General features: G+C 56.8%; 71 protein-coding genes, 2 pseudogenes and 1 riboswitch (1 of these 74 only partly in view). Of the genes and pseudogenes, 57 read left to right on the top strand and 16 right to left on the bottom strand.

The features are described from left to right. Positions 1 to 185 (top strand): annotated as a pseudogene (locus IAG03_RS05725) (hypothetical protein); the annotation flags it as partial. 185 nt (positions 186 to 370) lie between these two features. Continuing rightward, a complete protein-coding gene (gene tnpA, locus IAG03_RS05720; protein WP_249318928.1) occupies positions 371 to 847 on the top strand; it encodes an IS200/IS605 family transposase in 477 nt (158 codons plus the stop codon). 533 nt (positions 848 to 1380) lie between these two features. On the opposite strand, the gene IAG03_RS05715 is transcribed toward tnpA, so the two are convergent. Further along, the gene (locus tag IAG03_RS05715) at positions 1381 to 2712 is read right to left on the bottom strand and encodes a glycosyltransferase (protein WP_249318926.1); all 1332 of its coding nucleotides are present in this window, start codon (positions 2710 to 2712) and stop codon (positions 1381 to 1383) included. A gap of 552 nt (positions 2713 to 3264) precedes the next feature. Between IAG03_RS05715 and hprK the strand changes: the two genes are divergently transcribed. The 20 genes from hprK to IAG03_RS05615 all read left to right on the top strand — a co-directional run bounded on the left by hprK (position 3265) and on the right by IAG03_RS05615 (position 27191). Beyond that, positions 3265 to 4230: an HPr(Ser) kinase/phosphatase gene (gene hprK, locus IAG03_RS05710; protein WP_249318924.1), complete on the top strand. Its 966-nt coding sequence runs from the start codon at positions 3265 to 3267 to the stop codon at positions 4228 to 4230. Positions 4231 to 4284: 54 nt separating this feature from the next. Then, a complete protein-coding gene (murB, locus tag IAG03_RS05705) occupies positions 4285 to 5202 on the top strand; it encodes a UDP-N-acetylmuramate dehydrogenase (RefSeq protein ID WP_249318922.1) in 918 nt (305 codons plus the stop codon). 23 nt (positions 5203 to 5225) lie between these two features. Beyond that, a complete protein-coding gene (rapZ, locus tag IAG03_RS05700; protein WP_249318920.1) occupies positions 5226 to 6083 on the top strand; it encodes an RNase adapter RapZ in 858 nt (285 codons plus the stop codon). Between the two features lie 9 nt (positions 6084 to 6092). Then, positions 6093 to 6986, top strand: a complete 894-nt coding sequence (gene whiA, locus IAG03_RS05695) for a DNA-binding protein WhiA (protein ID WP_249318918.1) — start codon at positions 6093 to 6095, stop codon at positions 6984 to 6986. Between the two features lie 1172 nt (positions 6987 to 8158). Beyond that, on the top strand, positions 8159 to 11683 hold the full coding sequence (locus IAG03_RS05690) for a DNA polymerase III subunit alpha (RefSeq protein WP_249318916.1): 3525 nt from the start codon (positions 8159 to 8161) through the stop codon (positions 11681 to 11683). 124 nt (positions 11684 to 11807) lie between these two features. Next, positions 11808 to 12776 carry an ATP-dependent 6-phosphofructokinase gene (locus tag IAG03_RS05685; protein ID WP_249318914.1) on the top strand — a complete coding sequence of 323 codons (969 nt, stop codon included), beginning with the start codon at positions 11808 to 11810 and terminating at the stop codon, positions 12774 to 12776. Between the two features lie 460 nt (positions 12777 to 13236). Continuing rightward, a complete protein-coding gene (locus tag IAG03_RS05680; RefSeq protein WP_249318912.1) occupies positions 13237 to 13410 on the top strand; it encodes a hypothetical protein in 174 nt (57 codons plus the stop codon). A 386-nt stretch (positions 13411 to 13796) separates the two neighbouring features. Then, complete coding sequence (locus IAG03_RS05675; protein WP_249318910.1) at positions 13797 to 14354, top strand: TetR/AcrR family transcriptional regulator C-terminal domain-containing protein; 558 nt, start codon at positions 13797 to 13799, stop codon at positions 14352 to 14354. 117 nt (positions 14355 to 14471) lie between these two features. Beyond that, complete coding sequence (locus IAG03_RS05670) at positions 14472 to 14774, top strand: metal-sensing transcriptional repressor (RefSeq protein WP_249318908.1); 303 nt, start codon at positions 14472 to 14474, stop codon at positions 14772 to 14774. Between the two features lie 13 nt (positions 14775 to 14787). Then, entirely contained in the window at positions 14788 to 15168 is a 381-nt protein-coding gene (locus IAG03_RS05665; protein ID WP_249318904.1) for a heavy-metal-associated domain-containing protein, read from the top strand. Further along, on the top strand, positions 15169 to 17670 hold the full coding sequence (locus IAG03_RS05660; protein ID WP_249318901.1) for a heavy metal translocating P-type ATPase: 2502 nt from the start codon (positions 15169 to 15171) through the stop codon (positions 17668 to 17670). It abuts the gene before it with no gap. 349 nt (positions 17671 to 18019) lie between these two features. Further along, a complete protein-coding gene (locus tag IAG03_RS05655) occupies positions 18020 to 18244 on the top strand; it encodes a DNA-binding protein (RefSeq protein WP_249318899.1) in 225 nt (74 codons plus the stop codon). Positions 18245 to 18293: 49 nt separating this feature from the next. Next, positions 18294 to 18842 (top strand): RNA polymerase sigma factor, encoded by a 549-nt coding sequence (locus tag IAG03_RS05650; protein ID WP_249318897.1) that lies wholly within the window; start codon positions 18294 to 18296, stop codon positions 18840 to 18842. Further along, positions 18829 to 19191: a DUF4179 domain-containing protein gene (locus tag IAG03_RS05645; RefSeq protein WP_249318895.1), complete on the top strand. Its 363-nt coding sequence runs from the start codon at positions 18829 to 18831 to the stop codon at positions 19189 to 19191. Before IAG03_RS05650 ends, IAG03_RS05645 begins: the two co-directional genes overlap by 14 nt. Then, positions 19178 to 19804 carry a histidine kinase gene (locus IAG03_RS05640; protein ID WP_249318893.1) on the top strand — a complete coding sequence of 209 codons (627 nt, stop codon included), beginning with the start codon at positions 19178 to 19180 and terminating at the stop codon, positions 19802 to 19804. The genes IAG03_RS05645 and IAG03_RS05640 overlap by 14 nt, the downstream gene beginning before the upstream one ends. Then, entirely contained in the window at positions 19801 to 20424 is a 624-nt protein-coding gene (locus tag IAG03_RS05635; protein ID WP_249318891.1) for a PrsW family glutamic-type intramembrane protease, read from the top strand. The genes IAG03_RS05640 and IAG03_RS05635 overlap by 4 nt, the downstream gene beginning before the upstream one ends. A gap of 157 nt (positions 20425 to 20581) precedes the next feature. Then, positions 20582 to 20935 (top strand): glycosyltransferase, encoded by a 354-nt coding sequence (locus IAG03_RS05630; protein ID WP_249318889.1) that lies wholly within the window; start codon positions 20582 to 20584, stop codon positions 20933 to 20935. Next, entirely contained in the window at positions 20932 to 25809 is a 4878-nt protein-coding gene (locus IAG03_RS05625; RefSeq protein WP_249318887.1) for an InlB B-repeat-containing protein, read from the top strand. Before IAG03_RS05630 ends, IAG03_RS05625 begins: the two co-directional genes overlap by 4 nt. Positions 25810 to 26036: 227 nt before the next feature. Beyond that, entirely contained in the window at positions 26037 to 26882 is an 846-nt protein-coding gene (locus IAG03_RS05620; RefSeq protein WP_249318885.1) for a class B sortase, read from the top strand. A gap of 141 nt (positions 26883 to 27023) precedes the next feature. Then, positions 27024 to 27191: a hypothetical protein gene (locus IAG03_RS05615; RefSeq protein WP_249318883.1), complete on the top strand. Its 168-nt coding sequence runs from the start codon at positions 27024 to 27026 to the stop codon at positions 27189 to 27191. A 133-nt stretch (positions 27192 to 27324) separates the two neighbouring features. Here IAG03_RS05615 and IAG03_RS05610 read toward each other — a convergent pair whose 3' ends face one another. The 4 genes from IAG03_RS05610 to IAG03_RS05595 form a co-directional block, all read right to left on the bottom strand. Next, on the bottom strand, positions 27325 to 27678 hold the full coding sequence (locus IAG03_RS05610) for a cupin domain-containing protein (protein WP_249318881.1): 354 nt from the start codon (positions 27676 to 27678) through the stop codon (positions 27325 to 27327). 137 nt (positions 27679 to 27815) lie between these two features. Next, positions 27816 to 28247, bottom strand: coding sequence for an Rrf2 family transcriptional regulator (locus IAG03_RS05605; RefSeq protein WP_249318879.1), 432 nt, complete (start codon positions 28245 to 28247; stop codon positions 27816 to 27818). Between the two features lie 1023 nt (positions 28248 to 29270). Beyond that, on the bottom strand, positions 29271 to 30119 hold the full coding sequence (locus tag IAG03_RS05600) for an acetate and sugar kinases/Hsc70/actin family protein (RefSeq protein ID WP_249318877.1): 849 nt from the start codon (positions 30117 to 30119) through the stop codon (positions 29271 to 29273). Positions 30120 to 30149: 30 nt separating this feature from the next. Continuing rightward, a complete protein-coding gene (locus tag IAG03_RS05595) occupies positions 30150 to 31814 on the bottom strand; it encodes a formate--tetrahydrofolate ligase (RefSeq protein ID WP_249318875.1) in 1665 nt (554 codons plus the stop codon). A gap of 713 nt (positions 31815 to 32527) precedes the next feature. On the opposite strand from IAG03_RS05595, the gene IAG03_RS05590 reads away from it, so the two are divergent. Continuing rightward, a complete protein-coding gene (locus tag IAG03_RS05590; protein WP_249318873.1) occupies positions 32528 to 33295 on the top strand; it encodes an AzlC family ABC transporter permease in 768 nt (255 codons plus the stop codon). After that, on the top strand, positions 33292 to 33624 hold the full coding sequence (locus IAG03_RS05585) for an AzlD domain-containing protein (protein ID WP_249318871.1): 333 nt from the start codon (positions 33292 to 33294) through the stop codon (positions 33622 to 33624). Before IAG03_RS05590 ends, IAG03_RS05585 begins: the two co-directional genes overlap by 4 nt. Before the next feature lie 1414 nt (positions 33625 to 35038). Here the strand turns inward: IAG03_RS05585 and IAG03_RS05580 are convergent. Both IAG03_RS05580 and IAG03_RS05575 read right to left on the bottom strand, forming a co-directional pair. Further along, on the bottom strand, positions 35039 to 35956 hold the full coding sequence (locus tag IAG03_RS05580; RefSeq protein ID WP_249318870.1) for a LysR family transcriptional regulator: 918 nt from the start codon (positions 35954 to 35956) through the stop codon (positions 35039 to 35041). Between the two features lie 277 nt (positions 35957 to 36233). Then, on the bottom strand, positions 36234 to 36500 hold the full coding sequence (locus tag IAG03_RS05575; RefSeq protein WP_249318868.1) for a helix-turn-helix transcriptional regulator: 267 nt from the start codon (positions 36498 to 36500) through the stop codon (positions 36234 to 36236). A gap of 990 nt (positions 36501 to 37490) precedes the next feature. On the opposite strand from IAG03_RS05575, the gene serC reads away from it, so the two are divergent. From serC to IAG03_RS05515, 12 genes and pseudogenes are all read left to right on the top strand, one after another. Continuing rightward, positions 37491 to 38576 carry a 3-phosphoserine/phosphohydroxythreonine transaminase gene (serC, locus tag IAG03_RS05570; RefSeq protein ID WP_249318866.1) on the top strand — a complete coding sequence of 362 codons (1086 nt, stop codon included), beginning with the start codon at positions 37491 to 37493 and terminating at the stop codon, positions 38574 to 38576. Positions 38577 to 38603: 27 nt separating this feature from the next. Then, the gene (locus IAG03_RS05565; protein ID WP_249318864.1) at positions 38604 to 39767 is read left to right on the top strand and encodes a 3-phosphoglycerate dehydrogenase family protein; all 1164 of its coding nucleotides are present in this window, start codon (positions 38604 to 38606) and stop codon (positions 39765 to 39767) included. A gap of 907 nt (positions 39768 to 40674) precedes the next feature. Then, on the top strand, positions 40675 to 41937 hold the full coding sequence (locus IAG03_RS05560) for a dihydroorotase (RefSeq protein WP_249318859.1): 1263 nt from the start codon (positions 40675 to 40677) through the stop codon (positions 41935 to 41937). A gap of 41 nt (positions 41938 to 41978) precedes the next feature. Beyond that, positions 41979 to 42896, top strand: a complete 918-nt coding sequence (gene pyrF, locus IAG03_RS05555; RefSeq protein ID WP_249318940.1) for an orotidine-5'-phosphate decarboxylase — start codon at positions 41979 to 41981, stop codon at positions 42894 to 42896. Between the two features lie 115 nt (positions 42897 to 43011). Then, entirely contained in the window at positions 43012 to 43314 is a 303-nt protein-coding gene (locus IAG03_RS05550) for a hypothetical protein (protein ID WP_249318856.1), read from the top strand. Between the two features lie 11 nt (positions 43315 to 43325). Further along, positions 43326 to 44261, top strand: a complete 936-nt coding sequence (locus IAG03_RS05545) for a dihydroorotate dehydrogenase electron transfer subunit (protein ID WP_249318855.1) — start codon at positions 43326 to 43328, stop codon at positions 44259 to 44261. Beyond that, positions 44261 to 45172 (top strand): dihydroorotate dehydrogenase, encoded by a 912-nt coding sequence (locus tag IAG03_RS05540; protein ID WP_249318854.1) that lies wholly within the window; start codon positions 44261 to 44263, stop codon positions 45170 to 45172. Before IAG03_RS05545 ends, IAG03_RS05540 begins: the two co-directional genes overlap by 1 nt. Position 45173: 1 nt before the next feature. Further along, entirely contained in the window at positions 45174 to 45881 is a 708-nt protein-coding gene (locus IAG03_RS05535) for a histidine phosphatase family protein (protein WP_249318853.1), read from the top strand. Then, positions 45881 to 46315, top strand: coding sequence for a Holliday junction resolvase RuvX (ruvX, locus tag IAG03_RS05530; protein ID WP_249318852.1), 435 nt, complete (start codon positions 45881 to 45883; stop codon positions 46313 to 46315). The genes IAG03_RS05535 and ruvX overlap by 1 nt, the downstream gene beginning before the upstream one ends. An 806-nt stretch (positions 46316 to 47121) precedes the next feature. Then, a pseudogene (gene iorA, locus IAG03_RS05525) lies at positions 47122 to 48915 on the top strand (indolepyruvate ferredoxin oxidoreductase subunit alpha); the annotation flags it as partial. A 300-nt stretch (positions 48916 to 49215) separates the two neighbouring features. Next, positions 49216 to 49776, top strand: a complete 561-nt coding sequence (locus IAG03_RS05520; protein ID WP_346726107.1) for an indolepyruvate oxidoreductase subunit beta — start codon at positions 49216 to 49218, stop codon at positions 49774 to 49776. Between the two features lie 6 nt (positions 49777 to 49782). Then, positions 49783 to 51015 carry a phenylacetate--CoA ligase family protein gene (locus IAG03_RS05515; RefSeq protein WP_249318851.1) on the top strand — a complete coding sequence of 411 codons (1233 nt, stop codon included), beginning with the start codon at positions 49783 to 49785 and terminating at the stop codon, positions 51013 to 51015. Positions 51016 to 53522: 2507 nt separating this feature from the next. On the opposite strand, the gene IAG03_RS05510 is transcribed toward IAG03_RS05515, so the two are convergent. Together IAG03_RS05510 and IAG03_RS05505 are read right to left on the bottom strand one after the other, a co-directional pair. Beyond that, complete coding sequence (locus tag IAG03_RS05510) at positions 53523 to 53849, bottom strand: ribosomal-processing cysteine protease Prp (RefSeq protein WP_249318850.1); 327 nt, start codon at positions 53847 to 53849, stop codon at positions 53523 to 53525. Next, the gene (locus tag IAG03_RS05505) at positions 53846 to 55624 is read right to left on the bottom strand and encodes a portal protein (RefSeq protein ID WP_249318849.1); all 1779 of its coding nucleotides are present in this window, start codon (positions 55622 to 55624) and stop codon (positions 53846 to 53848) included. Before IAG03_RS05505 ends, IAG03_RS05510 begins: the two co-directional genes overlap by 4 nt. Positions 55625 to 55814: 190 nt before the next feature. On the opposite strand from IAG03_RS05505, the gene IAG03_RS05500 reads away from it, so the two are divergent. From IAG03_RS05500 to IAG03_RS05475, 6 genes are all read left to right on the top strand, one after another. Beyond that, on the top strand, positions 55815 to 56582 hold the full coding sequence (locus IAG03_RS05500) for a hypothetical protein (RefSeq protein ID WP_249318848.1): 768 nt from the start codon (positions 55815 to 55817) through the stop codon (positions 56580 to 56582). A 29-nt stretch (positions 56583 to 56611) separates the two neighbouring features. Next, a complete protein-coding gene (locus IAG03_RS05495; RefSeq protein WP_249318847.1) occupies positions 56612 to 56869 on the top strand; it encodes a hypothetical protein in 258 nt (85 codons plus the stop codon). Positions 56870 to 57791: 922 nt separating this feature from the next. Beyond that, complete coding sequence (locus tag IAG03_RS05490; protein WP_249318846.1) at positions 57792 to 58418, top strand: HAD family hydrolase; 627 nt, start codon at positions 57792 to 57794, stop codon at positions 58416 to 58418. Positions 58419 to 59703: 1285 nt separating this feature from the next. Further along, the gene (locus tag IAG03_RS05485) at positions 59704 to 60771 is read left to right on the top strand and encodes a CobW family GTP-binding protein (protein WP_249318845.1); all 1068 of its coding nucleotides are present in this window, start codon (positions 59704 to 59706) and stop codon (positions 60769 to 60771) included. Between the two features lie 18 nt (positions 60772 to 60789). Next, positions 60790 to 61734 (top strand): TIGR03943 family putative permease subunit, encoded by a 945-nt coding sequence (locus IAG03_RS05480; RefSeq protein ID WP_249318844.1) that lies wholly within the window; start codon positions 60790 to 60792, stop codon positions 61732 to 61734. An 841-nt stretch (positions 61735 to 62575) separates the two neighbouring features. After that, a complete protein-coding gene (locus IAG03_RS05475) occupies positions 62576 to 62965 on the top strand; it encodes a hypothetical protein (RefSeq protein ID WP_249318843.1) in 390 nt (129 codons plus the stop codon). An 83-nt stretch (positions 62966 to 63048) separates the two neighbouring features. Here IAG03_RS05475 and IAG03_RS05470 read toward each other — a convergent pair whose 3' ends face one another. Together IAG03_RS05470 and IAG03_RS05465 are read right to left on the bottom strand one after the other, a co-directional pair. Beyond that, positions 63049 to 63894: a hypothetical protein gene (locus tag IAG03_RS05470; RefSeq protein ID WP_249318842.1), complete on the bottom strand. Its 846-nt coding sequence runs from the start codon at positions 63892 to 63894 to the stop codon at positions 63049 to 63051. A 1089-nt stretch (positions 63895 to 64983) separates the two neighbouring features. Further along, positions 64984 to 65733 carry a DUF2238 domain-containing protein gene (locus IAG03_RS05465; RefSeq protein WP_249318841.1) on the bottom strand — a complete coding sequence of 250 codons (750 nt, stop codon included), beginning with the start codon at positions 65731 to 65733 and terminating at the stop codon, positions 64984 to 64986. A 150-nt stretch (positions 65734 to 65883) separates the two neighbouring features. Between IAG03_RS05465 and IAG03_RS05460 the strand changes: the two genes are divergently transcribed. From IAG03_RS05460 to IAG03_RS05445, 4 genes are all read left to right on the top strand, one after another. Next, entirely contained in the window at positions 65884 to 66873 is a 990-nt protein-coding gene (locus IAG03_RS05460) for a hypothetical protein (protein WP_249318840.1), read from the top strand. A gap of 34 nt (positions 66874 to 66907) precedes the next feature. After that, the gene (locus IAG03_RS05455) at positions 66908 to 68371 is read left to right on the top strand and encodes a terminase large subunit domain-containing protein (protein ID WP_430472441.1); all 1464 of its coding nucleotides are present in this window, start codon (positions 66908 to 66910) and stop codon (positions 68369 to 68371) included. A 315-nt stretch (positions 68372 to 68686) separates the two neighbouring features. Further along, complete coding sequence (locus tag IAG03_RS05450; protein ID WP_249318838.1) at positions 68687 to 69175, top strand: pyridoxamine 5'-phosphate oxidase family protein; 489 nt, start codon at positions 68687 to 68689, stop codon at positions 69173 to 69175. A 164-nt stretch (positions 69176 to 69339) separates the two neighbouring features. After that, positions 69340 to 69627, top strand: coding sequence for a hypothetical protein (locus IAG03_RS05445; RefSeq protein ID WP_249318837.1), 288 nt, complete (start codon positions 69340 to 69342; stop codon positions 69625 to 69627). A gap of 48 nt (positions 69628 to 69675) precedes the next feature. Here IAG03_RS05445 and IAG03_RS05440 read toward each other — a convergent pair whose 3' ends face one another. After that, positions 69676 to 70185 carry an SLOG family protein gene (locus IAG03_RS05440; protein ID WP_249318836.1) on the bottom strand — a complete coding sequence of 170 codons (510 nt, stop codon included), beginning with the start codon at positions 70183 to 70185 and terminating at the stop codon, positions 69676 to 69678. A 137-nt stretch (positions 70186 to 70322) separates the two neighbouring features. On the opposite strand from IAG03_RS05440, the gene IAG03_RS05435 reads away from it, so the two are divergent. Further along, the gene (locus IAG03_RS05435) at positions 70323 to 70502 is read left to right on the top strand and encodes a ribbon-helix-helix domain-containing protein (protein ID WP_249318835.1); all 180 of its coding nucleotides are present in this window, start codon (positions 70323 to 70325) and stop codon (positions 70500 to 70502) included. A gap of 1120 nt (positions 70503 to 71622) precedes the next feature. Here IAG03_RS05435 and IAG03_RS05430 read toward each other — a convergent pair. After that, complete coding sequence (locus IAG03_RS05430; RefSeq protein ID WP_249318834.1) at positions 71623 to 72534, bottom strand: AraC family transcriptional regulator; 912 nt, start codon at positions 72532 to 72534, stop codon at positions 71623 to 71625. Between the two features lie 123 nt (positions 72535 to 72657). Between IAG03_RS05430 and IAG03_RS05425 the strand changes: the two genes are divergently transcribed. Then, the gene (locus IAG03_RS05425) at positions 72658 to 74025 is read left to right on the top strand and encodes an MATE family efflux transporter (RefSeq protein WP_249318833.1); all 1368 of its coding nucleotides are present in this window, start codon (positions 72658 to 72660) and stop codon (positions 74023 to 74025) included. After that, positions 74022 to 74606 carry a DapH/DapD/GlmU-related protein gene (locus IAG03_RS14245; protein WP_283243016.1) on the top strand — a complete coding sequence of 195 codons (585 nt, stop codon included), beginning with the start codon at positions 74022 to 74024 and terminating at the stop codon, positions 74604 to 74606. Before IAG03_RS05425 ends, IAG03_RS14245 begins: the two co-directional genes overlap by 4 nt. A 1898-nt stretch (positions 74607 to 76504) precedes the next feature. Here IAG03_RS14245 and IAG03_RS05415 read toward each other — a convergent pair. Continuing rightward, positions 76505 to 77080 (bottom strand): glucose-6-phosphate isomerase family protein, encoded by a 576-nt coding sequence (locus tag IAG03_RS05415; protein ID WP_249318832.1) that lies wholly within the window; start codon positions 77078 to 77080, stop codon positions 76505 to 76507. A 37-nt stretch (positions 77081 to 77117) separates the two neighbouring features. After that, positions 77118 to 78068 carry a shikimate dehydrogenase family protein gene (locus IAG03_RS05410; RefSeq protein WP_249318831.1) on the bottom strand — a complete coding sequence of 317 codons (951 nt, stop codon included), beginning with the start codon at positions 78066 to 78068 and terminating at the stop codon, positions 77118 to 77120. A 406-nt stretch (positions 78069 to 78474) separates the two neighbouring features. Between IAG03_RS05410 and eda the strand changes: the two genes are divergently transcribed. The 6 genes from eda to IAG03_RS05380 all read left to right on the top strand — a co-directional run bounded on the left by eda (position 78475) and on the right by IAG03_RS05380 (position 86174). Next, on the top strand, positions 78475 to 79113 hold the full coding sequence (eda, locus tag IAG03_RS05405) for a bifunctional 4-hydroxy-2-oxoglutarate aldolase/2-dehydro-3-deoxy-phosphogluconate aldolase (RefSeq protein ID WP_249318830.1): 639 nt from the start codon (positions 78475 to 78477) through the stop codon (positions 79111 to 79113). A 180-nt stretch (positions 79114 to 79293) separates the two neighbouring features. Continuing rightward, the gene (locus tag IAG03_RS05400; RefSeq protein ID WP_249318829.1) at positions 79294 to 80046 is read left to right on the top strand and encodes a GntR family transcriptional regulator; all 753 of its coding nucleotides are present in this window, start codon (positions 79294 to 79296) and stop codon (positions 80044 to 80046) included. Between the two features lie 236 nt (positions 80047 to 80282). Next, positions 80283 to 81644 carry an MATE family efflux transporter gene (locus tag IAG03_RS05395; protein WP_249318828.1) on the top strand — a complete coding sequence of 454 codons (1362 nt, stop codon included), beginning with the start codon at positions 80283 to 80285 and terminating at the stop codon, positions 81642 to 81644. Positions 81645 to 82653: 1009 nt separating this feature from the next. Further along, a complete protein-coding gene (locus tag IAG03_RS05390) occupies positions 82654 to 83478 on the top strand; it encodes a transketolase (RefSeq protein ID WP_249318827.1) in 825 nt (274 codons plus the stop codon). A 15-nt stretch (positions 83479 to 83493) separates the two neighbouring features. Further along, entirely contained in the window at positions 83494 to 84429 is a 936-nt protein-coding gene (locus IAG03_RS05385; protein WP_249318826.1) for a transketolase family protein, read from the top strand. Between the two features lie 347 nt (positions 84430 to 84776). Then, positions 84777 to 86174 (top strand): transglutaminase domain-containing protein, encoded by a 1398-nt coding sequence (locus IAG03_RS05380; RefSeq protein ID WP_249318825.1) that lies wholly within the window; start codon positions 84777 to 84779, stop codon positions 86172 to 86174. Between the two features lie 1241 nt (positions 86175 to 87415). Here IAG03_RS05380 and IAG03_RS05375 read toward each other — a convergent pair. After that, the gene (locus tag IAG03_RS05375) at positions 87416 to 87604 is read right to left on the bottom strand and encodes a ribbon-helix-helix domain-containing protein (RefSeq protein WP_249318824.1); all 189 of its coding nucleotides are present in this window, start codon (positions 87602 to 87604) and stop codon (positions 87416 to 87418) included. A 217-nt stretch (positions 87605 to 87821) separates the two neighbouring features. On the opposite strand from IAG03_RS05375, the gene IAG03_RS05370 reads away from it, so the two are divergent. Further along, positions 87822 to 88037 carry a helix-turn-helix domain-containing protein gene (locus tag IAG03_RS05370; protein WP_249318823.1) on the top strand — a complete coding sequence of 72 codons (216 nt, stop codon included), beginning with the start codon at positions 87822 to 87824 and terminating at the stop codon, positions 88035 to 88037. Positions 88038 to 89204: 1167 nt separating this feature from the next. Further along, positions 89205 to 89419: riboswitch (cobalamin riboswitch) on the top strand. Positions 89420 to 89687: 268 nt separating this feature from the next. Beyond that, a protein-coding gene (locus IAG03_RS05365; protein WP_249318822.1) for an immunoglobulin-like domain-containing protein crosses the window boundary here: on the top strand, positions 89688 to 91098 show its 5' portion. Its footprint extends 1325 nt past the window's final position; the window shows 1411 of its 2736 coding nt (coding positions 1-1411); it begins with the start codon at positions 89688 to 89690; its stop codon lies off the right edge, out of view.

Here is a 91098-nt window from a genome sequence, read left to right as displayed (position 1 = left end):
GTAGACACCGTAGGAAAGAATGCGAAGAAAATAGAGGAGTACATCCGAAATCAGTTAGAGGAAGATAGGATGGGCGAACAGCTGACAATGGGAAACTTCTAAGCCCGTTTACGGGCAGCCGGCAACAAGCCCCATGCAGATGTCAGACCGTACCAACGCCGCATGAGGCGCGGCTGGTAACATAGGACTTCGCCCGCATAAGAAATCCCCCCGGCACAGCCGGGGAGATATTTATTGTATAAAGAAAACCACCGGCAATGCCGGTGGTTCCAAAAAGCTTTAGCTATGCATAGAAAAAATGTCCTCCTTTGATAAAATGAAGATGGTCTGCCAACCAAGAACAAAAAATCAAAGGAGGAATCAAGTCCAAATGAAACTTGATGTCAGTAGTTTAGCACACACGAAGTGGGAATGTAAATATCATATCGTATTTGCGCCGAAATACAGGAGACAGATCATATACGGAAAGATCAAACAGGATATCGGACAGATGCTCAGAAAGCTGTGCGAATATAAGGGTATCGAGATCCACGAAGCAGAAGCGTGCAAAGATCATATCCATATGCTCGTATCCATACCGCCGAAATACAGCGTATCGCAGATTATGGGAAATCTCAAGGGAAAGAGCAGCTTAATGATCTATGAAAAGTATGCAAATCTCAAGTACAAGTATGGGAACCGGCATTTCTGGTGCCGGGGATATTACGTCAGCACAGTGGGACGAAATAGGCGCGCAATAGAGGAGTATATCAAAAATCAGCTCCAAGAAGATTACACAGACGACCAACTCAGCATCAAGGAGTTCGTAGACCCGTTTACGGGTGAGCCGGTAAGAGGAGGCAAATAAACAAAAGCCCCTTTAGGGGCAGCCCGGGAAAACTGCGCGGTTGGCAGACTTTTCGACGAGCCTATAGGCTCAGCCCGGGTCATGCCCCAAGGGGGCTAGTGCAAACCACCGGCGCGGCCGGTGGTTATGATTTGAATCGGTTAATAATCCGCTTTGACCTTTTTTCGGGGTGCTTCGATCGACTGCGCGTTTGTGCGTTGGCTCCGTCCTGATTCCGCCAGGAACGGATCGGGCAAGTATGAAACGCGGAGAACAGCGGAGCCCCCGGCGTTTCGCGCACAATCCGCAAACACGCCGCGGTGCGATGGTGCGCCGCGCGGCGAACGAATCTCTGTATGCGCGGCAGCGATGGGTCCGCTGTACGGCGCAGCAGATGCCGGCAGGCCTGGATGGCCGATTGGGCGGCAAATCAAAACCGCGGCTCCGGGTGCAGACGGCAATATTGCGCGCGGGCGGCGCATACAATACTGGTGAAGCGCATGACGGGAAGCGCGAAACAGCGCAGCTTTCAGCACAGGTACGCTGCGGCGCAATTATTCTCCGCCGATGTAATAGTCGTCCCCGAATCCGGTCTCTTCCGAAGAGTGCGGCATGAATTTCGTTCGGCGGCTTTCCTGCTGTTCCTCTTCTTCATAGTCGAAAAAGGCATCGGTTTGCGCAGAACGGCGCGGAACCGACGGGACAGCCGTGCGGGAAATGCCCCGGCCGCCGGAACGCAGAGAGCGGTAGATCTCTTCATAGGCCTCTGCTTCCGTAATTTCGTCGAATTTCCGGACGGTGCTGCTGACCAGCTTGCGGAGCATCCGTTTGCCGCTGGTATCCAGCCCGGCAAGGCTCAGCAGAATCTTTTTAAGCTGGTTGGAATTGGTGAACGTAAAGCCGTTGCGCCCCTCTTCGAGGAAATCGGCGTTGGAGCAGCCCTGCTTGAGCAGCGCCGGAAGGCCGCAGGCCATTGCTTCGACCGGCGACATGTGCACCGACGTGGAAATCGAGGTGCTGATAAAGGCGTCGCACGCACGGAACAGCGCGGGCATGTCCTCGTGCTCCACTTTTCCTGCAAAAGAAAGCTGACGCGTCACGCCGCGGATTTTTGCCATTTCGGTCAGCTCGTCCGGGTGCATATCCGCACCGGCAATGACAAGCTGAAGATTGTCGGCGGGCTTGACGGAGCCGGCCCAGAGTTCCAGCAGCGCCTCCAGTCCGCTGGAAGAATCGAGCGGCCCGGCGTAGATGATGCCCGTTTTGGAGGCGCCGAGTCCCAGTTTCATCCGAAATTTCTGGATTTTCTGCGGATCGACGGTGTCGAATCCGAACATTTCAGAATCGACGGCGCAGGGAACCTCGGTGATTTTTTTCTCGACGCCGATCGTGTGCAGCTCGGATTCCAGCTTTCCGGTGAACGCGGTGATGACGTCGGTAAGCTCCAGAATTTTGCAGGTCAGATATTTATAGAAAAAAGTCGGAATCGGCGCAAAAAGGCCGGAAAAGCTTGTTCCGAGCGCGTCGGAAAGACCGAAAACGGTGGTGACGACCGGAATGTTGTGCTTTTTGGCAAATCGGGCGGCCTGATAGCCCAGCAGAGAGAGCGTTTCAATTTGGATAATGTCCGGGGAAAAGGTGTTCAGCGCGGCGATTCCTTTGCCGATCGAAAACAGGCGGGCGCTTTGCCGGTAGGCGTTTTTCGAGGGCCGGGCCGTTACAGCGGCCAGTGACTTTTCCTCGTAAAAGCCGTCGCTTTCGAGGTCGGAGGTCAGCACCATAACCTGGTGGCCGAGTGCGGAAAGACCCTTTTCGAGGACATATGCGTGAGAAGCAGCCGTATCGGACTGCAGAAAATAGGCGTCTGTGCAAATTGCGATTTTCATAAGTGGCTCCTTCGGAAAAAATGAATCCCCGGCGTGCAGCGGGGTGCAGCCTTTCCCGCAGAGAAACCTGCAGGCGGCTTTTTATGTGTCTGGAAAATCCAGGTAAATGCGAATTGTGCGCTTGGCAAATGGAAAAACCGACAGATCCAGCGCAGCAGACCCGCCGGTGGGGCAGATCCCTTTAGAGGGGATTATGCGTTAGCAAAATGTTCTCAAAGGTGCGGAAGCGAAAGCTTCCGAAAGGCGGCGGTGCCGCCTTTAAGACCTACGCAGCAGGTCTCTTTAGAGGGGATTATGCGTTAGCAAAATGTTCTCAAAGGTGCGGAAGCGAAAGCTTCCGGAAGGCGGCGATGCCGCCTTTAAGACCTGCGCAGCAGGTCTCTTTGAGGTTATTATAGCACATTTTTGTCCGGATTCAATACAAATTCCCGGAATAAATTGTGCTTTCGTCTTTAAACTTGCGCAAAAATGCGGTATACTGATAAATAGAAAAACAGGAGGCGCAAAAATGGCGCTATTGCACGGAAAAACCAGAACGAAGGATTTGATGGAATGAAAACTGCGTATACGGTTTCGCTCTCAAAAGTCATGAAGGACGTCCCATTGGGCGCCATCTATATGCCGGAGGATCCGGAGGAAATTCTCATTTCCTCGCCGGATGTCAACCGCTCCGGTCTGGAGCTTAACGGATTTTTGGATTATTTTGATGAAAAGCGGTTCCAGATTTTCGGCAATACGGAGATGGGGCTGCTCATGTCTTTCCCGACGGAACAGCGTGAGGATGCGCTCGACGAATTCTTTTCCCGGCGTCCGCCGGCTGTGATTATTGCCCGGGGAATCAAACCCCTGCGGGAAATTCTTTTTGCTGCGGAACGCTATAAAGTGCCGCTGCTCGGAACAGAGGAAACGACGTCCAGCCTTCTGGCGGCGCTGGTTTCCTACATGAATGTGGAGCTTGCGCCCCGTATCACGCGCCACGGCGTACTGGTCGAGGTATACGGCGAAGGCATCCTGATCGTCGGCGACAGCGGCGTCGGAAAAAGCGAGACGGCGATTGAACTGATCAAGCGCGGCCACCGTCTGATCGCAGACGATGCGGTGGAAATTCGCAAGGTTTCCGCAAAATCGCTTGTCGGCTCTGCGCCGGACAATATCCGCCATTTTGTCGAGCTGCGCGGAATCGGCATCGTCAACGCGCGCCGGATTTTCGGTATGGCGGCGGTCAAAATGACGGAAAAAATCGACATGTGCATCAACCTGGAAATCTGGGACAGCACAAAAACCTACGACCGGATGGGGACCGGCAACGAATATGCGGAAATCCTCGGCATCAAGGTGCCGGTAACGACCATTCCGGTAAAACCCGGCCGCAACCTGGCCATTATCATCGAGGTCGCGGCAATGAACAATCGGCAGAAGAAAATGGGCTACGACGCGACACAGGAGCTGCTCGCAAATCTGGGCATGGATATTTCTGTGATCAAGACGCCGGAAAAACGCCGGGATCTCGATTTTTAAGAACCACAGAACAGGCGGCTCGTTCCGGAGCCGGCAGTTACGGGGAGTGTGACGATGAGCGAAAAACAGTGGATGGACACGCTGGAACCGGCGCTTTGCGCGATCGGGTGTGTGACCCGGCGTGCAGCGCCGATGGCGGCGTATACGACATTTAAAATTGGCGGACCGGCGGATTTGCTGGTATCCGTAGGCGATGAGGCAGGTCTGCAGAAGGCGCTTGGACTCTGCAGGGCGGCAGAGGTGCCTGTTTTGCTTTTGGGGAACGGGTCAAACCTGCTTGTTTCGGACGCCGGGGTTCGCGGGGCGGTGCTCCGGCTTGCCGGTGCGTTTCGGGAAATCCGGCTTTCCGGCGAGACAGGTCTTGTCTGCGGAGCCGGCGCTTCGCTTTCGGCGGTCTGTGTATTTGCGCGGGAACATGCGCTTTCCGGACTGGAATTTGCTTATGGCATTCCGGGAACAGCCGGCGGCGCGGCGTTTATGAATGCCGGCGCGTACGGCGGCGAGATGAAGGATGTATTATCGCAGTGTAGGCACCTGCTGCCGGACGGCACGGCCGGCGCGCTCTCCGGTGAGGCGCTTGGGCTTTCTTACCGGCACAGCGCCTATGCGGAGAACGGCGCGGCGATTCTTTCGCTGGAGCTTTCGCTGCAGGCAGGAGACCGGGCGGAAATTTCCGCAAAAATGGATGACTTTATGGGGCGGAGACGGCAAAAGCAGCCGCTGGAATTTCCAAGCGCGGGCAGCGTCTTTAAGCGCCCGGAGGGCCATTTTGCAGGCGCGCTGATTGAAAAATGCGGCCTGAAGGGCAAGCGGATCGGCGGCGCGCAGGTCAGTGAGAAACACGCCGGGTTCATCGTCAACTGCGGCGGGGCAACCTGTGCGGATGTCCGGGCGCTCATTGCCCTGATTCAGGAAACGGTTCTGCGCGAATGCGGCGTCGCGCTGGAATGTGAAGTTCGAATGCTGGGATAAACCTTGAGGGTGGGAACAATACAATGGAATTTTTACTGGTAACCGGCATGTCCGGGGCGGGAAAATCCCGCGCAATCGATGCGCTGGAGGATATCGGCTTTTTCTGCGTCGACAACCTTCCGCCGGAACTGATTTTGACCTTTTACGCGCTCTCTGAACAGGCGGGCATGGAACGTGTTGCGGTGGTGACGGACATCCGTGGCGGAAAGCTGTTCGGCGGGCTGCTCAAGACGCTTGAGGAAATGAAGGCGGCGGGAAACTCCTATCGGATTCTCTTTTTCGACGCCGACGATGATGTGCTGATTCACCGCTATAAGGAAACGCGCCGAAAGCATCCGCTGGCGAACCAGTTTTTGGGCTCTGTCGAACAGGCGGTTGCGACAGAACGGAATATGCTCCGGCCGATTCGCGATATGGCGGACTACATTTTCGACACGTCGCTGATTTCCTCGGCGCAGCTGAAAAACCGGATTACCGGCCTCTTTTTCGAGGAGACCGGCGGGTCGATGTCGATCCAGTGCATCAGCTTCGGGTTTAAACACGGGCTGCCTAAGGAGGCGGATCTCGTCTTTGACGTGCGCTGTCTGCCCAACCCGTTTTATGTGGAGGAACTCCGTGAACTGACCGGACTGGACAAGCCGGTCTTTGACTATGTGATGCAGGCGCCGGAGACCAAAGGCTTTGTCACCCGGCTGTTCGATCTGGTGGATTACATGGTGCCGCTATATGTTGCGGAGGGAAAAAGTCAGCTTGTGATTGCGATCGGCTGTACGGGCGGGCATCACCGGTCCGTGGCCATTGCGCAGAGCCTGTGCGACCATCTGTGCGAAACCGGCAGCCGTGCGGTTGCAAACCACCGGGATATCCGGAAACAGCAGTGAGGTGGATCTGTGTCATTTGCGTCTGATGTCAAAAAGGAACTGCTTCAAATTGAAAAAAAGGCGTCCTGCTGCGAACTGGCCGAGTGTTACGGCATGCTGCGGTTCTCCCGGCTGTTTTGGAAGGATGCGGAATATCATACAGAGAACGGGCTGCTGGCCCGGCATTTTGCGGAAACAGTCAGCGCGCAGGCAGGCGTGATTGCCGAGGCCGGCACGGTCATGCGGCGTTCCTCCCCGGCATTTTCCGTCCGGCTGGCAGGCGAGGCCGAGCGAGAACGGCTGCTTTCGGTGTTTGGAGAACCGGAAGAACAGGAGACGCCTGAGATCCGAATGGCGTTTCTGCAAAAAAGCTGCTGTCAGGCGGCGTTTCTGCGCGGCGCGTTTCTGGTCTGCGGAACCGTCAGCGACCCGTACAAGGAATATCATCTGGAATTTGCAACGCCGCATGCGTCGCTGGCCAGCGGATTGTTTGCGTTGATTTCCGGTATGGAGGACGGCATGCAGCCGGCGCTTGCTGCGCGGAAAAACAACATGCTTGTGTACCTCAAGGAAAGTGAGCGGATCGCGGATCTGCTGACCTATCTCGGTGCGCACAGCTCCGCGATGGAGCTGATGCAGGCAAAGATGTTCAAGGAAGTTCGAAATTATGTAAACAGAAAGACGAATTTTGAGACGGCTAACATCAGCAAGACGGTTTCTGCGGCAATCCGCCAGACCGAAGCGATTCGCCGGGTAATGGAAACTTCCGGAATCGAAGCGTTTCCGGAAGAGCTGCGGGAGCTTGCGCTGCTGCGTCTGGAGAATCCGGAGATGTCTCTGCGCGAGATGGCGGAGCGTCTGGGTCTGAGCCGTTCCGGAGTCAATCACCGGATGCAGCGGATTTTGGAGATTGCACACACGTAGTGTGTTTCATCGCGGGCACGGAGTGTCTTTCGTCGCGCAGGAGGTTTTCGCCGTTCTGTGACCGGGTGGACGCGAGAGGACGTGCCTACCGTGCTGTGGCTTTTTTACGCGGACGGGTAATTTTTTTACCTGGCACAGAGTGCCTTTCATCGCGGACACAGAGTGTCTTTCGTCGCGCCGGTCACTTTTTTCCATTCCGTGGTACCCTGGACGCGAGAGGTAACCTTCTCCGTTCCGTGGTTATGTCTCTTTTCCCATGCCGGAGATTTTCTCCGTTCTGTGGCGTGCTGAACGCGGGAGGTCGTGCCTACCGTTCTGTGGCTTTTTTACGCGGACGGGTAATATCTTTTACCGGACACGGAGTGTCTTTTATCGCGCCGGAGGTTTTCGCCGTTCTGTGACCGGGTGGACGCGAGAGGACGTGCCTATCGTTCTGTGGCTTTTTTACGTGGACGGGTAATTTTTTTACCTGGCACAGAGTGCCGTTCATCGCGCCGGTCACTTTTTTCGTTCCGTGGTGCCCTAGACGCGGGAGGTAACCTTCTCCGTTCCGTGGTTATGTTTCTTTTCCCGCGCCGGAGATTTTCTCCGTTCTGTGGCGTGCTGGACGCGAGAGGTCGTGCCTACCGTTCTGTGGCTTTTTTACGCGGACGGGTAATATCTTTTACCGGACACGGAGTGCCTTTCGTCGCGGACACGGAGTGTCTTTCATCGCGCCGGAGATTTTTTTGGCCTGCGGTATGCACAATGTAGGTTTTGTGGTTTTCTTAAATGAATGCGGGCGTGTTTGATGCCGGAAAGTGTACGGGCGGTTTGTCCGCTTTGGGTGCAGGCGCCGCGCCGATTTGCCAACAGGCAAATCGGCTTTGCCGTGCGCGGCGCTGCCGCGCACGGCGGCCGCGGAGCGGTGCACGGAAGGCGGGCGGCGAGGCGCTTTTTGGCAGGTTTGATGGATGGCGTGTCGCGCGAAAAAAGCGCGGCCGGCGGCGCCTGCATCGAAGCGGAAAACCGCTGCCTGCTGAAAGACGCCGGCATAGCGGCAGGTGAGCGGCGCCTGAAAAGAAGGATTCGGCTGCGGTTTGCATATTGGACAGCTGCATCCGGGAAAAATAAACGGGAATCTTCGCGCAATTTAAAAATTTTTCAAAAAGCTGAGAGAAAGGCGGTGCGCCATGGGATTTGTGCATTTGCATCTGCATACGGAATACAGTCTGCTCGACGGCGCATGCCGCATCGAACAGGCGCTTGACGCCGCCAAGGCGATGGGACAGACGGCGCTCGCCATCACCGACCACGGCGCGATGTACGGCGTCATTGATTTTTACAAGGCGGCGCAAAAGCGCGGCATCAAGCCGATTGTCGGGTGCGAGGTTTATGTCGCAAAGCGAACCCGCTTCGATAAAGTACACGCCTTTGATGCAGAAAACCGCCATCTGGTGCTGCTCTGCAAAAACGAAACCGGCTACAAAAATCTGATTACCCTTGTTTCCCAATCCTGGACCGAGGGCTTTTACAACAAACCGCGCGTGGATCTGGAGCTGCTCCGAAAGCACAGCGACGGGCTGATTGCGCTTTCCGCCTGTCTTGCCGGCGAGATCCCCCGCGCGATTCTGGCGGGCGACCTTGCGGGTGCACGAGCTGCGGCGCTGCGTTACCGCGAGATCTTCGGCGCGGATAATTTCTATTTGGAACTGCAGGATCACGGCCTTCCGGAGCAAAAACGCGTACTGCCGCAGCTGACCCAGCTTGCGCAGGAGCTTTCGATTCCCCTTGTTGCGACAAACGACTGCCACTATATCGCACGCGAGGACAGCCGTATGCACAAGGTGCTGCTTTGCATCCAAACGGGACGCACCGTCGACGATCCCAATGCGATGGAGTTCGGCTCCGATGAATTCTATATGAAAAGCGAGGCCGAAATGCGGGAATTGTTTCCCGAATATCCGGAGGCGTTCGACAACACGCTGGAAATCGCCGCGCGCTGCAACCTGGAAATTGAATTCGGCAAGACCAAGCTTCCGCGCTTTGAGGCGCCCGGCGGCGAGGATTCCACCGCCTATTTCCGCCGCAAATGCCAAGAGGGTCTGCGCGAAAAATATGGGAAGCATCCGGATCCGGCAGTCCTCGATCGTCTTGCCTATGAGCTGGATGTCATCGAAAAGATGGGGTATGTCAACTACTACCTCATTGTCAACGACTATGTGCAGTATGCAAAATCCGTGGGGATTCCGGTCGGGCCGGGAAGAGGATCCGGTGCGGGCAGCCTGGCGGCCTACTGCATCGGCATCACGGGAATTGACCCGATCCGCTATCAATTGCTGTTTGAACGCTTCTTAAATCCGGAGCGCGTGAGCATGCCGGATTTCGATATCGATTTCAGCGACGAACGGCGCCAGGAGATGATCGACTATGTGGTGCGCAAATACGGCAGCGACCGCGTGGCGCAGATTGTCGCCTTTGATACGATGGCGGCGCGGGCTGCGGTCCGGGACGTCGGCCGTGCGCTGGCCATTCCCTATGCGGCGGTCGACAGCGTCGCCAAGCTGATTCCGCGCGTCCTCAAGGTCACGCTGGACGGCGTATTGCAGGCGCAGCCGGGCAGCCCGGAGTATGCGCCGGATTTCCGGGCGCGCTACGAGGCCGACCCGCAGACACGCGAGCTGATCGACATGGCCCGGAAGATTGAGGGAATGCCGCGCCACACCACCACGCACGCCGCCGGCGTTGTTATCACCGACCGGCCGGTGCGCGACTATGTGCCGCTTGCCAAAAATGACGAGGCGACGGTCACACAGTACACCATGACGGCGCTCGATGAGCTCGGGCTGATTAAGATGGATTTTCTCGGCCTGCGCAACCTTTCCGTGATCGACGATGCGGTGAAGATGATCCGCCGGACCGTGCCGGATTGCGATATCGAGAAAATTCCGGAGGATGACCCCGCGGTGTTCGCGATGATCAGCGCCGGGCAGACGGTCGGGGTCTTTCAGTTTGAATCTCCGGGCATGAAGCGTCTGCTCATCCAGAGCCGTCCGGAGAGCATCGAGGATCTGATCGCGGTGATTTCCCTGTTCCGGCCCGGGCCGATGAGCTTTATCCCGACCTATGTTGAGAACCGGCATCATCCGGAGCGCGTGCGCTACCGGCACCCGAAGCTGGCGGGCATTCTCGGCGTGACCTACGGCTGCGTCATCTATCAGGAGCAGGTCATGCAGATTTGCCGGGAGCTTGCGGGCTATTCTCTCGGGCGCGCCGACGTGGTGCGGCGGGCAATGTCCAAAAAAAAGGCCGACGTGATGGAGCGGGAGCGTCAGATTTTCATCTACGGCCTGACGCGCGAGGACGGCACCGTGGAAGTCGACGGCTGCATCCGGCGCGGAGTTGATGAGGACACCGCCAAGGCGCTCTGGAGCGAGATGGAGAGCTTTGCCTCCTATGCCTTTAACAAGTCCCATGCGGCGGCCTATTCCGTGGTCGCATACCGGACGGCATGGCTCAAGTGCCATTATCCGCGGGAGTACATGGCGGCGCTGCTGACGAGCGTCCTCGGCGACACTGACAAGGTGGTCGGCTATATCGCGGAATGCACCCGCCTGGGGATCCGCGTGCTGCCGCCGCACGTAAACGAGAGCCAAAACGGTTTTAGCGTTTCGGGACGGGACATCCGGTTCGGTCTGCAGGCGGTGAAAAATCTCGGGAAGGGCTTTATCGACGGGCTGATCCGGGAACGCGAATTCGGCGGAAAATTCGAGTCGTTCTATGCGTTTTGCAAGCGGATGTACGGCAAGGAGCTAAACCGCAGGGCGCTGGAGAGCCTGGTGCAGTGCGGCGCGCTGGATCATCTGGGCAATAACCGCAAGGAGATGCTCTATGCGGCGGGCGGACTGCTCGATACGCTTGACGAGACAAAACGCCGGAATGTCGAGGGGCAGATCGGATTTTTCGACCTCACAGCCGGAAATCAGGAGTCCGCGTATTCGATCAAGGCCTATGAGGAATTTCCGGAGTCGGAACGGCTTGCCATGGAAAAGGACGTCACGGGGCTGTATCTTTCCGGACATCCGATGGCGCCGTATCTGCCGTTTTATGCAGGGCGGGAATTGACGCGGACGGATGCCCTCAGCGAGGAGGACGGCCCGGTGCGGGACGGCGACCGTGTGACGGTGCTGGGCATGGTCGTTTCGGTGAAATTCAAGACAACGAAAGCCGGCGGAACCATGGCCTTTGCCGTTTTGGAGGACTGCTTCGGGTCGGTGGAGCTGCTATTGTTTCCGAATACGCTCAGCGAATATGGCGCGTTGCTGACAGAGGGCAAGGCGGTGCGCGCTTACGGGCGCGTGAGCAGCTCGGAAAACCGCGGCGTGTCGCTCGTTTGTGAACGGCTGCTGCCGCCGCCGTCGCTTACGGAACCGCCGGAACCGGCTGAGCCGGCAGAATCGGCGAAAACGCCGCAGGAACCCCAAAAATCCCGGCGGCCGGGGCTGTATCTCCGGATTTCGGGGGAAGAGGCCCCCGCCTATCGCAAGGCGATGCAGTATCTCGCGATTTTTGACGGGACGACACCGCTGTATGTGTTCTGCGAGGACACCCAAAAGCTCAAGGCAGCGCCCGCCGGACGCTGGGTGGATGTCAATCCCATTTTGCTCCGGGAGCTGAAAAAGCTGCTCGGAGAAAAAAATGTCGCGCTGCGGGAATAAGAGCGGCAGGCTTTGGTGCCGAATTCTGCGCCGATCGGAATTCCCAGTTGACAAAGGGTGGAAAAATGATTTATCATAAAGTAGATTTTGAAAAAGATCAGGCAGTCAAAAGGAGGTTTTCGGGATGCCGAGAAAGAGAATTGCAGTCTTAACAAGCGGCGGAGATTCCCCTGGAATGAATGCGGCGGTTCGAGCGGTCGTCCGGACGGGAATTTATTTTGGAATGGATGTTTACGGGATTAACCGCGGGTATACCGGGCTTCTCGAAGAAGATATTTTTAAAATGAGCCTGCGCAGCGTTTCGAGCATTATCGGCCGCGGCGGCACGATGCTGCATTCTTCCCGCAGTGCGGAATTCAGCACGCCGGAAGGCGTTAAGAAGGCGGCGGCGATCTGCAAGGCGCGCAATCTGCACGGACTTGTGATTATCGGGGGCGACGGCTCCTTCCGCGGCGCGCGGGATCTGGTGGCGCAGGGCGTTCCCTGCATCGGGATTCCCGGCACGATCGACAACGATATTGCCTGTACGGAATATACCATCGGCTTTGATACCGCAATCAATACGGCGGTCGAGATGACGGACCGCATCCGTGATACGACAGAATCGCACGACCGGTGCAGCGTCGTGGAGGTCATGGGACGCAAATGCGGCGATATTGCGCTGCATACGGCGATTGCAGTCGGCGCGTTCGCCGTTTTGGTGCCGGAAGTGCCGTTCGATTTCCAGAAGGACGTCATTGAACGGATGCTGGAGGCCAAAAAGAGCGGCAAAAAGCATTTTATCATCGTGGTGGCGGAGGGCGCCGGAGATTCCAACAAGATCGCCGAGGCCATCGAGCAGGAAACCGGTTTTGAAGCGCGCGCGACGATTCTCGGACACGTGCAGCGCGGCGGCACGACGACCCAGCGCGACCGCGTAATGGCGGGTCTGATGGGATACCGCGCGGTGCTGCTGCTCAAAAACGACGAGGTCGGGCGCGTGGTTGCGGTGCGCAACGGAAACGTGGTCGACTATGAGATCGATGAGGCGCTCTCGATGAAGCGGGTCTTTGACCTCGACATGTATAAGACCGCCTGCAGACTCTCGATTTAAGATTAAGGACTTTATAGTGAAGTATTTGCCCCGCGTGATGTCTTGCACGCGGGGCTTTTTCTACAGAACGGATTAGAGCGCCGGTGCGGTGAAACACGGCCTTGCATGTGCGCAAGTGCGCGGCGCTTTCCCTGCAAAGTGCGCACAGGAATTGGCGCAGCAGGGCGCGTTCGGAGACGCGTTCTATAGCGCATGGCGGTGCGGAGAAAGTACGGCTTTCATAAAATGGAATCCCTTCGGGAAATCAGTCTGGACTGTACCCAAGAAAACGGACCGTAAAAAAAGCACCTTCTGTTGTAGAATAGAAGCTTAGAGATGAGCAAAACTCCGATTTACTCACAAGTCCAAACAATATATAGTTCCATCTAACTTGCTTGAATTCTATATATTGCGATTCGGCTTTGTGAAACTTGCGTTTTGCTCATCCTTAAGAATAGAAGCTACAACAGGAGGTGCAGTCATGTCGAGAGGAGATACGAAAGCAGAGGCGCCCGCAACAGAAAGCTGCCGCTGGAACCGCACTTGCCCGTTTGCGGGCTTAGGAGCAAGCGGCGCAGGTGGATGCGTCGGAAGCGCAGCGTGCTGCGCGCAGCTTTCCTCAGCGGCGGCGCCAGCTGCGGCGCGCTGGGTATGACCCGCAAAATCAGATTCGGTTGAGACGCATGCCGGCAATCGGCTCTGGTCGGGCCGATTGAAGCTGCCGGTTTGGCCGGCGGGTCGGCCTTTTGCAGAAGCGGGGAACAGCTCGGCGTTCTTTGAAAAGGCGTTTCTGCGCGGCATCATTTGCAGACCGCTTGCAGCCGGCAGACAAACGGCAGACAAATCGGGATGGAAGGGCGAACGGCAGGCGGCGGGGTCTGTTTCGGCTTGTGTTTTCGGAGAAAAAGAGGGCGTGCAGAAGGGACTTGCAAAATTTTTAAAAATCCTGCATAATGATATCCTGATGGGAAAGGCCATTTCCGATATGCACCCGAAAATGACGTTGTGCGGATTACTTTTGGAAAGCAGGAGGTGCGGTGGATGTCCCAATTCACCAAAAAGGCAATTGAGGCGTCGTTTCTCGAACTTTTAAACGAACGGCCGCTGGATAAGATCGGAATCAAGGATATTGTCGACCGCTGTGAGATCAACCGAAACACATTTTACTACTATTACCGCGACATCTACGCGCTGCTCGAAGAGATCTTCCGGGAAGAAGCGGAGACTATCCTCAAGGCGCACGATCCGGTGGAATCCTGGGTCGACGGCTTTTTGCAGGCGATTCACTTTGCGCTTGAAAACAAGCGCGCCATTTATCATCTTTATCATTCCTCCGGGCGTGAATGGGTGGAGACATACATGCTGCAGCTTGCCGGGCACATTATGATGGACTTTGTGCGGGATCGGGCCGGATCGCTGCAGGTCGCGGAATCGGATTTGCAGATTATTGTCTCGTTTTATCAGTACGCGCTGGTCGGCATGATCTTTGAGTGGGTTCGGGAAGGCATGGGAATGGACGCGGAGCGGTTCATTCGGCGTGTCGGCGTGATTTTTGACGGGAACATCCGGCATGCTTTGGAAAATTGTGCAAAATCGTAAGAAAATCCGTCCTTTTCGGGGAAAAGGACGGATTTTTTGCGGTTGACAAGATACCCTATATGGGTATATGATAAAGATACCCCATGAGGGTATCTTGCGAAAAAGGAGAGGAACGCCATGGAAAAAGCATGCTGCGGCTGCCATCAGACCAAAGAGCGGTCCAAGGAAGAATATCAGAGCCTGATTCACCGGCTCAACCGGATTGAAGGCCAGGTGCGGGGCATTCGGGGGATGGTCGAGAAAAGCGCCTATTGTCCGGACATTCTCGTACAGGTTGCGGCGGTCAACGCCGCGCTCAATGCGTTTAATAAGGAATTGCTTGCCAATCATATTCGAACCTGTGTTGCAAAAGATATTCGCGAAGGAAAAGACGAAACCATCGACGAACTGGTGCGCACACTGCAAAAGCTGATGAAATAAGGAGGGCTTTTTTATGGACCGCGAAAATATCGGAACCATTGTTTTCATTGTGGTTTTGCTCGTGATTGTTGCATTTGCGGTCAGAGGCTCCATCCGGCATATGCGCGGAGAAGGCGGATGCTGCGGCGGCGGAAGCGTCCGCGCAAAGCCGAAAAAACTTACCGAACCGGTCGTAGAGAAAAAGGTGGTTTCCGTCTCCGGCATGCACTGTGAAAACTGCCAGAATCACCTGACGGAGCTGCTCAACGAGCTGGACGGCGTTTCGGCAAAGGTCAGCCTAAAAAAGCAAAACGCAGTGGTGCTGGCAACCCGGCCGGTATCGGACGAAGAGTTGGAGGAAACCGTGCGCCGGGCAGGCTATCATGTGGAATCGATTCAATCGGAGGCATTGTAAATGAAACAGTATACCGTAACCGGCATGAGCTGTGCGGCGTGCAGCGCGCGTGTGGAAAAGGCGGTTTCCAAGGTTCCGGGCGTGACCGAATGCTCCGTCAGTCTGCTGACAAACTCCATGGGGGTGGAAGGAACGGCTTCTGTGCAGGCGGTTGTCAAAGCGGTGGAGGATGCCGGGTATCACGCCGAACCGAAGGAGGCGTCCGCAGCAGAGCAGAGGTCTTCCCAGGAAGACGCGCTGCTTGACCGCGAAACGCCGCGCCTTCGCCGCCGTCTGATCGCGTCAGTCGGGTTTTTGCTCGTGCTGATGTATCTCTCTATGGGGCATATGATGTGGAATTGGCCGCTGCCCGCCGCATGGGCAGAAAATCACATTGCGATGGGGCTTGTCGAACTGCTTTTGACGGCGATCATCCTGGTCATCAACCAGCGCTTTTTCATCAGCGGGTTTCAAAGCCTCTGGCACCGCGCGCCGAATATGGACACGCTCGTTGCACTCGGTTCTGCGGCGGCCTTTCTGTACAGCACCTATGCACTTTTCGCGATGACGGACGCACAGCTGCGCGGCGATATGGACGCGGTCATGGGCTATATGCACGACTTCTATTTTGAATCGGCGGCGATGATTGTGACGCTGATTACCGTGGGGAAAATGCTTGAGGCGCGCGCCAAGGGCAAGACGACAAATGCGCTCAAGGCGCTGATGCGGCTTGCACCGAAAACGGCAGTCGTGCTGCGTGACGGTGCGGAGACCGAGGTCCCCATCGCCGCAGTGCGCAAGGGCGACGTCTTTCTGGTGCGTCCCGGCGAAAATATCCCGGTTGACGGCGTGGTGCTTTCGGGCAGCAGCGCGGTCAACGAGGCGGCGCTGACCGGGGAGAGCCTTCCGGTCGACAAGGCGGAAGGGGATCTGGTCTCTGCGGCAACGGTGAATCAGTCCGGTTTTTTGCAGTGCGAGGCCACACGCGTCGGCGAGGACACGACGCTCTCGCAGATTATTCGCATGGTCAGTGACGCGGCGGCCACCAAAGCGCCGATCGCCAAGATTGCGGACCGGGTGTCCGGCGTGTTCGTTCCGATTGTGATCGCCATTGCGGCGGTGACGTTTGCGGTCTGGCTTTTCGCGGGGGAATCGGTTGGGTATGCGCTTGCACGCGGCATTTCGGTGCTTGTGATCAGCTGTCCGTGCGCGCTCGGCCTTGCAACGCCGGTCGCCATCATGGTCGGCAACGGCGCCGGCGCGAAACACGGAATCCTGTTCAAAACAGCGGAATCGCTGGAAGAAACCGGGAAAGTGACGCTGGTTGCGCTCGATAAGACCGGCACCATCACGGCCGGAGAGCCGGAAGTGACGGATCTGTTTCCTGCGCCGGGCGTTTCCGAGACAGAGCTGCTCGCGCTGGCTGCTGCGCTGGAAGCAAAGAGCGAACATCCGCTTGCAAAGGCCGTTTTGAAGCGCGCACAGGAAGCGGGAATTGCGCCCGCCGCCGTGTCGGACTTTACGGCGCTGCCCGGAAGCGGGCTTTCCGCCAAGCAGAACGGCGTGCCGGTTTACGGCGGAAGCCTGAAATTCCTGAAAGAGCAGGGACTGGTTTCCGCAGAGATCGAGAATCAGGCGGAGGCGTTTGCCACAGCGGGGAAAACGCCGCTGCTGTTTTGCAGAGACAGAACCGTTTTCGGCATTCTTGCCGTTGCGGATGTGATGAAACCGGACAGCCCGCGGGCGATTCGGGAACTGCGGGAGATGGGCATCCGCGTGGTGATGCTGACCGGAGACAACGCCCGGACTGCGGCGGCAATCGGAAAAGAGGCCGGTGTGGACGAGGTCATTGCGGACGTTCTGCCCGACGGCAAGGAACAGGTGATCCGGTCGCTGCGGGAAAAAGGACGGGTTGCGATGGTCGGCGACGGCATTAACGACGCGCCCGCTCTGACGCGCGCGGATATCGGAATTGCGATCGGCGCAGGCAGCGACGTGGCGATCGATGCGGCCGATGTCGTGCTGATGAAGAACCGGCTTTCGGATGTTCCGGCGGCGATCCGGCTGAGCCGCGCGACGCTGCGGAATATCCACGAAAACCTGTTTTGGGCATTTATTTATAATGTGATTGGAATCCCGCTGGCTGCGGGGGTATGGATTCCGGTATTCGGCTGGACGCTCAACCCGATGTTTGGCGCAGCGGCCATGAGCCTTTCCAGCTTTTGTGTGGTCTCCAATGCGCTGCGGCTGAACTTCTTTCAGATGTACCGCGCGCGGCCGAAAAAAATCAAACAGACGGAGGATGCGAAAATGACAGAAATTACGATGAAAATTGACGGCATGATGTGCGGACACTGCGAAGCACGGGTCAAAGCTGCACTGGAAGGCGTTTCCGGCGTTTCGAGCGCTGCGGTCAGCCACGAATCCGGAACAGCAGTCGTCTCCTGCACCGGAAAGGTGACACAGAAGAAGCTGCGCCGCGCAGTCGAGGACGCCGGGTATACGGTTGTCAGCTGCCGGTAAAGCGCGATACACAGACAAAAAGCTCCGGCCGGAAAGCGGCGGGGCATAAGGAAGAAAAGACAGTTTCGGCCCCCCGGCGTGGCGATTCGTTGCGCCGGGGGTTCTGCGTCTGCGAATACACTCGGTTTTTGGGGGAATCCGGATCGTTTCGGCATAAGTAAAATCCATCTTGATGGCATGTGCTTCCTGCTGTTGATTTTTTGTGCGCTTCGGGAAGGAGCGCCTCAAGCCGGTCAGTGTCATCATGGTCAGCACGAAGGGAGACGGTGAAAAATACTCGGAACATTTTGCCGGATACCTTGTGTTTCTTCGGATATTCGTATATGATGTATTTTATTGAGAATTCTCCATGTGCAAGTGCGGTATGAACGGGATCAAGGTCGAGATCTCCATTCGGGAGGCGTCCTATCGTTTGGGTGTATCAGAGCGGCGGGGCAACCAGGATTGCGCCGAGGGCCGCATTTCCGGCGTATTCCGGTTCGGGCGCTCATGGGCGATCCCGGAGAACGCGGAAAAGCCCTCTGACCTGCGCTTCAAGGGACAGCGCCGCAATCCGGATGGGACAGCCCCCTGATGGATCCCCTTCCGCATTTTAAGCATCCGCAACAAAGGAAGTGAACGATATGGCCTGCGACGAGAGTTTATACCGCCAATATCTGAGCGGCGACGACGCGGGGCTTCATGCCCTGATGAAAAAATACGGCGATCCCCTGACGCTGTATATCGACGGCTACCTGCACAACGTTCACGACGCCGAGGAGCTGATGCTGGATGTCTTTGCCTATCTGTTCACGAAAAAGCCGCGCATCCGGGACGGCGGCTTCAAGGCGTATCTCTACAAGGCGGCGCGGCACATGGCGCTGCGGCGCAAAAGTAAGCGGAAGTTCCTGCTCAGTCTGGACGAACTGGCGGACGAGCCGGATGGACGGGTGCTGGTGGAGGAGGTTACACAGACTGAGGAACGAAACCGCATCCTGCATTTCTGCATGGGCGAGATGAACCCGGAGTATCGGGAGGTCCTCTATCTTACCTATTTTGAGGGCATGCGCTACGCGCAGGCTGCACAGGTCACGGGAAAAACAGTAAAGCAGATCACCAACATGGTGTATCGGGGAAAAGAGAGCCTGCGCAGGCTGCTGGAACGGGAGGGAATCACGAATGCGGAGCCATGAGGAACGTGTTGCGGAAACAAAGCGGCGCATCGCCGCAAGAAACCGGGAACAAAAACTGCGGCGCGGCAGAATCACCGTGTTCGCGGCTGCGGCGGCATGCCTTGCGCTGATCGTGGGCGCGTCTTTCGCCATGCCCGGTATTGCCGCGCGGATACAGAAAAGCGAGTATTCCGGCTTTGAAACGGCGGCAAGTATCTTTCACGGCAGCGCCGCCCTGGGATATATCGTCATCGGACTGCTGGCGTTTCTTTTAGGCGTGTGCGTGACCATTTTGTGCTTCCGGCTGCGGCAGATGTGCCGGGAGGACGCGCAGAACGGGGAAAGCGAGGGGCGGCATGGAACTGATTGAGAACCTGCTGCAATTACTGGTCACGTTTTTGGGAGCCTGCCTTGCAGGATTTGCCTACTGGAAAAGCAGACGACAGCAGTATTTTCTGCTGCTCTGCTTCTATGGATGCTTTGCGCTTGGGGCGCTCTACTGGACGCTGTACCTGCTGCTGTTTGGAGCGACGCCGCGGGTCTTTTACGTGTCGGAGTTCGGCTGGGTGTCCAGCGTGATTTTTCTGCGCATTTTGCAGGCAACGGCGGCCTGTAAAGAGGAACGCGTTTTTTCTAGCCGGAGGGCGTGGCTTGCGCCGCTGATCGGTGTGCCGCTGCTGGTATTTTACTGCACCTTCGGGGATATTCTCTCGAACCTCATCTGGTGCGGCATGATGATTTGGCTTTCCTTCTGCGCGATCCGGGGGCTGGTCTATGCAAACGGGCAGACAGGCACGGCGCGGAATATACGATGGTTTCACATCGGGGTGCTGTGCTTTGCTGCCTCGGAATACCTGCTTTGGACGGCGGGCTGCTTCTGGCCGGATGCTTCTCCGGCAAGCCCAACCTTCTGGTGCGATATGCTGCTGACGCTGACCATTTTGGGGCTGCTGCCTGCCACGAGAAAGGCGGTGGGTGCGTGACCTACATCGAAAACATCTTCCTGTGCATGGTGTCCCCGCTGCTGGTGGCCGCTTTGTGCATGGGAAAGCGGCAGCTGCGCCTTCTTCTGTTCTGCATCGCCGGGATGGGCGTGTGCCTGCTCTCGGCCTACATTAACACTTTCCTCGCGGCGGTGTGCCGGGCGGACGTCCTTGCCGCCACGGTGGAGATCGCGCCGGTGGTGGAGGAAATGATGAAGCTGCTGCCGCTGGCGTTCTATCTTCTCGTGTTCGAGCCGGAGGGCGAGAAAATCAAGTCCGCTGCCGTCACGGTCGCCCTTGCCTTTGCCACCTTTGAAAATGTGTGCTATCTTATCCAGAACGGCGCCGACCGCTTCTCCTTCATTTTTTTCCGGGGCTTCGGGACGGGCGCGATGCACGTGCTGTGCGGTCTGATCGTGGGCGGCGGGCTTGCCTACGCTTGGCAGCGGACATGGCTGAAGATCGCCGGGACCTGCGGTCTCTTGGGTGCGGCCATCACCCTGCACGCCATCTATAATCTGCTCATTGCCTACGGCGGCGCGGCGCAGTATATGGCTTACGCCCTGCCCGCGCTGCTGATAGCGGCGGGAAGGCTGTTCCGCTTCGGGCGGAGAGAATAATTGAAAACACACTCCTTGAGAGCTGCTTTTTGGCGGCTCTCAATTTTTTTTGAAAATTTTGCGTTTGGGGTGAGAGTTTTTCCGATTTTTTGTACCTATATAAGTGAAAGGGTTTTTATCATAGTTCCAGACAAACCGGAAAGGGGGTTCAAGCGATATGTATGATACCGCAAGACGGGTCGAGCTCGTCAAAAAGCGGGTGCGGGAAAACACCCGCCGGAGGCAGCGGCGCGGCATATATGGGCTGAGCGCCGCGTGTTTGCTGCTGTTTGCGGCGCTGATGCAGGCGTCGGGCACGGTCGTCGGGCAGGGGCAGACAGCCGCATGGGGCGTGTTCGGCGCGATGCTGCTGCGGGAGAACGCGGGCGGCTATGTGCTCGTCGGCGTTCTCTCCTTTGCCGCGGCGGTGGCGGTCACCGCGCTGTGCTTCCGGCTCAGAAGCAAGGAAAACCGAAGAAAAGACGGGGCGGACAAACCGAACCGACACGAACAGGAGGGAACGACAAAATGAAGAAACGAATCCTAAGCATTCTGCTCCTATGCTGTATGGCGCTGACGCTGTTTCCAACGGCTGTTTTTGCGGCGGGCGGAGAAGCTGCCGCGCTCTCACCGGACACGGGCAGCCTGTGCGAACACCACCCGGAGCACGACGAGGCCTGCGGCTATACGCCGCAGACAGCGGATACCGCAGGAGCGCCCTGCGGCCATATGTGCGAAATTTGTGAATCCGGAGACGGCGGCGCAGACCCGGCTGACCCGGCAGGGACATCCGGCGCTGCGATGCCAAGGACACGGGGCGGGGCAGTCCGTCCCGCTGCCACCCAATACACCTATACGCTGCATTACGATGCCAACGGCGGCAGCGGCGCGCCGCCAAGTCAGAGCGTGACCAGTTCGGAATTTCATGTATGGGTTCCCATATCAGAAATAATTCCAACCCGTGACGGATATACCTTCATGGGTTGGGCGAATTCTCGGACTGGTAAGCCGATATATGGCGGAAGCGGCGGTTATACCAGTTGCCTGGTAGTACATGGGTATGATATGAGCACAACCATCTATGCCATATGGGAGGTGCACAATCATAACTGGGGCGAATGGACCTCCAACGGCAACGGAACGCACACCCGCACCTGCGCCACGGACAGCAGCCATACCGAAACAGGCAGCTGCTCCGGCGGCAAGGCCACCGGCACGGAGAAGGCCATTTGCGAAACCTGTCATACGGCCTACGGAGAGCTTTTGCCGCTCATCAAAACGGTCATCACGACCCCGCCCACGCTGCCCGCTGAGGGGCATGTCGGCGATGAGTACCTTGATGAGGCTCTCAAAGGCGGCGAAGCAAAGGTCGAGGGGACGGACATCGTTGTTCCCGGCTCGTTCCGCTTCAAGCACAATTGGGGCGGCGTAGTAGGCCCGGGCGAAAACCGCATGGAAATCCTCTTTACCCCCGACGATGCGGAGACATACGCCACGGCGGAATGTATCGTCACCGTGACGGGGCTTAAGCACACGATCACAAGCGTCACAGAGGAAGTCCTCCCCGACGAGCCGTTGGGCACGGCGTTTGAGTATCTGGGGCTTCCTCACTTCGTCGAGGTAAAGACCAACACCGGCGCGACCTTCGGTCCCATCCCCGTGACATGGGACGGCTCCACCTATGACCCGAACAAATATGGCGAGCAAATCATTACCGGCGAGCTGCATGTTGAAGAGAGCTTCTACGAGGAGGAGCTGGAGCCGACAAGCACGGTCAAGGCCATCGCCAGAATCACGCTCATTGACGACGGGGCCATTGTGCCCACGCTTGAGCCGCCCACCTACTCCAGGCAGATATACAGCGGCGATTTTTGCCAGCTTGCCTTTTCCGACGAGTATCTTTCCGGCGGAACGGCCACGGCAGATGGCGAAACGGTTCCAGGCGTGTTCACTCTGAACGAGGAGCAGGAAAAATACGGCTACTGGCACAGAGGCGGCGGGCTTGTTCAGGTGGGGCCGCTGGCGCTCAAGGTCACCTTCACCCCCTATGACCGGCTGAGGTTCAGCACGGCGGAATGTACCGTCAACGTGGACGTCATTCCCCGCAAATTCAGGCAAGCCAATACATCGTATATTGACAATAAAAAGATTGGAACAGCCTTTGAGGATCTCGGTCTGCCGAACGCGTTCTATTTCTTCGCGGAGGCCGATGAACCAAACCACGAGGGAAGCGGGCTGAACGGCAATGTGCCTGGCATCATCAAGTGGGACGACTCGAGCTACGACCCCAATTCGTATGAGGAGCAGACCATCTACGGCGAGGTCAATCGCGCCGAATTTGAGAAGTATTACATCGTACCCGAGGGCGCCGACCTCAGAGGCGTGGTAAAGGTCACGCTGCAGGCTGACCCGGTGGAGACGGAGATCACGCAGCCGCCCGTCTTCCGGTGGAAAAACGGCGATTTTACGCTGCCCGACAATACCATGTTCGTCAATCGGATCTTCGAGATGGGAGCCACAGGCGGGGAAAGCGCCAATCTTGCGGACGGCGTGGCGAAGGTCAAGGGGACGGATACCGTCGTCCCCGGCACGTTCTCCTTCAAGGAGGGTACGCCCGGATGGTTTGACACGCTGGGCGAGAATATTGTGACGGTGGTATTCACGCCGGCTGACCAGCGCGGCTACAGGAAGGCGGAGACCACGATCAAGGTTAACGTCATCAAAAATACCTTCAAGCGTTGCGAGGAGCCGGATCCCATTACGGAGAAGAAACTCGGCACGACCTTTGCAGGGCTTAACCTGCCGGAAATTGTGGTCGTCGAGGCCATCGACGGTCTCAGGGTTGGCATGGAGGTTTCGTGGGAGGAATCGTCCTATGACGCGCAGTCCACGGCTTGGCAGACCATCCCCGGTACGCTGGTATTCGACGCTAACGACGAGCACAAGTATCAACAGCCCGACCCTGCGGTAACGGCCAAGATCCGGGTGAAGCTCCTAGGTTCGGAGGATGCGCCGGCGATTACTACCACGACGCTGCCCGGCGGCACGGTCGGCACGCCGTACCACCATCAGCTTCAGGCAACTGGGGGAGGCTTCATTCTGTGGGAGCTTTTCAGCGGCGCGCTGCCCGAGGGCTTGACGCTGAAACAAACCACCGGCGAGATCAGCGGCACGCCCACTGCGGAAGGAACCGCCCAATTTACCGTTCGGGCCCTCAACAGCGTGGGCAACGATAAGAAGGAGCTGTCTATTACGATAGCCAAAGACGCACCTGTCGAGTACGCCGTAACCGTCACCAATGACGGCAACGGCACGGCTTTTGCATCTCCTGCCAAGGCTGCGGCCGGTACGGAGATCGCCCTGACCGCTGCGCCCAAGGAGGGCTACCATTTCAAGGAGTGGCAGGTCATCAGCGGCGGCGTGACCATCAAGGACGATAAGTTCACCATGCCGGACAGCAATGTGGAGGTCAAGGCAATCTTTGAGAAAGACGCGCCTTCCGCAGGGGATCTGGTAGACCCTGTGGTTCGGATCATTCCGACCAGAGGAGGTATGTATTTTGCGCAGCAAGGCACACGGACGGCGGCGGATTTCTTCAAGCCGGGGGAGGTGCCCAAGGGTGCAAAGATCACGGCCATCACACCGCCCGCGTCTCCATCTATTCTGGACAGCATCAGCGTAGATAATGACGGGCTTCTGAGCTATGCTAAAAATGAGGCGGATGGCGAGCAGCTGAAAACAGATGTCTACACCGTCACCATCACCAGCGATGACTACGCGCCCATTACTGCCCCGCTGACCGTGCGCCAGTATCTCTTTGCAGGTTTTAGAGCAGCAGTCGATGTAAGCCCCTGGGTCTACGGAGATACCCGCACTTACAAGTGGAAGGCGATAAATCCCGGCGAAAACGGCACCTGGTCGGCGATTATGCGGGAGCAGGGAATCTTTGAAATTTACGAGGAAACCGTTGATACGACCAGCGAGCCGGGAGTGTCCCACTATACGACGAAGGTCAGGGCGATCAAGGCGGGCCGGACCTTTATCGATATTCTCTATGTATCCGATACTACGGCGTCGTGGTCGCCATGGACGCATAGTTCTGTTTTCGCCGGTGACAAGGTCGTTGTGCGAGGTCTCACCGTGACGGCAGGCAGCGCAACCATCACCAAGGGCGATGCGCTGCCAACAGACCTTGTGAGTTGTACCGGCCTGCTGGACAGCGAAGGGCGCACGGACGACCGGGATACGGTGCTGGACAACGCCCTTTCCTATCGGCTGCTTGACGCAGACGGCGCGGAGGTCACGGTGGAAGCGGCACGCAATACCCCCGGAACCTACACCGTTGTCCCCGCTGCCACCCTCAAATCCGGCTGGGACGAGCGGTATTCGCTCAACAGGGTCAACGGCACGCTGACGGTGGAGGATAAGGTCGAGGAGCTGTTCACCGTCACTGTGACCAGCGGCGGCAACGGCACGGCGTCCGCATCTCCTGCCAAGGCTGCGGCCGGTACGGAGATCGCCCTGACCGCTGCGCCTGACAAGGGCTACCGCTTCAAGGCGTGGCAGGTCATCAGCGGCAATGTGACCATCAAGGACGATAAGTTCCTCATGCCGAACGACAACGTGGAGGTCAAGGCCATCTTTGAGAAGGATGCGCCTCCTGCACCCACCGAGTTCATCGTCACCTTTGACGGCAACGGCGGTACGCCCTCTGTCGGCAGCATGACCACCACGGATCAGAAGCTGGCCGCTCTGCCCAGCGCCTCCCGAAGCGGCAGTTACAGCTTCGACGGCTGGTACACCGAAAAGAACGGCGGCACAAAGGTCACGACTGCCACCGTGTTCTCTGCAAATACCACCGTGTATGCCCATTGGATCTACACCGGCGGCAGCAATGGCTGCAGCGATTACACCATCACGGCGATTGCCGGGGCAGGCGGTACGATCTCTCCCTCCGGCAAGGTCAGCGTCCGCGAGGGCAGAGACCAGACCTTTACGATCACACCGGACAAGGGCTATGCGGTTTCGAATGTCAAAATCGACGGCCAGAGCATCGGCGCGGTGAAGTCCTACACCTTCGCGACTGTCAGCGGACCCCATACCATCGAGGTCATCTTCATGAAGGCCAACGGCAACCCGCAGACCGGCGTGTTGGTGGATACTGCCGCCGACAGTTGTGATGCCGACGCCGCAGACGGGGCAGTAAAGAACGGCAGGATCGAGGGTGCCGGCGACACTACAGGCAGTCCGGATGCCATCAGTTCCCGCACGCAGATTGTCACCTTCCTGCGGCGCACCGCTGGCAGTCCCGCGCCTGAAATCCGTACCATGCTTTTAGCGATGTTCCCGTGGGCAGATCCTGCTTACAACGCGGTTTTGCGGGCGGTGGAGAACGGCATCACCTAGGGTGCCGGCAGCGCTGCATTCAGCCCCAACGCAGATTGCACCAGGGCGAGATCGTGCCTTTCTCTGGCGCTGCAAGAAGTGACCGGCTGACATGACCCTATAAGTGACCAGCGCCGCGGACGGGTGTTTCGCTCTGATGCTGCGCTGGTTCCTTTTCATCGCAGAAAACAAATTTCATTGACCTTTTGCGCTGCACCGCTATCCCAGCGCGGCAAGGAGACAGCACTATGAAAAAAATCACAAAAATCATCCGGCCGATCATCTGTATGGCAGTCCTTCTCTTTGCCATGACCATGGCAGGCGTGGGCTGCTCGCAGAAGGAGGCGGAGCCTGCCGCCGACAGCTCAGCCGCGCCCTCTGCATCCAGCGCGGCGGAGCCGCAGCCGACCGCGCCCCCCGCGGGGGAAGTCATCCCCACGATAGACAGGCAAGCAGAACTGGCGCAGGCCAGAGCGAAGAATCCGGATGCCGTGGCATGGCTGTATATCCCCGGCGCGGAGGTCGACGACCCCGTGATGCAGGCGGAGGACAACGGCTATTACCTGAATCTGGACGAAACCGGCGCGTACGCCATGTGGGGCTGCTATTATGCCCATTGTGAAAACCAAGTCGGCGGCAGGGACGAGCTGGACAAAAACACCACCATTTTCGGTCACTCCGCCAGCAACTGCGACCCGGACGGGCCGAAGTTCACCAAGCTCTACCGCTATATGGACGCAGCGTTCGTGAAGCAGCATCCGTATCTCTATCTCTCTGTGGATGGCGAGGATATGATTTTTCAGATCACCGCGCTGTTCGTCACGGATATTGCGTTTGACTATATTGCGCCCAATCCAACGGGGAACGATCTCACCAGTTTCTTTGAGACGGTTGCGCGGAAAAACTGGTTTGCCTTTGATGGTGTGACCTTCTCCGAGGAAGATCCTGTTCTGACCCTTTCCACCTGCTGCCAGAAGTATGATACAGCGAATACCGGCAACCAACGGCTGGTGGTCATGGCGAAGCTGCTGCCGGAAGGCGCAATTGCACAGGATTTCAGCGTGTCCCTTGTGGAAAATCCTGAAATGCCCTGATTGATAAGAGAATCGGAAAACCCCATGCCCTTGCGATACCGAAATGCAGCGTATGGCATAGAGAAAACGGCGGCTGCTTCTGTTAGAGGCAACCGCCGTTTTCGTTCTTTCCCGCTTTCATTTGGGAAGGAGCCCGTGTGTATGATGGGAAGCTGCAGCATTTCTGAGAAGCGCCTCAAAGAAAAGCAGTATGAGCGGTACGACGGGACATGCCTGCTCTTGGATGAAGCAGATCGATTTGACGGTGCGCTTCTCTCGCTGCCGGAGACGCTATGCGTCCGCATTTCGCTTACTTGTCTACCCAGCTGAGGTCAATTTTCAGAATGGTTCCTTAGTTACCCTCGGCCAAAAGCGGCCGGAGCTTCTTTTCTTGTTCGAGCACGAAGAGCGTTTTCGGAATTTCAGATTCGCGGGAAACAGGTTTGCGGGGAACAGGCATTATTTAAAGCAGGATCGCGTCGCCGGCGGTATAAGCTTCCAGCGAATTTTCGCGGACCTGGATGCAGAGATACGTGATCGGCGTATCGGCGTCTGCAAAGAACTGGCGTTTTCCTGCAGGGGCAATGCGGAGCCAGTCTCCGGCTGTAAGCGCGATGGTTTCGCCGTCGAGGATTACTTTGCCCTTTCCGGAGAGAATTCCATAGATTTCTTCATTCTCTTTGTGCGCGTGCACAAACGGGACGCTTCCGCCGGCCGGAAGACAGTTGATGCTGACTTCTGCGCCGGTCAGCGAGAGCGCGTCGTGCAGTTCGGTTCTGGGGACTTCGGATGTGTGAATTTTGGTGTACGTGTTCATGTTGGGATTCCTCCATTTGTTGTAACTTTGTTTGATACATCTATCATACGCGCGATTTGTTGTAATGTCAATAGTTACAACAAAATTTTTTCAAAAAATTCCCCTGCGGCTGTTGCGCCGCGGGGAAACGGGAATATTTAGAAAATCAGCCGGTCGGCATCCTCCAAAAGCATTTTTAACGAGACGCTCTGCAGCTGCTGCTCCATCGCGTTTTGGACGGCGTCCAGCCTGCGGTCGAGAATGGCGTGAATATTTCGTCCGACCGGACAGTGCGGATTCGGATTTTCATGAAAATGAAAGAGGGTCTCCTCGGAAACGCAGTCGACGGCGCGGTAGACGTCGAGCAGCGTGATTTGCTCCAAAGGCTTTGCGATTGCTGCGCCGCCGCTGCCTCTTTTCACGCTGACGATTCCGGCTTTTTTCAGTTGCTGCAACAGCCGCCGGATGACAACAGGATTGGCGTTGACGCTGGAGGCGAGAAAGTCACTCGTGACTTTTTGTTTGTCCTGAAACACCTCCATGCATAAGAGCATGTGCACGGCGATGGTAAATCGGCTTGAAATCTGCATGGTTGACCTCCGTTTGGGGATATCGCCCGGTCTTTTCGATGTGCGTTTCGGAATGGGCGGATTCGAGATGCACATTTTGTGCAGGGAAAAAGGTGATCGGTGCGGGGGAAGGCATTTCATGCCTCTGGTTTTTGCGCCAGCTGGCTGGATCAACAAAGAGCGCCGCGGAACGATAGGGGGTTCTTTTACGTTCAGGGGGCCGCCGGGGGGGCCCTGAACGGTAGGCATGACCTCTCGCGTCCAGCGCACTACAGAACGGAGAAAAGCGACCGGCGCGATGAACGGCACTTCGTGCCCGCGTCCAGCGCACTACAGAACGGAGAAAAGTGACCGGCGCGATGAACGGCACTTCGTGCCCGCGTCCACGATTCTTACAGAACGGAGAAAAGTAACCGGCGCGACGAGAGGCACTACGTGCCCGCGACGAAACACACTTTATGTGGGCGGTGTGGCGCTCTGTGCCTGCGTCCGTTATTTCTTAGAATGGAAGAAGCTGTCAGAGCGCGCGAAAAATCAGAAAACCGCGGAACGGTAGGGGGTTCTTTTACGTTCAGGGGGCCGCCAGAGCGCCGCGGAACGGTAGGCATGACCTCTCGCGTCCAGCGCACTACAGAACGGAGAAAAGTGACCGGCGCGATGAGAGGCACTACGTGCCCGCGTCCACGATTCTTACAGAAGAGAGAAAAGCGACCGGCGCGATGAACGGCACTTCGTGCCCGCGACGAAACACACTTTGTGTGGGCGGTGGGACGCTCTGTGCCTGCGTCCGTTATTCCTTAGAATGGAAAAAGCTGTCAGAGCGCGCGAAAAATCAGAAAACCGCGGAACGGTAGGGGGTTCTTTTACGTTCAGGGGGCCGCCAGGGGGCCCCTGAACGGTAGGCATGACCTATCGCGTCCACGATTCTTACAGAACGGAGAAAAGCGACCGGCGCGATGGAAGGCACTACGTGCCCGCGACGAAACACACTACGTGTGGGCGGTGGGGCGCTCTGTGCCTGCGTCCAGCGCACTACGGAACGGATTAAATGACCGGCGCGACGGAAGGCATTTCATGCATGCGAGTGGCGAAGGCGCCGTAGGCGGTTGCGTATTCGGCGTCTTCCGGCAGGAGAAAATCGAGATGGTACATCTCGCGGAAGGTTTCGTAGATGCCTTTGGCTTGCGGCAGAGAGGCGAGCGATCCGGTCAGTACGACGGTGCCGGTGCCGATTCCGTGTGCGGCAAGCATGGCCATGGAGCCGATTCCCTGCAAAATCATATTGATGAGCGCGGCGGCGGTGTCTGCGGACGGCAGTGCGTTGCGGACTTTTCCAAAATTGGAGGCGGTCGCATGCGGCGGAAGGCCGGGAACTTCTCCCTGACAGATGTCCCGGATGGTGATATCGGCATGTTCGAGGACGCCCTCCTGCGCCAGACGTGCAACTGCGCTGATGTCGGTCTCGTTGAGCAGAAGCTTCGAAAGCCCGAGCAGTGTTCCGCCGCCGATTCCGCTGCCGCCTAAATGCGTGCAGCCGGCCTCGGAAGCGTGCACAAACGCGGTTCCGGTTCCCATGCTGACGACAACGGCCTCCTTTACGCCGGAGAGCAGAAGGCCGCCGCGTCCGATGGCCTCGAATTCTTCGACGTATGTGACCGGCAGGTCATACTGATTGTGCGAAAGGCGCGACGCGCCGACGCCGGTTAGAATCAGCTCCTGGATCTCGGAAAGCGCGACGGCGTGCTCTTCGGAGAATTTGCCGAACGCGCCGTAGAAGGAGGCAACCTGATCGTCGAGGCGGACAATCGTTTTGCCGATCCGCTCGCCGGTTTCCCGGTATCCGGCGACTTTGGTTGCGGAGCCGCCAATATCTGCGCTGATGATGATTCCCATTACAAACACCCTCCCGGTTTTCCGGTTTTGTTAAAACAGGCCGCTGATGGTTCCGGTTTCGTCGATGTCAATCCGCTCTGCGGCGGGAACTTTCGGCAAGCCCGGCATGGTCATGATGTTGCCGGTGATGGCGATGACAAAGCCTGCGCCGGCAGCAAGACGCAGCGAGCGCACGGTGACGGAGAAGTCCTCCGGCGCGCAGAGCAGGGAAGCATCGTCGGAGAAGCTGTACTGCGTTTTGGCCATGCAGACCGGCAGCCCGGCATAGCCGAGGGCTTCCAGACGTGCGACCTCTTTTTTGGCCTGTGCGGTCAAGACGGCGCCGCGTCCGCGGTAGACGCGCCGGACGATGGTATCCACTTTTTCGGCGATCGACCCGGTAAGCGGGTAGGAATAGTGAAAGTGCTTCGGCGCGTCGCAGAGTGCGGCAGCTGCCCGCGCCAGATCCATGCCGCCCTCACCGCCCCTGGCGCAGACTTCGGAGCGCGCGAAGGGGACATCCTGCGTCTTGCAGAACGATTCGACAGCCTGCAGTTCGGCCTCGGTATCGGTCGAGAACCGGTTGATGGCGACAACAACCGGCAAGCCGTAGACCGAGCGGATATTGTCGAGGTGACGCGCAAGGTTCGGCAGACCGCGCCGGACGGCATCGGGGTTTTCTTCGGTGAGGCGGTCCTTCTGGACACCGCCGTGCAGTTTCAGCGCGCGCACAGAAGCGACGAGGACAACGGCATCCGGAACAAGGCCGGACGTACGGCATTTGATATCAAAGAATTTTTCCGCGCCGAGATCCGCGCCGAAACCGGCCTCGGTCACGACATAGTCGGCGAGGGCGCGTGCGGTTTTTGTGGCAATGACGGAGTTGCAGCCATGTGCAATATTGGCAAATGGGCCGCCGTGAATGAGCGCGGGCGTGTTTTCGAGCGTCTGGACGAGGTTCGGCTTGATGGCATCCCGCAGCAGCGCGGCCATTGCACCGGAGGCTTTGAGATCTCCGGCGGTGACGGGCTGATCGGAATAGGTGTAGCCGACGACGATTTTGGAAAGGCGCGCCTTGAGATCGGCAAGGTTTTCGGACAGACAGAGTACGGCCATGACCTCGGAGGCGACTGTGATGTCGAAGCCGTCTTCGCGCGGAATGCCGTTGACGGTGCTGCCAAGACCGTCGACGATGTTCCGCAGCTGGCGGTCGTTCATATCGACGCAGCGCTTCCAGGTGATGCGCCGCGGATCGATGCCGAGGGCGTTTCCCTGATAAATATGGTTATCGAGCATGGCGGCCAGAAGATTGTTGGCCGCGCCGATGGCGTGAAAATCTCCGGTGAAATGGAGGTTGATGTCCTCCATGGGGACAACCTGGGCGTATCCGCCGCCCGCAGCGCCGCCTTTGATCCCGAAAACCGGCCCGAGAGACGGTTCCCGCAGCGTGACTATGGCGTTTTTGCCGATCCGGCGCAGGCCGTCGGCAAGGCCGATGAGAGTTGTGGTTTTGCCTTCTCCGGCAGCGGTCGGCGTGATCGCGGTCACCAGAATCAGTTTGCCCTGTCTTTTCGGCGCGGGCAGTTTTGTGACATCGATTTTTGCTTTATAATAGCCGTATGGCTCCAGAACAGATTCGTCAATTCCGGCTGCAGCGGCGATTTCCCGGATGGGTTTCAGGTTTGCGTTTTGCGCGATGGTGATATCCGGCAGCATGGTGTTCCTCCTTTGGTTGCGGTTCCATATTTTGTGGATAGATGCTTTCAGTTTATCATATCTTGCGGAGCGCAGCAACCCTTTTTGCGGATTTTCCCGGCATAGATGCATGCGGCAGGGCACGTTGCATTCTGCGCGGGGGTTTGTTATAATAACCTTGCGCGCCGCACTGCGTGTGGCCGCGGTCGGCAAAGCCGACCCGCAAAGCTGGCGCTTTGCGCAACGCAAGAACATTTTGCCGGAGACATAATAACCTCAGCGAAGCCGCGCCTTGCGCGGCGGCAGCGTTGCTGCCTGCCCAGAGCTGTCGCTCTGGGCGCTGAGAACATTTTGCAAGGGCATAATAACCTTTGCGAAGCCGCGCTTTGCGCGGCGGCAGCGTTGCTGCCTGCCCAGAGCTGTCGCTCCGGGCGCTGAGAACATTTTGCCGGAGGCATAATAACCACAGCGAAGCCGCGCCTTGCGCGGCGGCAGCGTTGCTGCCTGCCCGAAGCTGTCGCTCTGGGCGCTGAGAACATTTTGCCGGAGGCATAATAACCACAGCGAAGCCGCGCCTTGCGCGGACAAGAACATCACGGATTTGAAAAAGTTGTTTAGAACCGTGTGCAGTTACAGAATGGGCGGATATCCTGGCGAAAAAAATGCCGGAAACGCCGCAAAAGTTTGACCGGCCGGGCAGGAAGCCCGGCTTTGCAAAAGGAAGTGTGCACCAAGTGGCGAAAAAAGTCGAAACTAGCCGTTTGGAACGGCAGGCATTTCAGACCGGCCTGCGAGACGGTCTGCCAATTTGTCTCGGGTATCTGCCCGTATCGTTTGCATTTGGAATGCAGGCAGCGCAATATGGACTCCCAGTATGGGTGCCGCTGCTGATTTCCATGACCAATCTGACTTCTGCCGGGCAATTTGCCGGGCTTTCCATTCTTGTTGCCGGCGGCGGATACCTGGAGCTGGCGGTTACGACCTTTGTCATCAATCTGCGTTATATGCTGATGAGTCTTTCGCTTTCTCAGAAAGTTTCAGAAAAAATGCGCCTTTCTACGCGCTGTGCGGTGGCGTTCGGCGTGACGGACGAAGTTTTTGCCATCGCGTCCCAGCGCAAGGAGCCGCTTGACGGCCGGTATATGGCCGGGCTGATTCTCACGCCGTATCTGGGTTGGTCGGTCGGGACGCTCCTCGGCGCAACGGCGACGTCGCTGTTGCCGGTCACGGTGCAGAGTGCGCTCGGCATCATGATTTACGGCATGTTTTTGGCGATTATCATCCCGCCTGCGCGCAAGTCCCGTGCGGTGCTGCTTGCAGTACTGATTGCAGCGGCGGTCAGCTGTGTGTTCCGGTACACGCCGTTTTTACAGGGCGTTTCGGCCGGCTGGACGATTATCATTGCCTCGGTTCTGGCAGCAGGTATTTGCGCCTTTGCGATGCCGATCGCGGACAAGCCCGCAGAGGCGGACAGCGAAACAAACGGGGAGGCGGTAGAATGAGCACATCTTTCCAGATTTCCCGAATTTTGCTCTGCATTCTCGTGATGGCGGTTGTGACCTATTTGCCGCGCGTCCTGCCGCTCGCGGTGTTCCGAAAAAAGATTGTCAACCGCTGGGTTTGTTCGTTCCTCGCATATATGCCCTATGCGGTTTTGGCGGCGATGACGTTTCCGGAGGTTTTCTATTCCACGCAAGGTCCGATTTCTGCGATCGTCGGATGCGCGGCAGCGCTCCTGCTCGCTTTTTTCCGCCGCAGCTTGTTGACGGTAGCGGCCGGAGGAGCACTTGCGGTGTTTCTCACAGAATGGGTTTTGCGGATGATTGCATAAACCGCAAAAAGAAATTAAATGCACAGCGACGCAGGCCGCTCAGCGGTGCGGATTTTGCGCCGTGGAGCGAAGCGGAACCAGCAAAAATGGCCGGAGGAGCAGCTGCGGTGTTTCTCACAGAATGGGTCCTACGGATGATTGGCTGAAATAAAGATGTTTGCGGAAAGCACAGCGACGCAGGCCGCTCAGCGGTGCGGATTTTGCGCCGTGGAGCGAAGCGGAACCAGCAAAAATGGCCGGAGGAGCACTTGCGGTATTTCTCACAGAATGGGTCCTACGGATGATTGGCTGAAACAAAGATGTTTGCGGAAAGCACAGCGACGCAGGCCGCACGCGAAGCGTGTTTCATCGCGCCGGGGGCCGTTTCCGTTCTGGAAACGGAGCGGACGCGGGAGGAGGTTTGCTCCGTTCTGTGGCCTATTCTTGTTTGCCATTTACAAACACGCAGTGTCTTTCATCGCGCACGCGAAGCGTGTTTCATCGCGGACGCAGAGCGTCTCTCACCGCGCTGGGGTTTGCTCCGTTCTGTGGCGCGCCGGACGCGGGAGGTCACGCCTGCCGTTCCGGGCACGGAGTGCCATTCGTCGCGCCGTGGGTTTTCACCGTTCTGCAGCGCGCCGGACGCGGGAGGGCGCGCCTGCCGTTCCGGGCACGGAGTGCCATTCATCGTGCCGTGGGTTTTCACCGTTCTGCAGCGCGCCGGACGCGGGAGGGCGCGCCTGCCGTTCCGGGCACGGAGCGCCATTTGTCGCGCCATGGGTTTTCACCGTTCTGCAGCGCACCGGACGCGAGAGGTCACGCCTACCGTTCCGCAGCTTTGCGTCTGCCCTCTGTTCTTACCTTCACCCACCCTCGTCATCGGCACGAAATTTCGCTCCCCCCGCACACGAAGCGTGTTTCATCGCGCACACGGAGTGTGTTTCATCGCGGACGCAGAGCGTCTTTCACCGCGCTGGGGGGTTGCTCCGTTCTGTGGCGCGCCGGACGCGAGAGGTCACGCCTACCGTTCCGGGCACGGAGTGCCATTTGTCGCGCCGTGAGTTTTATCCGTTCCGTAGCGCGCTGGACGCGGGAGAGTGTGCCTGCCGTTCTGCGGCCTTCTTCGTTCTGTGGATTTTTGCGCACATGGAATGTCCGCCTTCTGCGGTTTGGCTTATATAAATATTCTGAATTTACCGAAAAAAAGAAGCGTTCGCGCCTGGTTTTGCGGAAAAACCGAAGGGCGGGACGCTTCTGTGCGTTTGCAGCGTTTGGAAACGGAATGGGAAAGGAATGTCCGGCACAGGCGGCCGCATAGCGCGGTGCGATGGATTCTTTTTTTGATGACGCGTAATTTGGGTGGGGAAAACGAAAAGCCGCTGCGTCGATACGGCGCGCGGCTTGGGTTCGGTTCGGATGGAATAGATGGCATCGGCTAATCGATCTTGATGGAAAAGTCGTTGTAAAATTCGGAGGCGGTTTCCTGCGCCAGCTGCAAAAAGCCCTTCATTTGCGGTGTGATCCACTTGTTTTTATGATAGCATAGCTGCGCCCAAAGCTGGACATGGCAGTCGGAGGCCGGAATTTTGCGCAGGGTTCCCATCTGCAGCTCGCGCTGCACGGCGAACTCCGGCAAAAACGAGACGCCGGCGTTGACGCGCAGCAGGCGCACGATGACTTCGGTATTGCCGATTTCCAGAAACGGATTCGCCGATTCGCCCTGCGCCGCAAGACGCTGCTCCAGCTCATAGCGGTAGCTGACGCCGGTTTCCGTCAGGATCAGCGGCTCGCGGATGATCTCTTTGAGCGTTGACATGGATTTTTCAGAACGCAGATAATTGACGCCTGCGACAAAAAAGGCCGGACTGGCGGCTTCCAGAACGCAAATTCTGTCCGGAGAAGGGCGCCGGCGGTCAAAAAAGTAGATGAGATCGACCTCGTTTTGCCGCAGCATCTCAAAAAGCGCCTCCGTCAGGCCCGTGCGCAGTATGGTTTCCACCTTCGGATAGGCCTGGTGATACCGATGCAGCAAACTCGGAAATACAGAAATCAGGAGCGACTCAATGGTGCCGATGCGCAAAACACCAGCTGGATTTCCGGGCACCGAGAGCGCCGCGCGCGCCTTTTCTTCCGTTTTGATCAGATCTGCGGCATATTTGAGCAAAATGCGGCCGCTGTCCGTCAGTGTCACTTTCTTTCCGATCCGATCAAACAGCGGGACATGCAGCTCGCTTTCCAGCGCGCGGATCTGCATGGTCACTGCAGACTGAGAATAGCCCAGCTCGTCCGCTGCACGCGTAAAACTCAGCAATTCTGCGGTGCGCAGAAAGGTATGAAGATTGCGTAATTCCATGATTTCACATCCATTTGAAAAATTGAACTATTTGATTCAAATCATGAATTTTACAAATTGATATATTTATGCTACAATGAAACCTGTCAAAAGTCAAGGAAACCTTGCATGGACTTGACTTTGTGAACCCTCTGATTTTTCCTCTCCTTGATCATAATATCAAGACTTTCCTCTAACAAGGCCCGGCAGCGTCGCTAGGACGCTGCCGGGCGTCCCCGTTTTATAGAAAAAATTTCATAGAAAAATGAGAAAGCGCCTGCGGAAGCAGACGCTTTTTTTACCGTTTGTTTTTATATCTACGCGGCGGTATATCGGGATTTCCTTTTTCTTCATAGGTACCGCGCGCATCATCGCACAGCCATTCGAAGGAAACCCGATAAAACCGTGCGATCCGAAACAGGGAATCCAGTCTCGGCTCACTTTTTCCGCTTTCATAGTACGCATAGGTCGAGCGGTCAACCGTAAGCAGTTCGGCAAGATCATTTTGTGTGAGCAGATGATTTTCTCTGAGTGAACGAAGCTTGTCTCCTAATTCTTTTGACATCAAAAATCCCTCCCCAAATTCTTCCAAATTAAACCGGATTTGGATTTATGCAGGATCTGCGGAACGGTTTTCCGGAACGTATTGCGGCAGAGCACGTCTCTGGCACGTGCTTCAGCAGAGAAAACGACGGCGCCCACAAATCATATCTCTAGTATAACGCATCTCCTTTCAAAATACAGCAAATATTGGGAACTTTTATTTTTTTATTCAAAAAACTTTAAAATTGGCTTCTTTTACATGAATATTCTGTTTTGAAGAATGAAAAATCTCTTTTTTGAAATATCATACACAAATATTCTTGCGCGTGTATAGAACGGAGAATGCATCCGGCGCGATGAAACACGCTTCGCGTGCTCCCGCGTCCGGCGCGCCACAGAACGGAGCAAACCCCCGGCGCGATGAGACACGCTGCGCGTGCGCGATGAAAGGCGCTCTGCGTCCGTGCCCAGTATACTGAAAAAACTTTGAGCATACGCAGACTTTTGAACGGTGTATTGTGTATATTGAAAGCCGCGGAACGGAGAAAGCGTCCTCTCGCGTCCGGCGCGTGTATAGAACGGAGAATGCATCCGGCGCGATGAAACACGCTGCGCGTGCGCGATGAAACACGCTTCGCGTGCTCCCGCGTCCGGCGCGCCGCAGAACGGAGCAAAACCCCGGCGCGATGAACGGCACTTCGTGCCCGCGATGGAACACACTTCGTGTGCGCGGGGGAAGACGCTTCGTGTGTGGTGCACAAAAATGGGGGGCTGGTTTCTCTGTTTTCGTGAGGGAGATAGAATTTCCGGGTGTGGGAAGATCGGGAATTGACTTGCAGAATGCGGGAAACTATAATAAAATCAGTATAAAATATACCGAAATAAGGCAAGGGGAACGCGCCTGTCTGTGGTTCAGCTTTCTTAGAAAAACCGGGACGGACGCGGTGCTTATTTTCGGCAAATCTTTCCGGCGCCGACTTTGCGCCGGACAACAAATCGGAGGGTGTAAGAAATGAGCCGTGTTTACAATTTTTCTGCCGGTCCTTCTATGCTGCCGGAATCGGTTCTGCGCCGTGCGGCAGAGGAAATGCTTGATTACAAGGGCAGCGGTCAGTCCGTAATGGAAATGTCACACCGTTCCAAAGTTTATGACGAAATCATCGTGGAGGCGCAGCGCCTGATGCGCGAAGTCCTCGAGATCCCGGACAATTACAAAGTGCTGTTTATGCAGGGCGGCGCGTCCTCGCAGTTTACAATGGTGCCGATGAACCTCATGACCGGAAGCGGCAAAGCTGACTATGTACTCAGCGGCCAGTTCTCCACGAAAGCCTATAAGGAAGCCTGCCGGTACGGCGACGTCAAGGCGGTTGCTTCTTCCAAGGAAGAGGGCTTCTCCTGCATTCCGGCGCTCGATCCGAAGGAGTTCCGTCCGGATGCGGATTACTTCCACATCTGCATGAACAATACGATCTACGGCACAAAATGGCACACGCTTCCCGAAACCGGAAACGTGCCGCTGGTTGCCGATATTTCCTCCTGCATCGCCAGCGAGCCGCTTGACGTTACGAAGTTCGGTCTGCTCTATGCGGGCGCGCAGAAGAACATGGCTCCGGCCGGCCTGACCATCGTGATTGTACGCGAGGATCTGATCGGTCACGAGATGGAAATTACCCCGGCGATGTTCAACTACAAGACGATTGCCGACAATGATTCGATGTACAACACGCCGCCGTGCTGGTCGATTTATATCTGCAAGCTGGTGCTGGAATGGATCCGCGACGAGATGGGCGGACTTGCCGGCATGAAGGCGCACAATGAGAAAAAAGCCGCTGTGCTGTATGATTTCCTCGATTCGTCGAAACTCTTTAAGCCCTGCGCGAAGAAGGATTCCCGCTCGATGATGAACGTGACGTTCGTAACCGGCGACAAAGATCTCGATGCGAAATTTGTCAGCGAGGCTGCGGCAGCCGGATTTGTCAACCTCAAGGGTCACCGCTCTGTCGGCGGAATGCGCGCTTCCATTTATAATGCAATGCCGCTCGAAGGCGTGGAAAAGCTCGTCGATTTTATGAAAGCGTTCGAGGCTGCCAACGCCTGAACCGACCAGAGAAACGGGGGATTTATGATGTATCACATTCACTGCCTCAATAAAATTGCCGCAGTCGGCACGAACCGTCTCGGCGAAAATTACGAACTGACGGATAAAATCGATTCCGCGGACGCCGTTTTGGTGCGCTCCGCTTCCATGCATGAGACCGAATTTCCGAACTCTCTGCTGGCCATCGCGCGGGCAGGCGCCGGTGTCAACAACATCCCGATTGACCGCTGCAGCGAAGCGGGCATCGTCGTGTTCAACACGCCGGGCGCCAACGCAAACGCTGTCAAAGAGCTGGTCGTTGCGGCGCTGCTGCTTTCTTCGCGGAAGGTGATCGATTCGGTTGAATGGGCCAAAACCCTCAAAGGCAAGGGCGACGAGGTCGGCAAGCTGGTCGAAAAAGGAAAGTCCCAGTTTGCGGGTCCGGAAATTGCCGGAAAGACGCTCGGTGTGATCGGGCTCGGCGCGATCGGCGTATTGGTTGCGAATGCCGCTGCGGCGCTCGGAATGACGGTTTACGGGTATGACCCGTTCCTTTCGGTCGACGGTGCATGGGGGCTTTCCCGCGCGATTCATCACGCGCACACGCTCGATGAGATTTTCTCCTGTGACTATATTACGGTACACGTTCCGCTCACGCCGGACACAAAGGATCTGATCTCAAAGGACAGCTTCGCAAAGATGCACGACGGCGTGCGGATTCTCAACTTTGCGCGCGGCGGACTGGTGAATTCCGCAGATATGCTCGAGGCGCTGGCTTCCGGCAAGGTTGCGGCCTATGCGACGGACTTCCCGAGTGACGATCTGATCGATGTACCGGGCGTTCTGGCGATTCCGCACCTGGGCGCTTCTACGCCGGAGTCCGAGGACAACTGTGCCTGCATGGCGGCGGATCAGGTTCGCGATTATCTGGAAAACGGAAATATCTGCAATTCGGTGAACATGCCGGCGATTTCCATGCCGCGCGACGGTTCGGATCGGATTTGTATCATCCACAAGAATGTGCCGAACACTATCAGCCTTCTGGCCGGTGTGATGGGCGGCGCCGGTGTCAATATTGAAAATATGCAGAGCAAGTCCCGCAAAGACTATGCGTATACCATTGTCGATGTGACCGGCGGAGATGTCGGCGCAGCGGTGCAGAAGCTTTCGGATGTCCCGGCGATTATTCGCGTTCGGGTTATTCCGGGCTGACCTCAACAAGCAGACCGCGAGAGGACTTTTCCCTCCCGCGGTCTTTTCACACACACGAAGGGTGTTCCATCGCGGACGCAGAGCGTCTTTCGTCGCGCCGGGGGTTTTGTCCGTTCTGCGGCGTGCCGGACGCGGGAGCACGCGAAGCGTGTTTCATCGCGCCGGATGCATTCTCCGTTCTATACACGCGCCGGACGCGAGAGGACGCTTTCTCCGTTCCGCGGCTTTCTGTATACACCGTTAAAATTCTGCACGTGCCCAAATTTTTCTTCCACAGACACGCAGTGTCTTCCATCGCGCCGGGGGTTTGCTCCGTTCTGGAAACGTGCTGGACGCGGGAGGGCACGAAGTGCCGTTCGTCGCGCCGGATGCATTCTCCGTTCTGTAAGAATGGTGGACGCGGGAGGACGTTTTCTCCGTTCCGCGGCTTTCTGTATACACCGTTAAAATTCTATACGTGCCCAAATTTTTCTTCCACAGACACGCAGTGTCTTCCATCGCGCCGGGGGTTTGCTCCGTTCTGTGGCGCGCCGGACGCGGGAGGGGAATTCTGCTGTTCTGCAGCGGTTTCGCGGCATTTCCGCAACTGTTCTGTGGCTGTTTCGCGACGGGTTCCCAGCTTTTTCATACGGATCTGCTTCTAGTCCGCGGTTTACTGGATATGCCGCGCGAAAACGGAGAAGCCTAAACCCCTCTGTGCGCGGAACGGCTTTCAAAATGCGATACGGCAAAGGCGGACAGATGGGTGCGCTTGACGCTTCTGGGCGGCAGAAAACGGGTGGCAGAACGATTTTAAGGCGCAGAAGAAGAGACGCAAAAGAAAACGAAACCGAACCCGACCCTGACGGAAAGTCTGTGCAGACGGCTTCCGAAAGCCGGGCGGGTCAGAAGATAAGGAGTGCAGCCGATGGGAAGCATCCGCATATGCGGGGCCGCGGTGTTGGAGCCGTCCGGCCTTAAGAAAAAAGAGCTTTGGATTCGGGACGGCGTATTTGTGCAGCCGGATCCGAAGGAAACGCCCGATGAAACCATCGATGCGGCGGGGCTGGTTGCCGCACCGGGACTTGTCGATCTGCATGTGCATCTGCGGGATCCCGGTCAGACGGAAAAAGAGGATCTCGTTTCCGGGTGCCGTGCGGCTGCGGCGGGCGGTGTGACGAGTTTGCTTGCCATGCCGAACACCCGTCCGGCGATGGACTCCCCCGAAGTGCTCCGCGCATTTTTATCCCGCGCGGCACAGCAGAAGATTCACGTCTATCAGGCATCGGCGGCGACAAAAGGGCTTTTCAGCGAGAATTGCTGTGATCTTGCCGCCATGCAGGCAGCCGGTGCGCGCGCCGTATCAGACGACGGGTTTCCCGTCAAAACGGCGGACTGCATGCGCCGGACGCTTTTGGAGGCCGCGCGGCTCGGGCTGCCGGTCTTTGCGCACTGTGAGGATCCGGCGCTCATGGGCGGAAAAATGAATGCCGGCGCGCTTGCCGAAGCGCTCGGCGTGCCCGGAATGCCGGAAGCCGCCGAAGAAAACGGAATCGCCCGGGATCTTGCGCTTGCCGAAGAACTGCAGGTCCCGCTGCATCTTTGCCACGTCAGCACGCGCGGCTCGGTTGCGCTGATCCGAAAGGCCAAGGCGCGCGGCGTGCGCGTGACGGCGGAGACGGCGCCGCACTATTTTTCACTCGACGAGTCGCTCCTTTCAAAGCGTGATGCCGATTACCGGATGAACCCGCCGCTGCGGACCAAAGCGGATGTCTTGGCGGTGATCGAGGGCCTTTGCGACGGAACACTCGACGCCATTGCAACCGACCACGCGCCGCACGCGCCTGCGGAAAAAGCGGATTTTCTGGGCGCACCGAACGGCTCGATCGGCATGGAGACCTCGCTTGCGGCTGGGCTGACCTTCCTTGTAGAGCCGGGGCATCTGACGCTTGCGGAGCTGCTGGAAAAAATGTCCCGCAATCCGGCGCGGATTCTCGGCATTCCTGCCGGGACGCTTTCGCCCGGTGCGCCGGCGGACCTTGTGCTGTTTGACCCTAAGGCACGGAACACGGTCGATCCTGCGCGATTCCACGGAAAGAGCCGGAACTGTCCGTTTAAGGGCATGACGCTTTCCGGACGCGTTCGGATGACCATTGCGGGCGGCACGGTGGTTTACCGCCCGACACTTTGAACCGAGAGAAACACACGCCAGACTGGCGGGAAAAGGAGAAAATTTCGATGGAACGGCTGATTCAGGCAATCCGGGCTTGTCAAAACCCGACGGTGGCAGGACTTGATCCGAAACTCGACTACATTCCGGAACAGATCCGGGAGGACGCATACCGCCAGTACGGCAAAACGCCGGCCGGCGCGGCAGAAGCCATCCTGCGCTTTAACCGCGGGATCATCGACGCGCTCACGGGACTGGTTCCCGCGGTCAAGCCCCAGTGCGCCTATTACGAGGCGTTCGGCTGGGAGGGCGTCCGCGCGCTGGCAGAGACGATTGCCTATGCGCGGAAAAAAGGCCTCTATGTCATTACCGACGGCAAACGCAACGACATCGGCACCACGATGGAGGCCTACGCGGTGGCGCATCTCGGAGAGAACAGCGTGGAGGAGTTCGCCTTTTCGCCGTTCGGCGCGAACGCGCTGACCGTGAACGGTTATCTGGGCAGCGACGGAATCCGGCCGCTTTGCAAAATCTGCAATGCGCTTGACAAGAGCATTTTTGTGCTTGTCAAGACCTCGAACCCGTCGTCCGGGGAATTGCAGGATCAGAAACTGGCCTCCGGCGAGACCGTTTACCGCGCGATGGGTGCCATGTGTGAAGCCTGGGGCGCGGACAGCATCGGCATTTCCGGCTACAGCCGGGTCGGTGCGGTGGTCGGGGCGACCTATCCGCAGCAGCTCGAAGAACTGCGTCAGGCGCTGCCGCACACCTTCTTCCTGGTGCCGGGTTACGGCGCGCAGGGCGGCGGCGGAAAAGACGCTGCGCCGGCGTTTGACAAAAACGGAATCGGCGCGGTGGTCAATTCTTCGCGCGGGATCCTCTGCGCGTGGAAAAAAAGCGGCGGAGACTTCATGGAGGCCGCTGCCCGTGAGGCAACGCGCATGCGGGACGAGATTATGGAGGCAATTGCCGCGCGGTAAAAGCGCGGGGACACGGAAAAACGGAATCAAATTCGCAGTCCGGATCGCCGTGGAAACGCCTTTGACGCAAAGGCAGAGGCGCGGCGAAACGGCATTTTTAGAAGGAGGCCTATGCATGCTCGAAGAAAGAACAGAACTCTGCGCACTTTTACGCGAACAAAACGCCCTTTTGAAAAAGCAGCTCTCAGCCGCCAGACTTTGTGCGCTGGTATGCGGAATTTTACTGCTTGCAGCGGTTCTTGCGGCGGTGATCCTGCTGCCGCGCATGGCGCAAACACTGCAGGAGGTCTCCGACGCAGTGTCCAGCATGCAGCTTGCAGTGGACAAAATCCAAAAGATTGACATTGAGACGCTGAATCAGGCGATTGCGGATCTGCAACGGATCATTGCGCCGCTGGCCAGCCTGTTTGGCAATTAAGGAGGGGCCGCATGGATACGCATCTTGCCAAAATTCAGACTGCCCGCGCCATTGCGCCCGGCATCTATGATTTTACCCTGTCCGCGCCGCAGCTTGCCAAAGAAGCGCGGCCCGGACAGTTTGTGCATATCCGTCTGCCGGGACACACGCTGCGCCGGCCGATTTCCATCTGCTCTGCTTCCGCTGCGGAGGGAACCGTTCGCTTGGTGTTTGCGGTCCGCGGAGAAGGAACCCGCGCGCTTGCCGCCATGGGACGTGAGGAAACGCTCGATCTCCTCGGCCCGCTCGGCAATTCTTTTGATCCGGAGTCTATTCTGAGTAAATGCGGTAGCTGTCGCCCCGAAGCCGGAAGCGCGTGCGGAGACGGGGCTGTGTGTGATCCGGAGCTTGCCCGGAACAAGTTTGCAAGTGTTCACCCCGAAGCCGGAAGCGCGTGCGGAGATGGGGATGTGTGTGCGCCGGAAAAAAGCCGGAGTGCCGATGGGCGCGTGATGCTGGTCGGCGGGGGGATCGGCGTGCCGCCGATGCTGTTTCTTGCGCAGGCGCTGCACGGGGACTGCATCGCCGTGCTGGGCTTCCGGTCGGCGGAGTCCGCGATTTTGGCGGAGGAATTCCGCGCGCTGGGCTGCGATACCAGAATTGCGACCGAGGACGGTTCTCTCGGAGAAAAGGGCTTTGTGACGGACTGTTTTCCGCAGTCCGGAATTTCGGCGATTGCCGCCTGCGGGCCGGTTCCGATGCTTCGGGCGGTGGCATCCTACGCAAAGGCGCGGGCGATTCCCTGTGCGGTTTCGCTGGAAGCGCGGATGGCCTGCGGCGTCGGCGCCTGTCTTGGGTGCGCGTGCAGCTTATTGCGCGAGGACGGCACGGCCTATTACGGGCATGTCTGTAAGGACGGTCCGGTTTTTGACGCGGCGCGCGTCGCATGGGAAGGAGCGCAGGCATAATGGCTGACGTACGGGTCAATCTCGCGGGAGTTCTCCTGCAAAATCCGATTATTGCGGCGTCCGGCACCTTCGGGTTCGGGCGCGAATATGCAAAATTCTATCCGCTGTCCACACTCGGCGGCATTTCCTGCAAGGGCACAACGCTTCGGGAGCGGCCCGGAAACCCGCCGCCGCGCATTGCGGAAACGCCCTCCGGTATGCTCAACGCTGTCGGGCTGCAGAATCCCGGCGTGGAGGCGTTCCTGGAAAACGATCTGCCCTGGCTCAAGGAGCAGGGCACGGCGGTCATTGCGAACATCGCGGGAAGCTGTCCGGAAGATTACTGTGCGGTCGCAGAGCGGCTTTCCGACTCGGCGGTCGACCTTGTGGAGCTGAATATTTCCTGTCCGAACGTGAAGGCCGGCGGCGTACAGTTCGGCGTGACGGCGGAAGGCGTTGAGAGCATCACCAGAGCCGTGCGGCGGCACTGCAAAAAGCCTATGATGGTCAAGCTTTCCCCGAATGTTACGGATATTGCCGCACTCGCAGAGGCGGCTGAGTTTGCCGGTGCGGATGCGGTTTCGCTCATCAACACGCTGACCGGCATGCGCATTGACATTGAAACGCGCCGCCCGATTTTACATAACAACACCGGCGGACTTTCCGGCCCGGCTGTATTTCCGGTTGCCCTGCGCATGGTGTGGCAGGTTGCGAACCGCGTGAAAATTCCGGTCGTGGGGCTGGGCGGCATCTCAAAATGGGAGGATGCTGTCGAAATGCTGCTGGCAGGCGCGACGGCCGTCCAGATCGGAACGGCATTTTTTACCGATCCCTATGTGCATCTGCGGGTGCTCGACGGCCTGCAGGGGTATCTTGACCGGCACGGATACGCTTCTGTGACGGAACTGACCGGAAAATTGGAGGCATATTAATATGGCATGGCAGAAAAAACCGGAAGGCGCCTGCCGGATGCTGCTGGTTCGGCACTGTGAGACAGAGGGCAATCTTCGGCATGTCTTTCAGGGGCACATCGACACGCCGGTCAGCCCGCGCGGGGAAGAACAGCTCGCGCTGCTGGCAGTGCGGTGCCGGAATCTTCCGATCGATGCAATCTACACCAGCCCGCTGGACCGTGCAGTCAAAACCGCGGAGGCAATCAACCAGTTTCATCATCTCCCAATCAGGACGGAGCCGGATCTGATCGAAATTCACGGCGGCGTCTGGGAGGGCAATCCGATTGAGGAATTCTCCAAGACGCATCTCGCGGACGAATACGCCTGGAGCGAAGAACCATGGAATTTTGCGCCGGAGGGCGGCGAGTCCATGCGGAACGTGTATGTGCGCGTATGGAATGCGGCAAAGCGGATTGCTGCGGCGGAAATGGGCAAGACCGTGTGCGTTGTTTCCCACGGCTGTGCGATTCGGAATATCCTCTGCGCGGCGCTCGGCAAGCCGGTGGAGGCGCTCGGCGAAGTCGGCTGGGGCGTCAATACAGCGATTTCCGTTGTCGATTTTTTGCCGGACGGAAGCAGCAAAGTCATCGCAATGAACGAATGCGGCCATGTGCCGGTGAACCCGGACGCTTTTACCGGCGCGTACCGGATCCCGGAACGCGATGATGCGCGGAAGGAGGTGGACTGATGGTCATTCTCGGAGTGGATCTCGGAAAAGCCCGGACAGGCTTGGCGGCTTGTGATCCCGGAGAAATTCTGGCCTCGCCGGTGCGCGTGATTGCAGAGCGCGATCGGGATCGGCTTTTGGAGGCCGTCGCGGCGGAGGCGTCTGCCCGGCGCGCGGAGCGTCTGGTGGTCGGTCTGCCCAGGAATATGGACGGCAGCGAAGGGGAAAGCGCGCAGAATGCCCGCGCATTTGCGGCAGCGCTCGCCGAAAAGACCGGTCTGCCTTGTGATTTGCAGGATGAGCGCGGGACGACAATCACGGCGCATAACTATTTGAGCGAGACGAATGTGCGCGGAAAAAAGCGCAAGGCGGTCGTCGACGCGGCAGCGGCTGTGATTATTCTGCAGGATTATTTGAGCAGACGGAAGCAAAGCCACGGCGGACCGCTGTTGTAAAAACGGTGAGACGCCCGCTTGCGCTGTTGGATGCGAATCGGAACGGGCGTGGATGCAAGTTCGCGTCGGCAGGAAGCTGGAATAACGGCGTGCGGATGACTGCAAGAAGCAGTCAGCAAAAGCGGGCCGCGAAACGGAGAAAGCATCCTCTCGCGTCCGGCGCGTGTATAGAACGGAGAAAGATTCCGGCGCGGTGGAACACGCTTCGCGTGCTCTCGCGTCCTCCCAGCCACAGAGCGGAGAAAATCTCCGGCGCGTATATAGAACGGAGAAAGATTCCGGCGCGATGGAAGACACTTCGTGTCCGCGGTGAAATACACTCTGTGTGCGTGTGCAAGAGATCGGACAAAGAAAATGCGGAGTAACGCTGCATTGAAGAAAAAATTTGGGCACGTGCAGGCTTTTGAACGGTGAATTGTGTATCATTGAAAGCCGCGGAATGGAGAAAGCGTCCTCTCGCGTCCGGCGCGTGTATAGAACGGAGAAAGCGTCCGGCGCGTATATAGAACGGAAAAAGATTCCGGCGCGGTGGAAGACACTTCGTGCCCGCGATGAAATACACTCAGTGTGCGTGCGCAAGAGATCGGACAAAGAAAATGCGGAGTAACGCTGCATTGAAGAAAAAATTTGGGCACGTGCAGAATTTCAGCGGTGTACAGAAGGCCGCGGAACGGAGAAAGATTCCGGCGCGACAAAACACGCTTCGCGTGCTCTCGCGTCCGGCGCGTGTATAGAATGGAGAAAGATTCCGGCGCGGTGAGACGCACTCTGTGTGCGCGGAAATTAAATGGAGAAGAGGTTCTTTTATGCCAAAAGAATTTTTGATGGGAAATGAAGCGATTGCGCTCGGCGCGCTGCATGCCGGCGTTGGGCTTGTTTCCGGATATCCAGGTACGCCTTCGACGGAAATCCTGGAAACGGTTGCCAAACGGCGCGGAGATGGGGTTTATGTCGAGTGGAGCGTCAATGAAAAAGCGGCGCTTGAGGTTGCCGCGGGTGCTGCCTATGCGGGCGTGCGCACGATGGTGACGATGAAGCAGGTCGGCCTGAATGTGGCGTCTGACCCGCTGATGAGCCTTGCCTATGTCGGCGTGAAGGGCGGCATGGTGGTTGTGGCGGCGGACGATCCCGGCCCGATTTCTTCGCAGACCGAACAGGATACGCGCCTTTTTGCGCAGTTTTGTAAATTGCCGGTGTTTGATCCCTCTTCGCCGGAGGAGGCCTATACGCTGATCGGCGAGGCGTTCGAATACTCGGAACGCTATGCCACACCGGTGCTCTTCCGGCCCACAACGCGCGTCTGCCACGGCTGCGCGGCGGTCGAGGTGCAGGAAACGGGACGGCAGCCAGTACCGGCGGCGTTTGAAAAGGACACCATGCGATGGGTGATCTTTCCGCGTACATCTTATCTCAACCATCTGAAAATTGAGGAGCGAAATCCTAAAATCGGCACGGAGTTTTCGGCAAAGAATCCGGTGTTGGAACTCGGAACAGGGGAGACTTGCCGGGTTGGCGTTGCCTGCGGGGGAATCAGTTACGCCTATCTGATGGAGGCTGCCGCACAGGAGGCTGTGTGCGGTGTGCGGGTCTTGAAGGTCACAACGCCGTATCCGTTTCCGGAAACCCAGGCGCTTCGATTCCTTTCGGGACTCGACGAGGTGCTCTGCCTGGAAGAACTTGACCCGGTGATTGAGCGGGAGCTGACTTGCCTTTGCGGCAAACACGGACTTTCCGTGCGGATTCACGGAAAAGGCGACGGCTATGCGCCGCGCGCCGGCGAAAACAGCACCGAAGCGGCAAGAAAAGCGCTGCGGCTGCTGCTTGGCAGGGAGACGCTTCCGGATTTAAAGCCGGATGCCGACTTGCCGGCGCTTCCGGTTCGTCCGCCGGTGCTTTGTGCCGGATGTCCGCACCGGGCGTCTTTCTATGCGGTCAAGCAGGCAGCAAAAGGCAAAAAAGCGGTGTTTTGCGGCGATATCGGCTGCTATACGCTCGGCAATGCGATGCCGCTCGATATGGTCGATACCTGTTTGTGCATGGGGGCGGATGTCACCATTGCACAGGGCCTGCACCGTGCGGAGCCGGATACGGTTTCATTTTCGTTTATTGGGGATTCGACATTCTTTGCATCCGGAATTCCCGGCATAGTAAACGCAGTGTATAATCAGACAGATATTGTTCTGATCGTATTAGATAATTCTACGACAGCGATGACCGGGCAACAGCCGCACCCCGGTACCGGCCGCACCATGATGGGCAAAGACGGCGGCCGGGTGTCGATTGAATCGGTGCTCCGCGCGGTCGGTGTATCGTTTGTCGAGACCGTCGATCCGCTCGATCTGAACGGCGCGGTTCGGACGGTGCAGGAAGCTATTGCGGCTTCCGGCGTGCGCGCGGTGGTGTTCCGTTCGCCGTGTATCGCGGTGGCAAAGCCGGAGGGCTGCTGTGCGGTCCTTCCGGAAAGCTGCACCGGATGTCGGAAATGTATCCGTGAGATTGGATGTCCGGCGCTTGTGGCAGACGGCAAAACGGTGCGTGTGGAGCCGCCGCTCTGTACCGGCTGCGGGCTTTGTGCGCAGATCTGTCCTGTAAAGGCGATTCATGCGGCTTCCGGCGCGCATGCTGTACCAATTTCCTGCGCAGAGAAACCCGCTGCATGCGGATCGAAGGGGTCTGAAATTCAAAGTGCGGCTTCGAGTTTGCCCGGGGCGGACTCCGGCTCGAAAGAAGGTCAGGCGGCGGTAGCGTTCGCGGCATCGGGGAGTACGGTTCCGGGCTTGCTCGGGGCGGACTCCGGCTCGAAAGAAGGTCAGGCGGCGGCAGCGTTCGCGGCATCGGGGAGTACGGCTCCGGGTTTGCGCCGGGCGAAAGACGGCTCGAAAGATTATTTGTTGTGCGGTGTGGGCGGCCAGGGAACGGTGCTGGCTTCCAAGCTGCTTGCATTTGCCGCGATGGAACAGGGGCTTGCAGTCCGGACGGCGGAGACCATCGGCATGGCGCAGCGCGGCGGATGCGTGGTGAGTCATGTGCGCGCCGGAGATGTAGTGCATTCTCCGCTGATTCCGAAGGGCTGTGCGGATACCATTCTCGGCTTTGAGCCGGGTGAGGCGGTGCGCTGTTTGCCGTATCTCAAACCGGATGGCGCGGTGGTCGTCAGCCAAAAGGCCATCCAGCCGGTTACGGCCTCGCTGGCACGCACGCCATATGACGCATCGGATATGCTCGACTACCTGCGCGCGCGGGTGAGGCGGCTGACGGTGCTCGATACAGAGGCAGTCTGTGCGGCGTGCGGCTCTTCAAAGGTGCTCAATATTGCGCTTTTGGCGGCAGCGGCCGGTGCGGGCGCCATCGCTCTGACACCGGACGCGCTGATGGAGGCCATTCGCAGACGGATGCCGGAAAAATTTCACGAGGTCAATCTCCGGGCGGTTCAGATTGCCCTGCAAATGCGGAAAGGATAATGACTTATGAAAATGACAGAAACGCAATTTTCGCTGATCCGGGCGCAGCTGAAAACGCTCACCTCCAAGGATTGCTTTTACAAAGAAAAACTGAAAGATATTGACATTGACGCTATCCGTACACAGGAAGATTTTGAAACGCTTCCGTTTACCTGGAAAGGCGATCTGCGCGAAGCGTATCCGCTCGGCCTGCAGGCGGTGCCGGATGAAGAAATTGTGCGGATTCATTCCTCTTCCGGAACGACCGGGACGCCGGTCATTATTCCCTATACTGCGCAGGATGTTGCAGACTGGGCGGAGATGTTTGCGCGCTGCTATCGGATGGCAGGCGTGACGAATACGGACCGCGTTCATATCACGCCGGGCTACGGTTTGTGGACGGCCGGAATCGGTTTTCAGGCCGGTGTGGAAAAGATCGGCGCAATGGCAATTCCGATGGGCCCGGGCAACACGGACAAGCAGCTGCGCATGATGATGGATTTGAAATCCACGGTGCTGTGTGCGACGTCTTCGTATGCGCTGCTTTTGGCCGAAGAAATTGCAAAGCGCGGAATCGGCGATCAGATCCATCTGCGCAAGGGCATTATCGGCTCTGAGCGCTGGGGAGAGAAAATGCGGGAGCGCATTGCAAAAGAACTCGGCGTCCGGCTCTATGATATTTACGGCCTGACAGAGGTCTACGGCCCGGGCATCGGCATCAGCTGCGACTATGAATGCGGCATGCACATGTGGGATGATTATATCTATTTCGAGATTGTGGATCCCAAAACCGGAAAGGTGCTTCCGGACGGCGAGATCGGCGAGTTGGTCATCACGACGCTGCGCAAGCAGGGCGCGCCGCTGATCCGCTACCGCACGCATGATTTAACCCGGGTTTTGACAGGCGAGTGCCCGTGCGGCAGCCGGTATCCGCGGATCGATACGATCCTCGGACGCACCGACGATATGGTGAAGGTCAAGGGCGTCAATATTTTCCCGAGCCAGATCGACGAGATGCTCAGCACGGTTCCGGGCGCATCGAGCGAATACCAGTTTATGATCGACCACCTTGAGGGCAGAGATATCTGCACGCTCTTTGTCGAGTGCGACGACGGCGCCAATCGGTACAGCGTCGAGATGGAAACAAAGGAAAAATTTAAAGCGCGGATTGGAATCAGCGTCAATGTGATGCCGGTTTCAGTGGGAGATCTGCCCCGCAGCGAGAAAAAGTCAACGCGCGTGTTTGATAACCGCTATTGACGCACACGAAGTGTGTTTCATCGCGCACGCGCAGTGTGTTTCATCGCGCCGGGAGTTTTCTCCATTCTGTACACGCGCTGGACGCGAGAGGGCGCTTATTTCCGTTCCGCGGCTTTTTCATGCCGCACGCGAAGCGTGTTCCACGCGGACACGGAGTACCTTTCTCCGCGCACACGCAGCGTGTTTCATCGCGCCGGGAGTTTTCTCCGTTCTGCGGCCGGGTGGACGCGGGAGGGCGCTTATTTCCGTTCCGCGGCTTTTTCATGCCGCACGCGTAGCGTGTTTCACCGCACACGGAGTGTGTCTCATCGCGCCGCACACGAAGCGTGTTCCATCGCGCCGGTCACTTTTTCCGTGTTGCGGCCGGGTGGACGCGGGAGGGCGCTTATTTCCGTTCCGCGGCTTTTTCATGCCGCACGCGAAGCGTGTTTTACCGCACACGGAGTGTGTCTCACCGCGCCGGTCACTTTTTCCGTGCTGCGGCCGGGTGGACGCGGGAAGATATGCCTACCGTTCTGTGGCGTTCACTGTTCCGCGGTTTTCTGATTTTCCGCTTTGAAAAAATTCTCTGTTCTATATACGCGCTGGACGCGAGAGCACACAAAGTGTGTTCCATCGTGCCGGAGATTTTCTCCGTTCTGTGGTCTGCTTTTGTTCGCTATTTCACAGTTGCGAAGCGTCATTTGTTGCAGAAGCAGAGCTCCATTGCGCCGAAAAATCTGCGCGGTTTTGGCTGTTTGAATAATTGCTGGAGCGTGTTGCAGATCAGGGCGCTTTGCGTTGCCGGATGACGTTCTGTGCGTGAATTTTACGGCGAACATGGAAACGCTTGTTTTGACTCGCGGACGATGGAATGGGTTTTGCGTTTATAGGGCGGGTGTATGACCAGCTGCAAAATATGTGCTGCGGTGTTTTATGGGTAAAAATTAAGATCAAAAAACTGTAAAAGACGAAGGCTTTTTCCAAAAGGAAGGCTTTCGTCTTTTTTGTTATCGTGATTGCAGGTGGCGGCTAGCGAAGATCGGAGAGGCAGCTTTCCCAGGCTCCGGGGCACGGACGCCGATTCGCCTTCGGGCGAATCGGCTGGGTTCCGCGTAGCAACGCTGCGCGGAAGGACCGCGTGTCGGCGTACCGAAGAATGGCGGTGCGCTTTTGGGCTTTGGATTTTTTCCGAAATCCGGATGCACAGCAAACGCGGTCTGTCCGTGCCCCGGAGCCTGGGAAAGCGGAAACTTCGCCAATTTGTGGAATTGCCAGGTTTCGAATGCCGGAAACTGCGCGGCGCTTTTTTTCACAGAATCGCACCGCTGGTTTTTATAAGACAAAAATTCTTTTGCATAAAAGTTGCTCTTCAAAAAGGTCCGATGCTTTGGCTGCTTGTAAGGAAAGCTGCCTGTGTTTTGCGCCGGCTTGTTGGCGAACGAAGCGCGCCGCAGAACGGAGCCCTTTTCAGAGCGGAAAATCAGAAAGCCATAGAACGGCAGGTGCGTCCTCTCGCGTCCAGCGCGTGTATAGAACAGAGAATTTTTTCAAAGCGGAAAATTAGAAAACCGCGGAACAGTGAACGCCACAGAACGGTAGGCATATCTTCCCGCGTCCACCCGGCCGCAGAACGGAGAAAACCACCTGCGCGATGAAGCACACTGCGTGTGCGCGAAGGAACACACTTTGTGTGCTCTCGCGTCTAGCGCGTATAGAACAGAGAATTTTTTCAAAGCGGAAAATTAAAAAACCGCGGAACAGTGAACGCCACAGAACGGTAGGCATATCTTCCCGCGTCCACCCGGCCGCAGCACGGAAAAAGTGACCGGCGCGATGAAACACACTGCGTGTGCGGTGGAACACGCTTCGCGTGCGGCATGAAAAAGCCGCGGAACGGAAATAAGCGTCCTCTCGCGACCAGCGCGTGTATAGAACGGAGAAAATCTCCGGCGCGATGAAACACACTGCGTGTGCGCGATGGAACACGCTACGTGTGCGCGATGGAACACGCTACGCGTGCGCGAAGGAACACACTTCGTGTGCTCTCGCGTGCAGCGCGTATATAGAACAGAGAATTTTTTCAAAGCGGAAAATTAAAAAACCGCGGAACAGTGAACGCCACAGAACGGTAGGCATATCTTCCCGCGTCCACCCAGTCACAGAACGGAGAAAGTGACCGGCGCGATGGAACACGCTACGCGTGCGCGAAGGAACACACTTCGTGTGCTCTCGCGTGCAGCGCGTATATAGAACAGAGAATTTTTTCAAAGCGGAAAATTAAAAAACCGCGGAACAGTGAACGCCACAGAACGGTAGGCATATCTTCCCGCGTCCACCCAGTCACAGAACGGAGAAAGTGACCGGCGCGGTGAAACACGCTTCGCGTGCGGCATGAAAAAGCCGCGGAACGGAAATAAGCGCCCTCCCGCGTCCACCCAGTCACAGAACAGAGAAAACCACCGGCGCGGTGAAAGGCACTCTGTGCCCGCGATGAAGCACACTGCGTGTGTGCGATGGAACACAGTTCATGTGTGGGTGTAGCGGACATTTTGGGGGTAGGTGCCGGCAAGCATGGAAAAGCCGGTCAGGCAGACATCGAGAATGCCGCGGACGCGCGCTCGTCTCGCGGGCTTTGCGCGGACTGCGACGGAGAGAATGCCCGGTTCTATGTGTGTGGAAAGCGTTTCGAGAGAACCTTCGGCCTCTTCGCGCTGCAGCGAGGTTACCATGGCACAGGCGAGTGCCGAAAGACCTGCACAGACTAAATCCTTCCCGAATGGGCCGGCGTTTGCGTGACCGAGGATTTCAATGGTGTCACAGCCGCCGAGACGGCCGACGGTGATGGTTGTCATGCGCGTTCCTCCTGATCGGGCAGTGGGGGTTCCGGCTTGTGCGGCGTGTTAAGCTCTGCTTGTGTGTGCAGCGGTTCTTCGGTTTGCGGGACGGCTGCTTCCTGCGCCTGTCTGCGTGCGGCCTCGGCTGCGAGAGATGCAGCCGCCTGCTTTTGCAGGGCAGCGTCCCGGATGTCCGTGATGCGCCGAATGACGGCCTCTTTGCCCTCAAAATGCATCATGGAGATGGCTGCCAGTGCCTGTTCGGCCCTTGCCGGGTCAAAAAATCCCAGCGCATAAAGCTCTTTGGCGAGTTCGTTTTGGGCTGCTTTTGAGAATGGCGACGATTTTTGCGAGGTGACGACAAGATCAAATACCGGGCGGCGGTAGCCGAGCTCCATGCCGAGCAGATTGCCCTGCGGCTGCGGCTGCAGGCGCGCGTTGTCGTATTGCAGAAACAACTGCCCGCCCTGTGGTGCGGTGATCCGGAACCAGCGCGGTTCGGTGTAAAATTGCCGGATCAGCTCCAGACACAGGTATCCCACCTCGACAAACGCCCGGTAGGAAGCCCGGATCATATCGCGGGAGAGCTTGCTTCCGGCTTCCTGCAGCGCAGCAATGGCCGAGGCTGCGGTGACGCCGGAATTGGTGCCGCCCTGGCTGAAATCACGGTTGCCGCTGGTCTCCTTGAGTTCGTCGATCTTCATCTGGATCATCGTCAGGAAGGATCCGGAGAGCGGCTGGGTGTAGAGCTCCCGGATGCTGTCCTCGCCGAGTCCGCCTGCAACATGAATGAAATCGCGGCTCCAGTCGGCAAATTCTTCCTCGTTGACGCTGCCGTCGTCCCGAATGAAGAAGCGCTTTTTGCCCGCCATCAGCGCATTTTGCAGGACAACACCGCCCATCCGGTCGATGTACATCTGCGGGTCTTTCATGATGTCGAGATACCCAAAGCCCGCAGGGGTTCCTTCTGCGACGAACAGAACGTCGAACACGAAGGGATATTTTCCGTGGTCATAGAAGCCGCGCTGGGCGTAGAGCGGGTCGTCTTCAGAGGCATAAAGTACCTCTTCGCCGGTGAATTTACAGTAGTGCAGAATGGGGCCCGCCGGGGTTTCGCGCTTGTAGTACCAGTCGATGACCGCGGTCTTTCCGGTGGTGTCGACGCTGTCGTCGTAGAGATATTTGGCGATGTCGAGGGTCGAGTGCAGGTCTTTTCCGGCAAGCTGCGGATGCGCTTCGCGCAGAAGGTCTTCGTCGATGAGTTCTGCGTGAAAGACATTGCGCGAACGCTGGATGTCCCGGATGCCCGGTTCCCAGTACAGGTTCAGCAGGTCAAGCTGGCGGATCTCAATATCCCCAAGGCCGTTTTCGCTTCGGGGATTCCAGAATACGCCGTATACACCGGTCCCGTTTTTGAGTTTGTACCACCACAGGTCGGAGTAGGTCGCTTCAAACCGGTTCTGCTCCAAAATGACGGGCAGAATCGAGGAAAGCGCGGACGCCTCTTCGCGGTCGCTCTCCTCGCGCGGGAGCACGTTCGGCTCCGGATAGCTGTCCATGGCGTCGGCGTGTTTGTTTGCGATGGAGTTGAAGAGCCAGGCGCTTGTCGGCGGAATGTCTTCGCCGGTGCGGCGCAGACGGTCGGTGTGGCGCAGTTTGTACCACTGTTCGTTTTCGATGATGCGCGCTTCGAGATTTGCTTTGCCGGCTTTGTAGCGGCGCAGCGTTTCCATAGCCTCGCGCAGCTGCGGTTTTCCGATGCACAGGGTCGGTTCAGTAACGGGAATTTTCATGGATGATACGCTCCTTTTTTGCTTTTTTTCCATCGTACCGCATCGGTTTCGAAACTTCTCCCCGTTTTCGCGCCAAAAAATAAAAAAATTCTGTTGACTTTTGTTGCCAATTGTGGTATTATATCACATAGACAAGAACGGACGTTCGATGAATGTTCGAGCATAACAAAGAAGGGAGGAACATCCGAAAATGGCATGGATGGAATTGCATCAAAGTTTACCGCAGAACAAGAAAACGCTGCGCTTAAAGCGTCTGCTGAAAATCCGCACACCGCAGGCGGTCGGGCATCTGTGTATGCTTTGGCTTTGGGCGATCGACAACGCGCCGGACGGCGATCTGACGCCGTTTGAACCGTCGGAACTTGCGGAGGTTTGCGGATATGAGGGGGAGAATCCGGCACAGTTCGTGGCGGCGCTGCAGGAATCGGGCTTTCTCGACGCGGACGGATGTATCCACGATTGGCAGAGCTATACGGGGAGACTATTGGAGCAACGGGAACTCCAGCGCGAACAGGCGCGCCTGCGGCAGCAGAAGCGTCGGGAGAAGCTGCGGCATGTCACGCGTGACGACAGCGTAAGTCACGCAGATACAGAACAAGACCAAACAGAACAAGACAGAACAGAACCGGACGAGGACACACACACTGTGCAGAGCGTTTTGCCGGAAGCGGTCGAGCGGCGCTTTTGCAGCGCGATTCATGCCATGCGCCCCGGAGAGCGCGAGACCTTGTGCCGTCTTGTTGAAAAATTTTCGGAGGCGACGGTGCTCAGAGCGATTGAAGAGGCGCGCGGAAGAGGAAAGAGCGCGAACTATCTTGCGGCAATGCTGGAATCGGGATTTTCAAATTTTTCCGGATTTGGGATGAAAAACGGGGAGACAACGAAACGCCGTCCGACGTATGATTTAGACGAACTTGATAATATGGCGGATTTGCTGATGATTCCGCCATGCAACTAAGGACGGACAAGGGATAAGGAGGAAAAACCATGGCAAATTACAAGGGCGGAGCCAACACGATTTGCCCGTTTTACGAGCGGGAAACGGACCGGAGCATTACCTGCGAAGGGCTGCGGGAAAATTCGGTTTTGACAATGCGGTTTCCGGCGCGCAAGGACAAAAGCGCATGGCAGGAGGAATTTTGCATGACGTTTGCATACCGGCGTTGCCCGCTGGCGCGCGCCTGTTACGAGAAATATGAAGAACCGGAACGGTACGCCGTGCGCGCAGCCGCAAGCGGAATGTAACGAACGCCCAGGCAGAACTGCGGAACGAGCGGCTGTACAAAACAGACTGCAAAATGGCAGGCATAAATTCTCGCGTCCACCATGGTTCCAGAACAGAGAATCCTTTCAGAGCGAAAGACCAGAAAGAGAAAGCCGCGGAATGGCAGGGGCGTCCTCCCGCGTCCAGCGGGTGTTCAGAACGGAGAAAACTTCCGGCGCGGTGAGACACACTGCGTGTGCGCGGTGGAACACACTTCGTGTGCAGAACGGAGAACCCTTTCAGAGCGGAAGATCAGAAAGAGAAAGCTGCGGAATGGCAGGGGCGTCCTCCCGCGTCCAGCGGGTGTTCAGAACGGAGAAAACTTCCGGCGCGATGGAACACGCTGCGCGTACGCGATGAGACACGCTGCGCGTACGCGATGAGACACGCTGCGCGTGCGTGTGGGGGGGCTTGCAAAGTTGGCGGTGGGGGAGTATAATCAGTTCCGGGGTTTCGGAAACAAAATATGTTCTTACAGGGGAACCACAGGCAAATGCCGGGTTCTCCTTTTTGACTGAGACAAGCTGTGAGGCGTGCGGAATCATCTTTCGGTACGGTGCGAACAAGCCGCGGAATAGTGGAAGTGTCCTTTGCGTTTGCCATATTTTCAGAACGGAGAAACCGCTGGCGTTGGAGATCAGAAAATCGCGGAACGGCGGGGGCGTCCTCCCGCGTCCAGCGGGTGTTCAGAACGGAGAAAACTTCCGGCGCGATGGAACACACTTCGTGTGCAGAACGGAGAACCCTTTCAGAGCGGAAGATCAGAGAGGGAAAGCCACAGAACGGCAGGCACGACCTCCCGCGTCCAGCGCGCCACAGAATGAATGAAAACCTCCGGCGCGATGAAACACACTTTGTGTGCGCGGTGGAACACACTTCGCGTGTGGGGAAAGGAGATCGAATATGAGAACGGTGTTATTTGATTTGGACGGCACATTGCTGCCGATGCAATTGGAGGAATTTACAAAGGCCTATTTTGCGGAGCTGACGGCGGCGTTTGCCGAAGTGTACGGGCAGGCCGCACTGGCGGATATTCCGGCGTTTGATCGTTTTTATGAGAACGGGCGGTTCCAAAATGCCAAAGCGGCAACGCAGCCGACGCCGCTTGCGGCTGCTTGCATCCGGACGCTGAAGGAGAAAGGCTATCGGCTGGTGCTGGCCTCCAATGCGGTCTTTCCGCCTGCAGGAATGGCCGCGCGTGCGCGCTGGGCCGGTGTGGATCCGGCGGATTTTTGCCTGATTACGTCTTATGATGTTTCAAGTTACTGTAAGCCGAATCTTGAATACTATCGGGAGATCCTGTCGCTGATCGGCGAACAGGCCGAAAACTGCCTGATGGCGGGCAACAGCGTCCGCGAGGATCTGTGCGCCGGCAAACTCGGAATGGAGACGTTCCTGGTGACCGATTGTCTGGAGGACGCGGAGGGCGCCGATTTGTCCGGGTATCGGCAAGGCTCTATGGCGGAACTGCTCCAGTATCTGAAAGCACTGCCGGAAGCAGAGTGGGAGTGCGAGGACCGGGCTGTGTAAAATTTGGGATTGCTTCGTAAGATCGGAATGCAATCGAAAATCAAACGTGAATTTGTTCCCGTAACAGCGGAATCTGCGAAAAAGCAGGTTCCGCTGTTTTCGTAAAAATTGAGTTTTGATTTTGCATATAGGAAAGTGCCGACCAAACGTGCAATCCAAACGGGTTGCAAAATAAATGGAGAACTTTTCACAATAGAAATATGGCGCAAAAAAATCCGCGGAACGGCAGGCGCGTGCTCTCGCGTTTGCCCGGCTCACAGAACGGAGAACCCTTTCAGAGCGGAAGATCAGAGAGGAAAATCCACGGAACGGCGGGGGCGACCTCTCGCGTCCACGATTCTTACAGAAAGGACAAAGTGACTGGTGCGACGGAACACGCTACGCGTGCTCTCGCGTCCAGCGCGCCACGGAATGAATGAAGACCTCCGGCGCAGTGAGACACACTGCGTGTGCGCGGTGGAACACGCTTCGTGTCCGCATTCTCCAGCAGCCCGGGCGCGGAAGCGGCCAATTGGGTCCTATGGACCAATGGGCCTGGGTGCGCGAATGCGCACCGGCCGCGTGCTGAAGGCGTGGAGAATGAAACGAAGCTGTCTCGTTTGCGGCGAGCGTTTGCAAAAGAGGGGGGCTTTCAGACGCGGCGCTTCCGCGCCCGGGCTGCTGGAAGAATGCTGCCTGTCTGAATGCAGGAAACCGAAAATGCTTTTATAAAATCTGCAGAAAATTTGCGGCAGACAATCAAACGCCAAGCGGAACGTACGGCGAGTCGTGGATTTTGACTTTTGCAACCAGAGAATGGATAGCGAAGCAAAAATTAGCCGCGGAACGGTAGGTGCGTGCTCTCGCGTTCGCCCGGCTCACAGAACGGAGAAAGTGATTGGCGCGGTGAAACACACTCCGTGTGCGGCGCGACGAGACACACTGCGTGTGCGGTAGAACACGCTTCGTGTGCGCAGAACGGAGAAAGCGACTGGTGCAAGAGATCAGAAAATCGCGGGACGGAAAAGGTATCTGACATGTTTTTGATTAGGCTTGCCGTTCCGCAGATAAAAAATCCGCGGAACGGTAGGCGCGTGCTCTCGCGTTCGCCCGGCTCACAGAACGGAGAAAGTGACTGGCGCGGTGAAACACACTGCGTGTGCGGCACGATGAGACACACTGCGTGTGCGGCGCGATGAGACACGCTACGTGTGCGGTGGAACACGCAGTGTGTGATTGACATTCCGGCTGGGCGTGGTACAATAATGGGGAACGCTTTGTGAAAGAAAGAATCGAGGTTTTTTACATGGTAAAAGTTGATGTTTTTTCCGGGTTTTTGGGCGCTGGCAAAACAACGCTCATCAAAAAACTCTTAAAAGAATGCTACACCGGCGAACGCGTGGTGCTGCTGGAAAATGAGTTCGGCGAAATCGGAATCGACGGCGGATTCCTCAAGGATTCCGGGATCCAGGTGACGGAAATGAATTCCGGCTGCATCTGCTGCTCTTTGGCGGGTGATCTCGGCGAGGCGCTCAAAACGATCGTCGAAACGTATCAGCCGGAACGCATTTTGGTCGAGCCCTCCGGCGTCGGCAAGCTCTCGGATGTGCTGCGCGCGGTGCAGAATTCTCCGGTCGCGGACAAGCTTTCCATTCACAGCGCCTGCGCGGTGGTCGACGCCGTCAAGTGCCGGATCTATCTGAAAAATTTTGCGGAATTCTTTGAAAATCAGGTTGCCTGTGCGGGCGCCATCATCCTGAGCAGAACCGGCGGAATGCGTGAGGAAAAACTCGCGGAGTGCGTGCGCCTTCTGCGCGAAAAGAATCCCGATGCACCGATTCTTACAACCCCTTGGGAGGAACTTCCCGGCGAGAAAATTCTCGAGGCGATGGAAGGCCGCAACAGCGTCCTGGAAGCGCTTCTGCAGGGAGCAGACGTCTGCCCGGAATGCGGCTGCCATCACGATCATGACCATGAACATCATCATGAGCACGAGCATGAACATGAACATGACCGCGAGCATGAACACGACCGCGAAGGCACCTGCTCCTGCGGTCATGATCATCACCACGATCACGACCACGATCACCATCATCACCACGCGGACGAGGTCTTTTCCAGCTTCGGCGTGGAGACTGCAAAACGGTACACCGAGGATGAGCTGCGCGGCATGCTGGATGCGATCGGAAGCTGCGGCATGATCCTGCGCGCAAAGGGCATTCTGCCGGATGCGGACGGCAAGGGCTGGCTGCACTTTGATTATGTGCCGGGCGAATATGAGATCCGGCGCGGACCGGCGGATTACACGGGCCGGCTGTGCGTCATCGGGACGTCGCTCCAGGAGGACGGCCTGCGCGAATTATTTGGAATTTAAAAAGGCGGAGGGACCGGAATGGAGACAGTCATTTATCTGATTGCGGGCTTTCTGGAGAGCGGAAAGACGACGTTTATCAACGAAATCATGGGCGATCCGAACTTTTTCCAGGGGGAAAAGACGGTGATCCTTTGCTGTGAGGAAGGCTTTACCGAATACAACGAAGACCGGCTGCGCGAAACGCAGACGACAGTGATTCCTGTGGAGAACGAAGCGGATCTGACCGGAAGCTTTCTGAAAGATCTGAACGCGAAATACCGTCCGGAGCGGGTCATCATCGAGTTCAACGGCACCTGGTCGATCCAGAAGCTGTTTGAGGTGAAGAAGCCGAAAAACTGGGTGCTCGGACAGGTCGTCGCCATTGCAAATTCGGAGACATTCAAAAGTTATGTAAACAACATGCGGACGATGATTGCGGATTCGTTCCGCCAGGCAGACACGGTGATTTTCAACCGCTGCACGCCGGAGACAGACAAGGCCTCGTTCCGGCGGATTGCGCGCTCGATCAACCCGCGCGCAGAGCTGATGTTCGACAATGTGGACGGCACTGTGGACGACGGGCGCTCCGAGGGGGATCTGCCCTACGATCTGAACGCCGATGTCATTCAAATTGCAGACGAGGATTTTGGCATTTGGTATCTTGACGCCATCGAAACGCCGGACCGGTACGACGGGAAACTCGTGCGCGTGAAGGGGATGGCGTTCCACCCGCGCGCGGCCCGTAAGGACGGCGTGTTTGTGCTCGGGCGCTTTGCGATGACCTGCTGCGCGGAGGATATCAGCGCGATCGGGTTTGTCTGCAAGGCGGACGGGGAGATTCCTGCGGAAAAGCAGTGGATCGACGTCATTGCGCGTGTGAAAAAGGGATACAGCCCGCTGCACAAGCGCGAGGCAGTACTCCTGCATCTGAAGAAATTCAAAGCTGCTAAAAAGCCCGAAGAGGAGCTTGTTTATTTCAACTAACACGCGGAGCGTGTCTCATTGCGCACGCGCAGCGTGTTTCATCGCGCCGGAAGTTTTCTCCGTTCTGCACGCGCAGCGTGTTTCATCGCGCCGGAAGTTTTCTCCGTTCTGCACGCGCAGCGTGTTTCATCGCGCCGGGAGCTTTTTTCCGTTCTGTGAGCCGGGCGGACGCGGGAGCACGCGCCTACCGTTCCGCGGATTTTTTTATCTGCGGAACGGCAAGTCTAATCAAAAACATGTCAGATACCTTTTCCGTCCCGCGATTTTCTGATCTCTTGCACCAGTCGCTTTCTCCGTTCTGTGGCTGAGCGGACGCGAGAGGCCACGTCTACCGTTCCGCGGCTAATTTTTGCTTCGCTATTCACTCTCGGTTTGCAAAAGTCAAAATGCACGACTTATCGTACGTTCCGCTTGGCGTTTGATTGCCCGCCGCAAATTTTCTGCAGATTTTTAAAAAGCATTTTCGGTTTTCTGCATTCAGGCAGGCAACATTCTCCAACAAACCGGGCGCGGAAGCGCCGCGTCTGAAAGACTTCCTCTTTCACAATCACTTACCGAAAACGAGACAGCTTCGTTTCATTCTCCACGCCTTCGGCACGCGGCCGGTGCGCATTCACGCACCTAGGCCAATTTGGTCCATAGGACCCAATTGGCCGCTTCCGCGCCCGGGCTGCTGGAGAATGCGGACACGGAGTGTCTTTCATTGCGCACACGCAGTGTGTCTCATCGCGCCGGTCACGTTCTCCGTTCTGTGAGCCGGGCGGACGCGGGAGCACGCGAAGCGTGTCCCACCGCGCCGGTCACGTTCTCCATTCTGTAAGAATCGTGGACGCGAGAGGACATGCCTACCGTTCTGTGGCTTCCTTTGCCTGCGAATCGGCAGCACAATCGAAAACGCGAAAGGACACTTCTACTGTTCTGTAGCTTGCTGATTTTTCGTGCCGCAGGCTTTCTTCGTACTGCGGCTCTTTTCTCCCAATATTGCGATGCCTTTTCCGATCTGTTGTACGCTTGTACGCCGGGTGCGAAATGTGATATCTACCATTCCGCGGATTGTCCATTGCGCGGTAAACGCACATTGGGCAGAATGCAATGTGAAATACGCTTTTTTGAAAAAATGGAACCGGTGCAACGCCAAGGCGCTGTACCGGTTTTTTGCGCACAATTTGATGAAACACAGGTTTTTTCGGGGCGAAAATGGGAAAACAAAAAGCTGCATCTGCGCACATGAACCGTGCCCGGTTGCAGCTTTTCGGTTTCTTTTTAGATTTGTGGATGCGAAGCGGTGCGGAACGATACGGGATGATCGGAAATCTACCACCGTATACGACCGTACTCCATGGCATGCGGTCGCACCCCAGTGCATACGACCGTATACGACCGTATACCACCGTATACGAAACGTACCAAAGCAAAGACAAAAACAAAAGCGAAAACAAAAGCGAAAACAAAAGCAAAGAAGAAGAATAGAAGAACGTCGCACCGCGTCTGTTGGGAAGGGTTTGACGTTTGGGATTGCGGGCAAACGCGGAAACAAGCAAAGCCGGTCAGTGCTTGTGCCTGCGCAAACCCGTGTTTGCGTGTTTCGATTGTGCTGCCGATTCGCAGGCAAAGAAAGCCGCGGAATGGGAAAGTCACAGAACGGATGAGGCGTCCTCTCGCGTCCAGCGCGTTTCCAGAGCGGAGAACGTGACCGGCGCGATGGAACACACTTTGTGTGCTCTCGCGTCCGGCGCGCCACGGAATGAATGAAAACCTCCGGCGCGGTGAAACACGCTCTGCGTGCTCCCGCATCCAGCGCGTTTCCAATTGTGCTGCCGATTTACAGGCAAAGAAAGCCGCGGGATGGGGAAAACCATAGAACGGATGAGGCGTCCTCTCGCGTCCAGAATACCACAGAACGGAGAACGTGACCGGCGCGGTAAAACACACTCTGTGTGCGCGAATGCGCACCGGCCGCGTGCCGAAGGCGTGGAGAATGAAACGAAGCTGTCTCGTTTTCGGTAAGTGATTGTGAAAGAGGAAGTCTTTCAGACGCGGCGCTTCCGCGCCCGGTTTGTTGGAAGAATGTTGCCTGCCTGAATGCAGAAAGCCGAAAATGTTTTTTAAAAATCTGCAGAAAATTTGCGGCGGGCAATCAAACGCCAAGCGGAACGGCATGCACGACCTCCCGCGTTTGCCCGGCTCACAGAACGGAGACCCCCCAGGCGCGGAGATCAGATCAGAAAATCGCGGAACGGGAAAAGCCGCAGAACGGACGAGGCCTCCCCTCGCGTTTTTGATTGTGCTGCCGATTTACAGGCAAAGAAAGCCGCGGAACGGGGAAAACCACAGAACGGATGAGGCGTCCTCTCGCGTCCAGCGCGTTTCCAGAGCGGAGAAAGTGACTGGCGCGATGGGACACGCTTCGCGTGCTCCCGCGTCCGGCGCGCCACGGAATGAATGAAAACCTCCGGCGCGGTGAAACACACTCTGCGTGCGGCGCGATGAGAGACACTTTGTGTCCGCGATGGAACACGCTATGCGTGCTCTCGCATCCAGCGCGTTTCCAATTGTGCTGCCGATTCGCAGGCAAAGAAAGCCGCGGAACGGGGAAAACCACAGAACGGATGAGGCGTCCTCTCGCGTTCAGCGCGTTTCCAGAGCGGAGAACGTGACCGGCGCGATGGGACACGCTTCGCGTGCTCCCGCGTCCGGCGCGCCACGGAATGAATAAAACCTCTGGCGCGGTGAAACACGCTCTGCGTGCTCCCGCATCCAGCGCGTTTCCAATTGTGCTGCCGATTCGCAGGCAAAGAAAGCCGCGGAATGGGGAAAACCACAGAACGGATGAGGCGTCCTCTCGCGTCCAGCGCGTTTCCAGAGCGGAGAACGTGACCGGCGCGATGGGACACGCTTCGCGTGCTCTCGCGTTCGGCGCGCCACGGAATGAATGAAAACCTCCGGCGCGGTGAGAGACACTTTGTGTCCGCGATGGGACACGCTATGCGTCCGCAACCAGCGCACTTTTTTCGATTGTGCTGCCGATTTACAGGCAAAAAGAGCCGCGGAATGGGAAAACCACAGAACGGATGAGGCGTCCTCTCGCGTCCAGCGCGTTTCCAGAGCGGAGAACGTGACCGGCGCGATGGGACACGCTTCGCGTGCTCTCGCGTTCGGCGCGCCACGGAATGAATGAAAACCTCCGGCGCGGAGAAACACACTCTGTGTGCGGCGCGGAGAAACACGCTGCGTGTGCGGTGGAAGACGCTACGCGTCCGTGGAATCGACGATTTCCGAAAGCTCGGACTCTTCTTTCTGCAGACCGGGCAGTTTGGGGAGCTTGCGCTTTTTCAGGCCGATAAATCCGATCGCAGCGACGAGCAGCGCGCCGAGTGCGTCGATGATCAGATCGGTGATGGTGTCTGTGAGCGCGGCGTGGCCGACCAGCATGGTGCCGTCGGCAAGATGGTAGCGCTGCATGTTCAGGCCGAGCAGACCGTCGAAGGTGTACTCGTAAATTTCCCAGAGCGCGCCGGCTGCCAGCGCAAAGCAGAAGGCAAACAGGGCGATGAAGAAGGGGCTCAGCCGGACGGAGACGTGCTCTGCGTCATTGAGAATCGTAACCAGCGCAAATCCGAGCGCGCCGAGCATCGCGCCGCTGAAGGCGTGCAGATAGGAGTCCCAGTGCGGGACGAGATAGAAGAAGCTGCGCACCTCGCCGAGGTAAATCGCGCAGTAGAGGAAGATATAGTACATGATGAACATGTAGTTCGGCAGGGAGAAGGAGAATTTGCGGTTGATAAGATCCGGCAAAAAGAGCACAACAAGGCCGAGAATGCACTGCGTGAGCATGAGCAGATAGTCGCTCTTGACCGGCTCAAACTCTCCGCCGGCCGGCGCTTCTGTCGGCGCAGAGGCGAGATTGATTGCCGCATAAACGATGGAGAATGCGAGAGAAATAAAGACGATGATGCAGACGATTCGTTTCCAGTTGAATTTTTTCTTAAGCTTTGCCATAAAGCGGCTCCTTTCCAAACCCGCCTGCCTGCGGGAAAATCAAACTGCGATTATGGTAACATAAATCAGGAAGAAAGTCAAAAACGGGGAGAAAATCCGCGCGGTGTCCGCTAAGATGAGAGAGAAGATCAAACAGGGAGGAACCTTTTCATGCGGACAGCCATCAATTGGACGCCGATTCAGGATGAATACTGCGATACCGGCGCAAGTTTTGCCGAACTCGGACGCAAATACGGCGTGAAACGAAAGACCATCGCCACCCGCGCGGCGCGCCATCGCTGGAAAGCGCTGCGCCTTGCCGGGCTCGACAACGAACCGGCATCAGAGCCCGATCCGCACCAAGCAGCACCCCCAAAGAATCCGCTGCATGCGACGGTGGATCTTTTCACACAAGCCGCACAAGCTGAAGCGCCTGAATCTGCAAAAGACCCTGCAGCACAGGGCGATGAAACGCCTGAATTTGCAAAAGACTCTGCAGCACAGGGCGATGAAGCGCCTGAATCTGCGGAAGAATTTGCGGCACAGGGCGATGAAGCGCCTGAATCCGCAAAAGACTCTGCAGCACAGGGCGATGAAGCACCTGACTCTGCGGAAGAATTTGCGGCACAGGGCGATAAAACGCCTGACTCTGCGGAAGAATTTGCGGCACAGGGCGATAAAGCGCCTGACTCTGCGGAAGAATTTGCGGCACAGGGTGATAAAACGCCTGAATCCGCAAAAGACTCTGCGGCACAGGGCGATGAAGCGCCTGAATCCGCAAAAGACCCTGCGGCACAGGGTGATGAAGCGCTGGCTCGTGCGTATCTTTGGGAAGCAGCGGCGCATATGGGGTATGTGCTGCAGCGCATTTTCCGCGACGAAGATCAGTTTTTCCGCTATCTCGTCAAAGAAAAAGGCGGAGACGGCACAGCGCTGCAGGAATGCATCTGTCAAAAGGCGGATACCAAGGCTATCCGCGACATGGCGAACGTGCTCAAAACACTCACCGCAAGCGTGCGGGATCTCAGCGGCGCGGAGCCGGCAGAGAAGACGCCGGCGGGCGGCGTGATTCTGCTCGGCGCCGCAGAAGAAGGAGAATCCGACCGGGAGCTTTTGGAGGAGGAGACAGCGGATGACCACGAAGAATTGGAACCCGAATGACCCCGATATCGCGCAGCAGGAACACGTGATTCGGATTCCTGCCGGCAGAACAGAAGGCGGCATCCTCTGGAAACCGCAGCCGCGTCAGCTTGCCTTTCAGGCGCGGCGGGAATATGAGGCGCTTTACGGCGGTGCGGCAGGCGGCGGCAAAAGCGACGCGCTTTTGTGCGAGGCGCTGCGGCAGATTGCCATCCCGCATTACCGCGCCCTGATCCTGCGCAAGACGCGTCCGGAGCTTTCGGAGCTGATTGACCGATCGCGTGTGCTCTACGGCGCGCTTTCCCCGCAGGCGGTCTACCGCGCTTCGGCGCAGTGTTGGGAGTTCCCGAGCGGCGCGAAGATCTTTTTCGGTTCCATGCACCGGCCGCAGGATCGTTTCCGCTACCAGGGACTGCGCTATGACTATATCGCATTTGACGAATTGACCCATTTTACTTACGAGGAATACGCGTATCTTTTTTCCCGCAACCGGCCCTCCGGCCCGGGAACACGGGTGTATATCCGCGCGGCAACCAATCCGGGCGGCGTGGGACATGCCTGGGTCAAATCGCGGTTTATCACGCCTGCACCGCCGCTGACGCCGATCTGTGAAACGGTCACGGTAAACGGCCCCGACGGGCCGCGCCGGTTCACGCGCAGCCGGGTGTTTGTGCCCTCCACGGTGTTTGACAATGAAATTCTGCTGCGGCAGGATCCGCAGTATCTGGCGAGCCTTTCCATGCTGCCCGGCGCAGAGCGCGACGCGCTGCTTTACGGCTCCTGGGATTCCTTTTCCGGGCAGGTTTTCCGCGAATGGCGCAACGATCCGGCGCACTATGCGGACCGCCGGTGGACGCATGTGATCGATCCGTTCCGGATTCCGCCGCACTGGCGGATTTGGCGCGGGTTTGACTTCGGGTATGCCAAGCCCTTTGCCGTGGGCTGGTTTGCCGCGGATCCGGACGGAAGAATCTATCACATTCGCGAGTACTACGGCTGCACCGGGACGCCGAATACCGGCGTAAAGTGCAATCCGGCGCAGATCGCGGAGCAGATCCGCGAAATCGAGGAGACCGATCCGAACCTCCGCGGACGGAAAATTCTCGGCATTGCCGACCCGTCGATTTTCGACGAGAGCCGTGGGGAATCGGTCGCGGCAATGATGGCGCGGTCGCCGCATTTTATCACCTTTCGCCCGGCGGACAACACGCGCATTGCGGGCAAGATGCAGATGCATTACCGGCTGGCGTTCGACAGCGAGGGATTTCCGATGTTCCAAGTGTTTGCAGCGTGCCGGAATTTTATCCGCACTGTTCCGGCGCTGACCTACAGCGCCTCAAACGTCGAGGACGTCGACACCGACGGCGAGGATCATATCTATGATATGGTGCGGTATGTGCTGATGGAACGGCCGATGTCTCCGGCGGCGCCGCAGAAGCAGGCGCTTTTGCCGGATGATCCGCTCGATCTGCGTGTGCGTCCGGCGATGCGCGGAAGATCCATCCGAATTTCCTGCTGAAACAGCACGGCTCTATATGTCTGTGGCGAATAATGCATAACAATCTTCATTTATAGCGTATTATTCTGCTTTAAGTAAGAGAATTTTTGCGTGAAAAGTATGTTTGAGAACGAAAGTTCCGAATAAAAATGACAAAAAGGGATGAAAATAATTAAAAATATAAGCAGATTTAGCTGAATTTTTCTCCAAGTTGCGGGAATTTGCGCGGATTTTGACAGAATAGTTGCACTTTTTCCGGTTTCGCAGTATAATGAAAAAAATCGGAGATCATTTTGCAGGATCGAACAAGCTGCAGGAGAAGGGAGACGAAACGCGTTGCGAAGAACAGACCGGGAAGTTACGGAGTTTTCGGAAATCGAGGAAATCATCCGGGAGTGCCGGGTATGCCGGCTGGCCTTTTCAGCAGGCATGTATCCCTATATTGTGCCGATGAATTTCGGCTATGCGTGCGAAAACGGCGAACGGGTCTTCTACTTTCACTGTGCCGGAGAAGGGCGCAAGCTCGATTTGATGCAGCAAAATCCCAATGTTGCCTTTGAGCTCGACTGCAGATACCGGCTGATGAGGCCGGAAAATCCGGCGGATGCCTGCGGCTACAGCGCCTGTTATGCATCGGTGATCGGTTCTGGACGCGCGTCGCTCGTTGTGGATCCGAAGGAAAAGGAGCGCGGGCTGCTTCTGCTCATGCAGCAGGCTGCCGGAAAACGCGAGGATTATGTGATTACGAAGAATAGCCTGCGCGCGGTGACAGTGTTTCGCGTGGACGTCAAAAGCCTTTCCTGCAAGAAGCACGGAAGCTTTTAGGCAGGCATTGGATCCAATCCGCCTATGCTGAGCCTGTTCAAGTCCAGTTTGGATGGGGTCGGCATTTTTTTGTTTTACAACCAAGCGGCAGCATTGTTTATAATTACTGTAAAAATATGTTATAATTGGTTAACAATTATGGCGATTTTCGAAGGAGGGGCGTTATGTTTAAAAAAATGTTAGAGCGAACAGATCCATATCAATTATCGGGGTTCCTGATGGAAGGTGCAGAGCATCCGGGAAATGCCGAAGGCTCCTGCAGCGAACAGGTTCGGGCGGCGCAGGGGGAAATCCTTGCCATGCTGCGGACACTTTGTGAGGGCCGCGACGACTTTGACGAACTGAGCAGCAAATTGTTTGCGCAGATTGGCGTATGTCAGCAGAATTATTTTGAGCAAGGTATGAAAGCCGGCGCACGAATTGTGCTGGGACTTTTGGACACAAAAGAATAAAGCGATGGCCGCACACAGAGCTTCTGCGTGCGGCCTTTTTGCGTCTGCTCAGCGTTTCGGCGGAATGCTCCAGGCGGAAATTTGCTCCGCCAGATTGTACACGGGAATGCCGCGGGACACAGCATAGGCGACCGTATAGGCGGTGCCGCCGGAAGAACGCGTGCAGTAGCTGATGCAGCGGGTGCTGTGGTTGACCAGTGCGCGGTTGCGCCGGAGCATATTGCCGCTGACTGCGGTGTCCGAAAGGAAGAACGCAGTATCTGCGCGCGAGAGAATGTCATAATAGCGGATGCGGTCATCCGGCGAAAAAAGGTCGGCCTGATGACGATGGGGAAGCAGCAGGTGCAGCCGGATCCGGGGATCCTGGGCGCGCAAATGGAGAATGGCATCGGCAGCAAGCGTATCAAAGCCGACCGCGCCGCCGCAGTAGAAGTCAAAACAGCCGTCCTCGAGACAGTCCTCGATAGCGGCAGGCAGCGCGCGCTTGAGCGCGTAAAGGTGATTTTTGGGAAGGTTGCGGTGTCCGGTGAAACAACAGGCGGTCTGCGGATGGTTCATGGCGTGGCCTCCCAGCTTTTTTGCGATATATGTATCGTATCATATTTTTCATGTGATTGCAATACGTTTGCAATGCAGATATTTGAAACGAAAGGGGGGATAATATTAGCAATACAATTGTATTGCGAGGTATCGCCGTGAAAGGCTTTAAAATCCCATCCATTCCTCCGACGACAAATAAGACGATTCGATTTCCAAATGATTTATTAGAAGAAGTAGAAGCAATGATTCAAGGTAAAAACTGTACATTTTCTGCTTTCGTCATTGAAGCCGTGCGTGAGGCGCTCGCATCTTTAAAGGAAGAAAATGAAGCGTAAAAAACGCTGAAAATGATTTGACCGCCGGGAGCGTTTCCGGCGGTGTTTTATTTTGCGCACGCAGAGCGTGTTTCGTCGCGGGCACGGAGTGTCATTCATCGCGCCGGTCACTTTTTCCGTGCTGTGGCCGGGTGGACGCGGGAGGGCGTGCCTACCGTTCCGCGGCTTCCTTTGCCTATGAATTGGCAGCACAATCAAAAACGCAAGAGGAGGCCACGTCCGTTCTGCGGCTTTCCCGTTCCGTGATTTTCTGATCTCCCGCGCCAGAGGGTTTCTCCGTTCTGTAGCCGAGCGGACGCGGGAGCACGCAAAGCGTGTCCCATCGCGGGCACGGAGTGCCATTCATCGCGCCGGAGGTTTTCATTCCGTGGCGCGCCGGACGCGAGAGGACGCGTCTGCCGTTCCGTGGCTTTTTCATGCCGCACGCAGAGCGTGTTTCATCGCGGGCACGGAGTGCCTTTCATCGCGCCGGAGGTTTTCATTCATTCCGTGGCGCGCCGGACGCGAGAGGACGCGTCTGCCGTTCCGCGGCTTCCTTTGCCTATGAATCGGCAGCACAATCAAAAACGCGAGGGGAGGCCTCGTCCGTTCTGCGGCTTTTCCGTTCCGCGATTTTCTTTGCTTGCGAATAGCAGCGTAATCGAAAGGGTGTTTTATCGTTCCGCAGCTTATCCGGCTGACCGTGCAAACCACAAGCCCATCATGGTGGTTTACTGCACAAAGTGTTTTGCTGCATCGGATGCATGGAAAATTTCCCTGTGCGGCGGCGTTTTCCGCGAAATTTTGTCCGGCGCGCCCTCGTTTCTGCAAGCTGCTTCTCCCCGAAAACCGGGGCACGAACGCCGTGCGGCCGAAGGGCCGCACGGCCTAACCCTGCGCAGTTATCCTGCGCAGGGTAGCCGCGTACCGGATAGGTAAAAAGCCGGGCGGCGCAGCTTACGATACAGAGAATTTTTCCGCAGAAACACAAAGCCGCAGACGCGGCCGGTTCGTGCCCCGGTTTTCGGGGAGAAGCGCGGTTTCCGGGAAACTTCCGCACTGCAAAACAGCGCGTTCGCCGCAGAGAAAATTTTTGTGCCTGTGCCGCCACGCTTCCGCATTTCCTCCGCAAAATCGGCGCCTACTCTGCTTGCTGGGCCGATGCAGACCGCACGCTGCCGGCGCGGTAGGCTTTGGGCGTACAGCCGATCCATTTGCGGAAGGTTTCCGTGTAATAGCTGGCGCTCAAAAAGCCGCAGGCGAAGCTGATATCTGTAATGCTTTGATCTGTACTGCGCAGCAGCTCGGCGCTGCGGGTCAGCCGGTACTCCGTCAGGTAAACCATCGGCGTCCGGGAAAGGTATCGCCGGAACAGCGCGCAGCATTTGCTCTGGCAGACATTTCCCGCGGCGGCAATTTCGGCAAGCGTCAGCTTTTCGGCGTAGTGTGCGGAGAGAAACACCAGCATTTCCTTGAGCGGCTGGAGCTGCCGGCTTTCTTTTTCGGCTTCAGCCGAAGGCGGGCTTTGATGCGGCATCTGCTCGTATAACAGCGCCCAGAATTTACAGAAGGCGCTCTGAATCCGCAAAACCGCGCCCGGGGCATCCTTTTCCGCGTCCATTGCGCAAAGGCACGCGATGGCCTCGACCTGCCAGTCTTCTTCCGGCTTCAGCACAAGGTACGGCATGCAGGCATTTTCGGCAACCGGCGCAAGATAGCGCTCCTCGAAAAACGGCGTGATCCGCAGGACGGACGGATGGATCAGGATGCAAAAATAGGTGCATTCCGTCTCGGCGGAAGAAAATCCGTAATGCAGCCGTTTGGAGTTGATAAAAATTGCGTTGCCGGCCTGCAGCGTCAAGATTTCGCCGTCGACGCTGTATTCCATTTCTCCGGAAGTGACATAGAGAAGCTCGATGTCGTCGTGCCAGTGACTCGGAAAGGTATAGTGCGGATAGTCCGAGAGATTGCCCGACCGGATATAGGCCGGGTACTCCGGAAAGTTATACCGGACGCGCTCAGAGCGATCCTGCGCAAGATCAACAGACAACATAGGTTTTTTCTCCAAATACAGGATTGTTATAGAACTAGCTAAAATAACGATAGTATTTTTAAAATGAGTACGCTATTATTATAGCCAGATTCAAAAGAATTCGCAAGAGCAGGAGGCTGCCCTATGAATGCCCCAGGCATGAGTCAAAAAGAATTCCGCAAACGCCTTTGGACGCTTGTGCTTCCGATTTCCTTCCAGCAGTTCATGCTGTCGGCCGTCAGCGCGGCGGATGCCTTTATGCTCGGCGGCGTCAGTCAGGACGCTCTCTCGGCTGTGTCGCTGGCAAGCCAGGTTACGTTCGTGATCAATATGGTCGTGGCGGCGCTGACCAGCGGCGTGTGCATTCTTGCCGCGCAGTATTGGGGCAAAGGCGACCGGCGGACGGTCGAAAAAATCTTCGCCTATGCGCTGAAGCTGAGCGTCTCGGTTTCGCTTCTGTTTACCGTTGCGGCGCTGGCGATTCCCGAAGTTCTCATGCGGTTTTTTACGCCGGATGCCGGACTGATTGCACAGGGCGCTTCCTATTTGCGGGCGGTTGCCGTTTCGTATCTGCTCAGCGGCATCTCCCAGATCTATCTGTGCATCTTTAAAAATACCGACCGTGCCGCCGCGAGTATGCGGATCAGTTCCGTGTCGGTGGTGCTCAATATTGTACTCAATGCCGTCCTGATTTTCGGATTGTTCGGTGCGCCGCGCCTGGAAATCCTCGGCGCCGCCATTGCAACGGTCGCCGCGCGGGTCGTCGAATTGCTCTGGTGCGTGCTGGAAACCGCACGGAAGGATCGCGTGCGCTATTGCATGGCGGATCTTCTCCATACGCAGCCGTGGCTCCGGTCGGATTTCTGGAAATATGCATTGCCGGTGCTCGGCAACCAGATTGTCTGGTGCTTGGGCTTTACCATGTATTCCGTCATCATGGGCCATCTCGGCTCCGATGCGGTGGCGGCCAATTCCATCGCCAATATCGTCAAAAATCTTGTCTCGTGCTTTTACTGCGGGCTTGCTGCCGGCGGCGGGATCCTCATCGGAAACGAACTCGGCCGCGGGGCGCTGGATACCGCAAAGCATCTCGGCTCGCGTCTTTGCCGGATCGCCCTTCTGGCCGGCGTGATTTCCGGTGCGGTGACGGTTGCGCTGACGCCGCTGGTGCTCTGGGTTGTGGATCTGAGCGTTGCCGCGCGGGGCTATCTGATCTGGATGCTGGTGGTCTGCTTCTTCAATATGATCGGGCATTCCATGAATATGATGACCATTTGCGGCATTTTCTGCGCCGGCGGAGACTCGAAATTCGGTCTCAAGTGCGATATCGTCATCATGTGGTGTGTTTGCGTGCCGCTGGGACTTTTGACAGCGTTTGTGCTGCACTGGCCGGTGATCGCCGTCTTTGCGCTTTTGAATCTCGATGAAATCATGAAGCTTCCGGCCGTTTACCGGAACTATCAAAAATACAAATGGGTCAAAGACCTGACAAGAAAGGAAGATCTGACATGACGGAAGACGAGCGCAAGGAAAAAGGACTGCTTTGGTGCGATACCGGAGAATATTTTGCGGAACAGGCGCGTGCCAAGGACCTGGCGTATGCGTTTAACCACCTTCCGCCGTCCCAGAAGGCGAAACGGGATGAATTGCTCCATGAAATTTTTGCCTCTGTCGGGAAAGACGTCTGGATTGAGCCGACGATTTCGCTGGCGCGCGGCAAAACCGTCACCATCGGGGACGGCGTCTATATCAATTCCAATCTCACGCTGATCGATGACTGGAAAATCACGATCGGCAATCATGTCCTCATCGCAACCGGCGTGACCATCTGTACAACCGGCCATCCGCTGCATTATGAGGCGCGCCCGAACGGCGAAATGATCAGCAAACCGGTCGTCATCGAGGATTGGGCCTGGATCGGCAGCAATGTCGTGATTATGCCGGGCGTCACGATCGGGCGCGGGGCCGTCGTCGGCGCGGGCAGCATCGTAACGAAGGACGTTCCGCCGATGACCGTTGCGGCCGGAAATCCCTGCCGCGTGGTTCGCGAGATTACCGAAGAGGACAAAACGCGCTACCGCCGGGATCTCTAAGATTTGTTTGGTTTTGTTCTGCATTCGCGTTTTTCGCCGTGAAAACGGCTTTTTATGGCTTTCTGAAAACGCAAAACAGCCGCCCTTTTTGGCTTCGGGCGGCTGTTTTGTGCTTTTTTATGGTGAGAATGATGCGCTTATTTGATTGGCCGGGCGCGGAAGCGGCGATTGTGCCGGTTCGCAGGCGAAGAAATTTAGTAAAGAAAGCCAGTTAAAAAACTACAGCATGGCGAAAGTTCCCTCTCGCGTCCAGCACGTTTCCAGAACGGACAAAACTACCGGCGCGATGGAACACACTGCGTGTGCGCGCCTGTACTGTTGGAAGAATGCGGCCTACCCGAATACAAGAAGCCGAAAATGTTTTTTTAAAATCTGCAGAAAATTTGCGGCGGGCAATCAAATAACAGGCGGAACGTACGGCAGTCGTGACTTTTGACTTTTGCAAACAGAGAGTGGATAGCGAAGCAAAAATTAGCCGCGGAACGGTAGGCACGACCTCCCGCGTCCAGCGGGTTTCCAGAACGGACAAAACCACCGGCGCGATGAAACACACTGCGTGTGCGCGATGGAACACACTGCGTGTTCAGAACGGAGAACCCTTTCAGAGCGGAAGATCAGAAAAGAAAAGCCGCAGAACGGTAGGCACGTCCTCCCGCGTCCAGCGCGCCACGGAATGAATGAAAACTTCCGGCGCGACGAAACACGCTTTGCGTGCTCTCGCGTCCAGCGGATGTTCAGAACGGAGAACCCTTTCAGAGCGAAGATCAGAAAAGAAAAGCCGCGGAACGGTAGACGCGACCTCCCGTGTCCACGATTCTTACAGAACGGACAAAACCACCGGCGCGATGAAACACACTTCGTGTGCGCGGTGGAACACACTTCGTGTGCGGAACGGAGAACCCTTTCAGAGCGGAAGATCAGAAAAGAAAAGCCACTGAACGGTAGGCACATCCTCTCGCGTCCAGCGGGTTTCCAGAATGGACAAAACCACCGGTGCGATAAAACACACTGCGTGTGCGCGGTGAGAGACACTGAGTGTGACAGAAAAACAGATTTTGATTTTGTGAAAGTGGGCGCAGAATGGACAAGCTGCGGAACGGCAGGGGCGACCTCTCGCGTCCAGCGCGCTACGGAATGAATGAAAACTTCTGGCGCGACGAAACACGCTTTGCGTGCTCTCGCGTCCAGCGGGTTTCCAGAACGGACAAAACCACTGGCGCGACGAAAGGCACTCCGTGCCCGCGGTGGAACACGCTACGCGTACTGCGGAAAGGCGGCTGGCCGACTCGCGTAGACAAAAAGATATTTATGAAAATCACAGAGAATTTGTGATCGGCAACGCGGTTTATTTTTTTCAGATTGAGCAGTGCGCCGACGTAAAAATCAGAAAGCCACTGAACGGTAGGCACATCCTCTCGCGTCCACTGTACCACAGTACGGAGTAAACTCCCGGCGCGACGAAAGGCACTCCGTGCCCGCGACGAAACACGCTTTGCGTGCTCTCGCGTCCAGCGGATGTTCAGAACGGAGAACCCTTTCAGAGCGGAAGATCAGAAAAGAAAAGCCGCGGAACGGTAGACGCGACCTCCCGCGTCCACGATTCTTACAGAACGGACAAAACCACCGGTGCGATAAAACACACTTCGTGTGCGCGGTGGAACACACTTCGTGTGCGGAACGGAGAACCCTTTCAGAGCGGAAGATCAGAAAAGAAAAGCCGCGGAACGGCGTGCACGACCTCCCGCGTCCACGATTCTTACAGAACGGACAAAACCACCGGCGCGACGAAAGGCACTCCGTGCCCGCGATGAAACACACTGCGTGTGTGCAGCAAAAGCCCCGGCTGATTTATCAGCCGGGGCTCCTGCCACCATTCTGTTTTCTATGACGAACAATCGTTATACGCGTTTCGGGTTGTCGATGACAACGGGCTTGCCGTCTTTTTCGACGATGAGCTTCTTGTAGCCGAGCTCTTTGATGATGCCGTAGTTATGGCCGGCGTCGCCGCGGAACGCAAAGAATGTGATCAGCGGGGTCTTGCCGGTGTTGATGCTGCGGTGCGCCCAACGCTTCGGGCAGTAAACAGCTCCGCCGGGCTTGAGGGGAACAGCGTCCCAATCGCCCTCGGGATTTTCTTCCATCATGTAGCCTTCGCCCTGCAGGCAGATGTAAACTTCTGCAGTCTCGAGGATGGTATGGAAATGACCGTTGGTCATGAAATATTCGCCGCCGACTGTGCCGGGGTAAACAATGCTCGTGCCGAATGCGATGTCGCCCGGAAGCTCCGGTGCGCCGAGCTCATAGAACTCGTAGACCAGCTGGTCATTTTCCGCCTGCATTCTTGCGCGGGCTTCTTCGTCGTTGTACATGCCCTTCATGCTGGAAAGATACCGCTTGGAGGACGGATACTGCTGGCTCAGACCGTTGATGAGGTCAAAGTCAATGCGGAACGGAAGATCAAAATTAAATGCCATGATGATTTCCTCCTACTTATTTCGTTAAAAGCCGAACTTATTTGCGGGTTTCAAATGCGATGCGTTCGCACTTGTTGAGGGTTTCGCCGACGATCGGAATATGGAACACCTCAGCGACAACCTGCGTCCAGCCATGGATGAAATACATCCAGCCGTCCTCGATGGTGAGGTTGCGGGATTCCTTCTGCTTCTCAGCCTGGTGCATGAAATCGAGTTCGCCGCGGTAGTTGATTTCCCAAACGAGCGCGTTCTCCGGGAAAATGCCGTTATCGGTGATCGGGGAGCCCGGTGCGTCTTTGCCGAGGCCGGTCGCGTTGACGACGAGCGAATACGGCGGCAGTGCTTCCATGGTCTTGTCGTTGCCTTCCGGCGTGGGATTATGGACAAATGCAAACTCGGTGGCCTTCTCGCAGTCCTTGAGCTTTGCTTTTGCATCCTCAAGACGCGGGGTGGAGCGGTTTGCGATGGTGATCTTCTTCGGGACGTTCTTGCCGTGATCCTTGCGGGTGAAGTACATGCTCATGGCAAGGCTGGAACCGCCGGCGCCGAGCAGAAGAACTTCCGCTTCCGGATGGTCGATCCAGTGATTCTCCGGCACGAAGCATTCGAGCGCCAGACCGCTGGAGATCGGGTCTTTTGCGTGACCGATCAGCTTACCGTCTTTCTTCGAGATGGAGGAAATTTCCTCGAGCGCCTCAGCATAGGGATCGAGCACGTCGAACATATCCTTGCAGGCGTTGAGCAGGTCAAGCTTGTGAGTCGTAACGAGAGCGCCTTCGGAAAGCGGATCGTCACGGATAAAGGCGACGGTCTCACGATAGCACTCACGCGGGCCATGGATCGGCAGATCGATGCCCTTGATGCAGACATCCTTCAGGCCAAGCGCTTCTTCCGCCCAGCGGGGGAAAACACGCATGATGGAGGATTTCTCAGTGGTAACGCCGATGAAATAGATGGTGCGTTTGTCGGCAGGTGTAAAATTCGGCATAAGGATAATCACGCTCCTCTAAAAATTTGACAAGAGTTCAGAAGACCAGGAAATCAAGGCTCGGCTCGCTCTGCAGCGTTTCTTGTTCCAAAAGCCGGTGGGGAAGTCGCCGGCATGCATCTGCACGAGGAACCGTCAGCCCAATTTCCGTCTGTACTATTATTATAAGGTCAAAGCATTATGATGTCAAGATGTAATTACAAATTTTCATTGACATTGCATCATGCGGATGCTATAATAAAATACGGAAAAACGAAGTGCAAACCGAAATTTCTAAAACTTTGTAAAATTCAGCTTGCCGCGCGGCTGTTTTAACACGCGGCCCCCTGTCCGGCGTCTGTGCGGATCTACGCCTGTATTTCATATTATATTATGGAAACGGCCGGCGGGACGTGAAGGAGTCAACATGAGCAGTGTTATGGATCGAATCAGCGCATGCGGCATTGTGCCGGTCATCAACCTCAAGAGCGCAGACCAGGCGGTCCCGCTCGGACGCGCGCTTCTTGCGGGCGGCATCGATGTGATGGAGATCACCTTCCGCTCGGACGCAGCCTGCGCTTCCATCAAGAAGGTCTGTGAAGAGCTGCCGGAGGTTCTGGCAGGCGCCGGTACGGTAACGACCTGTGCGCAGATTGACATGGCGATTGAGGCCGGCGCGAAATTTATCGTTTCTCCGGGCCTTTCCGTCAAGCTGGTTGAATATGCCCAGAAGAAGAACATCCCGATCCTTCCCGGCACGGTGACGCCGTCTGAGATCCTCACCGGTCTGGAGCTCGGCCTCGATACCTTCAAATTCTTCCCGGCCGGACAGTACGGCGGCATCAAGACGATGAAGGCGCTGAGCGCACCGTACGGCGGCATCAAATTTCTGCCGACCGGCGGCGTGAATGCCTCGAACCTCGCAGAGTATCTTGCGTTTGACAAGATCATTGCGGTTGGCGGAAGCTGGATGGTCGACAAGAAGCTGGTTGATGCCGGCGAATTCGAGAAGATCACCGCAATGACCAAAGAAGCGACCGATATCTTCCATTCTGTCCGCGGCTAAGCGTTTCTCCGAAAGAATCGCTTGACTGTGCGCCCGGTGTTTGCTATAATGCAATAATAGGGCGGTTTGCAAAATCAGGTTGTGCGCCGGTTTTGAAAACAGAAAATCGAATCTTTGTACCGCCTCCGCTTTCGCGTGGAGGCGGTTTCCTTTTTTAACGGACTGATGAGGAGGCATCCCATGGCTGCGGATGGAAAGTTTTTAATCGATAAAGAGAGCCCGATCCCGCTGTATTACCAGGTCAAACAGTTCCTGGTATCGAAAATCAAGGCGAAGGAGTATTCCCCCGGGGACGCAATCCCGACAGAGTCGGAGCTTTGCGAGATGTTCGGTGTGAGCCGTCCGACAGTACGGCAGGCGCTTTCCGAGCTGGTAAACGACGGCCATCTTGTGCGCATGAAGGGCAAGGGGACGTTTGTGGCGTATCCGAAAATTGACGCGCGGTTCTTTAAGAATCTGCAGTCCTTTAATAAGGAAATGCGCGAAAAGGGCATGGAGCCCTCCACGCGCGTGATCTGTATCGAGATGCGTACCGACGAGACGGCGGCGCAGATTTTGGGGCTTCCGGCGGCAAGCCCGCTGATTTATCTTGAGCGGCTGCGCTATGCGGACGACATGCCGATGGTGTATCTCGAGACCTATTTGCCCTATGAGCGGTTCAGCGCGCTCTACGAGGTGGATTTTTCCGTCAATTCGCTCTACGAGTCGCTTGACCGGCTCTATGGGCTGCCGATTTATAAAGTGCGCCGGAATTTTGAGGCGGTGCTGCCGACAACCAAGGAGGCCGGGCTGCTCGGCATCAAAAAGACCCAGCCGATCTGTTTTGTCACAACGATTGCGACCACCGACCAAAACGAGGATGTGGAGTATTCGCTGGCGCGCTATCGCGGCGATATGAACAAGTTCAGCATTGAGCTTTACCGCGAACCGTAACCGCGGCAGAATTTACGGACGTACCTGCGGCCGGGTCCATGTCGGACCGTCGGCGCGGTTCGATCTGCACAGAGCGGTTGACACTTGCGTTTTTTGCGCGGAATGCGCCGATCTGCTGTTTTTGTGAAAATCCAGAACCTGATCCAGCGGATCCTTGCGGTGCGCTGGATTTTTTTATCTTTCGGCGCTTAATATTAGGTTTCTTTCATTGTTTTCCGTTTAGGAGGTTCATACGAATGCGTGTCCCCAATTTTACAGAAGGGAAAATTCTTTCGCCGCTTGTGCGCTTTGCGCTGCCGGTGCTGCTGGCGCTGTTTTTACAGACGATGTACGGCGCGGTGGATCTTTTGGTGGTCGGACAGTTTGGAAATGCCGCAGATGTTTCCGCGGTTTCCACCGGCAGCCAGATGATGAATCTGGTTACCGTCATGATTACCGGTCTCTCGATGGGCGTGACGGTGCTTGTCGGCCAGAAAATCGGCGAGCAAAAGCCGCAGGAGGCAGGAGACGCTGTTGGCAGCGGTATTTGCCTGTTTGCAGTGCTGGCGGTGTGCATGACTGCGGTCATGATTTTTGCGGCAGAGCCGTTTTCACGTCTGATGCAGGCGCCGATGGAGGCGCTTTCCGGCACCGCGCTTTATGTGCGGATCTGTTCGGCGGGCATGATTTGTATTGTGGCATTCAATGTTCTCGGAAGCGTATTCCGCGGAATTGGAGATTCCAAAATGCCGCTCATCACGGTGGCCATCGCCTGCGGGGTCAATATCGCCGGGGATCTTCTGCTGGTCGCCGGGTTTCGGATGGGAGTAGCCGGCGCTGCGCTGGCTACGGTTTTGGCACAGGCGGTCAGCGTAGTGCTGTCGCTGGTGATTATCCGCCGGCGCGGACTGCCGTTTCCGTTCTCCAGAAAGCAGGTGCGGTTCCACGGCGCGACGATCCGCAGAATTCTGGGGCTTGGGATCCCCATTGCGCTGCAGGATTTTCTGGTGAGCATTTCGTTCCTTGTCATCATGGCGATTGTCAACTCCCTCGGACTGATTGCCTCGGCGGGCGTCGGCGTTGCGGGAAAACTCTGCAGTTTTATCATGCTGGTTCCTTCGGCATACATGCAGTCGATGTCCGCATTTGTTGCGCAGAATATCGGTGCGAACAAACCGGATCGTGCGAAAAAAGCGCTGTTGTACAGTGTTTTGACCTCGCTGGTTTGCGGAATTCTCATGGGATATCTTTCGTTCTTCCACGGCGATTTTCTGGTTTCGCTCTTTGCGCGTGAAACAGAGGTCATTGCTGCCGGATGGTCCTACTTGCGCGCGTATTCGATTGACTGTCTGCTGACCTGCTTCCTCTTTTGCTTCATCGGTTATTTTAACGGCCGCGGAAAGACGGTGTTTGTCATGGTGCAGGGACTCGTCGGTTCATTCGGCGTGCGGATTCCGGTCTCCTATGCGGTCAGCCGGATGGCAGGCGTTTCGCTGTTCCAGATCGGGCTCGCGACGCCGGCTTCTTCCTTCGTGCAGATCGTGCTTTGTCTGATCTATTATCTGCTGCTTGTCCGGCCCCGCAGACACGAAGTGTCTCTCACCGCGCCGGAGGGGTAATTCATTCTGTGGTGCAGTGGACGCGGGAGGGGGCTTCTGCCGTTCTAGGGCTTTCTTTGTCTGCAGATCGGTAGCACAATCGAAAACCCGCTGGACGCGGACACGAAGTGTCTCTCACCGCGCCGCACGCGCAGCGTGTTCCGTCGCGCCGGTCGCTTTCTCCGTTCTGGAAGCATAGTAGACGCGGGAGGGAGCTTTCTCCGTTCCGCAATTTTTTGATTTTTGTGCCGGAAGGGGGCTATTCTATGGCTTTTTTACTTACCGGCGAACTGGCGCAAAAGAATAGACGCGGACGCGGACACGAAGGATCTTTCATTATTCCGCAATTTTTGTTTTTTGCATCAGAGGGTTTTGTCCGCTTTGTAGGACATTCGGCCGCAGAGGATCTCCATTCTGCGGCTTTTTGTTTTTTGAGCCTGAAAGAATCGGTTCAGCTGCGAGCGGACGCTTCTGCCGTTCTAGGGCTGATTTTAGCTTCCTGCATTCGGGTTGGCAGCATTCTCCCGGCAGCCCGGGCGCGGAAGCGGCCAATTGTCCCAATTGGCCTGGGTGCGCGAATGCGCACCGGCCGCGTGCCGGAGGCGTGGAGAATAAAACAAAGCTGTCTTGTTTTCGGCGGGTGTTTGTAAAAGCGGGGGGCTTTCAGACGCGGCGCTTCCGCGCTCGGTTTGCCGGGAGAATGCGGAGAAGGATCCATTCTGCAAATCAAGATAGGATGGCGCATTACCACATCATAAATTTCGCGGATGCTTTTACGCACAGCGCAGTTTTGCACACAGGATGTGTGCGCTTTTTTCTGCGTTTTGCTTTGGGCGATTTCCGCGAAAGAGCCTTTTTTCCCGGGAATCGTCAGGAAACTCTTGTTTTTTTTGCACTTTTGTGTTAAAATATTTTTGCTAAGATCACATAAATCACGTTAATAGTAACACTATATTTGTTAAATTCAACATACATATAGCCATTCTGTTGTGATCTTGTGAAAAAGCTTGGAAGGGAAGGAAAATTGCAGATGGAGAACCAGAAGAAAGAATTCCTCATGCAGAAGGCCCGTCGGATCCGCGCGCTGACCGTAGACGAAATCGCGCACCTCGGGCAAGGGCACATTGGCGGCAGCCTGTCGATCGTCGACGCGCTGGCAGTGCTCTATTTTGATGTCATGCACATCGATCCGAAAAATCCGCAGATGGACGATCGCGACCGTTTTGTGCTCTCGAAAGGACACGGCGGCCCCGGCCTCTATGCGACGCTTGCAGAACGCGGATACTTTGACGTGGAAATGCTCCACACCCTCAACCAGCCCGGCACGCTGCTGCCGAGTCACTGCGACATGCTCCGCACACCCGGTATCGATATGACCGCCGGTTCGCTCGGACAGGGCATCTCCTGCGCGGTCGGTATGGCGAAGGCTGCGAAGATTTTCGGAAAATCCTACAACGTGTACTGCATCATCGGCGACGGCGAGAGCCAGGAAGGCCAGGTCTGGGAAGCAGCGATGGCTGCCGCACAGTGGAAGCTCGACAATTTCTACCTGTTCCTCGACTATAACAAGCTCCAGCTCGACGGCTATATTGCGGACATCAATGCCTGCCCGAATCCGGCGGAGCGCTGGTCTGCATTCGGATTTGACACGCAGATGATCGACGGCGGAGACGTCGCGGCAATCGGCGATGCCATCGAAAAGGCAAAAACGGTCAGCGGCAAACCGCACATGATCGTCCTCGATACCATCAAAGGCGCTGGCGTACAGTTCGTCATCGACGCGGCGCCGGGCAACCACAGCATCAGCGTCAGCGCTGAGCAGAGAGACGAAGCGCTCAAAGCGCTCGGACAGTAAGGGAGGGGACGCATTATGGCAAAAGAAATGCGCGCGGTACTCGCGCAGGCACTGATCGATCTCATGGAAAAGAATGACAAAGTTGTCGTCCTCGACGCGGACCTTGCGAATGCGGACGGCATCAAAAAGGTCTTTAAGGCGTTCCCGGAGCGCGGCATTGATGTCGGAATCTCCGAGCAGAACATGGCCTCTGTTGCGGCTGGTATGGCGGCAACGGGCGCGCTTCCCTTTATCGTCACCTTTACGCCGTTTGCAACGCGCCGCATCTGCGACCAGATCACGATCTCGATCGCCTATGCAAAGCGCAACGTCAAGATTATCGGCACCGACCCCGGCATCACCGCAGAGCTCAACGGCGGCACGCACATGAGCGTGGAGGACGTCGGTGTGCTGCGCAGCATTCCGGGCATGGTGATCTTTGAGCCGGCAGACGGCGAAGAGCTGGCACGCGCAATTCCTGCAATCGCAGAGTATGACGGCCCGGTATACGTTCGAGTCAAGCGGAAAAATCAGGATGATGTCTACGAAGAGGGCAAGTGCAACTTTGATCTCTTCAAGGCGGACATTCTGCGCGAAGGCAAGGACGTTTCGCTCTTTGCCTGCGGCATCATGGTAACAGAGGCGCTCAAGGCGGCTGCGCTGCTTGCAGAAGAAGGCATTTGCGCAGAAGTTGTGAACGTCCACACCATCAAGCCGATCGACGCAGAAACCGTTGTGGCATCGGTCAAAAAGACCGGCTGCGCAGTGACCTGCGACAACCACAATGTCATCGGCGCGCTCGGCAGCGCGGTTGCAGAGACGCTGGCGAAAGAATATCCGGCGCCTGTCGAGATGATCGGCATGCAGGATCGGTTCGGCCAGGTCGCAAAGCTGCCGTTCCTGATCGGCGAATACCAGATGACCGCAGAAGACATTGCAGCTGCGGCCAAAAAGGCGATTGTACGCAAATAAACAGGATTCCATAGGATGAATCGGGCTCGGGCGGGTGTTACAAAACTGCCCGGGCTTTTTTATCATCCGTGCTGGAAAATCAGCACTTGAGAACCGGCGTTTGAAAACCGGCGCCGGGGCACGGTGAGACAGGCGCGGCCGGCTCAGGAAATTTCATTTTTCTGTCAGGGCGCGCAGCGCTTTTGGAAAATATGGGTCTGGGGTTGCTTCCGGCAAAGCGGGTTTGCCCGGAATGCCAAACTCGCAAAGACAATCAGAGGGGTTTTGAAATCGGGATATTCGGTGTCCGCAAGAAAGACGTGCAAACGCCGGCTGCGGGTACCGCTGTGATGTGGAGGAGGGCTTTTATGAAGAAATCCATCGTACGCACACTTGCGCTGTGCCTTGTGGTGCTGCTATTGCTGACGTCCTGTTCGCTGCTGCGGGATCCGAACGCACAGCCGTATTCGGCGGAGCTGCTGGAAAAGACGCTGGCGGCGGCGATCAGCGTGCAGTCAGAAGAAGTGTCTCTGGTACTGGAGCTGACAGAGGACATCGATACGAAATTTAGCGAGGACATCGACCGCCTGATGGAAGAACAGTATGCAATCGGACGGTACATCTCGGAGGTCAGCTGGATGCGTACCGGCGGCTGGTGTTCACAGCATGTGACCTTTACGATCCGCTACCAGACGGATGCGCCGCAGCGTTCGCTGGTACTCTCTGCGGACGGAACGCCGAACACGACGGAATTTTCCAAAGAGGCAGTGTGTGCATGGATGGCTGACCTGATTGCGGCGGACGTGCAAAGCGGCGTGCTGCTTTTTCCGGCGGGAACGGATGCGAAAGCGGCCGAACAGGCGGCGCTTGACGCCATGCAGGAGACGCCGGAGGGCGCTTATTCGCTGAATTCCATCGAGTACACGACATCGGACTACGGCGACTGCATGGAACTGGCGGTATGGCTTTTCTACCATGACCGCGACGTAAAGGTCGCGGAGATGGCGGTTGCGCACAACCCTGATGAGGTTGTCAAGGAAATTTGCAGCGCGTGGGAAGGCGGCGCGTCGAACCTCTGGCTGCGGATTCTGGACACGTCTCCGGAGGAAATCGATGCTGCACTTTGCGCGGCCTATCAAAATACGCCGGGCAGGCTTTTGCCAGTCGAGGCAACGACGACAGAGTATTATCCGGACCCGTCGGCGTTTCCCGGCGATCTGATTGTGAAGTTCGGCAGCGAATCGAAATCTCTGTACGCAGAGGATATGGCGCCGTACGAAGCGGAACTGCGCGGTGCAGTCAATGAGGCCTGTATCGAAATTCAGGAGACTGCCGGAGCAGATGCAGACGAGGAAGCGCTTTGCCAGGCCATTTTTGATTATCTCTGCGAGAATGTCGAGTATGATGATGTGCTTGCCGGGCGGGTGGGGGCAGAGGAAGCCTTTACAGAAGCAGATACCTTGCGCTATAGCGCATACGGCGCGCTTATCGAGGGCGAAACCGTTTGCGCGGGATACGCGTATGCGTTTCGGCTCTTGTGCGACCAGATGGATATTCCGTGCTGGGTCGTGGTGGGCGATGTTCCGAACGGCCTGCACGCCTGGAATCTGGTGCACCTTGAGAGCGGAACCTGCTGGGTGGATGTGACCTGGGGCGATACCGGCGAGGACGACGCCTACGCGCTGTTCGGCGAATCGTTCTTCGACGAACAGGGGTACAGCGTGCAGGAGGGATATTATCTGCCCTGGGAGGTCCCCGCAGCCTAACACACAGAGTGTGTCTCGTCGCAGGCACGAAGTGTCTTTCATCGCGGGCACGAAGTGCCTTTCACCGCGCACACGCAGTGTGTTTTATCGCGCCGGAGATTTTCTCCGTTCTATACACGCGCTGGACGCGAGAGGACGTGCCTGCCGTTCCGCGGCTAATTTTTACTCGCCGTCGCATAGAAGTTTGCATTGCTCTGAAAATGCACTGGACGCGGGAGCACGCGAAGCGTGTTTCATCGCGGGCACGAAGTGCCTTTCATCGCGCCGGAACTCTTTTCCGTTCCGTGGCGCGCTGGACGCGAGAGGACACCTCGTCCGTTCCGCGGATTTCTGATTTACCGCTCTGAAAAGTTTCTCCGTTCTGTGAGCCGGGCGGACGCGAGAGGGGGCTTCTGCCGTTCTAGGGCCTTCTGATTTTCCATGCCGCAGAGGTTTACCATTTCGCGGTTTTTTCTGCGCTTTTTGCGGTGGATTGCATGCGGAACGTTTCGCTGTGCGGCGTACTCCTTTCCTGTGCGGGACGTTCGGCGGGTGCGTTTTTGGTATACGGAACGTGGCGGTTTGGAAATATGCGGACATCTTTGTTCTGTGCAAAGGTGTCCGCTTTTTTGTCTGGAGGGTCAAGATGCGTTGTACCGGTCAGAGATTCGGTCTTTTTTCGGCGGGATCGGCAGGGTCTGGCGTGAAGCGGGAAATATTCCGGAACAAGCGATGAACTGGGGAGACGGGCTTTTTTAGGGCAAAATTGCCGAAAGTGCGCTCCGCTTCTCCGCAGGCGCCGTGGCACGGACGCCGGTTTGCGGGCAAACCGGCTTGGCCACACGCGGCTTCGCGGCGTGTGGCGACCGCGCGTCGATGCGCTGGGGAGCGTGTTGCGCAGATTTTCCGAAACGCGCGGTTTGTCCGTGCCACGGCGCCCGCGGAGAAGCTGCTGATGGGAGGCGCGAAGCTGCAAAGAAGCGGCTTTCGGGTGCAGACCGGAGTTTTTGGGCGGCAGTGTGTAACTGGCCTTAAAAGTCTGCAGCCTGGGCGCCTGCGTTTTGGCGGCGGGCAGGTTTTTGTGCGCAGATAAAAAACAAAATAAAAGCGGCCCGGCTTCCGTACTATCCGGAAACCGGGCCGATGCAGACCGACGCGAAGGAGAGTGACGATGAAACGGGATATCACGAGGAGATCTTCGCGCCGTTTGCTGATAAAAATGGAAAAGATGCGCGAATAGAAAGGCGCGCCGCAAAAATTCTTTATTTTTGATTGGATTTTTCGAGATCGGCAGGCAAATTGTCGATGGCGTAGGTAAGACACTGATTGATGAGCGCGCTTCTGCTGATCTGAAATTCCAGAGCAAGCTGATCGATTTGTCCCAAAAGCTCTGCGGGAATCCGGATAGTAATGGCTTCTTTTTGATAATTTTTTGGAATAAAGGAGGACATCCGGCTCACCTCAGCTTCTATTTTACTGCACATGGGTTCTAAAAAATAGATTCTTTTTCCGCATACAAAATGCATGAAAAAATAGAATACAATTAAGATGTGTTATGCGCGATGAATTCATACTGTATGTTTACATTATATAATGTAATAGTCTGTATGTCGAGAGTAAAAATGCTTCATTATATAATCAAAACATTAGATAATGGAGACATACAATATGATTAGATTAAATGTACTTGCACTTCTTGAACAAGAAGGCAAAAGCAAATATTGGCTTAGTAAACAGTTGGACATGAGTTATCAAAATTTTTTGAAAATGATTCAAAATGAAACGAAATCCATTCAGTATAAAAATATCGAAACGCTATGCCAGGTTTTGCATTGCAGTCCAAACGAACTTTTCGTGTTTGATTGGCAAGAAAAAGAGGCGTAAATAATATAGAACGGTAGAGGCACCCTCTCGCGTCCGCTCAGCCACAGAACGGAGAAAATCTCCGGCGCGGTGAAAGACACTTCGTGTCCGCGGTGAAACACGCTGCGCGTCCGCGGTGAGACACACTACGCGTGTGCAGAACGGAGAAAACCGCTGGCGCAGGAGATCAGAAAATCGCGGAACGGGAAAGCCCACAGAACGGTAGGCATGTCCTCCCGCGTCCATTCGGCCACAGAACGCAGAAGATCCCCGGCGCGATGAAAGACACTGCGTGTCCGCGGTGAAACACACTCTGTGTCCGCATTCTCCAGCAGCCCGGGCGCGGAAGCGGCCAATTGGGTCCTATGGACCAAATTGGCCTGGGTGCGCGAATGCGCACCGGCCGCGTGTCGAAGGCATGGAGAATGAAACGAAGCTGTCTCGTTTTTGGCGAGTGATTGCGAAAGAGGAAGTCTTCAGACGCGGCGCTTCCGCGCCCGGGCTGTTGTGAGAATGCTGCCCATCCGAATGCAGGAAGCCGAAAATGTTTTTTAAAAATCTGCAGAAAATTTGCGGCGGGCAATCAAACAACAGGCGGAACGTACGGCGGGCAATGCATTTGACTTTTGCAAGCAAAGAGTGAATAGCGAAACAAAAATTAGTCGCAGAACGGTAGACGTGGCCTCTCGCGTCCGTCTGGTCAAAAAACGGAGAAACTTTTCAGAGCGGTAAATCAGAAATCTGCGGAACGGACGAGGTGTCCTCTCGCGTCCAGCGCGCCACGGAACGGAAAAGAGTTCCGGCGCGATGAAACACGCTTCGCGTGCTCCCGCGTCCACGATTCTTACAGAACGGAGAAAGCGACCGGCGCGACGGAACACACTACGCGTGCGGAACGGCAGACGTGCCCTCTCGCGTCCAGTGCGCCACGGAACGGAAAAGAGTTCCAGCGCGACGGAACACGCTACGCGTGCGGCGCGATGAAAGACACTTCGTGTCCGCGGTGAAACACGCTACGCGTGCGGAACGGTAGACGTGCCCTCTCGCGTCCGCTCAGCCACAGAACGGAGAAAATCTCCGGCGCGGAGAAAGACGCTGTGTGTCCGCGGTGGAACACACTGCGTGTGTGTTTACAAGAAATGAGAGATGTGGTATAGTAGTATTGCTTGCAGAATGCCGTGCCGGTATTTTGCAAAACAGCGCGAGGTCGCGCGGTGTGCAGAGTGGCGCATCGTGCGCGAAGAGGGAAGCCCGTGCAATTCGGGCGCAGCCCCCGCTGCCGTAACGGGCGACTGAAAAAAGCAGGGACGCTTGTGCGTCCGGCCACTGGCCGATTGGCCGGGAAGGCGTTTTTTTCGGGACGACCCCGGAGCCGGAAGACCTGCCCCGATGCTGTGACGCTCCCCTTTCGGCGGGAAAGGGCGGAGCTGGTATAAATCTGTATGGCCTGCGCGCTTCGGATTGCAGCGCTTTTTCGGCGTACCCGGAACTTTTCAGGCTTGCAGGGCTTCCCGCATTTTGCGGGCTTTTTTTATGCGCTTTTGCTGTTTTGAAGTGGTCGGCGCACTGTGCGGACATCTTCAGGCATTGCGGATGAAAAAGCGCGCGTTCCCCGAATGGGGGATTTCATTACGGCCGCAGAGTCCTTCTGCGCCAAAGGAGTGGAAGCAAATGAAACAAACCAAACGCATGCTCGGATTGCTGCTTGCGCTGGTCCTTGTGGCGGCAATGTGTGTCTGCCCGGTCAGCGCAGCAGAGGGCGAGAAGACCGTCACGGTACGGGTTGAGCTGATGGATTCGACGCTCATTCCGCCGACCGAGGTCACGATGCCGGCAATGCATCAGACCTTTGCCGACTTCGGAATGTCGGAGACGGACCCCGGCTTTGACACCCCGATCCACGCGCTCGCGCAGTATCTCGTCCAGGAGGGCTACAGCGAGGCGGAGGATGTCTACGAAATCCTGGAGGTCAGCTACAGCAACCTTTCCTCGATTTTGTATACTTATGCAAACGGCGACGCAGCGCCGGATTCCTCGCACTTCTATATGTTCATGGTCAACGACCAGTACCCGACGCCGGAAGGCAGCAGCTATGGCTATAACATGGCGGATTGCCCGATTTCGGACGGCGACGAGATTGTTGTCTATGCCATGAACTATCCCAATACTGCGTTTTATGCCTATTTTGAGACGCAGTCCCTGACGGTGGAGGCCGGGGAACCTGCATCGCTTCGGCTGATGGGCCAGAGCGTGTTCGGCGGAACGGGCGCTCCGGTTTCGGGCGCAAGCCTGATTCTCTCTTCGGACGGCGCTTCCCCGACGATTCCTTCCGGCATCACGACGGCGGCGGACGGCTCCGCGCAGGTCGCGTTTGACACGCCGGGCGTCTATACGGTTTCGGCCTCGCGCGCGGACATTTCGCGCCCGAGCGCAACCATTACGGTCACGGCGTCGGATCCGGACGCCGATGCGCAGTATGTGCAGGCGGATCTCGCGGCGCTGACGGTGCCGAACCGCACGAAAACCGATCTGACGCTGCCGACGATCGGCAAAAGCGGCAAAACAGCGGTTTCCTGGACTTCCGACAAGCCGGACGTCATTGCGGCAGACGGCAAGGTCACGCGCGGGGAAACGGATCAGACCGTTACGCTGACGGCGGTGGTCAAAAAGGCCGGCGCCAGCGAGACGCGTACGTTCCAGGTCCTGGTGCCTGCAGCCTCTGCTGCTCCGGCATCCTTAAAAGCAATTGTCCCGTCCGCCGGAATGCTCGACTTTTCCGCGGATGTCAAATCGTATCTTGTAAAGCTGCCGATCGGCGTTGCGGACGTGACGCTGACCCCGCAGTCCAGCGACGGCTCCGATGTCACGGTGACGGGCGGCGCTGCTGACGGGAAGGGCGGCTATGTCGCAAAGCCGGGCGAGACCCTCGCGTTTGCTGCGGAGGACGGCGTTTCCTATACGGTAGCGGTCGCGTCGGCGACGGCGCTGGATGCAGAATGGCCGCAGTACCGCGGCGCGGCATCCGGTACGACCGGTGCAGAAACCGCACGCAGCGAAAAAGAAGCTTCGCTCAAATGGGCGG

Source organism: Yeguia hominis, from assembly GCF_014384705.1.
Lineage (GTDB): Bacteria > Bacillota > Clostridia > Oscillospirales > Acutalibacteraceae > Yeguia > Yeguia hominis.
The sequence above is the reverse complement of the archived record's forward strand: the minus strand, read 5'-3'. Positions and strand labels throughout refer to the sequence as shown.

Bases quoted from the DNA above. Each gene is read 5' to 3' on its own strand.
- tnpA (WP_249318928.1), top strand. From the start codon at position 371: ATGAAACTTGATGTCAGTAGTTTAGCACACACGAAGTGGGAATGTAAA.
- IAG03_RS05715 (WP_249318926.1), bottom strand. From the start codon at position 2,712: ATGAAAATCGCAATTTGCACAGACGCCTATTTTCTGCAGTCCGATACG.
- hprK (WP_249318924.1), top strand. From the start codon at position 3,265: ATGAAAACTGCGTATACGGTTTCGCTCTCAAAAGTCATGAAGGACGTC.
- murB (WP_249318922.1), top strand. From the start codon at position 4,285: ATGAGCGAAAAACAGTGGATGGACACGCTGGAACCGGCGCTTTGCGCG.
- rapZ (WP_249318920.1), top strand. From the start codon at position 5,226: ATGGAATTTTTACTGGTAACCGGCATGTCCGGGGCGGGAAAATCCCGC.
- IAG03_RS05690 (WP_249318916.1), top strand. From the start codon at position 8,159: ATGGGATTTGTGCATTTGCATCTGCATACGGAATACAGTCTGCTCGAC.
- IAG03_RS05685 (WP_249318914.1), top strand. From the start codon at position 11,808: ATGCCGAGAAAGAGAATTGCAGTCTTAACAAGCGGCGGAGATTCCCCT.
- IAG03_RS05680 (WP_249318912.1), top strand. From the start codon at position 13,237: ATGTCGAGAGGAGATACGAAAGCAGAGGCGCCCGCAACAGAAAGCTGC.
- IAG03_RS05675 (WP_249318910.1), top strand. From the start codon at position 13,797: ATGTCCCAATTCACCAAAAAGGCAATTGAGGCGTCGTTTCTCGAACTT.
- IAG03_RS05670 (WP_249318908.1), top strand. From the start codon at position 14,472: ATGGAAAAAGCATGCTGCGGCTGCCATCAGACCAAAGAGCGGTCCAAG.
- IAG03_RS05665 (WP_249318904.1), top strand. From the start codon at position 14,788: ATGGACCGCGAAAATATCGGAACCATTGTTTTCATTGTGGTTTTGCTC.
- IAG03_RS05660 (WP_249318901.1), top strand. From the start codon at position 15,169: ATGAAACAGTATACCGTAACCGGCATGAGCTGTGCGGCGTGCAGCGCG.
- IAG03_RS05655 (WP_249318899.1), top strand. From the start codon at position 18,020: ATGTGCAAGTGCGGTATGAACGGGATCAAGGTCGAGATCTCCATTCGG.
- IAG03_RS05650 (WP_249318897.1), top strand. From the start codon at position 18,294: ATGGCCTGCGACGAGAGTTTATACCGCCAATATCTGAGCGGCGACGAC.
- IAG03_RS05645 (WP_249318895.1), top strand. From the start codon at position 18,829: ATGCGGAGCCATGAGGAACGTGTTGCGGAAACAAAGCGGCGCATCGCC.
- IAG03_RS05640 (WP_249318893.1), top strand. From the start codon at position 19,178: ATGGAACTGATTGAGAACCTGCTGCAATTACTGGTCACGTTTTTGGGA.
- IAG03_RS05630 (WP_249318889.1), top strand. From the start codon at position 20,582: ATGTATGATACCGCAAGACGGGTCGAGCTCGTCAAAAAGCGGGTGCGG.
- IAG03_RS05625 (WP_249318887.1), top strand. From the start codon at position 20,932: ATGAAGAAACGAATCCTAAGCATTCTGCTCCTATGCTGTATGGCGCTG.
- IAG03_RS05620 (WP_249318885.1), top strand. From the start codon at position 26,037: ATGAAAAAAATCACAAAAATCATCCGGCCGATCATCTGTATGGCAGTC.
- IAG03_RS05615 (WP_249318883.1), top strand. From the start codon at position 27,024: ATGATGGGAAGCTGCAGCATTTCTGAGAAGCGCCTCAAAGAAAAGCAG.
- IAG03_RS05610 (WP_249318881.1), bottom strand. From the start codon at position 27,678: ATGAACACGTACACCAAAATTCACACATCCGAAGTCCCCAGAACCGAA.
- IAG03_RS05605 (WP_249318879.1), bottom strand. From the start codon at position 28,247: ATGCAGATTTCAAGCCGATTTACCATCGCCGTGCACATGCTCTTATGC.
- IAG03_RS05600 (WP_249318877.1), bottom strand. From the start codon at position 30,119: ATGGGAATCATCATCAGCGCAGATATTGGCGGCTCCGCAACCAAAGTC.
- IAG03_RS05595 (WP_249318875.1), bottom strand. From the start codon at position 31,814: ATGCTGCCGGATATCACCATCGCGCAAAACGCAAACCTGAAACCCATC.
- IAG03_RS05585 (WP_249318871.1), top strand. From the start codon at position 33,292: ATGAGCACATCTTTCCAGATTTCCCGAATTTTGCTCTGCATTCTCGTG.
- IAG03_RS05580 (WP_249318870.1), bottom strand. From the start codon at position 35,956: ATGGAATTACGCAATCTTCATACCTTTCTGCGCACCGCAGAATTGCTG.
- IAG03_RS05575 (WP_249318868.1), bottom strand. From the start codon at position 36,500: ATGTCAAAAGAATTAGGAGACAAGCTTCGTTCACTCAGAGAAAATCAT.
- serC (WP_249318866.1), top strand. From the start codon at position 37,491: ATGAGCCGTGTTTACAATTTTTCTGCCGGTCCTTCTATGCTGCCGGAA.
- IAG03_RS05565 (WP_249318864.1), top strand. From the start codon at position 38,604: ATGTATCACATTCACTGCCTCAATAAAATTGCCGCAGTCGGCACGAAC.
- IAG03_RS05560 (WP_249318859.1), top strand. From the start codon at position 40,675: ATGGGAAGCATCCGCATATGCGGGGCCGCGGTGTTGGAGCCGTCCGGC.
- IAG03_RS05550 (WP_249318856.1), top strand. From the start codon at position 43,012: ATGCTCGAAGAAAGAACAGAACTCTGCGCACTTTTACGCGAACAAAAC.
- IAG03_RS05545 (WP_249318855.1), top strand. From the start codon at position 43,326: ATGGATACGCATCTTGCCAAAATTCAGACTGCCCGCGCCATTGCGCCC.
- IAG03_RS05540 (WP_249318854.1), top strand. From the start codon at position 44,261: ATGGCTGACGTACGGGTCAATCTCGCGGGAGTTCTCCTGCAAAATCCG.
- IAG03_RS05535 (WP_249318853.1), top strand. From the start codon at position 45,174: ATGGCATGGCAGAAAAAACCGGAAGGCGCCTGCCGGATGCTGCTGGTT.
- ruvX (WP_249318852.1), top strand. From the start codon at position 45,881: ATGGTCATTCTCGGAGTGGATCTCGGAAAAGCCCGGACAGGCTTGGCG.
- IAG03_RS05515 (WP_249318851.1), top strand. From the start codon at position 49,783: ATGAAAATGACAGAAACGCAATTTTCGCTGATCCGGGCGCAGCTGAAA.
- IAG03_RS05510 (WP_249318850.1), bottom strand. From the start codon at position 53,849: ATGACAACCATCACCGTCGGCCGTCTCGGCGGCTGTGACACCATTGAA.
- IAG03_RS05505 (WP_249318849.1), bottom strand. From the start codon at position 55,624: ATGAAAATTCCCGTTACTGAACCGACCCTGTGCATCGGAAAACCGCAG.
- IAG03_RS05500 (WP_249318848.1), top strand. From the start codon at position 55,815: ATGGCATGGATGGAATTGCATCAAAGTTTACCGCAGAACAAGAAAACG.
- IAG03_RS05495 (WP_249318847.1), top strand. From the start codon at position 56,612: ATGGCAAATTACAAGGGCGGAGCCAACACGATTTGCCCGTTTTACGAG.
- IAG03_RS05490 (WP_249318846.1), top strand. From the start codon at position 57,792: ATGAGAACGGTGTTATTTGATTTGGACGGCACATTGCTGCCGATGCAA.
- IAG03_RS05485 (WP_249318845.1), top strand. From the start codon at position 59,704: ATGGTAAAAGTTGATGTTTTTTCCGGGTTTTTGGGCGCTGGCAAAACA.
- IAG03_RS05480 (WP_249318844.1), top strand. From the start codon at position 60,790: ATGGAGACAGTCATTTATCTGATTGCGGGCTTTCTGGAGAGCGGAAAG.
- IAG03_RS05475 (WP_249318843.1), top strand. From the start codon at position 62,576: ATGCCTACCGTTCTGTGGCTTCCTTTGCCTGCGAATCGGCAGCACAAT.
- IAG03_RS05470 (WP_249318842.1), bottom strand. From the start codon at position 63,894: ATGCCGTTCCGCTTGGCGTTTGATTGCCCGCCGCAAATTTTCTGCAGA.
- IAG03_RS05465 (WP_249318841.1), bottom strand. From the start codon at position 65,733: ATGGCAAAGCTTAAGAAAAAATTCAACTGGAAACGAATCGTCTGCATC.
- IAG03_RS05460 (WP_249318840.1), top strand. From the start codon at position 65,884: ATGCGGACAGCCATCAATTGGACGCCGATTCAGGATGAATACTGCGAT.
- IAG03_RS05445 (WP_249318837.1), top strand. From the start codon at position 69,340: ATGTTTAAAAAAATGTTAGAGCGAACAGATCCATATCAATTATCGGGG.
- IAG03_RS05440 (WP_249318836.1), bottom strand. From the start codon at position 70,185: ATGAACCATCCGCAGACCGCCTGTTGTTTCACCGGACACCGCAACCTT.
- IAG03_RS05430 (WP_249318834.1), bottom strand. From the start codon at position 72,534: ATGTTGTCTGTTGATCTTGCGCAGGATCGCTCTGAGCGCGTCCGGTAT.
- IAG03_RS05425 (WP_249318833.1), top strand. From the start codon at position 72,658: ATGAATGCCCCAGGCATGAGTCAAAAAGAATTCCGCAAACGCCTTTGG.
- IAG03_RS14245 (WP_283243016.1), top strand. From the start codon at position 74,022: ATGACGGAAGACGAGCGCAAGGAAAAAGGACTGCTTTGGTGCGATACC.
- IAG03_RS05415 (WP_249318832.1), bottom strand. From the start codon at position 77,080: ATGGCATTTAATTTTGATCTTCCGTTCCGCATTGACTTTGACCTCATC.
- IAG03_RS05410 (WP_249318831.1), bottom strand. From the start codon at position 78,068: ATGCCGAATTTTACACCTGCCGACAAACGCACCATCTATTTCATCGGC.
- eda (WP_249318830.1), top strand. From the start codon at position 78,475: ATGAGCAGTGTTATGGATCGAATCAGCGCATGCGGCATTGTGCCGGTC.
- IAG03_RS05400 (WP_249318829.1), top strand. From the start codon at position 79,294: ATGGCTGCGGATGGAAAGTTTTTAATCGATAAAGAGAGCCCGATCCCG.
- IAG03_RS05395 (WP_249318828.1), top strand. From the start codon at position 80,283: ATGCGTGTCCCCAATTTTACAGAAGGGAAAATTCTTTCGCCGCTTGTG.
- IAG03_RS05390 (WP_249318827.1), top strand. From the start codon at position 82,654: ATGGAGAACCAGAAGAAAGAATTCCTCATGCAGAAGGCCCGTCGGATC.
- IAG03_RS05385 (WP_249318826.1), top strand. From the start codon at position 83,494: ATGGCAAAAGAAATGCGCGCGGTACTCGCGCAGGCACTGATCGATCTC.
- IAG03_RS05380 (WP_249318825.1), top strand. From the start codon at position 84,777: ATGAAGAAATCCATCGTACGCACACTTGCGCTGTGCCTTGTGGTGCTG.
- IAG03_RS05375 (WP_249318824.1), bottom strand. From the start codon at position 87,604: ATGTCCTCCTTTATTCCAAAAAATTATCAAAAAGAAGCCATTACTATC.
- IAG03_RS05370 (WP_249318823.1), top strand. From the start codon at position 87,822: ATGATTAGATTAAATGTACTTGCACTTCTTGAACAAGAAGGCAAAAGC.